The following is a 112,729-nucleotide window of genomic DNA, read 5'->3' as shown; positions in this document are numbered from 1 at the left end:
CAGGATACAACCCCCAGGAGCGCAGTTGGCCGGTCATGATGCTACCCAGAAAACGATACCAAATGCCGCGCCCGTCAGCAGGCTGAGCTTGTCTTTAGCTGCGAACATGACCGGGTCATCGTGCATCTGGCCCCGGTGGGTGAGCATCCACACGCGGGTGATCCAGAACAGCAATACGGGGCAAGCCAACCATATCACTTGCGGATGACTATAAAGCCTGGCGGTCGCCGGGTCATGGATGTACATGGCCAGTACCATGACTGCCAAGTAGCCCGAGGCAGCGCCCATGGCGGAAATCATTTCCAGGTCTGCCGGGTAATAGCCTCGCCCGCGGGTTTTACCTTCGCTCCCCTTCTTGCGCGCATCATGCAGTTCCGCGTAACGCTTGACCAAGGCAAGGCTTAGGAATATGAACATGGAGAAGGCCAGCAACCAGAACGTCAATTCCAGCGAAAAAGCCATCGCGCCCGCTATGATCCGGAGCGTATACAGCAGGGCTAGCGCGATTACGTCCAAGGCCATCTGGCGCTTGAGCCAGAACGAGTAGGCAACCGTCAGTAGGTAGTAACAGGCCAGCGTTATTGTAAATGCCCAAGGCAGTAGCAGCGAAGCGCCTACGAAGGCGGCTACCAGCAATACCGGGCAAGCCAGCATTCCGTGCAATATCGGAATGCGTCCCGCTGCGAACGGACGCAAGCGCTTGGATCGATGGTGGCGGTCATCAGCCAGGTCGACTAGATCGTTGAGCAAGTAGACACTCGACGCGCACAGCCCGAACAAGATGAACGCCAAGACCGCCAATGCAAGTGCTCCGCCCTGCCAGAGCTGATGGGCGGTTATCAAGGGCACTACGATAAGAATGTTCTTGAGCCACTGGTGGATTCGCAATGCCTTCAGCCATGCATGCGAACGGCTATCGCAGGTCACCAGTACCTGCTCGACATTGCCCAGGCCAACCGCACGCTTGCGTACTCCCCACTCGGGATCGACTACATAAGCCCGATGGGCAGAGCTCCACACTTCTAGGTCATCCTTGGAATTACCCACATAGTCGAAGCCTTTTTCGCCATAGGTTCGCACCAGCAACTCACGCTTGCGATGTGACGACAGATTTACGCCATCCTGGGTAGCGAATACTTGGTCGAATACATTCAGATGCTCGGCGATACGTTTGGCCACGCAAATGTGACTCGCAGTAGCCAGCACAATCATCCTGCCTTTCTCGCGCTCGGTATGTATCAGTTGCAGAACGGCAGGATTATAGGGCAGTACGGCGACGTCTATGTCGCTTGCCTGCGCTAGCCCCTCCTTCAGGCGTGCCTTCCCCGAGGTCAACCAGGCGAAGGGTCGCAAGCAACCCGTCAGCGATTGCCGAACATAGGCTAGGCCTGTTTCCAGCAACATGTCCGATTTGAGCAGGGTGCCGTCGAGGTCCACGACCAGCGGCCGCGATAGGGTGCCCTCAGGACTTTCTCTATTGCCATTTTTGCCTGGACCAGCTTCCTGCACAACATTGCCTCCGACCGAAGCGAAGTAAGCCTCTGGCCATGAATCGGTGAAAATTGGACTTATTTCAGCACAAAAGTCTTGTTTCAAGCCAAAGATTTACGGGGTTCCAGCGTCGGCGCTCGTGAGCATATGTCTTGCTTGCTGGAACGCCAGATACTTTCAGCGCCCCATGATTTCCAGCCACATTTCTCATTTGTCCAGTCTTCCTTTCGACAACCCCGCGCCAGACCTCCATGCCAGCCACAGGATGGGCGAGAGTGCAATGGGGACACCAACAGCTATAGGTAAACCACCATCGGCTATTACCCACCCCATGGGTAGCAGCCACCCCAGATTGAGCACCGCAACTGTCGCTGTCACCCTTCCATGTCCCCACCTCTGCGCCGCATGCTGATACCCATGGCTACGGTGGGCCTGGTAGAGCTTTTCGCCGCGGCGTAACCTGACCACCAACGTCCAGGTCGCATCGACCACGAATACTCCCATCAGCACCAGCCCAGGCCAGAACACCTGCGGTGCATGCGAAGCGATTTTTAGCCACAGCAAGCCGATCACCAACCCGAGAAAGCCACTGCCGGCATCGCCCATGAATATCTTCGCCGGTGGCAGATTCCAGCACAGAAAACCCGCGGCGGCGGCAACCAGCATCAATGCCAGGGCTACGTCCGCGGGCGTGGCATACAGGTAGCCGAGCCATGCCAGCGACAGGCATACAGTCACCGCCTGCACGCCTGCGATCCCGTCGATACCATCCATGAAGTTATACAGGTTGAGCAGCCATACCAATCCGAATACCAAAGGAATGGACACCCACAGGCCAGCCAGGCAAACATGCTGATAAAGCGGCACGACCGGCCATTTGTCGAGGAGGGCCAGGCCTGCCGCTGCAGCAATGAAATGCCCCAGCAAACGCCAGCGAGCGGCGATATGGCCATGGTCGTCCGCAAACCCGAGCACCGCGACTCCCAGTCCTGGGAGCGCCAGCAGGCTGGCATCTGCCGCGGTAAGCAGCCCCAAGTAGACCGCTGCCGGCAGGCCGAGCACTAGCGCACCGACGATCCCGACCCCGCCTCCACGCGGAGTCGGCACAGTATGGGAGCTACGACTATTGGGAACGTCCATCAGTTGCTTGCGCAGTGCGTAACCCCGCATGCCCCATGTGAGCGATACAGCCAGCGTGAAAACGGCAAGGCCGATGACAATGATCACTTCGGCTCCTTCTGGTACGCCCGCGCGGCCAGGCGCAGACCCTCGCTCTGGGCCATCGGAGGCGTCCAGCCCAAACGCGCCATGGTCGATCGCAAGTCGACCTCCAAGGGGTCGCATAGCCGACTGACCACCGCCCCCTTGCCCAAGGCCCCGCCGACAAGGCGCAGCCAGTAGCTCGGCACGGGTAATAATCGCGGGGATCGGCCCAGGGCGCGAGCGAGCGCGACCATTATCTCGGTAGTGGTGGGCTGTTCAGTGTCCCGTGCCAAGAACAGGCCCTGGGCGGAAGTCGCCTTCGCGCAATGAACGGCCAGGTCTGCCAGGTTCTGTACGGCGATCATGCTTCTACGGTTGTGAAGCGCGCCCAAGGGTAATGGAAGCCCTTGGTCCAAGGCTTTCATCATGGATCGAAAATTCGCCTTCACACCAGGCCCATACACCAGTGGTGGCCGTATGATCGCGACTTCCAAAGCCTTTTCCTTCGCCAATTTGCCAAGGGCCAGCTCCGCTTCGAGCTTGGATCGGCCATAGGCGTCCTGTGGCGAGGGCTCGTCTTCGGAAGTAAAAGGGCCACGCCCCTGAGTGTTCTCGCCGTTCACCTTGATAGTGCTCAAGAACACGAAGCGGCGAACCCCGCTAGCCGCCGCATGGGCAGCCAGCCTGGCGGTCGCGTCGGCATTGGCTCTACGGTAAGCCTGGAATGAGTGCTCAGGATCTTCGCTCATCACATGCACGCGGGCGGCACAATGAATGATCGCGTCAACGCCGCCTAGCTCCGGCAGGCGTTCCGCCAGGAGATCATAGTCCACTGCCCTTCCCGGTCCTTTCCACCGTGCTGAATCCCTTACCGCAGCGATTGGCGATACATCGGACGCTTGTGCCAAGCGGGCCATCACGGCAGCGCCGACGAATCCAGTAGCGCCTGTCACCAAAACAGACCGGATCATGGGCGTCCGCCTCGGCTGATCGCCTGAAGCACGCACAAGACTGCAAAATAGACTTGGTCTCGGGTCCGGCGGCGGCAGTGCCGAGCATGCACTGCAAGCCATATCAGGCCCACGCGCCCATTAAAGAGCTGGTCCCGAAGCGGCGACGGGCAACCAACCAGCCGAGCAATCAACCGTATCTGCGCGAACCACCAGCCCTCATGGATACGCCGAAGCCGGGCAAGCGACTGCCGAATACCTACGTTGGCACCTACCAGGTTGTTGACATGCTGGCGATAGCGCATGCCGGGTTCAGGATCGATGAACCATGCTCGACCGCTAGCGCGTACCAACGCGTACAGGTACCAGTCTTGTAATGCAACGGCGGCCAAGACTTCAGCCTGCTCCGTGACTTTGGCTTTTATCAGGTTGGCCAGCGCCTGGGTGAAGACGTAAGTACAGCCCGGCCCCGCCGCTTCGAAGAAATGGTCATAAGCGACTTGTGGTTGTGCCTTGTGCAAAAGACGAGTGCGACCATCTGACCAAAAAGCGATCACATTCGAGGAATACGCCTCGCTGCCTTGGGCTTGGAGTTGATGTGCTGCACGCTGAAGCTTGTCAGGCAGCCATAAATCATCCTGATCGCTTAGAGCTACCAGATCGAATTCTTCAAAGGGGACCGTTGCCAGCAGATGAAAAAAATTCGCAGACGCACTACCGAACTTGCGGGACTGAGGCAGCACGTGAACGCGTTGGTCTGAACTGGCACGTTGATAACATCGTGCCAAGGTGTCATCAGTGCTCTGGTCCACGCTGATGAACAGTTCGACGGTAACGCCTCGTTGCGCCAAGATTGTATCGATTTGTTCGTCAATCCATTGGCTGCCATTAAAGGCTGCCAAAAGCACGGCAATACGCTTACTGCCCACACACTGCTCCGATAGCGAGCATTATCGCGCGCCTTCGTCAGCAATCTTCAACAAGTATTGACCGTAACCCGTTTTAGCCAGTCGCCGCCCCTGCTCCAATAGCGCACCACAGGATATCCAACCTTGGTGGAAAGCAATCTCCTCGAGGCAAGCCACCTTCAACCCCTGCCGATGCTCGATGGTATGCACGAAATGGCTGGCTTCAAGCAGGGACTCATGGGTCCCGGTATCTAGCCACGCAAAACCACGCCCAAGCAGCTGAACATTAAGCGTACCCTGTTCCAGGTACACTCGGTTAAGGTCGGTAATTTCCAGCTCACCGCGCGCCGAGGGCTTGATGGACTTGGCGATTTCCACCGCATGATTGTCGTAGAAATACAACCCAGTCACCGCGTAGTTGGATTTTGGCGCGGCGGGTTTTTCCTCGATGCTCAGGGCTCGGCCCTCTGCGTCGAACTCCACTACGCCAAAACGCTCAGGGTCAGCGACGTGGTAACCGAACACCGTAGCGCCACTTTCTTGGGCACTGGCAGCGGTGAGGTTATCCAGGAAATGCTGGCCGTAGAAAATGTTGTCTCCAAGAATCAGGCAGCTCGGGGCGCCTGCCAGGAATTCCTCACCAATGATGAATGCCTGTGCCAAGCCGTCCGGGCTGGGTTGAGCCGCGTACTCCAGCTCAATGCCTAGTTGACTGCCATCGCCCAGCAGCTTGCGAAACGCTGGCAAGTCATCGGGCGTGGAAATGATCAGAATCTGCCTGATGCCCGCCAGCATCAATACCGAAAGCGGGTAGTAAATCATCGGTTTGTCGTAGACGGGGAGCAACTGCTTGGACGTACCCAACGTCAAGGGATGCAAGCGAGTACCGGAGCCGCCCGCCAGGATGATGCCCTTACGAGGAGTCGCCATGTTACAGATTCCTTTTGCTGTGCACTGCCGGCTTCGGCAGGCGTTCCATGTATGCCTGACAAGCCAGGCTTGCAGGCGTGAACGGGATACGAATGCTCACGGCGAGTGAGCAGCGGAGCGTGGAAACGATACCAAAAACAATCAGATAATGGGTGAAACAATGCCTGCTACCAATGCGGCCGCATGTTACCAAGCCGTCAGGTCTCTATGGATTTTCTCACCTCAAGCGAATTGCAACGGCCCGTTACTGACCCTGAGCACGTCCGTATCTGCACGTTTCAGCACAGGTGCGGCTTTCAATTGGTCCAGTAACAACGCCGGATTCTCAATGGCCAGCTCGCCCAAAGCATCCAGCTCATACTCCCACCACCGACTCTGCAGCAGCGCCTCCCGCGTCGCCTCATCAAAACGGTACCGCACCACCCTCGCCGGCGAGCCCGCGACAATGGCGTAAGGCGGTACATCCTTGTTCACCAAGGATTGCGCGCCCACCACGGCACCGGTTCCGATCTTGACGCCCTTCATGATGATCACATCCCGTCCTACCCATACGTCATGCCCGATGGTAGTGGGAAAATCCAGGCCCTGATCTTCCGCACCCTGGGCGTCGGGCTGCTGGTCGAGGCGCGCCTTGAGCACGGCATGGCTGGTGGACAGCCAGTCCAGCGGATGGGAACGGCGATCCTGGCCAATGACCACCCGCGCGGCGATGGAGCAATAACGACCTATCTCGCTCACGTGGTGAAGCTCGCAGCCGCTGACGATATCGGTATAGGCGCCTATACGCAGCTGGCCTGTAAAAATCTTGATGTCATGCAGCTTTACCCCTCGTTCAAGAGTCAGCTCCACCGGGCCACGGAAGCCGCGGATACCGCTGTCCAGTCGGCAAAGGTGACGGGCAAGCCCGCGCTTGAGTTTGGCGTCTAGCCACATGCGCGTGAACACGTTCATTACGGGGAGAACTTTCCTACCTGGCGAGGCGTAGAGCCTGATGGGCTGCCGGAGATGGCGGCGGTCTTCGAAGGTGCCGATTATAAGGAATTCACCGACACAATCCCGCTTATTTCATGCCCTGCTGCCCTACCCCCCTATGCCAAGGCGCCCGAACCCCAGATCGGGTAGTTGCCCTCCGTGCTAGCGACTGTTCTATTCAGACCTCGATCCGGGTAGTCGGACAGGCCAGACGTAGAGCGCTGGCCAGCACTGCCTTCGCGCTGCGCTCGCCATGCACCAACCGGATGGTCCGTGGCGGCTGGGCCATGCCGGTAACGAAGGCTACCAACCCCGTCTGATCCGCATGGGCGGAATACCCTTGCAAGGTCGCCACGCCGGCGCGAATGTCATAGCGCTCGCCGTCCAGATCCATGGCGACGAAGCCCTCGGCGCCTTCGGCAGCCTGAAGTACCGCACCGGGCGTGCCCGGCGCCTGGTAGCCGGAGAACAGCACGTTATGCCGCGGATGGCGCAGCATGGCCTTGAGGTAGTTGACGATGCGGCCGCCCGAGCACATGCCATTGCCGGCGATCACGATAGCGGGGCGCAGGGTACTGGCCAGGTAGTTGACGACCCGGTGATGCTGATCATGATCATCGATAGTGATCAGTTGAGGAAAGGCCAACGGTGATTGACGCGCTTCCGCCCGGGCCTGGGCTTCGGCATTCCAATAGGGCTGAAGCTCTCGGTAGGCCTGGGTGATGCGGCTGGCCAAGGGCGAATCGAGAATGATCGGAAGCCGCGGCCAGTCCACCGGTCCATTAGGGGCCGGATTTGGCCCAGTGGGCAACAGGGCCTTCTTGCGCAGGATCACTTCAATATCGGATAGCAGCTCCTGCGCACGCCCTAGGCTGAACGAAGGAATCAGAATGGTCCCCTGGTCTGCCAAGGCCTTTTCGATAAGGGTCTCCAACCGCTCTACCCTTTCATCGGCGTCCGGGTGGAAGCGATCCCCGTAGGTGCTTTCCAGTATCAGCACATCCGCGCGTTCCGGCGGGGTTGGCGCTCGCAATAGCGATGACCGCCCGCTGCCCAGATCTCCCGAGAACAGGATGCGCTGGCTGGGCTCGCCGTTGCAGGACGCAATGTCGAATTCGACGTAGGCCGAACCCAATACGTGGCCGGCGCGTGCCATGCGCAGACGCGCTTTCGGCCTATGACCGCGCGGCAACTCTACCCACTTGTCGTAAGGTACGGAGACGATCCGGCTCGCCACCTTGGCTAGGTAGCGTTCGACACTGGCCTGATCGCGGCTGAGCATCAGCTTGAAGGCATCCTCCAGCATGATTGGCAGCAGTCGAGCGGTAGGCTCGCTGCAGAGGATTGGCCCGTTGAAGCCCGCCGCCAGTAGCCATGGGATGCGCCCGATATGGTCCAGGTGAGCGTGGGTGATGACAAGCCCGGCGATTCCCTCCACAGGGAAATCGATTTCAGGGCTGCCCTTGGCTTCCCGGCCCTGGAATAGCCCACAATCGACCAATAGGCTGTACTCGTCACTCAGGCATAGCTGATGACAGGAACCGGTTACACCGGCATGGGCTCCGTGGTGGATGATTGTCGGATAGGTCACGGCTCACAGGCTCCTGATAGGCAGTTGCGAGGATTTAGCCCTTCACCGCTTCAGGCGCCTATAAGTCGGGTTCTGAAACCACCCCCTGTAATCGTCATCAAACTTTTCTACGCTTTCGCTTATCTTTAAGGTACGTTTGGACCAGGGGCCACCCATTGGCTCCCATGGCTCCATACGTACATAGCCGAATAGCCTCCAGGCAACGTACCTGGAGCATCACCAGAAGGAAGGGCATGAGACGTTTTGTTGTAGCAGTAGCGATGCTCGCGTTGTGGGGTTGCGCGGCCGACTCTCAGTCGCTGGTGCGCCAGGGTAAGAAAGGCCTGAATATCAGTTGCTCAGGACTCACCTCTTCCTGGAACAAGTGCTACAAGCGCGCCGAGAAAGCCTGTGGCGGTGACTACCGTGTATTGGCGCGTTCCGGCCAGGACGGGGAAGACGCCAGCGAATATCCCTTCGGGATCAACCCGGCCGGCTATACCAGCCGCAGCATGATCATCATGTGCAAGTGATTGCCGGCATGGTAGCAATCGCTCAAGCGCCGGCCTTGGTCATCATCGATATGCAACGGGGGATGCAGGCATCCCACCTCGGGCCTCGTAACAATCCGAGCGCGGAGCGCAACATCGCCGCCCTGCTCGCTCACTGGCGAACGCAGGGATACCCGGTGGTACATATCCGCCATATTTCCCGGTCGCCAGATTCGGTGTTCCGGCCTGGCCAGCCGGGCTGTGAATTTCAGCCAGCGCTGGCACCCTTGGCCGAGGAAGCGGTGTTCGAGAAGAATGTTCCGGACGCATTCATTGCGACCCAGCTGGAACGCTGGCTGCGACTACGCAGCATCGACGCCTTGGTGATGGTAGGCGTGGCGACCAATAATTCGGTGGAAGCTACCGCCCGCACCGGCGGCAACCTGGGCTTCAAGGTAAGGGTGGTGAGCGACGCTACCTTCACCTTCGACCAGCAAGACCTGGGCGGCCGACTGTGGCCTGCTGAGGATATTCAAGCACTGTCGCTGAGCAACCTGGCCATGGACTATGCGACCGTGGTCACTACCGCTGACTGCCTGACTAGCGCCTAGCCCTGGGCAGTACCGGCTTTCTGGCGCAAGGCGGCGCGGTGCAGCCGACGGCGACCGCGGATGGCGATGAACCAACCGATCACCGGGCCAACGGCGAGCCCGGCCAGCAAGGCGAGCAATACCACGACGGATACCGGCCACTCCGGCCCGGCGAAGCCGAGGAAACTCAGGCTGACTTTCTGCGGGTTTTCCAATACGAACAACAGGCAGACTGCCGCAACTATCAATAGCAGTACTACTTGCATCAGGCGCGTCACACTCCGCACGGACATTCCTCCAGCATCAGGCGCTATCGCGCGCTTCTTCTTCGTTTACTCGATCTCGCAGTTCCTTGCCCGGTTTGAAATGAGGCACGAACTTTCCGTCAAGGGTAACCGACTGCCCGGTTTTCGGGTTGCGCCCCACGCGAGGCGCGCGATAGTGCAGCGAAAAGCTTCCGAAGCCGCGGATTTCGATCCGGTCTCCCGTCGCCAGTGATTGGGACATTTGCTCAAGCATGGTCTTGATGGCCAGCTCCACATCCTTGGAAGACAGCAGGCCCTGATGGGTGACAATACGTTCGATCAGTTCGGACTTCGTCATGTTTTTCCCTTCTTTATCAAGAAGCTAGGAAACCGCAAGAAGGTTGTAGCATGACCGGAAGCATTTGAACAGCCTGAGTATTGACTTTTACGAAAATTTGCGAGCGACGTGGTTTTGACTGCAAAAAGCCGTCGCGCTGAGACTTTGCCTTGAACGATAAAGCCTGTACTTGACCCGGACCTTGGTCAGGGTTCCCGCAACATTCCGTAAAGCAAAAGCCGTTCAAATCGGATCAACGATTGCCTTAGGCTCGCCGCTGGGTTGGTAGTTGGCTTACCGACTTCCACGCCCTTAGAACCTTTCAAACAAGGATGAAAGGTTTCGCTACGGATATTGCTGACACGAAATAACGGCAACCGCAGATGACAATCAGGCTAGAGCTATTCACCGAAGACCCGGAAGAGGTCGCCTTCATACGTCGCTACTGGGCAATGGACGATTCAGGTGCATTCTTGGAAAAGGTCAGTGACCTGCTGCCCTTCAAGGACATTCCTCAGAGCGGGGCCATCGCCGCCTACGTGCGCGAGCGCTGCAAGGCCTACGACGAAAACCAGCCCTGTGTGGAATGTGGCGATCCGATTGAGATTGGCAGTCGATCAGAGGCCAGGAAACAGCCACTACACAGCTCTCGCCGCTGTGAATGCTGCCAGCAGCTGGCCAATAACCTGAAGCGCCAGCGCGATGCGGAAATGGCCGCTGCCCTGGACGCTCGGTTGGCCGAGCACGCAAGGGAGCAGGACGCCCACCGCTATGACTACGCTGCCATCAAGGACGACGAGGCGTTGATTCTTCTTGCACTGGAGGCTGCCGTTACGCCCCGCCTGGTCTCCGGGTCCTTCACCCTGGCCGATTGCGAGGCCTTGGTACCCAGCAGCCCAATCCCTTTCATCAGACGCCTCTGGACAACCGGAATCCTGATAGACCTTCCCTTGGAGGCCTCGCCTGGGACCTATTTTCTCAAGGACGACGAGCTTTGGTTCAAGCGGGACAGCGTGGTGTATGCGCTTGCCCATGACGAGCATGGCCAGGAGGCTGCCCAATGGCTGGAAACGCTCTGCACTCGCAGTTTCTCCGATGGCGCCGCTCTCACTGAGTTATGGCTGGACTACGCCGTCCAGGACGTGATGAATTATTTTCGTAGTGAATGCCTCACCTATAATCATCTGCTTGAAGAAGAAGAGCTCGAACAGGTGGAGAGCAGCTTCAGGCATGCCCTTCGGACCTACAGTGTGGCTCAGCTCTGGTCAGTGGCCTGGCGGGCGGTTCGTGATGCAGCGAGCCTGGCCAACCGTACCTACTACAACCGCTACAAGGCGGCCGCTACCCTACCGGGCAAGGTCCGCCGCCTGCTGGAAAAGGCTGAGCGCGAGGGTATGACCTTGCGCGCCTGGACCCGCCGGGAAGAACAGCCTGCCGGGACCCTTGGCATGGTTTTCTGGGCCCTGTTCGAGATAGACGAAGACACTCCAGGAGCAGAGGCATTGCGCCGCTTCGCCCGGCTCAAGGCCGACCCTGAACCCACCGAGACCAGCTTGCGAGAGCCCGCCAGTCAGCTCCTCACGACTGCCCTGGCGCAGGACAAGGCAGCCGAGGTCTTGATGGCGCTTGCAGCTTCCCTTCAAGCCGGTGAGCGCCTGGCGCCGACAGTTGCCACACTCCTGCTGCATCTGGAAAACGAGACAGTGGCATTGAACCAGCCAGGTGATCCCCTGCGGCTCACGGACGCCTACGGGAGCTAGCGCCATCCGCCGAAAAGCGGTTCCCCAGCTGGCGCTGGGTCCCACAGAGAGCCTGCGGAGGACTTGACGGTAGGAGGCAGCGCCAGCTGCCGAATGGGCGCGATCGCATTCAAACCGGTTCCCCAGCTGGCGCTGGGTCCCATAGAGAGCCGCGGAGGACTTGATGGTAGGAGGCAGCGGCAGCTGCCGAATGGGTGCAGTCGCATACAAAGCGGTTCCCTAGCTGGCGCTGGGCCCCACAGTGTCCCGAGACGGGGCTGAAAAGACGCAAAAAAAAGGGGTGACCGAAGTCACCCCTTTTTTTCATGGAAGTCAGAACTCAGTTCTGCTTTTCCATTTGAGCGCGGAGCAGATCACCCAGGGTGGTCGGGCCGGCGCTTTCAGAAGCTGGCTTGTCGCGCAGGCTCTGAATGGCTTCTTTCTCGTCTTCAACGTCCTTCGACTTGATGGACAGGCTGATGACGCGGGACTTGCGGTCGACGCTGATGATCTTGGCTTCGACTTCGTCGCCTTCCTTCAGCACGTTGCGCGCGTCTTCAACGCGGTCACGGCTGATTTCGGAGGCTTTCAGGGTACCTTCGATGTCGTCGGCCAGGGTGATGACAGCGCCCTTGGCGTCGACTTCTTTCACGGTACCGCGGACGATGGCGCCCTTGTCGTTCAGTGCAACAAAGTTGGAGAACGGATCATCTTCCAGCTGCTTGATGCCCAGCGAGATGCGCTCACGCTCAGGATCAACGGACAGGATGACGGTTTCCAGCTCGTCGCCCTTCTTGAAGCGGCGAACGGCTTCTTCGCCGGCTTCGTTCCAGGAGATGTCGGACAGGTGAACCAGGCCGTCGATGCCGCCGTCCAGGCCGATGAAGATACCGAAGTCGGTGATCGACTTGATGGTACCGCTGATGCGATCACCCTTGTTGAACTGGCCGGAGAAGTCTTCCCATGGGTTGGACTTGCACTGCTTGATGCCCAGGGAGATACGACGACGCTCTTCGTCGATGTCCAGAACCATGACTTCCACTTCGTCGCCAACCTGAACGACTTTCGACGGGTGGATGTTCTTGTTGGTCCAGTCCATTTCGGAAACGTGCACCAGACCTTCCACGCCTTCTTCCAGCTCTGCGAAGCAGCCGTAGTCGGTCAGGTTGGTGACGCGCGCGTTCACGCGGGTGCCTTCCGGGTAACGAGCCTTGATGGCAACCCATGGATCTTCGCCCAGCTGCTTCAGGCCCAGGGAGACACGGTTACGCTCGCGATCGTACTTCAGAACCTTGACGTCGATCTCGTCGCCAACGTTGACGATCTCGGACGGGTGCTTGATACGCTTCCAGGCCATGTCGGTGATGTGCAGCAGGCCGTCCACGCCGCCCAGGTCCACGAACGCGCCGTAGTCGGTGAGGTTCTTGACGATACCCTTGACCTGCTGGCCTTCCTGCAGGGATTCCAGCAGGGCTTCGCGCTCGGCGCTGTTCTCGGCTTCCAGGACGCTACGACGGGAAACGACAACGTTGTTGCGCTTCTGGTCCAGCTTGATGACCTTGAACTCGAGCTCTTTGCCTTCGAGGTGGGTGGTGTCGCGCACTGGGCGCACGTCGACCAGCGAACCCGGCAGGAACGCGCGGATGCCGTTGACGTCGACGGTGAAACCGCCCTTGACCTTGCCGTTGATGACGCCCTTGACGACTTCTTCGGCAGCGAAGGCAGCTTCCAGAACGATCCAGCACTCGGCGCGCTTGGCTTTTTCACGGGACAGCTTGGTTTCGCCAAAGCCGTCTTCCACCGCGTCCAGCGCGACGTGAACTTCGTCACCGACCTTGATGGTCAGCTCGCCAGCTTCATTGAAGAACTGCTCGAGCGGGATGACGCCCTCGGACTTCAGACCGGCGTGAACGGTCACCCAGTCGCCGTCGATGTCGACAACAGTACCGGTGATGATCGCGCCTGGCTGAAGGTTGAGGGTTTTCAGGCTTTCTTCAAAAAGTTCTGCAAAGCTTTCGCTCATTTTAATTCCTGTAAATTGAGCCGGCGATCGGCTCATCAACCACGCTCCAGTTGACGTGGGCTGCGTTCAAGTAAAAGAAAGCCTGCGGGGGCAGCGGCCATCGCCGCTTACGCTGGAACCCCGAAGGCTTTCCTGGTCAGGCGAGTCCGCGTAGCGCGACCTCGCTCATGATTCGATCAAGCACCTGTTCGATGGACAGCTCGGTGGAATCGAGCTGGATAGCGTCGGGGGCCGGCTTGAGCGGGGCCACCGCGCGCTGGGTGTCGCGCTCATCGCGCAGACGTATCTCATCCAACAGACTCGCCAGACTAACATCATCGCCCTTGGCCTTCAACTGCAAGTACCGGCGACGTGCGCGTTCCTCGGCACTGGCGGTGAGGAAGATCTTCAAGGGCGCGTCCGGGAACACCACGGTGCCCATGTCACGGCCATCGGCGATCAGGCCCGGGCCTTCGCGGAAGGCCTTCTGCCGCTCCAGCAAGGCTTGCCTGACGGCAGGGATGGCGGCTACCTGGGAAGCAGCGGCGCCCACCTGCTCGTTGCGGATGGCCTGGGAGACATCATCCCCCTCCAGGACGATGCGGTCCAGCCGGTGGTCCGTCGCCGCGACGAACTGCACGTCCAGGTGCTTGGCCAGCAGCACCAGCGAAGCCTCATTGCTCAGGGCCACGCCATGGTTGCCCGCGGCGAACGCCAGCAGGCGGTACAGCGCACCGGAGTCGAGCAGGTTCCAGCCCAGCTTCTCGGCCAGCTTGCTGGCGACCGTGCCCTTGCCCGAGCCGCTGGGCCCGTCGATGGTGATGACCGGAGCTTGAAAATTCACAGCAGACCCTCTTCCGACACGTGCATCCCTGGCGCGCGGCGCGCCCGGGACCTTGAAATGAATGGCAAGCGCCCCGCGGCAACCCTATCGGCAACCGCAACCGCGGCGCATGATACTCCGATGGGGCGAGAAGCGGCAGTGACTGGCCTATTGCCTTCCTTCTTCAGACGCCTTCGGCTGCCGCGCCCGGGCCCGGGTCGCCAGGATCTCGCCAAAATGCTCCCGGGCCATGCGCGCCCGGGTGAACACCTGCAGCAGCTCCTCGCTGTCCCGCCCATCCACCGCCTCGCGCAGGGCATCTAGGTCGGCGCGGAAGCTGTCCAACTGGCGCAGCACCGCGTCGCGGTTGGCCAGGAAGATGTCGTGCCACATGATCGGGTCGCTGCCGGCGATCCGGGTAAAGTCACGGAAGCCCCCGGCCGCGTAGCGGAAGATCTCCAGGCTCTCGTCGCGCCGCGCCAGCGAATCCACCAGGTTGAAGGCCAACAGGTGCGGCAGGTGGCTGGTGGCCGCGAGCACTTCGTCGTGGCGCTCCACCTCCATGTGTTCCACATCTGCCCCGAGGGCACGCCATAGGGCTTCCACCTTGGCCACGGCGCTCGGCTCGGTTTCCGGCAAGGGCGTAAGAATGACCTTGTGGCAGTGGAAGAGCGCGCCATTGGCCGCCTCTACCCCGCTCTGCTCGGAGCCGGCGATGGGGTGCCCTGGCACCAGACGGCTCAATTGCTCCGGCAAGGCCTGACGGGCGGCCCGCACGATATTGCCCTTGGCGCTTCCCACGTCGGTGATCACCGCATCGCCCAGGTCCAGCTCGGCCAGCAATCCCAGCACGCGCTCCATGGCCAGGATAGGTACTGCCAGCTGGATCACATCCGCGCCCTGACAGGCCTGGGCCAGGGACGACTCGCAGCGATCGGTCACCCCAAGCTCGACCGCGCGCAGGCGGCACCGGGCGTCCAGGTCCACGCCCACCACCTCCCGGCAAAGCCCGCTCTCGCGCATGCCCTTGGCGAAGGAGCCACCGATCAGGCCAAGGCCTACGACAACCAGGCGTCCAATCAGCGGCGCGGGGCGGGAAGTGTTTTCATTCGACATGGGAACATCCGGGAAGCCTTGACCGCGGCGGGGCTGCCGCCGCGATCCAGTTATACAGAGGCGCGCCTGTAGCGGGCCGGGGAGCGAAGGTCAGAGCACGGCCTTGGGATAGGACCCCAGCACCTTCAGCGCGACCGACTCGCCGCTGATGCGCTCGAGCACCGCCTTGATGAGCGGATCCCGGTGATGGCCGATGAAATCGATGAAGAAGACGTAGGTCCACTTGCCGCTGCGAGACGGTCGGGTCTCGATACGGGTGAGGTCGATATGGTTCTCGTGGAACGGCATCAACAGCTCGTGCAATGCGCCAGGCTTGTTCTGCATGGACACGATGACGGACGTCTTGTCGTCGCCGGTGGGCGGCACTTCCTGGTTGCCGATGATCAGGAAGCGCGTCGAGTTGTCCGGGCGGTCCTCGATCTTCTCGGCCAGGCGATCCAGCTCATAGAGGCTGGCGGCCATGTCGCCGGCGATGGCGGCGGAGTTCCACTCCCCCTTGACCCGCTTGGCGGCCTCGGCGTTGCTGGACACCGCCACCCGCTCCACGTTGGGGTAATGGGCGTCCAGCCACTTGCGGCACTGCGCCAGGGATTGGGCATGGGAGTAGATGCGCGAAATGCTGTCGGTCTTGGTATTGGAACCGATCAGCAGATGGTGGTGAATGCGCAGCTCCACCTCCCCGCAGATGACCAGGTCATGCTCGAGGAAGCTGTCCAGGGTGTGGTTCACCGCGCCTTCGGTGGAGTTCTCCACCGGCACCACGCCGAAGTTCACCGCGCCGGCCACCACCTCGCGGAACACTTCGTCGATGGCCGCCATGGGCTGGCTGATCACGGCGTGGCCGAAGTGCTTCATGGCCGCGGCCTGGGTGAAGGTGCCTTCCGGGCCCAGGTAAGCCACTTTCAAGGGCTGCTCGAGGGCCAGGCAGGTGGACATGATCTCCCGGAACAGGCGCGCCATTTCCTCGTCACCCAGGGGGCCCTGGTTGCGGTCCATGACCCGCTTGAGCACCTGGGCTTCGCGCTCGGGGCGGTAGAACACGGGCTGCTCGCCGGCGGCGAGGGAACCCATCTTGACCCGGGCGACCTCCTGGGCGCAGCGGGCGCGGTCACTGATCAGTTCGAGGATCTTTTCGTCGAGGCTGTCGATGCGCAGCCGCAGTGCCTTGAGCGCCTGGTCAGAGTTTGCATCCGTCATCAGGCATGTTCCTTCTCGAACTCGGCCATGTAGGCCACCAGGGCATCGATGGCGTTCATGCCCAGGGCGTTGTAGATGGAAGCGCGCATGCCGCCTACCGAACGATGGCCCTTGAGGTTGAGCAGGCCGCGGGCATCGGCCCCGGCCAGGAAGGCGCTGTCCAGGCGCTCGTCGGCCAGGCGGAACGGCACGTTCATCCAGGAGCGAGCCGCGGGCGCGATCGGGTTGCTGTAGAAGTCGCTGCCGTCGATGAAGGCATAGAGCTTGTCTTTCTTGGCCCGGTTGCGCTGTTCCATGGCGGTGACGCCGCCCTGCTCCTTGAGCCACTCGAACACCAGCCCGGAGAGGTACCAGGAATAGGTGGCCGGGGTGTTGTACATGGAGCCGTTGTCCGCCGCCACCTTGTAGTTGAGCATGGTGGGGCAGCTGGCGCGGGCGTTGCCGAGCAGGTCTTCGCGAATGATCACCACCACCAGCCCGCTGGGGCCGATGTTCTTCTGGGCGCCGGCGTAGATCATGCCGTAGTCGGCGACGTTGATCGGCCGTGACAGAATGTTGGACGACATGTCCACCACCAGGGGCGCGTCCACCTGGGGTACCCACTGGAATTCCAGGCCACCGATGGTTTCATTGCTGGCGTAATGGACGTAGGCGGCCTGGTCGCTCAGCTTCCACTCGGCCTGGACGGGAAGGTCCAGGTAGTCCAGGGGCTTGGCGGACGCGGCCACGTTGATGGTCCCGTAGCGACGCGCCTCGTCGATGGCCTTGCGCGACCAGATGCCGGTATCGATGTAGTCCGCCACGCCGCCTTCTGGCAGCAGGTTCAACGGGATCTCGGCGAACTGCTGGCTGGCGCCGCCCTGCAGGAACAGCACCTTGTAGTTGGACGGAATGGACAGCAGATCGCGCAGGTCCTGCTCGGCCTTCTGCGCCAGGGCTGTGTAATCGTCGCTGCGGTGGCTCATTTCCATGACGGAAAGGCCCTTGCCATGCCAGTCGAGCATCTCCGCCTGGGCGCGCTGCAGGACGGCTTCAGGGAGCGCAGCGGGGCCTGCGCAGAAGTTAAAGGCTCGGTTGCTCACATCCACTCTCGCTCTACAAGGGCTGATAGTACTTGCATCGACGGGCGCCCAGGCGCCCGCCTTCACCACAATGCCGGTTCATTCGGGGATCGGTTCGCCACCGGTGTCACCCAGTTCCTCGGCAGGCGTCTCGACGCCATCGGCGGGCGCCTCGATCAATTCTTCCACCATGCTCGCGGCCAGGGCGTCTTCGCTCTCGAAGATCTCCACCTCTTCCTCGGACGGCTCCTGAACCCGCTCCAGGCCTACCAGCTTCTCGTCGGCAGCCAGCTTGATCAGGGTCACGCCCTGGGTGTTGCGGCCCAGGCTCGACACTTCGCCCACGCGGGTACGCACCAGGGTGCCCTGGTCGGAGATCAGCATGATCTCCTCGCCTTCGAGCACCTGCACGGCCCCGACCAGGCGCCCGTTACGCTCGTTGCTGACCATGGCGATCACGCCCTGGCCGCCACGGTTGTACTGCGGGAACTCGGCGATGGCGGTGCGCTTGCCGTAACCGCGCTCGGAGGCGGTGAGGATCTGGCTGCCCTCCTCCGGGATGATCATGGAGATCAGGCGCTGGCTCTCGCCCAGACGCATGCCGCGCACCCCACGGGCGGTACGGCCCATGGGACGGACGTCGGCCTCGTTGAAGCGGGTTACCTTGCCGGCGTCGGAGAACAGCATTACCTCGCGCTGGCCATCGGTGATGGAAGCCGAGATGAGCACGTCGCCTTCGTCCAGCTCCACGGCGATCAGGCCCACGCTGCGCTGGCGGCTGAACTGCTCCAGCGGCACCTTCTTCACGGTACCGTTGGCAGTGGCCATGAAGATGAAGTGCCCTTCGGTGTATTCCTCCACCGGCAGCATGGTGGTGATGTACTCGCCCTCGCTGAGCGGCAGCAGGTTCACCAGCGGCCGGCCACGGGCGGCGCGGGAGGCTTCCGGAATCTCATAGGTCTTGAGCCAGTACACCTTGCCCTTGCTGGAGAACAGCATCAGAGTGGTGTGGCTGTTGGCGACCAGCAGGTGGGAAATGTAGTCCTCATCCTTCACCCCGGTGGCGGACTTGCCCTTGCCGCCACGGCGCTGGGCCTGGTAGGCCGCCAGGGGCTGGGTCTTGGCATAGCCACCGTGGGAAATGGTCACCACGCGGTGCTCTTCGGGAATCATGTCGCCGAGGGTCAGGTCCAGGCGCGCGTCGAGGATCTCGGTGCGGCGCGCGTCGCCATACTCGGCGCGGATCAGCTCCAGCTCTTCGCGGATGACTTCCATCAGACGCTCGGGGCTGTTGAGAATGCGGATGAGCTCGCCGATCTGGTTGAGGATCTCCTGGTACTCGGCCAGCAGCTTTTCATGCTCCAGGCCGGTGAGGCGGTGCAGACGCAGATCGAGGATGGCCTGGGCCTGCTCGGGCGACAGGTAATACTTGCCGTCGCGCACGCCGTATTGCGGGTCCAGGTTCTCGGGGCGGCAGCTGTCGGCGCCGGCGCGCTCGACCATGGTCATCACCGCCGAGGACTCCCAGCCGGTGGACACCAGGGCTTCCTTGGCTTCGGACGGCGTGGGCGAGGCCTTGATCAGGGCGATCACCGGATCGATGTTCGACAGGGCCACCGCCTGGCCTTCAAGGATGTGGCCGCGCTCACGCGCCTTGCGCAGCTCGAATACGGTGCGGCGGGTCACCACTTCGCGACGATGGCGCACGAAGGCCTCGAGCAGGTCCTTCAGGTTCAGCAGCCGTGGGCGGCCGTCCACCAGGGCGACGATGTTGATGCCGAACACCGCCTGCAGCTGGGTTTGCGCGTACAGGTTGTTGAGGATCACCTCCGGCACTTCACCTCGGCGCAGCTCGATGACGATGCGCATGCCGTCCTTGTCGGACTCGTCGCGCAGCTCGGTGATGCCTTCGAGTTTCTTTTCCTTGACCAGCTCGGCGATCTTCTCGATCAGCCGCGCCTTGTTGAGCTGGTACGGCAGCTCGGTGACCACGATCTGCTGGCGGCCGCCTACCTTGTCGATGTCTTCGACGGTGGAGCGCGCGCGCATGTAGATGCGCCCGCGGCCGGTGCGGTAGGCCTCGATGATGCCCTGGCGCCCGTTGATCACCGCGGCGGTGGGGAAGTCCGGGCCGGGGATGTGCTGCATCAGCTCGTCCACGGTCACGTCCGGGTTGTCGATGATCGCCAGGCAACCGTCGAGTACTTCACCCAGGTTATGGGGCGGGATGTTGGTGGCCATGCCCACGGCGATACCGCTGGAGCCGTTGACCAGCAGGTTGGGCACGCGGGTAGGCATCACCGCGGGAATCAGCTCGGTGCCGTCGTAGTTGGGCACCCAGTCGACGGTTTCCTTGTGCAGGTCGGAAAGCAGCTCATGGGCCAGCTTGGTCATGCGCACTTCGGTGTATCGCATGGCCGCGGCGTTGTCGCCGTCCACCGAGCCGAAGTTGCCCTGGCCGTCCACCAGCAGGTAGCGCAGGGAGAAGGGCTGTGCCATGCGCACGATGGTGTCGTAGACCGCGGTATCACCGTGAGGGTGGTATTTACCGATCACGTCACCGACCACACGGGCCGATTTCTTGTAGGGCTTGTTCCAGTCGTTGCCCAGCTCGCTCATGGCATAGAGAACCCGCCGGTGCACCGGCTTCAAGCCGTCGCGCGCGTCAGGCAAGGCCCGCCCGACGATTACGCTCATGGCGTAGTCGAGGTACGACTGCCGGAGTTCGTCTTCGATATTGACCGGTAGGATTTCTTTGGCCAGTTCGCCCATGAGAAGCCTGATTCCTTATGTAATGAAACTCAGCCGAGCCAGCATTGGCCAGCGACACACCTGACGACTTGCGTCTCACAAACAGGGGACGCGCCTCGATAACGGCCCGTCTCCAAACCGCCGGATGTTACCACAGAGCGCGTCTGAGGCCTATCCCAAAGAGGGCCTTGGAGGAGGAAGCCGGAAGGAGAAAATCGCCTGGAGCGCGATTGAGGGGCTGTGCGCCCTGCCCCGGCCCGGGAACAGAGCGCGATAGAGGCTTGGCAAGGCGCAACCGGACCCTGCCGGGCGCTGGGCTATGGTCTTGGCCGCGCGGCCGTCAGTGCAAGCGCTTGCGGCACATCAATTGAGCCATCTTGGCAGTGTCGGGCCGCTCGATCACACCCTTCTCGGTAACGATGGCATCGATCAGGTCAGCCGGGGTGACGTCGAACACTGGATTGAAGGCTTCCACGTTGGCCCCGATGCGGGTGCCGCCCACTTCCAGCAGCTCGCTGCCCAGTCGCTCCTCGATGGGGATGAGGTCCCCGCTTTCCAGGGTCATGTCGATGGTGGAGCTAGGCGCCACCACCATGAAGCGCACGCCGTGGTGCATGGCATTGACCGCCAGCTGGTAGGTGCCGATCTTGTTGGCCACGTCGCCGTTGGCGGTGATGCGGTCCGCCCCCACGATGACCCAGGTCACGCCCTTGGTCTTCATGATGTGGGCGGCGGCCGAATCGGCATTCAGGGAAACCGGAATGCCTTCGTTGGCCAGCTCCCAGGCCGTCAGCCGCGAGCCCTGCAACCAAGGCCGGGTTTCGTCGGCGTATACCCGCTCCACCATGCCTTCGAGCCAGGCGCCGCGGATCACGCCCAGGGCCGTGCCGAAACCGCCGGTGGCCAGCGCCCCGGTATTGCAGTGGGTGAGCAGGGTCTGCATGTTGCCCTGGTGTCGGCGGATCAGCTCCACGCCAAGCTGGGCCATGGTGAGGTTGGCCTCGCGGTCGCTCTGGTGGATGTCCACCGCCTCGGCCTCGAGAGCGGCCACGGCCGACTCACCGTCGCGCAGGCGAGCCAGGCGGTCGCGCATGCGGTTGAGCGCCCAGAACAGGTTGACCGCAGTGGGCCGGGAATCGGCCAGCAAGGCAATATCCGCGGCCACGGCCGCCTGCCAGTCGCCGCCACCACGCAGGCGCGCGGCCGCCGACAGCACCACGCCGTAGGCCGCCGCGATGCCAATGGCCGGCGCGCCGCGCACGATCATCGCCCGAATGGCCCCGGCCACTTCCGCCGCGTCTTCATAGCGAACCCAGGTTTCGACGCCCGGCAGCAGGCGCTGGTCCAGCAGGAAGAGCGCGCCGTCACGCCAGTCGATCGCTTTTACCTTCTCCGCCGCCAAAAGCCGATCGCGCATGCCCCACCCCACTCAAGCCGCCAAAAACCGCCGATTATACCGCTCCCCCGGGAAAGACGCTCGGGTATACTTCGAGCACATCGCCCTCTCATCGGAACCCTCCCATGCCTCAAGCCGCCGCCCTTGACCTTCTGTTGCTGCCGACCTGGCTGGTCCCGGTGGAACCGGCGGGCGTGGTGTTCACCGACTATGCCTTGGGCATCCGCGACGGCCTCATTGCCTTCATGGGCCCGCGGGCCGAAGGCCTGGCCCAGCCCCACCGGGAAAAACGCGAACTGCCCGGCTGCCTGCTCGCCCCGGGCCTGGTGAACGCCCACGGCCATGGCGCCATGAGCCTGTTCCGCGGCCTGGCCGACGACCTGCCGCTGATGAGCTGGCTGCAGGACCATATCTGGCCCGCCGAAGCGAAATGGGTGGATGAAGCCTTCATCCGCGACGGCATGGACCTGGCCATCGCCGAACAGATCAAGGGCGGCATCAGTTGCTTCGCCGACATGTATTTCTATCCGGCGGTGGCGGCCGAGCGCATCCATGAAAGCGGCGCCCGGGCACAGATATCCGTGCCAGTGCTGGATTTTCCCGTACCTGGCGCCCGCGACAGCGACGACGCCCTGCGCCAGGGCATCGCCCTGTTCGATGAGTTGCGTGCCCACCCGCGCATCAGCCTGGCCTTTGGCCCTCACGCGCCCTACACCGTGGGCGATGCCAACCTGGAACAGGTGCGAGTGCTGGCCAACCAGCTGGATGCGCCCATTCAGATGCACGTGCATGAAACCGCCTTCGAGGTGCAGCAGGCCGTGGACGCCACGGGCGAGCGCCCGCTGGCCCGCCTGGCCCGGCTGGGCCTGCTCGGCCCGCGCTTCCAGGCCGTGCACATGACCCAGGTGAACGACGAAGACCTGGCCATGCTGGTGGAATACAACTGCAGCGTGGTGCATTGCCCGGAATCCAACCTCAAGCTGGCCAGCGGCTTCTGCCCTATCGAGCGTCTTTGGCAGGCGGGCGTGAACGTGGCCATCGGCACCGACGGCGCGGCCAGCAACAACGACCTGGACCTGCTCGCCGAAACCCGCACCGCCGCGCTCCTGGCCAAGGCCGTCGCCGGCTCGGCCACCGCCGTCGATGCCCACCGGGCCCTGCGCATGGCCACCCTGAACGGCGCCCGTGCCCTGGGCCTGGACGGCTGCATCGGCTCGCTGGAAGTGGGCAAGGCCGCGGACGTGGTCGCGTTCGACCTTTCGGGGCTGGCCCTCCAACCTATCTATAACCCGGTTTCGCAACTGATCTACGCCGCCGGCCGCGACTGTGTCAGCCACCTCTGGGTGGCCGGCCAGGCGCTGCTCGACGGGGGCCGACTGACCGGCTTCGACGAGGCCGAACTCATCGCCCGCGCCAGCGCCTGGGGCGAACGCATCGCCGAGGGCGCCCCGCGCTGACCGGCCCGGGGCCTGTTCGCCGCTTTCTTCTTCTTTTCGCTTCAAGGACCGTTCATGAGCAACGTCGATAACGCCGAAATCGCCAAATTCGAAGCCCTCGCCCACCGCTGGTGGGACCGTGAAAGCGAATTCAAGCCCCTGCACGAGATCAATCCGCTGCGGGTGAACTGGATCGACGAGCGCGCCCACCTGGCCGGCAAGACGGTGCTGGACGTGGGCTGTGGCGGCGGCATCCTCAGCGAGGCCATGGCCTTGCGCGGCGCCAAGGTCACCGGTATCGACATGGGCGAAGCGCCCCTGGCCGTGGCCCGCCTGCATCAGCTTGAATCCGGCGTCGAGGTCGACTATCGCCAGGTGACCGCCGAGGCGCTGGCCGACGAACAGCCGGGCACCTATGACGTGGTGACCTGCCTGGAAATGCTCGAGCACGTGCCGGACCCGTCCTCGGTGATCCGCGCCTGCGCCCGCCTGGTCAAGCCGGGCGGCCAGGTGTTCTTCTCCACCATCAACCGCAACCCCAAGGCCTATCTGTTCGCCATTGTCGGCGCCGAATACATCATGAAGCTGCTGCCCCGCGGCACTCACGACTTCAAGAAATTCATCCGTCCTTCCGAGCTGGGCAACTGGAGCCGTGCCGCGGACCTGCGGGTCAAGGACATGATCGGGCTTACCTACAACCCGCTGACCAAGCATTACAAGCTGGCGTCGGACGTGGACGTCAACTATATGGTCCAAACCCTGCGGGAGGCTTGAGATGCGCCTGGACGCCGTACTCTTCGACATGGACGGGACCCTGCTCGACACGGCCCCGGACTTCATCGCCGTCTGCCAGGCCATGCTGGCCGAGCGCGGCCGGCCTGCGGTCGCCGACCAACTGATCCGTGATGTGGTCTCCGGCGGCGCCCGCGCCATGGTCAGCGCCACCTTCGGCCTGACGCCGCAAGACGAGGGTTTCGAAGCTCTGCGCCTGGAGTTCCTGGAGCGTTACCAGGCCCACTGCGCGGTGCATACCCATTTGTACGACGGCATGGAAGCGCTGCTGCAAGACCTCGAGAAGGCTGGGCTGATCTGGGGCGTGGTCACCAACAAGCCTGTGCGCTTCGCCGAGCCGATCATGCGCCAGCTGGGCCTGGCTGAACGCTCGCGGGTGCTGATCTGCCCCGACCATGTGACCCGCAGCAAGCCGGACCCGGAGCCGCTGACCCTGGCCTGCAATACCCTCGGCCTGGACCCGTCCCGGGTGCTGTTCGTGGGCGATGACCTGCGTGACATCGAATCCGGCCGGGATGCCGGAACCAAGACCGTCGCGGTGCGTTACGGCTATATTCATCCTGACGACAACCCCGATCACTGGGGCGCGGACGCTGTCGTCAGCCATCCCGCGGAGCTGCGCGACCTTCTGGATCGCGCCCTCTGCGGCTGCTGACCGCGCCAAAGGCAGGAGACCCCGCGATGTTCGAGTACAAGGCAGCCCCCGACCTACTGGCCAACCGGGTGATCCTGGTCACTGGCGCCGGCCGCGGCATTGGCGCCACGGCGGCGCAAACCTACGCCGCCCATGGCGCCCAGGTCATCCTGCTGGGCAGAACCCGCAGTCATCTGGAAGCCGTGGCCCAGCGCATCCGCCAGGCAGGCCACCTGACGCCGATGGTCTACCCGCTGGATCTGGAAACCGCGAAAACCGCGGACTACGAGCGACTGGAAGTGGCGATCGAGCAGCGCTTCGATTGCCTGGATGGCTTGCTGCACAACGCGTCCATCCTCGGGCCGCGGGCGACCCTGGATGAAACCCCGGACCAGGAGTTCGTCCAGGTCATGCAGGTGAACGTCAATGCCACCTTCATGCTCACCCGGGCCATGCTGCCGCTGCTGCATCGTTCCAAGGAGGCCTCGGTGATCTTTACGTCCAGCAGCGTGGGCCGCAAGGGCCGCGCCCAGTGGGGGGCCTACGCGGTGTCCAAGTTCGCCACCGAAGGGCTGATGCAAACGCTCGCCGACGAATGCGCCGGCAGCTCGCTGATCCGCGCCAACAGCCTCAACCCCGGCGGCACCCGCACCGACATGCGCGCCCAGGCCTACCCGGACGAGGACCCGCAACGCAACCCCACCCCTGAGGACATCATGCCGATCTACCTTTACCTGATGGGGCCCGACAGCGCCGGCATCAACGGCCGCGCCTTCGATGCCCGCTGACAGGCTTTTGTAGTCAAGCCCTGCCGCCCTGGGAATTCGGCAGCTTCGCTGCCTCCCACCGGGTGAACCAGCCCTTTAGGTCAACAGATGAGCAAAATCATTGCCGCTGAGGATCTGGGTGGGAGCCAGCGAAGCTGGCGAGTTGGCTCCCGTCCACGGTAGGATCAGGCCACCGCTTCGCGCTCGCGCTGGACGCTCTTGTTCTCCAGCTCCATGCAGCGCTCCAGGAACAGGAACATATAGTCGTAGCTCTTGCAGATGGCTTTGCGCAGCTCGTCCTGCAGGGCCTGGGACGGGTCGTTCCCAGCCAGGGTGCAGATGATTTCCAAGGCTTCCCATGGATGCGCGTCGTCATACTGGGCATGCATCTTCAGCCACTTCATGGCGCGCTTGCGGGTTTCCTCAGGGAAGGCATTGGCATACACATCGCTGGAGCACACCACGGCCGACCATTCGCCGGTCGCGCCTTCGATGGCGTAGTTGGTCGCGGCCATGGCGATTACCAGCGAGTCGGCGGTACAGGTCTGCCAGCACCAATGGCTGAGCGATTGCAGCTCCGGCGGCACTTTCTGGGCCTGCAGGTCTTCCAGGGTCACACCGTGAGCCGCGCACCAGTTGACCCAGTAATCGGCATGGTTCAGTTCGACTCGGATGTTGCGCATCAACCAGCGGCGCGCCATGTCTTCGCCTGGATGGCGACCGAAACGGGTCTTGGTCAGGTTATGAGCCATGTACAGCGAGAACTGCTCCACCACGGGCCAGCCGCCAATCAGGTACTGGCGCATGGTGCCGGCGCTGAGCTTGTTGTCTCGCATCCGCTGGTACAGTTCATGTTGCACCACGCGCCGCTTGGCAATGCTGCAATCACGCAACAGTTGCTGGGCCCATGCCGGATAGCTGGATGCTTCCATCAGAGGGCCGGTGCGAGTGAAACCTGAATCCGCTACATCATTCATCGACAACTTCCTTTCTGTTGGTGAAAAACTACCGCAAGGTTCGCTGCCCTTGCCTCCCCGAGGGAGGCGTCAGGGGGTGGCACGCACTTCGTCGGCGCAGCGTAGGCTTTCGCAGGTGAACAAGCGTGGCCGCTCGATCACGTAGCCTTGTGCATAATCCACGCCAATCTCCATGAGCGCCTGCTCGATCAGCGGCGTTTCAACGAATTCGGCGATGGTACGCTTGCCCATCACGTGGCCGATATGGTTGATGACCTCAACCATGGCCCGGTTGATGGGATCATCGAGCATGTCCTTTACAAAACTGCCATCGATCTTCAGGAAATCCACCGGCAGGTGCTTCAAGTAGGCGAACGAGGACATGCCCGCGCAGAAATCATCGAGTGAGAACAGGCAACCCAGGGCCTTGAGCTCGTTGATGAAGCGAATGGCGCTGCCAAGGTTCGAGATGGCACTGGTCTCGGTGATTTCGAAGCAGATCAAGTGCGGCGCAATGGCGAACCGGCGGAACTGCTCACGAAGATAATCCAGGAAATCGTCATCCCCGATACTGATCCCGGACAAATTGATAGCACATACGGCCAGCGGCTCTTCCCCGCTTTCGTCCATGGCCTGGCGGATCACCTTGAATACATTCTTGACTACCCAGCGATCCAGGGCGGTCATCAGGCCATAGCGCTCGGCGGCCGGGATGAAACTGTCCGGGAGAATCATCCGCCCGTGCTCATCATGCAGCCGTAGCAGGATCTCCACATGGCGAGCATGGCCGCCGCCGTTGCGGTCGTTGGCCAAGAGGGCGATTTCCTGCGCATAAAGGGTAAAGCGGTCTTCCTCCAGGGCCATGCGCAGCCGTTGAATCCAGGCCATCTCGCCGAAGCGGGTAGACACTTCGGAGTCTTCGGCGTGATAGACCTGCACCCGGTTGCGCCCCTTTTCCTTGGCCATGTAGCAGGCCATGTCCGCGGCCCGCAACGACAGCTCCAACGTGGCTGGCAACAGGTTCAGGTGCACCAGGCCAATGCTCACGGAGGTCATGAACGGCCGCCCCTTCCAGACGAAGTGCAGGCTGTGCACGCTCTCGCGCAGGTGTTCGGCGATGCGCTCGGCCTGGTCCGGCGGACAATCTTCCAGCAGCACGCCGAACTCGTCGCCGCCCAGGCGGGCCAGGGTATCGGTTTCCCGCAGGCACGATTGCAATACGGCGCAGATATGTCGCAACAGTTCGTCGCCTGCCGCATGGCCGCAGGTATCGTTCACCAGCTTGAACTGGTCAAGGTCAAGGAACATCAGCGACTGCCGCCCGCGCCCATTGGCGGTACGGGTCAGGGCCTGTTCCAGGCGCTGCTCGAACTCCCGGCGGTTGGCCAGGCCTGTCAATGCATCATGGCTGGCTTGCCAGGACAGGTTGGCGATGTACTGCCGCTCCTGGGTCATGTCGTGCAGCACCAGTACCGCCCCGCTGATGCGGCCGTCGGTCTGGATGGGCGCGCCTACCAGATTCACCGAGACCGTGCTGCCGTCCAGACGCTGAATGAGCTTGGCATGCTCGCTGCCACCGGTGAGCTGCCCTCCGAGGATGCGCTCGATCAGGGTGAAATCGTCTTTCTCGGCATGCTCGTCCAGCAGGTTGAACAGGGCTGCCAGGGGCAAGCCCGCCGCCTGCTCGGCCTTCCAATGGGTAAGCTGCTCGGCGGCCGGGTTCATGTAGGCGATGGCGCCGGTCACGTCGGTAGCGATCACCCCATCGCCGATGGACGCCAGGGTAACCTGGGCACGCTCCTTTTCCAGTTGCAGCGCCTCGGCCATGCTATGACGCTGCACCAGCAGCTTGCGGGTGATCCACAGGGCCAGCGCGATCAACAGGAACGCCGTCACCAGGTTGGTACTGACCAGCCAGCGCTGCAGCACCCGGCTGCCCTCGCCCAGGGCATCACTGAAGGCCTTGGCGGCCGGCGTCACTGCTTCATTCAGGGCAGCGATCTGCTGCTTCCAGCGCAAGGTATCGGCCGCCGTGGCGCTGCCTCCGCCGATGGCGTCATGCATCTGCCCGGCAATGGCGTCGAGCTGATCCAGGTAGTTGTCGCCAATGGTCCAGAGGTCCATGGCGCGGGCGAAATAGGAAATATGGCGGAAATTCAGGAACAGCCAGATGATGCCGTCGAAATCTTCCGGGTGATTGCCGCCCTGCAGAAGCCCCTTGCGGGCCATGGTCATGTCAGGCTCGGGCTTTTCCAGGGCCACCCTCAGCTCTCGGTTGCCCTCGGGCACCGCCATCGCTTGCTGGTATTTGGCATAGGTGCCTTCGTCGCGGTTATCCGCGTACAGGCTCAGGTAGAAGATCGCATCCTTCTGCGCCTTGGACCATAGGCTTTCGCCAGCCACATAGCCCCGCACGGCGGACAGTGCGTAGAAGCTGACGCATCCCAGCAGGGCCAGCAGCAGTACAACAGCGATGAACGGCCACGCGATGCTGATCAGCCTTGGCGTTTCCAGGGTGCGTTTCTGCTTCATGTGATCCTTTGAGGCGCAGACGCCAAGCCACGCGGCCCGGCACACATTCAGCACAGCGCAGCCAAGGTTTCCAGCCTCGGCCAGCGCAGCACTCCCACTGTGCCAACGCTGCCGTCAGGGACGGCGCAGCACCGCGCGACTATAGCGCGGCGATGCGATCAAGCCAACGTGCCAGCAGTGGCCCCAGGGCATCAGCCGACTGGTAGCCATTGGTAAGCAACGCGTATTGGCGGTCATGCTCGGCCAGCACCGTGGGGAACCCAGAAATACCCAAGGACTGTGACCAAGTGAAGTCGGCCTGGGTGGCCTCGGCGGTCTGCGCCAGGTCGAAGGTGTCGGCGAAGCGCAGGCGGGAAAGCCCCACCGCCTCGGCGATATCCACCAGGGCGGCGGTACGGGTCACGTCCAGGCCGTCGCGGTAGAAGGCCTGCCCGATGGCGCGAGCCATGGGCCAGGCCATGGCCGGGTCGATCAGGCGGGCGGCAACGATCGCCCGGCAGGCCGGCTCGGTGTCATAGACGAAGCCGGGAGGCAGTGCCTCCTCGAACCGGAAAGGTTGCCCGGTGGTCTGCGCAACGCTGTGCCAGTGCTCCAGAATACGCTTGCGAGTGCCGTTATCCAGCGCGGTCTGGCCCGTGCGCAGGCCTCCCACCACCAGATGAGCGGTAACGCCGCCCGTCGCCGCCTGGCTTATCAGCGCCTCGGCGACCGGAGCAAAGCCCCAGCACCAGGAGCACATCGGGTCCATCACGTACACCAGGCGGTTGGCCATGGCTCAAGCCTCGGTCGTTTTGCGGTAGTTATAGCCGATGGGGTGAGGCTGGTTGCGCGCCTTGGCCAGCTCGATCTGCTTCTGCCGATCGATGGCGCTACGACGGGTCTTCTCGCTCAGGCTGTCCCAGCAATGCGGGCAACTGATGCCCGGGGTGTAATGGGGGGACTGGCGGTCTTCGACGCTGACCGGCATGCGGCAGGCATGGCACTGGTCGTAGTCGCCCTCGCTGAGGTCGTGGCGCACGGTGACCCGGTTGTCGAACACGAAGCAGTCGCCCTGCCATTTGCTTTCCTGCTCGGGCACTTCCTCAAGGTATTTGAGGATACCGCCCTTGAGGTGGTACACCTGCTCGAAGCCCTCGCCGAGCATGAAGCTGGATGCCTTCTCGCAACGGATGCCACCGGTGCAGAACATGGCTACCTTCTTGTGACGGCTAGGATCGAAGTGTGTCTTGACGTACTCCGGGAACTCGCGGAAGGTCGTGGTCTTCGGGTCGATGGCGCCTTCGAAGGTCCCGATGGCCACTTCGTAGTCGTTGCGCGTGTCGATGAGCAGCACCTCGGGGTCGCTGATCAGCGCGTTCCAGTCCTTGGGCTCCACATAGGTGCCGACCTTCCTGTTCGGGTCCACGCCCGGCACGCCCAGGGTAACGATCTCTTTCTTGAGCTTGACCTTGGTGCGGTAGAAGGGCTGCTCGTCGCAGAGGGACTCCTTGTGGTCCAGGTCGACCAGGCGGGGGTCGTTGCGCAGCCAGGCGAGCAAGGCATCGATGGCCTCGCGGGTGCCGGACACGGTGCCGTTGATGCCTTCGTTGGCCAGGAGCAAGGTGCCCTTGACCTCGTTGGCCAGCATGACCTGGAGCAAGGGCTCGCGGAGGTCGACGTAATCTTCGAGGGTGACGAACTTGTACAGCGCGGCCACGACTATGGACATCTTTGCGTCTCCTGGCGGGGCCCTCGCAAAGGGCGGCCCGGGTTGTTTCGAATAGGCGCCACGCGGGGGCTACCCGCGGGCGGCGCGCATTCTAGCAAAGGGAGCCGTGGCTGTGTTGCGCTGGATCAATGCCCGCCGGCGCATACCGGCGAGGCCGGAGCCGCGCCCGTGGCGGCCCATTCCTCGGGGGTATAGGTGTGCAGGGCCAGGGCATGGAACTCGCCCATCAGTTCGCCCAGGGTGCCATACACCAGCTGGTGACGCTTGACCCGGCTCAGCCCCTCGAAGCGTTCGCTGACCACTACGGCCTTGTAGTGGGTCTCGCTGCCACGGCTGTGCATGTGGCTTTCATCGATCACGTCCAGGTGCCGCGGTTGCAGCAGGGTCAGGGTGTGCTGGATGCGGGCTTGCATGGTCATGGCGGTCACTTCTTCTTGGCAGGCTCGGCGGCCTTCGGCGGCGTTACCTCGGCGGTCATGTCGGCCAGCAGCTTGTTCACCACGGGCGCGGCTTCCTGCAGGTGCTGCTGGGTCAGCTCAGCCGATTGCTCGGTGACCTGAGGCATGGTCTTGACGATCTTCTGGCCCAGGGGCGACTGGTAGAACTTGACCAGGTCTTTCAATTCCTGCTCGGTGAAGTTGTCCGTGTAGAGCTTCACCATTTCCGGCTTGAGCTTGTTCCAGCCGATGGCCTGGTCCAGCGCGGCGTTGGCCTTGGCTTGGTAGCTTTCCAGGGTCGCTTTCTTGGACTCCGGGGCGTTGGCCTGGGCGAAACGCTGGGCGAACATCTGCTGCACCTGCATGTATACAGGCGTGCCGAGCTTGTCAGCGTGAGCCATCATCAGGAAGGCTTCTGCGCTGGCCTCGTGGCTGGCGGTGGCGGCCAGGGCAGGCCCGGCGCAGGCCAACAGGGCCGCGGTGCAGAGGGCACGAACTCGATTCATCGGTTTTCCTTACTGTGGCGATCTGGCAAATGGAACAGTTAACCGGAGGGCGCCTGCCAGGCAGGCTCCTTGGCGGGCCATTCTGCGCTCAACCCCAGCAGCGGCTCAAGCCTAAGTGACGAGCCGCCCCAAGGGCGGGCCTGTGAAGTGGCTTGGGCACAGTCACTCCAGCGAAGCCCAAAGAGGGAACCCCCACCGCCAGAATGCGCCTAAACTGGCTGTCTAACCTGCACAAGCGAGAATGCAATGACCCGCATCGAAACTGACAGCATTGGCCAGATCGAAGTCCCGGAGGCTTCCTACTGGGGCGCCCAGACCCAACGCTCGCTGATCAACTTCGCCATCGGCGAGCAGCGCATGCCCCTGGCGGTGGTCCATGCACTGGCCTTGATCAAGAAGGCGGCGGCGCGGGTCAACAGCCGTAGCGGTGACCTGCCGCCTGATGTAGCCCGGCTGATCGAGCAGGCCGCCGATGAGGTGCTCGCTGGCGAGCACGACGACCAGTTCCCCCTGGTGGTCTGGCAAACCGGTAGCGGCACCCAGAGCAACATGAACGTCAACGAGGTGATCGCCGGCAGGGGTAACGAGCTGGCCGGCAACGGCCGCGGCGGCAAATCGCCGGTTCACCCCAACGATCATGTGAACCGCTCGCAAAGCTCGAACGATTGCTTCCCTACCGCCATGCACATCGCGGCGGCCAAGGCCACTCATGACGACCTGCTGCCGGCCCTGGGCGAGCTTTCCGCAGGGCTCGCCGAGTTGTCGGCGCGCCACCTCAACCTGGTGAAAACCGGCCGCACCCACATGATGGATGCCACGCCCATCACCTTCGGCCAGGAAATCTCAGCCTTCGTTGCTCAGCTGGACTACGCCCAGCGCGCCATCCGTGGTTCCCTGCCCGCAGTCTACGAGCTGGCCCAGGGCGGCACCGCCGTAGGCACCGGGCTCAACGCGCCCAAGGGCTTCGCTGAAGCCGTGGCGGCTGAAATCGCCGCGCTGTCCGGGCTGCCCTTCGTTACCGCTCCGAACAAGTTCGCCGCCCTGGCCGGCCATGAGCCCCTGGTCACGCTGGCGGGCGCCTTGAAAACCCTGGCCGTGGCCCTGATGAAACTGGCCAATGACTTGCGCCTGCTGGGTTCCGGCCCCCGTGGCGGCCTGGCCGAAGTACGCTTGCCGGCCAACGAGCCAGGCAGCTCGATCATGCCGGGCAAGGTCAACCCTACCCAGTGCGAGGCCTTGTCCATGCTGGCTTGCCAGGTACTGGGCAATGATGTGGTCATCGGCATGGCCGCCAGCCAGGGTCACCTGCAGCTCAACGTTTACAAGCCAGTGCTCATCCATAACCTGCTGCAGTCCATTCGCCTGCTGGCCGATGGCTGCCGCAACTTCCAGGCCCACTGCATCGCTGGCCTTGAAGCGGATGCCGAGAAGATGGCCGAGCACCTGGAGCGCGGCCTGATGCTGGTCACCGCGCTGAACCCGCACATCGGCTACGACAAGGCCGCGCAGATCGCCAAGAAGGCCTACGGGGAGAACCTCACCCTGCGCCAGGCGGCGCTGGACCTGGGCTACCTCACCGACGAGCAGTTCGACCAGTGGGTTCGCCCCGAGAACATGCTGTCTGCCGGCGGCAATGGATAAGCCAGCGCACGCCTTCGCTCGCCGTCCCCGGCGAGCGATTTCCTTCCGAGTTCAAACCCTTGTTCACGCTGTTCGGAGATCACCATGTTCGGTAAACGCGCCCAGGAAGCCTCCCCTGCCATCCATTTCCGCAGTGACCGGGTCACCCTGATCAATGGTCACTACTTCTTCACCACGCGGGAAAACACTCTGGAGGGCCCCTTCCCGAGTCGGGCCGAGGCCATGCGCGAGAGCCTGGCTTATGTGGAACGAGTGGCGAACCACGCCGACCACTAGCCTATGCGCGAAAACCGCCTATGGTCGGGTCGCCGGGTTCGCACACAGCCTGGGCTGTCGACACGGGTGACTATTTTTCGTCCCGGTCGAAGGCCCGCTCCAGCGCATCGCCCAGGGTGCGCAGCACCTTCACCCGCGCCCAGCGCTTGTCGTTGGCTTCCACCAGCGTCCAGGGGGCAATCTCGGTGCTGGTGCGGTCCACCATATCGCCCACCGCACCCCGATAGGCCGGCCACTTATCCCGGTTGCGCCAGTCTTCCTCGGTGATCTTGTAGCGTTTGAAAGGCGTTTCCTCGCGCTCCTGGAAGCGCTCCAGCTGGGTCTGCGGGTCGATGGCCAGCCAGAACTTCACCACCACGACGCCCGCCTCGATCAGTTGCTCCTCGAAGTCATTGATCTCGCTATAGGCCCGCAGCCAGTCAGCCGGCTCGCAGAAGCCTTCGACCCGCTCCACCAGCACTCGCCCATACCAGGACCTGTCGAAGATGGTGAACTGCCCGCGCGCCGGTATATGCCGCCAGAATCGCCATAGATAGGGCTGGGCGCGCTCTTCCTCGGTGGGCGCGGCGATGGGCACGATATGGTATTGACGCGGGTCCAGGGCGGCGGCCACGCGGCGGATCGCACCACCCTTGCCGGCGGCATCATTGCCTTCGAACACCGCCACCAGGGCATGCCGGCGCATGCGCTTGTCTCGCAGCAGGGTCGCCAGGCGAGCCTGTTCCTCGATGAGCTGGCGCTGGTAGTCGTCCTTTTCCAGGGCCACACTCAGGTCCATGGCGTCGAGCAGAGTACGTTCGTCCAGGCTATTGCCCAGGGGCGGTACCGCCTGATTCACCGGCTGTTCGGGTGCCTTGAGCCGCGCCTGCAGCCCTTCGAGAAGGATGTTGCCCACCGCCAGGCTGCGGTAATTGCTGTCATGACCTTCGATCACATGCCAGGGCGCGTACTCGCGGCTGGTACGCCGCAGGATGCGCTCGCCGTAGTGCACGAAACGGTCATAGGTCTTGGACTGCTGCCAGTCCAGCGGGCTGATGCGCCAGCTGTGCAGGGGGTCGTCCTTCAGGGACTTGAGCCGGTGCTTCATCTGCTTCTTGGACAGGTGAAACCAGAACTTGAAGATGAGCGCCCCTTCGTCGCACAGCATCTGCTCCAGGCGCTCGGCCTGGTTGATGGCCTGGTCGAGCACGGCGTCCTTGAAGTGGCCATGCACCCGACCCTGGAGCATCTGGCTGTACCAGTTGCCGAAGAAGATGCCCATGCGCCCTTTGGCCGGCAGCTGCCGCCAATAGCGCCAGGCTGGCGGCCGCGCCAGTTCCTCGTCGGTCTGCTGGTCGAAGGTACGAACCTCGATCAGGCGCGGGTCCATCCACTCGTTGAGCAGCTTGACGGTTTCGCCCTTGCCGGCCCCCTCGATGCCGTTGATGAGCACGATGACCGGAAAGCGGCCCTGCTCCTTGAGCTCATATTGCGCTTCCAGCAATGCCTCGCGCAGGGCTGGCACCGCGGCCTTGTAGGTTTGATCGTCGACCGCGTGGCCGATCTCGGCGGATTCGAACATCGCTTGCTCCTCTTGGCTGCTTATCTGGACAGCGCCTTCTGGCAGAATACTGCGCCTCTTTCCATCTGGTCCCGCTTCATGCCCAGCGCCGTCACACCCGCCCAGCTCGATTGGGACGAAAATGGCCAACCGCGCTCGCGCGTGTTTGGCGATGTGTATTTTTCAAGCCAGGCTGCCCTGGAAGAAACCCGTTATGTGTTTCTGGAGCAGAACGCGCTGGCCGAACGTTTCGCCGAACTGGCGCCCGGGCAAGCCCTGGTGATCGGGGAAACCGGATTCGGCACTGGGTTGAATTTCCTTTGCGCCTGGCGCCTGTTCGAGGCTAGCGCAGGGCCGCAGGCGCGCCTGCATTTCATCAGTACGGAAAAATACCCGCTGGGCCGCAGCGACCTGACCCGGGCCCTGGCCCTGTGGCCCGAACTGGCGCCCTGGGCCCAGGCGCTGCTGGGAAGCTATCAGGCTATTCACGAAGGCCTGCAGCGGCTGGTCTTCGCCGATGGGCGCGTAACCCTTACCCTGCTGATCGGCGATGCCCAGGCTCAGTTGCGCCAGCTCAAGGGCCGAGTCGACGCCTGGTTCCTGGACGGTTTCGCCCCGGCGAAAAACCCGGACATGTGGACCCCCGAGCTGTTCGCCGAGGTCGCTCGGCTGTCGGGGGAAGGCACTACCCTGGGCACCTTCAGCGCGGCGGGCACAGTGCGGCGGGGGCTGGTCGCGGCAGGCTTCAAGATGAAACGCCTGCCCGGGCAGGGCAAGAAATGGGAGATCATGCGCGGGCACTTCATCGGGCCCGTGCCTGTTGCGCAGGAGCAGCCCTGGTTCGCCTACCCGCCCAAGGTAGCGGGCGAACGGCATGCCTTGGTGGTTGGCGCCGGCCTGGCCGGTTGCGCCACGGCAGCCAGTCTGGCGGCGCGGGGCTGGCGAGTGACCCTGCTCGAGCGTCACGGGCATATTGCCGCCGAAGCGTCCGGTAATCCCCAGGGAGTGCTGTACCTCAAGCTTTCAGCCCATGGCACGGCCTTGTCGCGTTTGATCCTTAGCGGCTTCGGCTACACCCGCCGCTGGCTGGAACGGCTGCAGCGGGGCCAGGCGTGGAGCGATTGTGGCGTATTGCAACTGGCCAGCAGCGCCGCGGAGGCCAGCCGCCAGCAAACCCTGGCCGAAGCGTTTTCCCCGGATCTGCTGCGAGCAGTGAGCGCCGACGAGGCCAGCGCCCTGGCGGGTGTGGCCGTGCAGCAGCCGGGGCTGTATTTTCCCGAAGGCGGCTGGGTACACCCGCCGGCCGTATGCGCGGCGCTTATCGACCATCCCTTGATCGAAGTGCGTACCCACCAGGCTGTGCTCGAACTGCGCCGGGTCGATGACCAATGGCAAGCCTGGGCGGACGATCGCCCGTTGGCCAGCGCCCCGGTGGCCGTACTGGCCTGCGCCGCGCAGGTACGTGACTTCGCGCCTACGGCGCAGCTCCCGCTCAAGGCGATCCGGGGCCAGATCACTCGCCTGCCAGCCACCCCCGCCAGCGAGGCCCTGGCCACCGTGGTCTGTGGCGAGGGTTATGTGGCGCCGGCACGCCTGGGCGAGCATACCTTGGGCGCCAGCTTCGATTTCCAGCGCCTGGACACCCAGCCCAGCGTGGCCGAACACGAGCACAACCTCGGCTTGCTCACTCAGATTTCCCCTACGCTGGCCGATAGCCTGGCACCGGGGCCGACCAATGCCCCGGAAGGCCGTGTGGGCCTGCGCTGTACCAGCCCGGATTATCTGCCCTTGGTCGGACCAGTGGTGGACCGCGACCTGTTCGACGAGCGTTACCAGACCCTGAGGCGAAACGCGCGGGCAAAGTGTGATGCGCCCTGCCCCTGGCTTCCCGGGTTGTGGGTGAACAGCGGCCATGGTTCCAGGGGCCTGATCACTACATTGTTGGCCGGGGAGTTGCTGGCCGCCTGGCTGGAGCATGAGCCCTTGCCGGTGAGCCAGGAGGTAGCGCACGCCTGCTTGCCGGTACGTTTTGCGGTGCGAGATCTGTGCAAAGGTGGGGCGAAGACATGAATCGTTACAGCTACACGACCAACGGCCCCTGAAGTTCGGGCTGAAGCGGCCGATAACCTGTAGCATGTATAGGCATTTTGATATCACGGACTGGATATTGTATCGCCGTCCGCTACGGAAACCTCAACTATGATCCAGCCAATCCCGACGCCGATCAACGAAGCAGCCCGGCTGCGTCGGGTAGCCGGTCTGTGCCTGGATGAGGGTATGCCCGATCCGGTTTTCGAAGACATCATGGAGCTGCTGCAAACCTATTTCGATGCGCCTATCGCCCTGATCTCCATCCTCGAGGAGCAGCGGCAATGGTTCAAGGCCAGCCGTGGATTGTGCGCGACCGAAACCCCTCGCAACGTTTCATTCTGCACCTATGCCATCCTGACTGACGAACCCTTCGTGGTAACGGATGCCCTGGCCGACGAACGCTTCCGCGACAATCCGCTGGTCACCGGTTACCCCGGCATTCGTTTCTACGCCGGCATGCCGCTGATCACCGAGGATGGCCTTGGGCTGGGCAGCCTGTGCGTGATCGATACCAAGCCGCGCGGGCCGCTGAACCCTGAGCAGCAAGCCGTGCTCAAGCGCTTTGGCTCGCTGGTCATGCACCGTATCGACAGCCTGCGGCAGTTCGCATTCCTGGATCAGCAAACCGGCCTGCTCAACCGGGTACGGCTGGAAGAAGACATCAACAACAGGCGCAACCAAGAGCTTCATTCTCTCGTGGCGATCGACATGGTTTCGCCGCAGATGCTCAACGACATCGTCAAGGCTCTGGGCTATCAATTCTCCCAGGACCTGATGCTGGTGATGCATGAGGAGCTGGCCACCCTGGTTCCCCCCGGGACGCCGATCTATCGAGTCAGCCAGACACGCTTCGGTTTTTTCATCGCCGGGGGGCGCTGCGCCGCCAGCGATGCCTTGTTCACCACCATTGCCCAGCGCTTCAAGCGCCCCTTGATGTGCGGCGGCATTCCCATCCAGTCGCAGATCGGCATCGGCGCCATCGAGCTGGACCACCGCCAGGTCAGCCTTCCGGACTGGCTGCGCATGGTGGTCAGCGCCTCGGACGACGCCCGCACCAAGGGCAAGGGCTGGGGCTGGTACGAGCCAGGCCTGGGGCGGGCTCAGCAGCGCGCCTTCATGCTGTTGAGCGCGCTGGCCGAGGCCCTGCAGAGCAGCTATCAGTTACGCCTGGCCTATCAGCCGCGCTTCGACGCCAACACTGGTGAACTATTGTCCGTGGAAGCGCTGTTGCGCTGGGAACATCCGTTTCTGGGCGCGGTGAGCCCGGCCGAGTTCGTGCCCCTGGCCGAACGCACCTCGATGATTCGCCCCCTCAGCCTTTGGGTGATCCGCCAGGTGGTGGCACAGGTCAGCGCCTGGTACCAGGCCGGACACCCTTTGAAGGTGTCGGTCAACGTTTCAGCCGAAGACCTGGACGGCTCACAGTTTACCGATACGCTGCTGGGCCTGCTGGAAGACTGGGCCCTGCCACCGGAGCTGCTCGAGCTCGAATTCACCGAAAGCGCGCTTTGCCAGAGCCCTGAACTGGTGCGCGAGCAATTGCAGCGGCTGCGTGAAATCGGCATCGACGTGGCCATCGATGACTTCGGCACCGGCTACAGCAACTGGACCTACCTGCGCCAGTTGCCCGCCACCGCGGTGAAACTGGACCGCTCCCTGCTATGCAACATCGGTACCGATGAACGCGATCGTCGGCTGGTGGAAACCCTGATCGGGCTGGGCCTGCGCCTGGGCTACCGGATCGTCGCCGAAGGCATCGAGGACGCCGCTACCCTGGAGATCCTGCGCCGCGCCGGCTGTCATGAAGTGCAAGGCTTCCACCTGGCCCGGCCCATGGAGCTTGGGGTCCTTGAAGCCTGGCGGGAGACCTACCAGAGCCCGAGTTCCCAAGCCTTGTAGACGCTCAGCGGAGCCGACGATGCCGCACGCGAAGCTATGGCCGCTTCGCTAGCGGGCGCTGGCTCCCAGCGCCCCCGTACCCACTGATACGCTCAATCTCCTTTCCTGAAGGAACGATCCGTTCCCCGTAGCCCTCCAACATGCCAAGCCCCTGGCGTTGCATGCCGTCGCCAGGGCCCTGCGCTACTGGCTGACCATGCCGTACGCCCCCTTGGCTTGCACGGTATTGTCTTCGCTCGTGCATGGCTCGCACGTCCCCAGTAGCGCTAAACGCTGACAGCAAAGGTTTAAGCTACATGTGTGGAATCGCAGGAGAGTTACGTTTCGACCAACAGCCCGCGAACCTGGGCGCGGTGGAGCGGATCACCCATCACCTGGCACCGCGAGGCCCGGACGCGTGGGGTTTCCATAGCCAGGGGCCGATGGCCTTCGGTCACCGGCGGCTGAAAATCATGGACCTGTCCGACTGCTCGGCGCAGCCGATGGTGGACGGCCAGCTAGGCCTGGCTCTGGCTTTCAATGGGGCCATCTACAACTATCCCGAATTGCGCAAGGAGCTGGAGGCCCTGGGCTACAGCTTCTATTCCGACGGCGACACCGAAGTGCTGCTCAAGGGCTACCATGCCTGGGGCGAGGCCATGCTGCCCAAGCTCAACGGCATGTTCGCCTTCGCCATCTGGGAGCGGGATCGCCAGCAACTGTTCCTGGCCAGGGATCGTCTCGGCGTCAAGCCGCTCTACCTGTCACGCAATGGCAGCCGGCTGCGCTTTGCCTCTACCCTGCCCGCCTTGCTCAAAGGTGGTGACATCGACCCCATGCTCGACCCGGTGGGGCTGAACCACTACCTGAACTTCCACGCCGTGGTGCCAGCCCCACGCACCTTGCTGGCCAATGTGCAAAAACTTCCGGCCGCGACCTGGATGCGCATCGACGCCGAGGGCAACAGCGAGGAAAAGGTCTGGTGGAGCCTGCCCTACGGCCCGGCCGCCGGAGAAGCCGAACTGGGCCTGGAAGAGTGGGTCGATCGCACCCTGCAAGCGACCCGCGAAGCGGTCGCCATTCGCCAGCGCGCCGCGGTGGACGTGGGCGTGCTGCTCTCCGGCGGCGTTGATTCCAGCCTGCTCGTGGGTCTGCTGCGCGAAGCGGGCGTGGACAACCTGCTCACCTTCTCCATCGGTTTCGATGACGCCGGCGGCGAGCGCGGCAATGAGTTCGAGTATTCGGACCTGATCGCCCGTCACTACGGCACCCAGCATCATCAGTTGCGCATCGCCGAGCATGAGATTCTCGACCAGCTGCCTGCCGCCTTCCGCGCCATGAGCGAGCCCATGGTCAGCCATGACTGCATCGCCTTTTACCTGCTATCGCGGGAGGTGTCCCGTCACTGCAAGGTGGTTCAGAGCGGCCAGGGCGCGGACGAGCTCTTCGCCGGGTACCACTGGTATCCGAAGGTCGACGGGGCGCCGGATGCCTATGCCGCCTATCGCGAGGCCTTCTTCGACCGCAGCTATCAAGACTATGCCGATACCGTGCAGCCACGCTGGCGCCTGGACCAGGACGCGGCCGGTGACTTCGTGCGGCAACACTTCGCCATGCCCGGCGCCGAGGCCGCGGTGGACAAGGCCCTGCGCCTGGACAGCACCGTGATGCTGGTAGAAGACCCGGTCAAACGGGTAGACAGCATGACCATGGCCTGGGGCCTCGAGGCGCGCACGCCCTTCCTGGACTACCGCCTCGTAGAACTCTCCGCCCGAATTCCCGCGCGTTTCAAGCTGCCCAGCGGCGGCAAGCATGTGCTCAAGGAAGCCGCGCGCCGGGTTATCCCCAGCGAAGTGATCGACCGCAAGAAGGGTTACTTCCCCGTGCCAGGCCTCAAGCACCTGGAAGGCGCGACCCTGGGCTGGGTCCGCGACCTGCTGGTCGATGGCAGTCAGGACCGCGGCCTGTTCAACCCCGCCCGCATCGACGCCTTGCTGACGGACCCCCATGGCCAGCTGACGCCGCTGCACGGCTCCAAGCTGTGGCAATTGGCAGCGCTGAACCTGTGGCTCAGCGAACAAGGACTCTGATGATGAAAGCCCACGCCCACTCCATGAGCCAGCGCCTGCAACGGGGCCAGCCGCCCTCCTACGAACGTTTGCAGGCCATGTGCGCCGAGGACGGCCTGCCTTCTTCAGGCAGCCCCCGCCCCTTGCATTGTGGCTGGGGCCGTCTGCTCATGGGCCACACCTGGTCCTCGCCGCAAGCCCTGGCCAGCGAGCTGCTGCAGGAAAAGCCCGGACAGCGCGATATCGCCCTGTACGTGGCCGCCCCGCAGCAAGTGCTGGCCCAGGCCCCGCAACAGCTGTTCCTCGACCCCTCCGATACCCTGCGCCTGTGGTTCAGCGACTATCGACCGGCGCAACGGATATTTCGCGGTTTCCGCATCCGCCGGGCCTGTACCGCCCATGACTGGGAGGCCATCAACCAGCTCTACCGCAAGCGCCGCATGCTTCCGGTGGATGCTGAACAGCTGACCCCGCGCCACCAGGGCGGCCCGGTCTACTGGCTGGCCGAGGATGAGACTGATGGTAGCGTGATCGGCAGCGTCATGGGATTGAACCATCGCACTGCCTTCCAGGACCCGGAAGGGGGCAGCAGCCTGTGGTGCCTGGCGGTAGACCCACGCTGCACTCGCCCTGGCGTGGGCGAAGTGCTGGTGCGCCACCTGGTGGAGCACTTCATGAGCCGGGGCCTGAGCTTCCTCGACCTGTCGGTGATGCACGACAATCGCCTGGCCAAGAACCTCTACGCCAAGCTGGGTTTTCGCACGCTGCCCACCTTCGCCATCAAGTGCAAGAACAGCATCAATCAGAAGCTCTTCCTTGGCCCGGGGCCGGCGGCGAACCTCAACCCCTACGCGCGCATCATCGTGGACGAGGCCTACCGGCGCGGCATCGATGTGCATGTGGATGACGCCGAGCACGGCCTGTTCACCCTCAGCCATGGCGGCCGGCGGATTCGCTGCCGCGAGTCCCTGTCGGACCTGACCAGCTCGATCAGCGTCATGCTGTGTCAGGACAAGAGCCTGACCCACAAGGTACTGGCCGCCGCCGGCCTGTCTCTGCCGGCCCAGCAATTGGCGGGTAGCGCCGATGACAACCAGGATTTTCTCGAAGAGCACGGCCGTATCGTGGTCAAGCCGCTGGACGGCGAACAAGGCATGGGCGTGGCCGTGGACCTGCGCACCCTCGAAGACGTGCAGACGGCCATCGAAGTGGCGCGCCAGTTCGACAGTCACGTATTGCTGGAGAGCTTCCACGAAGGGGCGGACCTGCGCATCGTGGTCATTGGCTTTGAGGTAGTGGCCGCGGCCATTCGCCGACCGGCCCAGGTGGTCGGCGATGGTCGGCACAGCGTACGCGAGCTGATCGAGGCGCAGAGCCGGCGGCGCCAGGCTGCCACCGGGGGAGAAAGCCGCATTCCACTGGACAGAGAAACCGAGCGCACGGTGCAAGCGGCAGGCCATGAATACAGCAGTATCCTGCCCGACGGGCTGACCCTGGCGGTACGCAAGACCGCCAACCTGCATACCGGCGGTCACCTGGAAGATGTCACCGACAGCCTGCATCCGGTGCTACGGGATGCGGCCATTCGCGCAGCTCGTGCCCTGGACATCCCGGTGGTGGGCCTGGACCTGCTAGTACCCGCAGCCGACCAGCCTGAGTACGTGTTCATCGAAGCCAACGAGCGGGTTGGCCTGGCCAACCATGAGCCACGGCCCACTGCGGAACGCTTCGTGGATTTGCTGTTCCCACATATACAACCGGCGCGCTAGGCGCTCTGCGCCCGCTCACGCCAGCGGGGCTGCCCGGCGGCCCGCTGACTTCGCTTGACGTATCCTGAGGAGAAGCGAGATGTCCAAGATCCCCGAACCGGATCTGAATTATCTGCGCAAGGTGCTGCTGGAGATGCTGGCCATCCCCAGCCCTACCGGATTCACCGACACCATCGTCCGTTATGTGGCCGAATGCCTGGACAGCCTTGGCATTCCTTATGAATTGACCCGTCGTGGCACCCTGCGCGCCACCTTGAAAGGCAAGCGCAACTCGCCGGACCGCGCCCTGTCCTCGCACCTGGATACGATCGGGGCCATCGTGCGCGTCATCCAGGACAACGGCCGCCTGGGGCTGGCGCCGGTGGGCTGCTGGTCCAGCCGGTTCGCCGAAGGCAGCCGCGTCAGCGTGTTCACCGATAACGGCATCGTGCGTGGCAGTGTATTGCCGCTGATGGCCTCCGGGCACGCCTTCAATACCGCCATCGACCAGATGCCCGTCACCTGGGATCACGTGGAACTGCGCCTGGATGCCTATTCGGCCACCCGTGCCGATGCTGAAGCCCTGGGTGTGAACATCGGCGACTTCGTGGCCTTCGACCCGCTGCCCGAGTTCACCGACAGCGGCCATATCAGTGCTCGTCACCTGGACGACAAGGCGGGCGTGGCCGCGGTGCTCACCGCCCTCAAGGCCATCGTGGAAAGCGGTATCGAACCGCTGATCGACTGCCACCCTCTGTTCACCATCACCGAGGAAACCGGCTCCGGCGCCGCTGGCGCGTTACCTTGGGACGTGAGCGAATTCGTGGGGGTGGATATCGCACCCGTCGCCGCCGGACAGCATTCCAGCGAACACGCTGTCAGCGTGGCCATGCAGGATTCCAGCGGCCCCTATGACTATCACCTGTCCCGCCACTTGCTGCGCCTGGCTCAAGAGCATGCCTTGCCGGTACGCCGGGACCTGTTCCGTTACTACTACAGCGACGCCCACTCGGCGGTGACCGCAGGGCACGATACCCGTACGGCATTGCTGGCCTTCGGTTGTGATGCCACCCATGGCTACGAACGCACCCACATCGATAGCCTTGCGGCCTTGAGTCGCCTGCTCGCCGCCTACATGCTCAGCCCGTCCGTGTTCGCCAGCGATGCCGACCCCGCCCATGCGTCCTTGAGCAACTTCAGCAAGCAGATCGAGCACGATGCCCATATGGAAAGCGACACCCGAGTGCCCACGGTGGAGGACATCGTTGGTAAATAGCGCCTGGCGGCTTGCCCGTTGGGGTAACCTAGGCATCGGCTTTTCAAGGTGAACCCGCTGTGCTGATTCCCTACGACCAACTCGCGCCCGATACGCTCAACCGCCTGATCGAGGATTTCGTCACCCGCGACGGCACCGACAACGGTGACGAAACCCCCTTGCAGACCCGTGTGCTACGGGTGCGCCAAGCGCTGGCCAAGCGCCAGGCGTTCATCCTGTTCGACCCCGACAGCCAGCAATGCCAACTGCTGGCCAAGCATGACGTGCCGCCCGAGCTGCTGGAGCCCTGACTCAACTGGCCAGGGTTTCCCGCCGGTCACGCTCGGCCAGCAACCGCTTGTAGATCTCGGCGCGGTGCACTTCTACTCGCCTCGGCGCTGCGATACCGAGGCGCACCTGGTTGCCGGTCACGGACAGTATCTTGATGCGGATGTCATCGCCAATGATGATTTCTTCGCCAATGGCCCGGGTCAGTACAAGCATGAGGGAGTCCTTTCAGGGGGTTAAGCCTTGAGCCTGCCCCCTGGCGTCATCAGTTTCAACGCAAAGGGCCCCGAAACCGCTCCTTGACACGCAAATTGGACACTTTCCTACAAGTTTTCGTACAAAACCGTAGATTTCCAGATCTGAACCCGCCCCCTGTGGGACCCAGCGCCAGCTGGGGAATGCCTCTTTTCCAAGCAGGGGCATTCAGCAGCTTCGCTACCTCCTACAAGCCGCCTCCTAATGAAAACAGGCGCAGGCTCAGCCACTCCAGCGCGGCCCGAACAGCACCAGGCTCGCTCCTAGCAGGCACAGCCCCACCCCCAGCCAGTCGGTGAGCAGCGGCCGCCCACGCTCGACCACCGCCAGCCAGGCAAGGGAGCTCGCGATATAGACCCCGCCATAGGCGGCGTAGGCACGGCCGGCATAGCTGGCTTCCACTCGGGTGAGCAGCAAGGCGAAACAGACCAGGCTGGCCAGGCCCGCCAAGGCCCACATGGGGCTCTTGTCCAGCCGTAGCCAAAGGTAAAAGCCGTAGCAGCCGGCAATTTCGAATACCGCTGCCAGGACGAACCACAGGTAGTTGAGCATCAGCGCCTCCGTGTCGAGCGAAGGCGCCAGCATACGTCAACCTGCGGCCTTGGCCCGCATCCTGTCGGCCATGTAAGCCATTTCGGCATACAGCGGCTCGGGGTTGCGACGCTTGCCTTCCCAGGCCTGACGGCCGGCTTCATGGGGCAGGATCATGAAAGCCTCTACCAGCACCTGCTGGTATAGGTAATCTGCGATGTCGGCGGCGCTGATCGGCGAGCTCTCCAGCAACTTGCCCACCGCAGCTTTCATTTCCGGAGTGGGGCCACGGAAAGAGTCCAGCAGGTTGGTCTGGAAGAATGATGGACAGAGCACATGCACCCGCACGCCCAGGCCGCGCAACTCCACCAGCAGGCTTTCTGAAAGCGCGACCACACCGGCCTTAGCCACGTTGTAGTTGCTCATGCCTGGCCCTTGCATCAGCGCCGCCATGGAGGCCACGTTGATGACGCGCCCCTGGCTCTGCTGGATCAGCGGCAGGAAGGCCTTGCAGCCCTTGACTACCCCCATCAGGTTGATGGACAACTGCCAGTCCCAGTCTTCCAGCGACAGCTCGGAGAAAAACCCGCCTGACGCCACTCCGGCATTGTTGACCAGCACATCCAGGCCATCGAACTGGGACTGACAGGCCTCGGCCAGGGCCGTCAGCTGGCTGTAATCGCGCACATCACAACGGCGAATGAACCCCTCGCCTCCCGCGGCCTGAACCAGGCGCAAGGTCTCTTGCAGGCGTGCCTCGTCGAGGTCGCACAGGGCCAGCCGCCACCCTTCCCTCGCCCAGCGCACGGCGATCTCACGCCCCAGGCCGGAACCGGCCCCTGTCACCATCATACGATTGCTCATGGCTGCCTCTCTTGGACTGGCGATGAGTGCCAGCCTAGCCGCGTTGCGAACTCGCTATAACGATCATCAGCGTGCTGAATGCCGGCACCGATTTGCCGGTATTTCAAACTTTTTGCGCGCTACAGGAGTCTCAAGATATGAGTGGGCAGGCTACAGGCCCACGCCAGAACGCGGTGCAGACCGCACAGGATCTTCATTCAAGGAATCCGCCATGGGCACCATACTTATCATCATCCTGATCTTGCTGCTGATCGGTGGTCTACCCGTTTTCCCGCACTCGCGCAGCTGGGGTTATGGGCCGTCCGGCATCATCGGTACCGTCCTGATCATCCTGCTGATCCTGGTGTTGCTCGGGAAGATATAGCCCTCCGGTCGTAAAAAAACGCCCCGCTCAGCGGGGCGTTTTCATTGCGCGCAAGGCTCAGTGAGAGACAGCACCGCTGGCACCGAGGCCGGTTTGCGAGCGCACGAACTGCGGATAGAACCGCGCGCGCTCTTCATCGGCCGCCTGGGATTTGTCGGTGACGGAGAAGAACCAGATGCCCACGAAGGCTACCGCGATGGAGAACAGGGCCGGATACTCGTAGGGGTAGATGGGCTTGGCGTTACCTAGGATCTGCACCCAGATGGTAGGGCCAAGGATCATCAGCCCCACCGCTGTCAGCAGGCCGAGCCAGCCGCCGATCATGGCGCCGCGGGTGGTGAGCTTCTTCCAGTACATCGAGAGCAGCAGCACCGGGAAGTTGCAACTGGCGGCGATGGAGAACGCCAGGCCGACCATGAAGGCAATGTTCTGCTTCTCGAACAGAATGCCCAGGCCGATGGCCAGCACCCCCAAGGCCACGGTGGTCATCTTCGAAACGCGGATCTCGTCCTTCTCGTTGGCGTTGCCTTTCTTGATCACCGAAGCGTAGAGGTCGTGAGAGACCGCCGAGGCACCGGCCAGGGTCAGCCCTGCCACCACCGCCAGGATGGTGGCGAAGGCTACTGCGGAGATGAAGCCCAGGAACACACTACCGCCCACGGCATTGGCCAGGTGCACCGCCGCCATGTTGTTGCCGCCCAGAAGGCCGCCGGTGGCGTCCTTGAACTCAGGGTTGGTGCTTACCAGCAAGATGGCGCCAAAGCCGATGATGAAGGTAAGGATGTAGAAGTAGCCGATGAAGCCGGTGGCATAGAGCACGCTCTTGCGCGCTTCCTTGGCATCACTCACGGTGAAGAAGCGCATCAGGATGTGTGGCAAGCCCGCCGTGCCGAACATCAGTGCCAGGCCGAGGGAAAACGCGGAGATCGGGTCTTTCACCAGCCCGCCGGGGCTCATGATCGCTTCGCCCTTGGGGTGTACCTTGATCGCTTCGGAGAACAGGGTATTGAAGTCGAAGCCGACGTGCTTCATCACCATCAGCGCCATGAAGCTGGCGCCGGACAGCAACAGCACGGCCTTGATGATCTGTACCCAGGTGGTGGCGAGCATGCCGCCGAAGAGCACGTACAGGCACATCAGGATGCCTACCAGGACCACCGCTACGTTGTAGTCCAGGCCGAACAGCAGCTGGATCAGCTTGCCGGCACCGACCATCTGGGCGATCAGGTAGAACGCAACCACCACCAGCGACCCGCAGGCCGAGAGGGTGCGGATTTCCTTCTGCTTGAGACGATAGGACGCCACGTCCGCGAAGGTGTACTTGCCCAGGTTGCGCAAGCGTTCGGCAATCAGGAAGAGAATGATCGGCCAGCCCACCAGGAAGCCGATGGAGTAGATCAGCCCGTCGTAGCCGGAGCTGAACACCAGGGCCGAGATGCCGAGGAAGGAAGCGGCGGACATGTAGTCGCCGGCGATGGCCAGCCCGTTCTGGAAGCCCGTGATACGGCCACCCGCGGCGTAGTAGTCCGAGGCGGATTTGCTACGCTTGGAAGCCCAGTACGTGATGCCGAGGGTGGCGGCAACGAATGCCACGAACATGACGATCGCCGCCACGTTCAAGGGTTGCTTCTGTACGGCCCCGGTGAGGGCGTCGGCTGCCATCGCCGCGGGCGTCAGTGCCAGCCCGGCGAACAGGCCCAGCAGGCGGCGGCTCATGGCTGCACCTCCTTGAGCAGGGCGCGGTTCATGTCATCGAATTCGCCATTGGCGCGGCGCACATAGATGCCTGTGAGTACGAAAGCGGAAAGGATCAGGCCGATCCCCAGCGGAATACCCCAGGTGATGGACGACCCTTCGCTCAAGCGAGCCCCCAGCAGATGCGGCCCATAGGCGATGAGCAGGATGAACGCGGCGTAGAGGCCGAGCATGATGGCTGAAAGTATCCAGGCGAAGCGCTCTCGCCTGGCTACCAGCTCCTTGAATCGCGGGTTGTTCTGTATTGCCAGATAGATGCTGTCGTTCATTGTTTTTGTCTCCGCAGCACGGTTTGAGTGGAACCTTAGCCACTTTAGGCCTCGTGTCGCGGAACCATAGACGACCTTAGTCGTAAAGGGGGCTTCCGAATGGTGGCTTTCAAAGGCCAACCATTCCCCAGCTGCCGCTGGGTCCCACGGGGTAGGAGGCAGCGCAGCTGCCGAATGGTGGCTTTCAAAGGCCAATCATTCCCCAGCTGCCGCTGGGTCCTACGGGGTAGGAGGCAGCGCAGCTGCCGAATGGTGGCTTTCAAAGGCCAACCATTCCCCAGCTGCCGCTGGGTCCCACAGGGTAGAAGGCAGCGCAGTTGCCGAATAGTAGGTTTCAAAGGCCAACCCTTCTCCAGCTGCCGCTGGGTCCCACAGGGTAGGAGGCAGCGCAGCTGCCGAATGGTGGCTTCCAAAGGCCAACCATTCCCCAGCTGCCGCTGGGTCCCACAGCACAGGCTATCTAGCCGTCCACTCCTTCACCCGCTCGGGATGGGCCGCGACCCAGGCCTTGGCTGCCTCCTCCGGCTTCTTGCCGTTCTGGATTTCCAGCATCACCCCGCCGATTTCATCGGCATCCTTCCAGGTGAAGCGCTTGAGAAAGGCCGCCACCTCCGGCGCCTTGGTCTCCAACTGCTTGCTGCCCACGCTGTCCACGTGCTCGGCCGCGCCATAGACCCCTTTCGGGTCTTCCAGGAAGCGCAACTTCCACTTGGCGAACATCCAGTGGGGCACCCAACCCGTGACGGCCACGGATTGCTGCTTGTCATAGGCGCGGCCCAGCTCGGAGGTCATGGCGGCGCCGGAACTGGCTTGCAACTTGTAGCCCTCCAGCCCGTAATCCTTGATCGCCTGGTCGGTCTTGAGCATTACTCCGGAGCCCGCGTCTATGCCAACGATCTTTTTGCCGAAGCTGGCATCGGTGTTCAGGTCCGCAATGCTCTTTGCCTTGACGTACTCCGGTACGATCAGGCCGATCTTGGCATCATTGAAGTTGGGGCCGTAGTCCACCACCTTGTCCTTGTTCTTCTCCCAATAGTCGCCATGGGTGACGGGCAGCCAGGCGGAAAGCATCAGGTCCAGCTTGCCGGTGGCAACCCCCTGCCACATGATGCCGGTAGCCACGGGCATGAGCTTCACGTCATAACCCAACTGCTGCTTGATCACCTCGGCCGCGACGAAGGTCGTGGCCACGCTGTCGGACCAGCCATCCACGTAGCCGATGCTCAGCTCTGTCTTGGCATTGGCCAGGCCCGAGCCCATCGCCAGCAGCAAAGCCGCCCCTGCTCCCCACAGTGTTCGCGCTTTCATGGTCGCTCCTAATCAGGTTGCCCGGCCCATCCGCCGGGCCTGTTGTATTGGCATGGCGCAGGTTACCCGGCACTGCGCTCCAATGGTGCGAACGCGGTGCCTGCCCACGGCCGGCAGTGCCGGCAAGGCTGATCATCGGCTTGCGCGGCCTCGCTGCCGGTTCTGAGTGCGACCTGCAGACGGCCGTGCGCGACAACGCTTAGGCCACTCACCCGCCGTTGCGCTTGCGCCAGCCCGTTCCTTGCATGGCCAAGCGTGTTCAGGCCCGCTGGCACAGCGTAAGATCGGCGCATTCACTGCCGCTTGGCCTGCCCATGCTCTCCGCTTATTCCCGCCTCTGGTCCCTGTATGGTCTTTCCCTCGCCCTGGCCTGTAGTGCCATGCTCGCTTTCTGGTATGTCCAGGGCCGGTCGGTGGCACTGCCCGACGCGGTGCCCATGGGCCAGCGCTTGCAATGCGCGTCCTATTCCCCTTTCGGCAAAGACCAATCGCCCTTCGAGCAGCCGCTAAGCATTCGCCCCGCGCAGCTTGAACAGGATCTTGCGCTGCTCAGCCAACAGTTCAGCTGCCTGCGCACCTATTCAATGACCGGACTCGAGGGCCTGCCGGCACTGGCGCGACAGCATGGCCTGACGCTCATGCTGGGCGCCTGGGTGAACAACAACCCGGCCGACACCCAGAAAGAACTGGACGCTTTGGTTGCCGCGGCCAATGCCAACCCGGATGTCGTCAGCGCGGTAATCGTCGGCAATGAGGTACTGCTGCGCAAGGAAGCCACGGGCGAGCGCATGGTCGAACTAGTGCGCCAGGTCAAGGCACGGGTGAAGCAGCCCGTCACCTACGCGGACGTGTGGGAATACTGGACGCTGTACCCTCAGGTGGCGCCCGAAGTGGACTTCATCACCCTGCACCTGCTGCCGTACTGGGAGGACCTGCCCCACCCCGTGGCTACCGCCTTAGACCATGTCCGGGCCATTCACGATGATTTCGTCGAGCGCTACGGGCCCAAGCCGGTGTTCATTGGCGAAACCGGCTGGCCGAGTCAGGGCAGACGGCGGGAAACGGCCGAGCCCAGTCCGCTCGACCAGGCGCGCTTCGTGCGCGGCTTCGTGCAAATGGCTGAACGCTTGGGCTGGCGCTACAACCTCATCGAAGCCATCGACCAGCCCTGGAAGCGCAACAACGAGGGCGCCGTGGGTGGCTACTGGGGCATGCTCGATGCCGACCGCCAGGACAAGGGCGTGTTGTTCGGCCCGGTGAGCAATGAGCCTCATTGGCGGGGCTGGCTGGCGCTGGCCGCGGTGATACTGGCGCTCACCCTGGCCATGGCTGGCCGACCACGCTCGCCCAGGGCCGCGGTGAGCCTGCCCTGGCTGGGCGCTTTGGCGGGTGCCTGCCTGGCGTTATGGATACGTCAGGCCTGGATAGAGGCACGTTTCCCCGGCGAATGGGCCTGGGCAGCAGGCCTGGCCGGGCTTACCCTGGCCTTGCTGATAGACGCGAGCCTGACCCTGGGCACCCCGCGGGGCTGGCGCCGGCCAATCGCCAAGGGGTTCGAAGCCTGGCATGGGCGGCTGGCCTTGGCCGCCGGGTTCGCCATCGCCGTGGAAACGCTATGGATGGTATTCGACCCGCGCTATCGCAGTTTCGCTACCGCGGGCCTGCTGCTGCCCGCGCTGCTCTTGGCGTGGCGGCCGGCCAGCTTGCCGCTGCCGACCGCGCGGTTGCTAACAGCCATCTGCGTGGTCGGCATTCCTCTTCAACTGACGCGCGAAAGCTGGCAGAACCCCTATGCCTGGGGCTGGGCCATGGTGGTAGCGGTCATGGCCTGGACGCTGGGCCGTGGGCTTCGCGCCCATCAGGCCTGACGATTCGCAACCCGGCCAGTACCACGGCCACGGCCGCCAGCGAGGCCGTGTACAGCACCAGGCCGGGAATGGCGCTGGCCAGGCCCAGGCCCGCCGACCATCGGCCACGCCGACCACCAAGGGCCCAGCCAACACCTGCCAGGAGCAAGCCTGCCCAAGGCAGCACGCCCCAGTGGATCACCAGCCCCAGGCCTGCCCGAGCCTGGCAGGCCCAGACGCCAGGGTCCGCGGCACATCGCCCTATCCAGGCAGTGTGCTCCATCAGGCCATAGCGCACGGCATAGGCGGCCCCAACCCACAGGCAGAGCAGGAGCAACGCGAACGCGGCTTTCGAAGAGAATTTCAAGAGCAGGTTTCCTTCTACCCGCGCCCTATGGGCAATATGAGCGACAACTAGCACAAAACGACAGAAAGTCTCTACATACCGAAGCCTTAATCGGTGTATCGTCTCGCATCCGCGCCCCTGTGCCGTTGCGTTCGAAAAACTTTTCCGAGGCTTGGCAACTCGCCATCATGGCGATTGTCTAGTCAGCATCTCGCCGTCAGGAAACATCACATGCTTCGATCATTGCGCCTCGCTGCCTTGTTGGGCGGCCTCTTCATGAGTGCGTACTCGGTGGCCAAGGACATTGACCCGGCCACGTACGGGTTTCCATTGACCAACCCGTTCGAGGCGACCATCGCCTCCACCCCGCCTGACCTGCGGCCCAAGCTGCCCCTGGACGACGACATCGACCAGGCCGACTACACGCTGAACATCCGCCCCGAGCGTGAGTTCATCCTGCCGGACAACTTCTGGCCGGTGAAGAAGCTGCGCTACCGCCTGGCCGAGCAGGACCACGCCGCTCCGCTGATTTTCCTGATCGCTGGCACGGGCGCGGCCTACAACAGCACGCTGAACGAATACCTGAAAAAGCTGTTCTACCAGGCCGGCTACCATGTGGTGCAGCTGTCCTCGCCCACCAGCTACGACTTCATGAGCGCTGCCTCGCGCTTCGCCACACCCGGCATCAGCAGCGAGGACGCCGAGGATCTGTATCGGGTGATGCAGAGCGTGCGGGCCCAGCACCCCAAGCTGCCGGTGACCGACTACTACCTCACCGGCTACAGCCTGGGCGGGCTGGATGCAGCCTTCGTCAGCAAGCTGGACGAAACGCGACGCAGCTTCAACTTCAAGAAAGTGCTGCTGCTCAACCCGCCGGTCAACCTGTACACGTCCATCAACAACCTGGACAAGCTCACCCAGACCGAAGTGAAGGGCATCAATAACAGCACCACGTTCTATGAGCTGGTGCTCAAAAAGCTGACCCGCTACTTCCAGCAGAAAGGCTACATCGACCTCAACGAAGCCTTGCTGTATGACTTCCAGCAGTCCAAGCAGCACCTCACCAACGAACAGATGGCCATGCTGATCGGCGTGTCCTTCCGCTTCTCCGCCGCCGACATTGCCTTCACTTCGGACCTGATCAACCGTCGCGGGCTGATCATCCCGCCCAAGTACCCGATCCGCGAAGGCACCAGCCTCACGGACTTCATGCGCGTGGCGATGCAGTGTGACTTCGACTGCTACATGACCGAACAGGTGATCCCCATGTGGCGGGCGCGCACCGATGGCGGCAGCGTGTTGCAGCTGATCGACCAGGTAAGCCTCTATGGTTTGAAGGATTATCTGCAGAACAGCAGCAAGATCGCCGTCATGCATAACGCCGACGACGTGATCCTGGGCCCTGGCGACATCGGCTTCCTGCGCAAGACCTTTGGCGAGCGGCTGACCCTGTACCCTTACGGCGGTCATTGCGGCAACCTCAACTACCGAGTCAACAGCGACGCAATTCTGGAGTTCTTCCGTGGTTAAACAAGCCCTGCTCATTGCCGCCCTGCTGTGCGCAGGGGCAGCCCAGGCCGATGATGGCCGGAACCCGACTGACCCGGATGGCTTCAAGGAGCCGCTCAAGCAGCTCAAGTTCAACCCTGGCCTGGACCAGCGCGAGTTCGAGCGCTCCACGCTCACCGCGTTGAATGTCTATGACCCGCTGGAATCGTGGAACCGTCGCGTCTACCACTTCAACTACCGCTTCGACGAGTGGGTATTCCTCCCCGTGGTGCGTGGGTATCGCTATATCACCCCAAGCTTCGTGCGCACGGGTGTCAGCAATTTCTTCAACAACCTGGGCGATGTGAGCAACCTGCTCAACGCCGCACTCCAGCTCAAGGGCAAGCGCTCCCTGGACATTACCGGACGCCTGTTGGTCAACACCACCCTGGGCGTTGCCGGCCTGTGGGATCCGGCCACTCATTTCGGGTTGCCGCGCCAGACCGAAGACTTCGGCCAGACCCTGGGCTACTACGGCGTACCGGAAGGCCCCTACGTAGTGTTGCCGATCTTCGGCCCGTCCAACCTGCGGGACACCACCGGCCTGATCACGGACTTCGCTGCCGAGTCTCAGATCAACTTCCTCAACGTGTCCGAGGAAAGCGGGCGCCACCCGGAAATCCTCCTGCTGCGCGCCGTGGATCGCCGCTACACCACCAGCTTCCGCTATGGGCAGCTGAACTCGCCGTTCGAGTATGAAAAGGTGCGTTACGTCTATACCGAAGCCCGCAAATTGCAGATCAACGAGTAGCCTGGCCTGTGGGAGGCCGCTCACCGGGGCCTCGCTGGCTGGCGCTAGCTCCCACAGGAACGGATTCATCGAATTCCCTGATCATCACCTGCCGAAAAACTCACCCATTTTCCCGCGCGAGGGGCCTACCATGGCCCCATCGCTGCTGGAGCTTCCCTAATGCCCGAATTTCGCAAGATCCTTGACATCCACCGTGGTCAGGCCACTTCCGACGGCGCCGGCGTACGGCTGCTGCGTATCCTTGGCGGGCCGGGCATCGAGCGTTTCGATCCCTTCCTGATGCTCGACGAGTTCGGTTCCAACGATCCTGACGACTATATCGCCGGCTTCCCGCCGCATCCGCATCGTGGCTTCGAAACCGTGACCTACATGCTCGAGGGGCGTATGCGTCACGAAGACCATATGGGGAACGTCGGGCTGCTGGGCAGCGGTGGCGTGCAATGGATGACCGCCGCCCGTGGGGTGATCCACAGCGAAATGCCGGAACAGGAAGAAGGGGTGATGCGCGGTTTCCAGCTATGGCTGAACCTGCCGGCCAAGACCAAGCTGAGCGACGCCGCCTATGAGGACATTCCCCCGGCACGCATCCCTCGTGTACAAACCCGCGAGGGCGTTACCGCGGTCGTGATCGCTGGCACCTTCGACGACGGTACCCTGCGTCAGCCGGGCGCGGTCCAGCGGCCGGACACCGAGCCGCTCTACCTGGACATTCACCTCCCCCCGGGTGCGTCCGTCTCACCTCGTGTGGCGCAGGGGCATCGGGCCTTGCTGTACATTTATGAAGGCGCCCTGGGCCTCGAAGGCCATGCTGCCCCGATCGAAGCCGGGCACCTAGCCAGGCTCTCCGACACAGGCGAGGTGCGCCTGACCAGCGAAACGGGGGCGCGGGTGCTGCTCATCGCGGGCAAGCCGCTGAACGAACCCATCGTGCAGTACGGCCCGTTCGTGATGAATACCCGGGAAGAAATCGAACAGGCGATGCGGGACTTCCACGCCAACAGGCTCACCGCCTGAGTCGGCTCAGCGCTTCGGATAGAGCCGCGGCGTGCCTTCGGGCGGTGACTTGAAGCGCCGGTGGGTCCAGAGGTATTGCTCGGGGCATTCACGAATGGCCTGTTCCACCCACTGATTGATCCGCAGGCAGTCTTCCTCCACTGTCTCGGCCGGGAAATCGGCCAAGGGCGGATGCACCACCAGGCGATAGCCACTGCCATCCGCCAGGCGTACCTGGGTAAAGGGAATCACGCGCGCCTTGCCAAGCCGCGCGAAGGTACTGGTTGCGGTCACGGTGGCCGCGGGAATGCCGAACAGCGGCACGAACACGCTCTGCTTGGCGCCGTAGTCCTGGTCGGGCGCATACCAGATCGCCCGCCCCTTGCGCAGCAGCTTCATCATGCCGCGCACGTCCTCGCGCTCGACCGCCAGGGCATCCTGGTTATGCCGCTCGCGCCCGCGACGCTGGACGTAGTCGAACACCGGGTTACCATGCTCGCGGTACATGCCGTCGATGGTGTGATGCTGGCCGAGCAAGGCAGCGCCAATTTCCAGGGTCGTGAAATGCGCAGCCATCAGGATGGCTCCCTCCGCGGCTGCCTGAGCCTGGCGCAGGTGTTCCAAGCCTTCGATCTTCGCCAGGCGCGCCAAGCGAGCCTTGGGCCACCACCAGCTCATGGCCATTTCGAAGAAGGCGATGCCGGTGGAGCGGAAGTTTTCCCGCAGCAAGCGCGCGCGCTCCTGGCGGGAGAGCTCGGGAAAACACAATTCAAGGTTTCGTGCGGCAATCATGCGTCTATCGGTGGCGAACACTCCCATTGCCCGCCCCAGCAGGCCGCCTATGCGCAGGAGTACCGGGTAAGGCAGTTGTACCGTCAGCCAGAGCAACCCCAACCCCAGCCACAATGGCCAATGACGGGGGTGAAGAAAGGCGCGGCGAAACGACGGTCGTGGCATGGGCATATCCGGCAGTGACAAAGGGCGGCATTCTACATGGGTTGCGCCCGGCTTGCGGCTGGCAAGCGTTCTCGCTATAAGTCACGGCACTTTTTCGCGACAGGGCGACATTTGCCGACCATGAGCCAAACCGAACCTCAGCAGCAGGAAGCCGTGTTTCAACTGAAGGGCAGCATGCTCGCCATCACCGTGCTGGAGCTGGCCCGCAACGACCTCGAGGGCCTGGACCGCCAGCTCGCGGCCAAGGTAGCCCAGGCGCCGAACTTCTTCAGCAACACGCCCCTCGTGCTGGCCCTGGACAAGCTCCCGGCCAGTGAAGGCGCCATCGACCTGCCTGGGCTGATGCGGGTGTGCCGCCACCATGGCCTGCGGACCCTGGCCATTCGCGCCGCGCGGATCGAAGACATTGCCGCGGCCATCGCCATCGACCTGCCGGTGCTGCCGCCTTCCACCGCACGGGAGCGGCCGGTCGAGCCGGCCGAGGATCCCAAGCCGGCACCCGCCCCGCCCGTGGTGGAAACCCCACCCCCGGCGCCGGTGCGCCAGCCTACCCGGGTGATCACCACGCCGGTGCGCGGCGGACAACAGATCTACGCCCAGGGCGGCGACCTGATCGTGGTGTCCTCGGTCAGTTCCGGCGCGGAACTTCTGGCCGATGGCAACATCCATGTGTACGGCCCGATGCGCGGCCGTGCCCTGGCGGGCATCAAGGGTGATACCCGAGCGCGCATCTTCTGTCAGCAACTGGGCGCGGAACTGCTGTCCATCGCCGGGCAATACAAGGTCGCCGAGGACCTGCGGCGAGACCCGCTCTGGGGCGCCCCGGTGCAGGTCAGCTTGAGCGCCGATGTGTTGAACATCACTCGTCTTTAACGGATACTGCCGCCATTTTATGCGTAACGAGCCGGCAACCCACGTCGGCCGTGCCTGGCGCCATTCAATAAGCAAACCATCGTCATCTTCACGTTTTCGAGGACGAACAACGTCCTTTTCATTAGGGGTATTGCACCTTGGCCAAGATTCTCGTGGTTACTTCCGGCAAGGGTGGTGTAGGCAAGACCACCACCAGCGCAGCCATTGGCACCGGCCTGGCCTTGCGCGGCCACAAAACCGTCATCGTCGACTTCGACGTGGGCCTGCGTAACCTCGACTTGATCATGGGCTGCGAGCGTCGCGTGGTGTACGACTTCGTCAATGTGGTGAACAACGAGGCCACCCTCAAGCAGGCGCTGATCAAGGACAAGCGCCTGGAAAACCTCTACGTGCTCGCCGCCAGCCAGACCCGCGACAAGGACGCCCTCACCCAGGAAGGCGTCGAAAAGGTACTGACCGAACTCAAGGAAGAATTCGAGTACGTGATCTGCGACTCGCCGGCGGGCATCGAGAAAGGCGCCAGCCTGGCCATGTACTTTGCCGACGAGGCGATCGTGGTCACCAACCCGGAAGTGTCCTCGGTACGCGACTCCGACCGCATGCTTGGCCTGCTGGCCAGCAAGTCGCGGCGCGCCGAGAATGGCGAAGATCCGATCAAGGAACACCTGCTGCTGACCCGCTACAACCCCGAGCGCGTGAGCAAGGGCGAGATGCTGGGTGTCGAAGACGTGGAGGAGATCCTCGCGATCCGCCTGCTGGGCGTGATCCCGGAGTCCCAGGCGGTGCTCAAGGCCTCGAACCAGGGCGTGCCGGTGATCCTCGACGAACAGAGCGATGCCGGCCAGGCCTACAGCGACGCGGTGGATCGCCTGCTGGGCAAGACGGTCGAGCACCGTTTCCTCGACGTGAAGAAGAAAGGCTGGTTCGAGCGCATTTTCGGAGGTCGTGAATGAATATTTTCGACTTCTTTCGTGACCGCAAGAAGGCCAGCACCGCCTCGGTCGCGAAAGAGCGTCTGCAGATCATTGTGGCCCACGAGCGCGGTCAACGCACCACGCCAGACTACCTCCCTGCGCTGCAGAAAGAGCTGGTGGAAGTTATCCGCAAATACGTCAGCATCGACAACGACGACGTTCAGGTTGCCCTTGAAAACCAGGGCAGCTGTTCGATCCTCGAACTGAACATCACCCTTCCCGACCGTTGACCGGGCAGGTGTGAAACGGCGCCACCGAAGCCTGGCCTCGGTGGCGCCGTTCATGTTTTGAAGAGACCTTCCGGCAATGCCCCTTTCCAATGTCCGCATCCTCCATCAGGACCCGGCTTTCCTGGTGATCGACAAACCCACCCTGCTCCTCTCGGTGCCTGGCCGCGCCGAGGACAACAAGGACTGCCTGATCACCCGCCTGCAGGAAAACGGCTATCCCGAAGCCCTGATCGTGCACCGGCTGGACTGGGAAACCTCGGGGATCATCCTGCTGGCGCGTAACCCCGACAGTCATCGGGAATTGTCCCGACAGTTCCATGATCGGGAAACGGAGAAGGCCTACACCGCGCTGTGCTGGGGGCAACCGGCCCTGGACAGTGGCAGCATCGACCTGCCCCTGCGCTACGACCCGCCCACCAAGCCGCGCCATGTGGTCGACCATGAACAGGGCAAGCATGCGCTCACCTTCTGGCGTGTACTGGAACGCCATCCGCACTGGTCGCGGGTAGAGTTGACGCCAGTGACTGGCCGCTCCCATCAGCTTCGCGTACATATGCTGAGCATCGGCCACCCCTTGCTGGGGGATCGGCTCTACGCCCATGAAGCCGCGCTGGCTGCCGCGCCGCGCCTGTGCCTGCACGCCAGCATGCTTGCCTTCAGCCACCCGGTCAGCGGTGAGCGCCTGCGCTTCGAATGCCCCGCGCCTTTCTGATCCGGTCTCAGCCTCACCCTGCAGGACCCTGTGGGACCCAGCGCCAGCTGGGGAACAGGCGTATTCGGCAGCTTCGCTACCTCCTACCGGGGCGGAGCGCCTTTCTGAACCGCTCATGAGCCGGACCCCGTGGGACCCAGCGCCAGCTGGGGAACAGGCGTGTTCGGCAGCTTCGCTACCTCCTACCGGGGCAGAGCGTCTTTCTGAACCGCTCTTGAGCCGGGCCTTGTGGGACCCAGCGCCAGCTGGGAAGGCTCGTTCGGCAGCTTCGCTACCTCCCACCGGGGCAGAGCGCCTTTCTGAACCGCTCATGAGTTGGACCCCGTGGGACCCAGCGCCAGCTGGGGAAGGCTCGTTCGGCAGCTTCGCTACCTCCCACCGGGGCAGAGCGTCTTTCTGAACCGCTCTTGAGCCGGGCCCTGTGGGACTCAGCGCCAGCTGGGGAAGGCTCGTTCGGCAGCTTCGCTACCTCCCACCGGGGCAGAGCGCCTTTCTGAATCGCTCTTGAGCCGGGCCTTGTGGGACCCAGCGCCAGCTGGGGAACAGGCGTATTCGGCAGCTTCGCTACCTCCTACCGGAACAGGCTGGTTCGGCAGCTGGCGCTGGGTCTCACCGCGTTCGCCAGCTTCGCTGGCTCCTACCTGAGGACGATGTGGGTTAGACTCGGGGCATTGCTGCCTGGAGTACCCCAATGCGCGACACGCTCAACCAAGGCCTGATCGATTTCCTCAAGGCCTCGCCTACCCCCTTCCATGCCACCGCCAGCCTGGTTCAACGCCTGGAAGCAGCGGGCTATCGGCGCCTCGATGAACGCGAGCTATGGGCAACAACGCCTGGCGGCCGCTACTACGTCACTCGCAACGACTCCTCTCTGATCGCCATCCGCCTGGGCAAAGCCTCGCCTGTGGCGAACGGCCTGCGCCTGGTCGGCGCCCATACCGACAGCCCCTGCCTGCGGGTCAAGCCACAACCGGAACTGCAACGCCAGGGCTTCCTGCAGCTGGGTGTAGAGGTCTACGGCGGTGCCCTGCTGGCGCCCTGGTTCGACCGCGACCTGTCCCTGGCCGGTCGGGTCACCTTCCGCCAGGATGGCCGGGTCGCCAGCCAGTTGGTGGACTTCCGCATACCGATCGCCGTCATTCCCAACCTGGCGATCCACCTCAACCGAGGCGCCAACGAGGGCTGGCCGATCAATGCCCAGAACGAGCTTCCGCCCATCCTGGCCCAGGTCGACGGCGACGAACGTTTCGACTTCCGTGCCCTGCTCACCGATCAGTTGGCCAAGGAACACGGCGTGACCGCCGACGTGGTGCTGGATTACGAGCTCAGTTTCTATGACACCCAGCCCGCGGCCGTCATCGGCCTGAACCAGGATTTCATCGCCGGGGCGCGCCTGGACAACCTGCTGTCCTGCTTCGCTGGCCTGCAGGCCCTGCTGCGTGCTGAAACCGACGAAACCTGTGTGCTGGTGTGCACCGACCATGAAGAGGTAGGCTCCAGCTCCACCTGCGGCGCCGACGGCCCGCTGCTGGAGCAGACCCTGCAGCGCCTGTTGCCCGAAGGCGACGACTTCGTGCGCGCCATCCAGCGTTCGCTGCTGGTCTCGGCGGACAATGCCCATGGCGTGCACCCCAACTATGCCGACAAGCATGACGGCAACCACGGCCCCAAGCTCAATGCCGGCCCCGTGATCAAGGTCAACAGCAACCAGCGTTACGCCACCAACAGCGAAACAGGCGGTTTCTTCCGCCACCTGTGCATGGCCGAAGAGGTGCCCGTGCAAAGCTTCGTGGTGCGCAGCGACATGGGCTGCGGTTCGACCATCGGGCCGATCACCGCCAGCCGCCTGGGCGTGCCCACCGTGGATATCGGCGTGCCGACCTTCGCCATGCATTCCATTCGCGAGCTGGCCGGCAGTCACGACCTGGCCCATCTGGTCAAGGTACTGGGCGCGTTCTACGCGGCCCAAGCGCTGCTGTGATCGAGGCGGTTTCCAGGCGGGTCCTGACCTGGGCCCGGACCCTGGGTTGGCTAATGGCCTGGTCGCTCGGTTTCTGGCTCTGGCTGGCGCTGCCGGCCCAGGCGGCCCCCTTGCCTGGGCTGCTTGGTGGCAAGAGCGAAGCCCCCGCTCCCACCCTGGACCAATCCCTGGACCAGGTCATCACGGCACTGGAAAACGACCAGCAGCGCGCGCGCCTGCTCAGCGACCTCAAGCAACTTCGGGACGCCAGCCGCAAGACCCAGCCGAGCCAGGAAGAAGGCGTGGTCGGGTTGCTGGGTACCACGGTGCGTACGCTGGAGCAGCAGTTCACTGGCGAGGCCAGTCCTCTCAATCAGTGGCTGGACGAACTGAGCCTGGCCAAGGAAGAACTGAGCGAACGTTTCAGCCGCTTCACCGACCAGGGCGTGGTGCTGCTGGTATTCGCCGCCACCATGCTGGCCTGGGCGCTTATGGCCTATGCGCTGATCTGGCTCAGCCAACGCATGCGCGAACGCTTTGGCCTGCCCGAAGAGCTGCCGCAGCATCCGCGAACGTGGGACCTGCTGCGTTTCGCCCTACGCAAGATCGGCCCCTGGATGGTGGCCCTGGTGCTTACCCTGGGCATCGGCTACGTCATCCCCTCGTCCCTTGGCAAGGATCTGGCGCTGGTGGTGGCCTATGCCCTGGTCGTCGGCACCTGCTTTGCCGCCATCTGTGTCATCGCCTTCTCCCTGCTCGATGGCCCGCATCGTCATCAGGCGCTACATATCCTCCGGCGCCGGGCTTTCCGCCCCATGTGGCTGATCGGCAGCTTCGCCGCCTTTGGCGAAGCCATCAGCGACCCGCGCCTGGTGGCCGGGTTGGGCGTGCATCTGGCCCACAGCGCCGCTGCCCTGGCCAATGTACTGGCCGCGCTCTTCAGCGGCTTGTTCATCCTGCGGTTTCGCCGCCCCATCGCCCATCTGATCTGCAATCAGCCCCTGGAGCGCCGCCTGCATCGGCGCGCCATGACCGATACCCTGGAGGTGCTGGGTACTTACTGGTACCTGCCCGCGCTGGTGCTGGTGGGCGTATCCCTGGTGGCCACCTTCATCTCCGCGGGAGACGCCAGCACCGCGCTGCGCCAGTCCCTGCTGTGCACGGTGCTGCTGGTGGTGTGCATGGTAATCAACGGGCTCATCAGTCGACAGGCGCAGAAACCCAGCCGACGCCCGCGGCGCCAGGAAGCCTACCGCGAGCGGCTCAAGAGCTTCGCTTTCACCCTGGCGCATATCGCGGTGTGGGTCCTGTTCCTGGAGTTGGGCCTGCGGGTCTGGGGGCTGTCGTTCATTCGCTTTACCGAAGGCAGCGGCCATGAGTTCAGTATGCGCCTGCTCGGCCTCACCGGGACGCTGATGTCCGCCTGGCTGGTGTGGATACTGGCCGACACGGCCATCCACCATGGGCTTTCCCGCTCGCGCAAGGGCTTGGCCAATGCCCGCGCGCAAACCATGATGCCGTTGATTCGCAACGTGCTGTTCGTGACCATCTTCGTGATCGCCGGCATCGTCGCCCTGGCCAACATGGGGGTGAACGTCACGCCGCTGCTCGCCGGTGCCGGTGTGATCGGCCTGGCCATCGGTTTCGGCGCCCAGTCACTGGTGGCCGACCTGATCACCGGCCTGTTCATCATCGTCGAGGATTCCCTGGCCATCGACGACTACGTGGACGTGGGCGGTCACCTCGGCACCGTGGAAGGCTTGACCATCCGTACGGTTCGCCTGCGCGACATCGACGGCATCGTGCACACCATCCCCTTCAGCCAGATCAAGAGCATCAAGAACTATTCCCGGGAGTTCGGCTATGCGATTTTCCGGGTGGCCATACCTCACACCATGGATATCGATGACGCGATCAGGCTGATTCGCGACGTGGGACAGAAGATGCACAACGATCCCCTGCTGCGCCGGGACATCTGGTCGCCGCTGGAATTCCAGGGCGTCGAAAGCTTCGAGTCCGGTGCCGCGGTGCTGCGGGCGCGCTTCAAGACGGCGCCACTCAAGCAATGGGAAATCTCCCGAGCCTTCAACCTGTTGCTCAAGCGCACCCTGGACAATGCCGGGCTGGACCTGGCCACGCCACGGCTGAGCGTACAAGTGGTCCACGCCGGCCCGCCAGCCGCGCCTGTTCAAAGCTCCTCGGCGTCGTCCTCGATATCCGGAACATCCTGAGACTCGGCGGCTTGCTCCAGCAGTGCTTCTTCGTATTCACCCATGGCAGTGCTCCAGCTTATCCATTGGCCAGAGCCTGCCAGCAAGGCTTTACGCTCATGTGACAACGCTTGGTCATTGACTGACCGTGGTCACCACGCGGATCGCATCATGCCGCCAGTATTCGAGGTCGCAATCGATTCGCCGGCCCTGACGGTCATGGTTGATCCGAGTAATGCGCAGCCCTGGGCTCCCCCGAGACACCCTCAAGGCACCCGCCGCCTCTGGCGGTAGCGCTGTCGGCAGCAGCTCGAAACGTACCTGCCCATACTCGATGCCGTAGGCCCGGGCATAGAGCTCGGTCAGCGGCTGGCTGAGATCATGGGCCAACAACCCCGGAAAGTACGCCGGGTTAAGGTAATGCTCCACGTACAGCACCAAGCGCCCGTCAATACGTCGAGCCCGACTGATGCGATACACCCGCGCCAGGGGCGCCAGCCCCAGTCGGTCGCAGATGGTCGCTGGCGCGGCCAGCGCCCGGGCACTGATAAGTTCGGTCGCGGGCAGCCTGCCCTGCTGAAGCACCATGGCGTGGAAATGGCTGCGCTCGTTCAGGTCATAGGTCAACCGCGGCGGAGATATGAACCAGCCACGGCGATCCTCACGGTACACCAGGCCCTGGGCTTCCAACTGCAACAGCGCCTCCCGCAAGGTAATGCGCGTGGTCTGGAACAACTCGCTCAGGTTGCGCTCGGCTGGCAACTTTGCGCCGGGCACCAACAGCCCGTGCTCGATCTGTTCCTGCAATGCCGCGCCAATTGCGATGACCGCCCGCGGTGCACTTTCACCCATGCCGATTCCCTGTTGGTCTAGACCAGTGCGTTGAGAGCGCCTGAACGCGACCCTTGTCGATTTCCAAGCCTAGGCTATGCAAATGAACGATAGATGACGATCAATGCCCGGCAAGGCGCATGGGCTGGGCTACGCTTAGGCAACGCAGCGGCGATGGCCGCCTGGACGTACATCAAACTGTCACGCCACGCCACTAGATTGGCTCGGGTATTGCTGAACTAGACCAATCCGCATCCTGAACTCGCCGGAGCAACAGATGAAAAAACAGCCCACGCTCAAAACACTGTTCCTCGCCTCTCTCTTAGGCTCGGCCCTTGCCTTGGGCAATCAGGCCATGGCTGCTGATGACCTGGGAGCCCTGGAGGCCGCCGCTCGCAAGGAAGGTCAGGTCAATAGCGTGGGCATGCCCGATGCCTGGGCCAACTGGAAAGGCACCTGGGCGGACCTGGCCAGCAAATACGGCCTCAAGCACACCGATACGGACATGAGCTCGGCCCAGGAAATCGCCAAGTTCGCCGCGGAAAAAGACAACGCCAGCGCGGACATTGGTGACGTCGGCGCCGCGTTCGGCCCTATCGCCGTCAGCCAGGGCGTGACTCAAGCCTACAAGCCCAGCACCTGGTCGCAGATCCCCGATTGGGCCAAAGACAAGGACGGCCACTGGATGCTGGCCTATACCGGCAGCATTGCGTTCATCATCAACAAGCAGCTGGTCAAGGACGGAGACGCCCCCAAGAGCTGGCATGACCTGGAAAAGGGCAAATACAAGGTCGCCATCGGTGACGTGAGCACCGCAGCCCAGGCCGCCAATGGCGTGCTGGCCGCCGCCATCGCCTACAAGGGTGACGAATCCAACCTGGCGCCCGGCCTGGCACTGTTCACCCAGTTGGCCAAGGACGGCCGCCTGTCCCTGGCCAACCCCACCATCCAGACCCTGGAGAAAGGCGAGGTCGAAGTCGGGGTGGTGTGGGACTTCAACGGCCTGAGCTACCGTGACCAGATCGATCCCAAGCGCTTCGACGTGGTAATTCCTTCGGACGGCTCGGTGATCTCCGGCTATACGACCCTGATCAACAAGTACGCCAAGCACCCGAACGCGGCCAAGCTGGCGCGTGAATACATCCTCAGCGATGCCGGGCAGATCAACCTGGCCAACGGCTACGCCCGGCCCATCCGCGCTGACCAGGTCAAGCTGCCCGCCGAAGTCGCCGCCAAGCTGCTGCCGGCCGAGCAGTACAAGAGCGTGAAGCCCATCGTAAATGCCGCCGCCTGGGAGAAGAGTTCCAAGGCACTGCCGCAGCAGTGGAACGAGCAAGTGATCGTCGAGATGCAATAACCTGTCGGCCGCTGCCCGCAGGGCGGCGGCCATCGGCATACGAGGCCGCGCATGGAACACAAGGTAATTCTGGTCATTCTCGATGGCCTGGCCTACGACGTGGCCGAACACGCGCTGGGCCACCTCCAGGCCTATGTGCAGGCCGGCCGCGCGGCGCTTTACCCGGTTACCTGCGAGCTACCGGCCCTGTCCCGGCCGCTGTACGAATGCATCCTCAGCGGGGTGCCACCCATCGATAGCGGTATCGTGCATAACGGCATCGCTCGGTTGTCCACGCAACAAAGCATGTTCCACCTGGCCAGGGCCGCCGGCCGCTCGACCGCGGCCGCGGCCTACCACTGGGTCAGCGAACTCTATAACCGCAGCCCCTTCGTACCGGCCCGGGATCGCCATACCGATGCTCCTGGCCTGCCCATCCAGCATGGGCATTTCTACTACGCCGATCATTATCCTGATTCCCATTTGTTCGCCGACGCGGAAAGCCTGCGGCTGCGCCACCGTCCGCACCTGCTGCTGGCTCACTCCATGAACATCGACGATGCCGGTCACCGTCATGGCCTGGACAGCAGCCAGTACCGCAATGCCACCCGCGCGGTGGATGGCGTGCTGGCCGACTACCTGGAGGGCTGGCTGGCGGCCGGTTATCAGGTGCTGATCACCGCCGACCATGGCATGAACAATGACCGTTCCCACAACGGCCTGCTGGCTGAAGAACGGCGGGTCCCGCTTTTCACCCTGGGCAATGCCTTCAGCCTGGCTCCGGACGCCGCGCCGCGTCAGACGGAGCTGTGCGGACTGGTGTGCGACCTGCTCGGCGTGCCTCATGACAAGCCTTCCTGCCGGGAGCTGCTGCGATGAGCGACGCGCCCCGGGGCAAATGGCTGGCCGCCCTCTGGGCCCTGCCCTTCGCACTGTTTTTCATTGTGTTCCAGCTGGCGCCCTTGGCCTGGGTCGCAGTGAGCAGCTTGCAAGGGGCCGACGGCTGGGGCCTGGCGAATTTCGCCAAGGCCTTCAATTCGCGCTTCTATCGCCAGGCCATGCAGTTCAGCCTGGAAATCAGCCTGTGGTCCAGCCTGCTTGGCTTGCTCATTGCGGTACTCGGCAGCTATTCGTTGCGCCAGGTTGACTCACGGCTGCGCAATTTCGTCACCGCCTTCGCCAACATGACCAGCAATTTCGCCGGTGTACCGCTGGCCTTCGCGTTCATCATCCTGCTCGGGTTCAACGGCGCCATTACCTTGCTGCTCAAGCAGAGCGGCCTGCTGGAGGACTTCAACCTGTACTCCAAGACAGGGCTGATCGTGGTGTACACCTATTTTCAAGTGCCTCTTGGCGTACTGCTGCTCTACCCGGCATTCGACGCCCTGCGCGACGACTGGCGCGACGCTGCCGCCCTGCTGGGCGCCAGCACCTGGCAATACTGGCGACGCGTCGCCTTGCCCGTGCTGATGCCGGCGCTGCTCGGTACCTTCGTGATTCTTCTGGCCAACGCACTGGGGGCCTATGCCACGGTGTACGCGCTGACCACGGGCAATTTCAATGTGCTGCCGATCCGGATCGCCGCCATGGTCGCCGGCGATATCTCCCTGGACCCGAACCTGGCCAGCGCCCTGGCCATGATCCTGGTAGCGATGATGGCGCTGGTGACCCTGATCCACCAATGGATACTGCGCAGGAGCTATCATGGCCGCCGCTGACCGTGCCCCCGCCCGCCTGTATCACCGGGTGGTGGTCTGGCTACTGTTTCTCATCCTGCTGTTGCCGCTGGCCGGCACCCTGCTCTACTCCGTGGCCACCAGCTGGTCCGCAACGCTGCTGCCCAGCGGCCTGACCTTCAAGTGGTACCTGGCCCTATGGACGGATCCGCGCTTTCTTGCCGCCTTTGGCCATTCCCTGATCATCTGCGTGGGCGCCCTGGCGCTGGCCGTGGTGCTGATCCTGCCGCTGCTGTTCGTGGTGCATTACCATTTCCCGCGTCTGGACGGGCTCATGAACATCCTGATCCTGCTGCCCTTCGCGGTGCCGCCGGTGGTGTCGTCCGTGGGCTTGCTTCAGCTGTACGGCTCCGGCCCCCTGGCCATGACCGGCACGCCCTGGATATTGATCGGCTGCTACTTCACCGTGGCGCTGCCCTTCATGTACCGGGCCATCACCAACAACCTGCAGGCCATCAACCTGCGCGACCTGATGGATGCCGCCCAACTGCTCGGCGCCAGCCCCTGGCAAGCGGCATGGCGGGTGGTGCTGCCCAATCTGCGCAAGGGCCTGATGGTGGCCATGTTGCTATCATTTTCCTTTCTCTTCGGGGAGTTCGTGTTCGCCAACCTGCTGGTGGGTACCCAGTACGAAACCCTTCAGGTGTACCTGAACAACATGCGCAACAGCAGCGGCCACTTCAACAGCGCCCTGGTGATTTCCTATTTCCTCTTCGTGCTGGTGATGACCTGGATCGCCACGCGACTGAACAAGGACACGCCCTAGATGAGCTACGTCACCGTTCGTGGGCTACGCAAGACCTACGGCGCCACCACGATTTTCAGCGATATCGACTTCGATATTGCCCAAGGGGAATTCGTGACCCTGCTGGGGCCTTCCGGCTGCGGCAAATCCACTTTGCTGCGCTGTATCGCCGGCCTGACTGGCGTGGACGGCGGGCAGATCCTCCTTGCCGGGGAAAACCTGGTGCCCTTGGCGCCCCAGAAGCGAGACATCGGCATGGTGTTCCAGAGCTATGCGCTCTTCCCCAACATGACCGTGGAGCAGAACGTGGCCTTCGGCCTGAGCATGCGCAAAGTCTCCCCAGCCGATAGCCGCGAGCGGGTGCGTGAGGCGCTGCACATGGTCGAGCTGGACACCTTCGCCAGCCGCTACCCTCACCAGCTGTCCGGCGGCCAGTGCCAGCGCGTAGCCCTGGCCCGTTCCCTGGTAACGCGCCCGCGCCTGTTGCTGCTGGACGAACCCCTGTCCGCCCTGGACGCACGCATCCGCAAGCATCTGCGCGAGCAGATACGCACGATCCAGCAGGCCTTGGGCCTGACTACGGTATTCGTGACTCACGACCAGGAAGAAGCCCTGACACTCTCGGATCGGATCTTTCTGATGAACAAAGGTCAGATCGTGCAGAGCGGCGATGCACAGAACCTTTACACCGCGCCGATCAACGCCTTCGCCGCCGGATTCATCGGTAACTACAACGTGCTCGATGCCGCCAGCGCGAGCCGTCTGTTGCAGCGGGAACTGACCCAGGCCCAGGCGATTCGTCCGGAGGCCATCGAACTGGCTGCCGAACCCGACGGCGAGGGTGAGATCCTCAGCCACAGCCTGCTGGGCAATGTCATCCGCTACCGCGTCCGCGCGCAGGGCGTGGAGGTGGTGGTGGACGTGCTCAACCGCTGCGCCGAGGACCTGCACCCCAACGGCACCCGCGTCCGCCTGCGCATCGCGCCATCGGCAGTGCGCGAGGTGGCTTGAGTATCCACGCAAGAAGGATTCATTCATGGCATTGGCCATTTTCGACCTGGACGACACCCTTATCGACGGCGATTGCGCCTCGCTCTGGAGCGAGCAAATGGCTCGCCTGGGCTGGGTCGACCCGGAAAGCTTCATCCGCCGCGATCATGACCTCATGGCCGCCTACAGCCGCGGCGAGCTGGCCATGGAAACGTACATGGCCTTTACCCTGGAGCCCCTGATTGGCCGCACCCAAGAGGAGGTCGATCACCTGGTGGAACCCTGGGTGGAAGACGTCATCGAGCCCCTGATCTTCAGCGATGCCACCCGCTGCATCGCTCGGCACCGCGCCGCCGGCGACCGCTTGTTGGTCATCTCCGCCTCCGGGGTGCACCTGGTCAAGCCCATCGCGGAACGTATTGGTATCGACGAGGTACTGGCCATCGACCTGGAACTGGCCCATGGCATCTACAGTGGGCGTACCGAAGGCACCCTGACCTACCGCGAAGGCAAGGTCAGCCGGCTGCGCCAATGGCTACAGGCCGAGGGTGAAAGCCTGGAAGGCGCGGCCTTCTATTCGGACTCGCGCAATGATCTGCCGCTGCTGGAACAGGTAAGCCGGCCCCATGCGGTCAACCCCGACCCGGTTCTGCGCGCACATGCCGAGCGCCTGGGCTGGCCTGTGTTGCAGTGGCGATAAGCCTGTCCCTGTGGAGGTAGCGCCAGCTGCCGAATGGCCGTTCTTTGAAAGGGCCGTTCCCCAGCTGCGCTGGGTCCCACAGGATGTTGCAATAGGGTTCAGCAGGCGGTTTGAGCCTGAGAACCCACCCGGTGGGAGGTAGCGTCAGCTGCCGAATAGGCGGACTCTTCAAGGGCCGTTCCCCAGCTGCGCTGGGTCCCACAGGATGTTGCAATAGTGTTCAGCATGCGGTTTGAGCCTGAAAACCCACCCCGGTGGGAGGTAGCGCCAGCTGCCGAATAGGCGGACTCTTCAAGGCCCATTCCCCAGCTGCGCTGGGTCCCACAGGATGTTGCAATAGTGTTCAGCATGCGGTTTGAGCCTGAAAACCCACCCCGGTGGGAGGTAGCGCCAGCTGCCGAATAGGCGGACTCTTCAAGGGCCGTTCCCCAACTGGCGCTGGGTCCCACAGGATGTTGCAATAGTGTTCAGCATGCGGTTTGAGCCTGAAAACCCACCCCGGTGGGAGGTAGCGCCAGCTGCCGAATGGCCGTTCTTTGAAAGGGCCGTTTCCCAGCTGCGCTGGGTCCCACAGGAGCCTGCAGGCAGGCCTACTTTCCCTGGTGGTTGCGTTGGTAGGTCGCCTCGCCCATGGCGGCGATCTGGCCGTCTATCAGCGCGTCGAACGGCTTTAGTAGTTCTTGGTAGCTGCTTTCGGGTTCAAGGGTTTCCAGGGCCTGGACAATGGCTTCCACGGTGGACAGCGCATCGGGCCCTGGCGCCTTGCGCAGGCGGTAACGGGACGGCCCAACCGGAGCCAGGGAGACTCGTGGCAGAGCCGCCAGGGCGGGATTCAGGTGCAGCAGCTTGCGGGCCTTGCGCCAGGTGCCGTCGAGCACGATCAACTGCATGGGCTGCTCCGCGCCGGCTGGTAGAAGCTGCGAGCCTTCACCAGGAAAGAGCACGCAAGCCTGGCCGGGGTAGGCTTCCCAGAGTGCCGGTGCCACCTGTTCGGTAACCGCCAGTTGACTGTTGGGCAGCCCCAGGTGGGCCAGGCGCGCGGTATTGAGCGCGTGATCAGCTTCGCTCGGGTGCTGCAGGATAAGCACACGGGTGCGGCTGGGCAGGCGAGGGATCAGCGCGCAAAGGCAATGGCCTTCGGGGCGCAGGCAACGAGAGCAACGGGGGCGGGACATGGAAGAATCCGTAAAGGCACGCCGCCCCCCTAGGGTCAGCGGCTGAAACGTTCTGCCAGGCCGTGAAGATAATCGGCCATGCGCTGCAACTCATGACTGATTTCGGCACCCTCCCGGGCCTGGCCGGCGCTATGGTCGCACAATTGAGCGATGCGAGTGATCTGTCGGTTGATGTCTTCGACCACGTGAGTCTGTTGTTCGGAAGCGGTCGCCATCTGCTGGCTCATCTGGGTAATGCTTGCCACCGCCTGGGAGATGCCGTCCAGCGCGCCCTGTACCGCTTCGACCCGGCTTCGGCTGCTCTGGGAAATCTGCGTCCCGCGGCCGGCCGTCTGTACCGCGCGTTCGGCCCCGGCCTGCAACGAAGCGATGATCTGGTGGATCTGCTCGGTGGACGTGCGCGTACGCATGGCCAGTGAGCGCACTTCATCGGCGACCACGGCGAAGCCCCGGCCCTGCTCCCCGGCGCGGGCTGCCTCGATGGCGGCGTTGAGGGCCAGCAGGTTGGTTTGCTCGGCGATGGCGGTGATCACGTCGGCCACGCTACCGATCGATTGCGTCTGTTCAGCCAAGGCATTTACCGCCTGGCCGATGTCCGCCACCGCGCCGCTCATTTCCTCCATGGCCACCAGGCTCTGGCGCGCCAGCTCACCGCCTTCGCTGGCCAAGCGATTAGCATCTTCGGCGGCACCCGCGGTGAGTTGTACGTTCTGGGTCACTTCCTGAATGGTCGCGGCCATCTGCGCCACCGCCGTGGCCGATTGATCGGTCTCGCTGCGCTGGCGCTCCAGGCTCGAGGCCTGGTCCTCGGACAAGGCCGAGGCTTCACCTGCCCGGTTCCTCACTTGTGAACCGGTATCCACCAAGCGCGTCAGGGCCGTTTGCAAGCGGGCCTCCTCGCTGACCATGGCCAGGTCGAGCTGAGCCTGCAGCCCGGCGTTATCGCTGTAGGTCAAGGCTACCAAGGGGCTAGTGAAGGCCTTGGGGTGTTGCGCCAGGGTTTTGCGAATGGCCTGGCGCTGCGCCGCTTCGCTCGCGACGTAGGCTACCGCGGTCGCTATCAGGACGGCTACCAGCGCAGCCGTGGGTGTCAGCCAGGCCCACCCTGCCAGGGCCACCGCCGCTACCAGAGCGAACGGCCAGGCGCGCGCGGCCAGGTGCCGCATTCGGGTCGCCGGGGCGACGGCCCCCTTGTCGGCGGACAGCCTGGCATAAAGGGTCGAGGCCCGACGCACCTGTTCCGGGGTGGGCAGGAACCGTACCGACTCGAAGCCCGCCATGCGGCCATTCTCGTAGATGGGCGTTACATAGGCACTGACCCAATAGAAATCGCCATTCTTGGCGCGGTTCTTCACGATCCCCATCCAGGGCTTGCCTTGCTTGAGGGTGTCCCACATGTGACCGAAGACAGACGCTGGCATGTCCGGGTGCCGCACCAGGTTGTGAGGCTGGCCTATCAGCTCTTCACGGGTAAAACCGCTGATGGCTACGAAGGCGTCGTTACAGTAGGTGATCCGGCTATCCAGGTCAGTGGTGGAAATCAACCGTTCTTCGGCGGCAAAGGTTCGTTCACGGTCAGTCACTGGCAGGTTCGAGCGCATGGAGGCGTCCTTGGCAGGTCGAGCAATGTTCTTCTGATGCTTTAAAGCTAGCAGAGGTTTTCTTGAGCGGATCACGGATCCACATTGCTCGTTCTGTCGGCGTGACGGCCAGGATCTTGAGCCTGGCTCAGGTTCAGGTCACCGGGCCAGCAACTGGCTCTTCAAGAGGTCGCGGAAGGTCTGGATCAATGGCTCACGGGTACGCCCCCGGCGCAGGATCAGCGAAAACGGCGCCTGGTAGCCGAAGGTAGCCGGTGACAGCACCCGCAAGTCGCCCTTGTCTGCCCAAGGCTGGGCAAAGTGTTCCGGCAGGTACCCAATATAGGCACCTGACAACACCAGAATCAGCTGAGCCTCCATGCTATCCACCGTGGCGGCGCTGTGCTTGAAACCGTGACGGGCAAGCTCTGCCTGGCTCCAGTAGCCGCGGCCGACCATGCGTTGCTGGGTAATCACCTGCTCGGGAATCCGGCGCTCGGCAAACAGGGGATGACGATTGCTGCAATACAGCCAGTGCTGCTCACGGTACAGCGGTTGGTACACCAGCCCGCTCATGCGGGTGGAGAAGGCGCCGATGGCCAGGTCCAGGCGATTGTCCTGCACGCCCAGTTGCAGCTCGTAGGGGCTTTGCACGGCCAGGTGAATATGCACCGCCGGATGTTCCCGACTATAGGCGCCGATAGCCTCGGCGAAAGGCAACTGGCGGTCGCCCACGGTGGAGTCGATGACGCCGAGGTTAAGAGTTCCTCGCAACTCGCCCTTGAGCGCGGCGGCATAGCGTTCGAACCCCTCCATTTCCGCAAGCAGCCGCTGCGCCTCCTGGTAGAACAGCTCACCCTTGCTGGTCAGGTGGAAGCCGCCCCGGCCGCGATGACACAAGACAATGCCCAACGCTGTCTCCAGTTGGCTCATGTAGGTACTGATGGCCGAGGTCGAGAGATTCAGGGCTTGCTGGGCGTTGGCGAATCCTTGGTGTTGAACCACGCAGGTGAAGATACGCAGCAGCTTGAGATCGGGAAAGGCGTTGGCCATGGCGTGTTCGATATCCACGAGATGCGATAAATATCAGCATGCCATTACTTCAGAAATATCTGAACTGAGTTTTTTCTTGTCGAGATTCTTCCGCCCTGCCGGCTTGCGCAGACTCCAGCCATCCCTGCGTTATGGAATGAGGCTCATCGTGGACAAGATTCTCCACCAACCCTTGGGCGGCAATGAAATGCCGCGTTTCGGCGGCATCGCCACCATGCTGCGCCTGCCTCACCTGGCCTCGCCGGCCGGGTTGGACGCCGCCTTCGTAGGCGTGCCCCTGGACATCGGCACCTCGCTGCGCTCGGGTACGCGGTTTGGCCCGCGGGAAATCCGCGCCGAGTCTGTGATGATCCGCCCCTACAACATGGCTACAGGGGCGGCGCCCTTCGATTCGCTGTCGGTGGCGGACATTGGCGACGTGGCGATCAACACGTTCAACCTGCACGAGGCCGTACGGATCATCGAGCAGGCCTACGATGGAATCCTTGAGCACAATGTAAAGCCCTTGACCCTGGGCGGTGACCACACCATCACCTTGCCCATCCTGCGCGCCATCCACAAAAAGCACGGCAAGGTGGGCCTGGTGCATGTGGATGCCCACGCGGACGTCAACGACCATATGTTCGGCGAGAAGATCGCCCACGGCACCACCTTCCGCCGGGCCGTGGAAGAAGGCCTGCTCGACTGCGACCGGGTGGTGCAGATTGGCTTGCGTGCCCAGGGGTACACCGCCGACGACTTCAATTGGAGCCGCCGTCAGGGCTTTCGCGTGGTACAGGCCGAAGAGTGCTGGCACCGCTCGCTGACGCCCTTGATGGAAGAGGTACGCGCGAAGGTCGGCGGTGGTCCGGTGTACCTGAGCTTCGACATCGATGGCATCGACCCGGCCTGGGCACCGGGTACCGGTACGCCCGAAGTCGGCGGCCTGACCACCATCCAGGCGCTGGAGATCATCCGTGGCTGCCAAGGGTTGGACCTGGTGGGTGCAGACCTGGTGGAAGTGTCCCCGCCTTATGACACCACGGGCAACACCTCGCTGCTGGGCGCGAACCTGCTGTACGAGATGCTGTGCGTGCTGCCGGGCGTGGCGCGCCGCTGAAACCGCGGCTTCAAGCTCCAAGCTTCATGGACATACGTTAGGGCCAACACATAAAACTACAATGGCGCACGAAGAGCTCGCAGCTCGCCGTGCCGGGAGCCGACCATGGATAACAACAAAAGCAATTCCAGCCTGGGCCTGATCGAGACACACGGGGTCGAACAGATCCCTGACCAGGATCGCACCGCTACTCCCCTGGACCTGTTCCGGATGATCTTCGGCGGTGCCAATACTTTTTCCACCGCCGTCCTGGGGAGTTTCCCGGTATTGTTCGGCTTGTCCTTCCAGGCCGGGGCTCTGGCGATCATCGCCGGTGTGCTGGTAGGCGCGTCGATTCTTGCGCCCATGGGGCTTTTCGGGCCTATCAACGGCACCAACAACGCGGTGTCGTCCGGTGCCCACTTTGGCGTACATGGCCGCATCGTCGGCTCCTTTCTGTCATTGCTCACCGCTATCGCCTTCTTTTCCATCTCGGTCTGGAGCTCCGGCGACGCCTTGGTAGGCGGTGCTCACCGGCTGTTTGGCCTGCCTGAAAGCGACCTCACCCTGGGCCTGGCCTATGGGCTGTTCGCGGTGCTCGTGCTCACCGTCTGCATCTATGGCTTCCGCTTCCTCCTTTGGGTGAGCAAGATCGCCGTATGGAGCGCCAGCGTGCTCTTCGTGCTGGGCCTGTTCGCCTTCGCGGGGCCCTTCGACGCTCACTATGCCGGTACCGTCGCACAGGGGCAGGAAGGGTTCTGGGCCGCATTCATCGGCGCTGCCCTGGTGGCGATGAGCAACCCGATTTCCTTCGGCGCGTTCCTGGGCGACTGGTCACGCTATATTCCACGCACGGCCCAGCGCTCGCATATCCTGGGCGCGGTAGTGCTGGCCCAGTGCGCCACCTTGCTGCCGTTCTTCTTCGGGCTGGTTACCGCGACCATAGTCGCGGTGCAGGCGCCACAGTACATCGCCGCCAACAACTATGTAGGCGGGCTGCTGGCCATCGCTCCCGCATGGTACTTCCTGCCGGTATGCCTGCTGGCGGTGATCGGCGGCATGTCCACCGGCACCACTTCGCTCTATGGCACAGGGCTGGACATGTCCAGCGTGTTCCCCCGCCTGCTCAGTCGGGTCAAGGCAACCCTTCTGATTGGCCTGGCGTCCATCGCCTTCATCTTCATCGGCCGCTTCGCCGCCAACCTGGTGCAAAGCGTGTCCACCTTCGCCGTGCTCATCATCACCTGTACCACGCCCTGGATGGTGATCATGCTCATCGGTCTGGTCACACGACGCGGCTGGTACTGCCCGGATGACCTTCAGGTATTCACCCGTGGCCAGCGGGGCGGCCGCTACTGGTTCCACCATGGCTGGAACTGGCGTGGCATGGGCGCATGGATTCCCAGCGCGCTGGTCGGGCTGTGCTTTGTCAATCTGCCGGGACAGTTCGTGGGGATACTGGGTGAACTGGCAGGGGGTATCGATATCAGCCTGCCGGTGACCCTGGGGTTGGCGGCCGTGCTGTACCTGGCCCTGCTCAGGGCATTCCCGGAACCTGAAGCCGTCTATGGGCCGGGCACCGAAGGCCCGGTTGGCCTGGGTAAACTTGCAGGTGCCGGCGCGCTCTAGGAGGCAGCGAAGCTGGTGAATTCTCTACCGAGCCTTTCGTTAACGGTCGTTAGCGCTCACACCTGTGCCGGCCCGAGATCTGTCAGCGCCGCTTGCGCTTATCGTCCACGGGAATGGGTACCGGTTGCATGGGCGGAACGAGGCCCAGCGCGACTGCCAGGTCGTGCAGCCAGTTGAAGAGTTTGCCTTGCATCACACGCCCCCTTGGGCCTAGCCCGATACGGCGACTACTCGTGCCGTTACTGTGCAGATGATAAGCCCGGGAAGCGTATCGCGCATTGTCCTCGCTGCGACCTAAGGTCGCAGCCTGCGCCTGTTCCGTCCGGAGCCTCGCGGTAAACGCCCGGGCCTGGAATGGCCCGCTACCTTTACCTTATCGGCCGCGCTGGGCGGGACTGAAGGGCAACGACTCTATAACGCCCTGGCTGTACATGGATGACTGATACCGCCCTGCAGAGGTTCCGGCCGCGTCCTTCAGGGCGCGACCTGCGGTTTGGCGGCCAGCTCCACGAAGGTGAGCGGGTCAAGGGCATCTTCCTGGGCATCGAGCACGTCCCTGGGGTGCTCGCTGTCTGGAATGCTGCTGTCGAGCAAGGCCAGCAGGCGCGCGCCATTGGCGGTCAACTGGTAACCCGAGGCAGGTTCACCCTGGATGAAGCCACGCTCACGCAGCAGGCCTTCGTAACGGGCGGCGTCGGCCTTGAGGGTCTCGACCGGCACCGGCGTGGCGCCTTCGGCGGCCTGGGTGACCGCCAGCTCCTCGGCGTGCCCGGCGCTGTCGAAGGCTTGTCCAGCCGTGGTCTGTACCTTGTGCAACAAACGTTCGATCAAATCCCAGTTATAGGTCGGCATGGCGCACTCCAGGAATGAGAGAGGATGGCATTCCTGGGTTGTGACCGAAGGCGAATGTGACCGTTCGGTCAGCCGATGGGCCTTATTCGGCTTTGCGCTTCCTCAGCGGCGCCAGCCCGTCCTGGCTTGCCAGGCCGCTGCTCTCGGCGGGCTTGGCGGCTGGCTTGCGGCCTGCCGGGGCGCGCTTGGGCGCCGCGGATTTGCCGGTGGTTTTCTTGTCCTTGTCGGTTTTCTTTTTCTTCACGCCCACGGCCTTGCCCGAAGCCTTTACCTTCTTCGGCCCCTGGTAGGTGCCCTTCACTTCCTTGATCACCCGGCGCTCGAACTGCTGTTTCAAATAGCGTTCGATGCTGGACATCAGGTTCCAGTCGCCGTGACAGATCAGCGAAATGGCCAGGCCTTCGCTACCGGCGCGGCCGGTGCGGCCTACCCGATGGACGTATTCGTCGCCGCTGCGGGGCATGTCGAAGTTGACTACCAGGTCCAGCCCTTCCACATCAAGGCCGCGGGCCGCCACATCGGTGGCGACGAGGATCTTCGCCGAACCCTGCTTGAGCCGCTCGATGGCCAGTTTGCGGTCTTTCTGGTCTTTCTCGCCGTGGAGCACGAACACCTTGAAATCCTTGGCCACCAGATGGCCGTAGACCCGATCCGCCATGCTGCGGGTGTTGGTGAAGACAATCGCCTTGCGATAGGTCTCGTTGGCCAGCAGCCACTGTAGGATGCTTTCCTTGTGGGCGTTATGGTCGGCAGTGATGATTTGCTGACGGGTGGCTTCGCTCAGGTCGCTGACGTTGTTGACCATCAGGTGACGCGGCGCCTTGAGCACCTTGGCGATCATCTCGCGCAACCCGGCCCCGCCGGTGGTGGCGGAAAACAGCAGGGTTTGCCGTTGGCCAGGGCACAGGTCGCACAGACGGTTGACGTCTTCGGCAAAGCCCATGTCCAGCATGCGGTCGGCTTCATCGAGCACCACCACTTCCACCTGGGCCAGGTCCAGGTTGCCCGCGTTGAGGTGTTCGAGCAGGCGGCCGGGGGTGCCGATGAGAATATCCGGCACCTTGCGCAGCATCGCCGCCTGCACCTTGAAATCCTCGCCGCCGGTGATCAGGCCGGCCTTGATGAAGGTATAGCGGGAGAAACGCTCCACTTCTTTCAGGGTTTGCTGTGCCAGTTCGCGGGTGGGCAGCAGGATGATCGCGCGGATGTCCACCCGAGGCTTGGCAGGGCCGATGAGACGGTTGAGCAGCGGCAGCACGAAGGCCGCGGTCTTGCCGCTGCCGGTCTGGGCCGTTACCCGCAGATCATGCCCTTCCAGCGCCGGGGGGATGGCGGCGACCTGCACTGGCGTCGGCTCGACGAAATTGAGCTCGGCCACGGCTTTGAGCAGGCGTTCATGAAGGGCGAATTGGGAAAACACGGGTACTACCTCGAAGGGAACCTGGAACGACTGCATAGGGTAGCGGAGCCGGGCCTGACAAGCGAGCGATGGCCGCCTCGGCGGTCAGCCACGGGCTCGTCCGCGTCGGCTGATCCACACCGAGGCCAGGATGATGCCGCCGCCCAGGGCCAGCCGGCCCAAGGGCTCCTGGTGGTTCCAGATCATCAGGTTGAGCGACAGGCCAACCGGCACGTGCAGGTTGTTCATTACCGCCAGGGTGGCGGCCGGCACCAGGCTGGCGCCCTTGTTCCAGGCGTACATGCCGAAGGCTGTCGCGACCAGCCCGAGGAACAGCAACACACCCCACTGCAATGGCTGCGCCGGGAATCGGGCCAGGTTGCCGAAGGCCAGGTAGGCTGGCAGGGCCACCAGCAAGGCACCCAGGAAAAAATAGCCAAACCCATGATATTGCGGTCCTGCAAGCGGATGCCGCGCCATGAGCCGTTTATAGAGCACTTGCCCGGCGGCGTAGGTGAGGTTTGCGACCTGCAGCAGCACAAAGCCCAGCAGGAAATGACCGCTGATGCCATCGAAGCGAATCACCGCGGCACCCGCCACGGCCACCAGCGCGGCAAGCAGGGCCCAGCCATTGAAGCGGCGTTCCAAGGCGTCCTGGAGCAAGGTGACGTGCACGGGGGTAAGGATGGTGAACAGCAACACTTCAGGCACGGTCAGCACGCGGAAACTCAGGTACAGGCAGACGTAGGTCACGCCGAACTGTAGCGCGCCTATCAGCAGCATCCGCCGCACGAAGCGAGCGGATAGCCCACGCCACCGGGTCAGGGGCAGGAACACCAGGCCGGCGATCAGTACTCGAGCGAGCACGGCGAAATAGCTGTCCACCTGACCGGCAAGGTATTCACCGATCAGGCTGAAGGAGAACGCTTGGACAAGGGTGACGATCAGTAGATAGGGCATGGGCGCGAAGAGCAGGCGAAAGGGCGCGCCACCCTAGCACATCAGGCCACCTCGGCCAGCGCGGCGCGTGCCTGGGCCAGGCCCTTCTCCAGGAAATCGCCGCCCATGTTCAGGCCTTCGGCATGGATGAAGGTAACGTCGGTTATCCCGATGAAGGCCAGCACCTGACGCAGGTAGGGCTCCTGGTGGTCGCTGGCGGCACCGGCATGGATGCCGCCGCGGGCGGTAAGTACGTAGGCCCGCTTGCCGGTGAGCAGGCCTTCAGGGCCGGTGGCGGTGTACTTGAAAGTCACCCCAGCGCGCAGCACGTGGTCCAGCCAGGCCTTGAGGGTGCTGGGGATGGCGAAGTTGTACATGGGCGCGGCCAGGACGAGCACGTCGGCGGCCAGCACTTCCTCGGTCAGCTCGTTGGAGCGTGCCATTGCCGCGGCTTCCTCGGCGCTGCGCTCGGCTTCAGGTTTCATCCAGCCACCGAGCAGGGTGGCATCCAGATGAGGTACAGGCGCGCTCGCCAGGTCGCGGACCTGCACGATGTCTTGGGGATGCGCAGCCTTCCATTGGGCGATGAAGGCTTGGGTCAGTTCGCGGGATACCGAACCTTCCTGGCGGGCGCTGCTTTCGATCACTTGGACGCGGGACATGTTGAACTCCTAGAGATGTGTTGGAATGGCGCTAGATTAACCAGCACATAATCGATATAAAAGCGCAATAAACCGCTATTAATAATCGAATTTAATGATCAACATGGCTTATCTAACCTTAGAGCCGAAACCATGAAAGCGCCCCGCGTCACCCTAGACCAATGGCGAACCTTGCAGGCCGTCGTCGATCACGGCGGCTTTGCCCAGGCCGCCCAGGCACTCCACCGCTCCCAGTCCTCGGTCAGCTACACCGTAGGGCGAATGCAGGAGCAGCTCGGGGTTCCCTTGCTGCGTATCGATGGTCGCAAGGCCGTGCTCACCGATGCCGGCGCCGTACTGCTGCGACGGTCGCGCCAACTGGTGAAGCAGGCCAGCCAGCTTGAAGACCTGGCCCAGCACATGGAACAAGGCTGGGAAGCGGAGGTGCGACTGGTGGTGGATGCAGCCTACCCCAACGCCAGGCTGGTCCGGGCACTTAGTGAATTCATGCCGCAAAGCCGGGGTTGCCGTGTGCGCTTGCGTGAGGAAGTGCTCTCTGGCGTGGAAGAGGTGCTGCTCGAAGGCCTGGCGGACCTGGCCATCAGCGGCTTCAGCATTCCAGGCTACCTAGGCACAGAAATGAGCAGGGTGGAATTCGTGGCCGTGGCCCACCCCGATCATGCTCTCCATGGCATGAATCGGCCGCTGACCTTCCAGGACCTGGAGAACCAGTTGCAAGTGGTGATCCGTGACTCCGGCCGCCAGCAGCCAAGGGACGTGGGCTGGCTGGGGTCGGAACAGCGCTGGACCGTGGGCAGCCTGGCGACCGCCGCCAGTTTCGTCAGCAGTGGCCTGGGCTTCGCCTGGTTGCCGCGGCACATGATTGGGCGGGAGCTGCGCGAAGGGTCACTCAAGCCCTTGCCACTGGAACAGGGCGGCAGCCGCCAGCCGGCGTTCTACCTGTACTCGAGCAAGGAAAAGCCGCTTGGCCCGGCCACCCAGATCCTGGTGGAGCTTCTGCGCCGCTTCGACATCGCCTGCCTGGAGACGCATGCCCCCGCCGAGGGCAAAGCCTGAGGGCGTCCTCTTCTCAGCGCGGAGCCCGCGGCCAATCCGGCGGAACACCGGGCGCCACCTGTATGTCCATACCAATGCGCAGGGCCGCCGCAGCCACCTTTGCTGGCGACCGGCGGCGTTTCCGGTACCCTGTTATGCGCCTGTCGTGTCCTGCGATGGGCCATGCCAACGTCACCGAAGGATTCCAAGCACCATGCTCGAACGTATCCTGCTCACCCTGAGCACTGTCTTGCTCGCCACTGCTCTGCAGGCGGCTCCCGCCACTAAACCTCATGTGTTGCTCGACACCGACATGGGCCAGATCGAGGTGGAACTGGACGCCGAAAAGGCGCCCATCAGCACCAGGAACTTCCTGATGTACGTGGACAAGGGCTTATACAACGGCACTCAGTTTCATCGGGTGATCCCGGGCTTCATGGTTCAGGGCGGCGGCTACGACCGCAACCTCAACGAGAAGCCCACCGAGGCACCGATCAAAAACGAAGCGGACAACGGCTTGAAGAACCTCACCGGTACCCTCGCCATGGCCCGGACCTCCGCGGTGGATTCGGCCACCAGCCAGTTCTTCATCAACGTGAATGACAACGCCTTCCTCGACCACGGCGCCCGCGACTTCGGCTACGCCGTGTTCGGCAAGGTGGTCAAGGGCATGGATGTGGTTACCAATATCGTGAGCAGCCCGACCACCACGCGCAACGGCATGCAGAACGTGCCGTCCAATCCAGTGATGATCAAGTCCGCCAAGCGCATCGACTGACCCGAGTTACACCGCCCGGCCCCCGGGCGGCTTACCAGACAGGAGGGCAAGCCCATGCTGTTTCGCCGTTTCGAGCAGTGGATCGATGTATTCCGCGAAGCGCCCACCGACGCGCCCCCGAGCAAGGTCACCGCGTTCTACCTCTACTACCTGCGCCAGGTCTGGCCAAGCTTCGCTGCGCTGCTGGTGGTGGGCCTGATCGCCGCGCTGATCGAAGTCGCGCTGTTCAGTTACCTGAGCGACATCATCGACATGGTCAACAGCACACCGGCCGATCGATTCTTCGCCGAGCATTGGGGCGTGCTGACCTGGATGCTCGTGGTGGCCATGATCATCCGTCCGGTTTTCGTGTGCCTGCACGACTTGCTGGTGCACCAGACCATCTCCCCGGGCATGACCAGCATGATCCGCTGGCAGAATCATAGCCATGTGCTCAAGCAGAGCATGAACTTCTTCCAGAACGACTTCGCCGGCCGCATCGCCACCCGCATCATGCAAACGGGCAATTCCCTGCGCGATTCCGCGGTACAAGCCGTGGATGCTCTCTGGCATGTCACCATCTACGCGGTGAGCTCGCTGGTGCTCTTCGCCGAGAGCGACTGGCGGCTGATGGTGCCGCTGATCCTGTGGATCCTGGCCTATGTCATTTCGCTCTGGTACTTCGTGCCACGGGTCAAGGAACGCTCCGTGGTGTCATCGGACGCACGCTCGAACCTGATGGGGCGGATCGTTGACGGCTATACCAATATCACTACCCTCAAGCTGTTCGCCCACACCAACCTCGAGCATCAGTACGCCCGCGAGGCGATCAGCGACCAGACGGAAAAGACCCAGCTGGCCAGCCGGGTGATCACCAGCATGGACGTGGTCATCACTGCCCTCAATGGGCTGCTGATCGTAGGTACCACCGGCCTGGCCCTGTGGCTGTGGACCCAGGGCCTGCTCACCGTCGGCGCCATTGCCCTGGCCACCGGCCTGGTGATCCGCATCGTGAACATGTCAGGCTGGATCATGTGGGTGGTCAATGGCATTTTCGAAAACGTCGGCATGGTGCAGGACGGCCTGCAGACCATCGCCCAGCCCTTGAGCGTCACCGACCTGCCCAACGCACCGGAACTGAAAGTCGAGCGTGGCGGTGTCCGGTTCGAGGCGGCGGAGTTCCACTACGGCAAGGTAGGCCGGGTCATCAGCGGCCTGGATCTGGAGATCGCCCCTGGGGAAAACATTGGCCTGATCGGGCCGTCCGGCGCGGGCAAGTCCACGGTGGTCAACCTGCTGCTACGGCTGTACGACCTGGAAAGCGGGCGTATCCTCATCGATGGCCAGGACATCGCCCAGGTCCGCCAGGAAAGCCTGCGCGAGCAGATCGGCCTGATTACCCAGGATACCGCCCTGCTCCACCGGTCCATCCGCGACAACCTGCTATACGGCCGTCCCGGCGCCACTGAGGAAGAGCTTTGGGAAGCGGTGCACAAGGCCAAGGCGGACGAGTTCCTGCCCTACCTCACCGACGCTCAGGGCCGCACTGGCCTGGATGCCCACGTAGGTGAGCGCGGCGTGAAGCTGTCCGGCGGCCAGCGCCAGCGCATTGCCATTGCCCGGGTACTGTTGAAGAACGCGCCCATCCTGATCATGGACGAAGCCACCTCGGCGCTCGATTCGGAGGTGGAGGCCGCCATCCAGGAAAGCCTGGAAACCCTGATGGAAGGCAAGACCGTGATCGCCATCGCCCACCGCCTGTCGACCATCGCCAAGATGGACCGCCTGGTGGTGATGGACAAAGGCCGCGTGGTAGAAGTCGGCACCCACAGCGAGCTGCTTGCCCACAAAGGCCTGTACTCGCGCCTGTGGCGTCACCAGACCGGTGGCTTCGTCGGAGTAGACTGAGCCGTGTTCACCCTGGACCTGTTCGCCGACCAGCCACGCTCGACGGGTGAGCGGCGCCAACTGGGTCCGGGGGCCTGGCTTCTTGAAGGCTTCGCCTTCGAGCAGGCCGCCGAGCTGCTGGCGGCCATCGAGGCCGTACAGGCCGAGAGCCCCTTTCGCCACCTGGTGACCCCTGGCGGGTTCACCATGTCGGTGGCAATGACCAATTGCGGCCGCCTCGGCTGGGCCAGCGATCTGAGTGGCTACCGTTACAGCCCTTTGGACCCGCTCACCCGAGCCCCTTGGCCGCCTCTGCCGGAGGTGTTCGCGACCCTGGCAGCAAGTGCGGCCATTACCGCTGGCTATCCCCCCTTCGAACCGGATGCTTGCCTGATCAATGCCTATGCCCCGGGTGCCCGGCTGTCACTGCATCAGGACAAGGATGAGCAGGACCTCGCCGCGCCCATCGTTTCGGTGTCCCTGGGCCTACCGGCGGTTTTCCTGTTCGGCGGCCACAAACGCAATGACCCGGTGACCCGGTATCACCTGCAGCACGGGGATGTGGTGGTATGGGGAGGCGAAGACCGCCTGCGGTTTCATGGGGTTTCACCTGTCAAGGCCGGAGAGCACCCCCTGGTGGGGAACAGGCGCCTGAACCTGACGTTTCGTAAAGTTACCGCTTAGTCATCTTCACGGGCATCGGCTTGAATCGGAGCATTCGGTAGCTTCGCTACCTCCCACCTGTGGGACCCGGCGCCAGCTGGGGAATCGCCCCCTCAGGCCCCCAACTCCGGAAACAACACGCTGGTATAGCCAAAACGACTGAAATCGGTAATTCGCGAGGGGTACAGCCGGCCAATCAGGTGATCGCATTCGTGCTGCACCACCCGCGCGTGGAAATCATGGGCTACCCGCTGAATGGCCTTGCCCCGGGCATCGATGCCTTCATAGCGGATGTGCTTGTAGCGAGCCACCATGCCGCGCAGCCCGGGAACCGACAGGCACCCTTCCCAACCGTCCTCGAGCTCCGGGCTCAGGGGCGTGATCAAGGGGTTGAGCAACACGGTACGCTCCACCGCGGCGGCACTGGGATAGCGCTGGCTGTGGTCGAAACCGAACACCACCACCTGCAGGTCCACACCTATCTGCGGGGCCGCCAGGCCCACGCCGCCCGCGGCCTGCATGGTGGAAAACATGTCGGCGATGAGTTCGTCCAGCTCATGACTGCCCAGCAGCCCCTCCGGCACCGGAGGGGCCACCCGCAGCAGGCGCTCGTCGCCCATCTTGAGAATGTCCCGGAGCATATGGACCTCACTGGCTCGCTTCGGCTTTGCCTCCCCCCAGCCCGGCGCGGTCTTCTGCGCTGCCTTCGGAGGGTTCACCCGGGGCTTTCTCACCCTTGTCCTTGCCTTCGGCGGACATGTGTTCGATCACTGCGTTCATCTCGGCACCGAGCAACAACACCGCCGAGGAGATGTAGAAGTACAGCAGCAGGATGATGATCGCGCCGATGCTGCCGTACATGGCATTGTAGTCGGCAAAGTTGGTCACATAGAAAGCAAAGCCCACGGACGCCAGGATCCACACCACTACCGCCAGCACCGCGCCGGGTGTCAGGAAGCGGAAACGCTGGTCGACGTCGGGCATCAGGTAGTACATCAGCGCCACTACCAGCATCAGCAGTATCACCACCAGAGGCCAGCGGGCGATGGTCCAGATGGTGACCGTGATGCTTTCCAGGCCGATCTGTCCGGCGATCCAGTTCATCACCTGTGGGCCGAGCACCATCAGCGCCGCCGCACAGAGCAGCAGGCCGGCCAGGCCGACGGTGTAGAGCACCGAAAGCGGAAGGCGCTTCCAGGCCGGGCGACCCTCCGCCACGTCATAAGCGGCGTTCATGGCGCTCATCAGCGAGCGAACCGCCGCCGAGGCCGTCCATAGCGCCGCGATGATACCGAAGGAGAGTAACCCCCCCTTCGATTGCTGCAACTGGTCGATCACGGGATTGACCGAATCCAGGGCCTGGGGCGGCAGCACCAGGGTCGCCTGCTCGCGCAGCCAGGAGAAGAAGTCCGGCAGGTGCAGGAAACCGATCAACGCGATCAAGAACAGCAGGAAGGGGAACAATGAAAACAGCATCTGGTACGCCAGCGCCGAGGCGTAGGTCGACATTTCATCGTTGGAGAATTCTTGTACCGTGCGCACCAGCACCTTGCTGAGCGGAAGTTTCTTCATGTCCGGAAAGATCATCTGGCGCTCCTGTCGTCTGCCCCTTGGCCTTGCCAGGCCGTTCCTTCATTCATCGCCATGCAGATAGCACAGCGGCCATCCTGAGATGACCGCTGTAGTGTCGCTAAAGTTTATTCAAACGCTACAAGACCTGTACGCGTTTACATTCTGTCGGTACGGGTCGCGTCGTCCACGGCATTCTTCACGTCGCCCTTGGTCTGCTGCGCCTTGCCCTTGATTTCCTGGGCGGCACCACGGGCCTGGGTTTCGGTATTACCAGTCGCCTTGCCTATTTCCTGGCGGGCCTTACCGGCGATTTCGTTGGCAGTGCCTTTGATTTTGTCACCAGTGCCACTCATGAGCTGTACTCCTTAGTGATGATTGAAATGACTTCAATCGGCATAAGAGTTGACTCACCGCTGCGTTGGAGAGTTGCAGTTTTTTTTCGCAAGGCGCGCTGCTGCCGACAGATGGCAACTCAGGCCAGGCGGATGCCTTCTTCCTCGATAAGAATTTTACCGGCCTTGTACAGCGCGCCGATGGCCTTCTTGAAATTGCCCTTGCTGACCCCGAAACGCTGGGCGATGACCTCGGGCGCAGTACGGTCGCTCAGCGGCAGTTGGCCACCGGCCTCGCGCAAGGCTGCAAGGATCTGCCCCTGCAGCCCTTCCACGGCCTGCTGGCCCGCTGGCTGCAGGCTCAGCGCGATCTTGCCGTCGGCCCTCACTTCCTTGATGTAGGCGGTTTCACGCATGCCGCTGCGCAGGAACTTGAACACTTCGTTCTTGTGGATCAGGCCCCAGTGGGTGTTTTCGATGACCGCGTTGAAGCCCAGGTCCGTCTGCCCTGCCACCAGTACTTTCACTGCCTGACCTTCCCGATAGTTGGCCGGGGTCTTGTCCAGGTAGCGGTCGATCTTCGCGCTGGCGGTGATGCGCCGGGTGCGACGGTCCAGGAACACATGGACGATGCAGTACTCGCCAGCGCGCAACTGGCGCTTTTCTTCCGAGAACGGCAGTAGCAGGTCCTTGGGCAGCCCCCAATCGAGGAAGATGCCGATGGAATTGATTTCGACCACCTTCAGGCTGGCGAACTCGCCTACCTGAACCTTGGGCTTCTCGGTGGTCGCCAGGAGCTTGTCTTCACTGTCCAGGTAAACGAATACGTTCAGCCAGTCCTCGACCTCGTGAGGCACGCCCTTGGGTATGTAGCGGTTGGGCAAGAGGATCTCGCCATCAGCCCCGCCATCGAGGTAAAGCCCGAAATCCGTATGCTTGACGACTTGCAAGCTGTTGTAGCGACCCACCAAAGCCATGTTCGATACCTTCGTTGACAAGCCGATAGTGTAACCCAGCACAGTGCCGTCGATGGCTGATCCCCGCGCCTCACTCACCCCCGGCCAGGCTGAACGCTTCAGCTCATTTCGGCCAAATCGACGAGCGGCATGCGCCAAGCCGTGTTGAGCGTTATCCTCTGCCCCGTCTAAACCGGGCCTGGCGGCCTCGACCGGTGCCGTTGCGAACCAGACGTAGCACCCGCGCCTCGCACAGGAGTGACCCATGCTCAAACCCAGCCTGATGCTGGCTGCCGGCCTATTGGCCGCGCCTCACCTGAACGCTCAGACCCTGCAGCGGGAATGGGGAGACTTCGACCTCAAGCTCGGCACCACGCCCAACCGCAGCATGGCCCAGGGGCTGGTCGCGCCTGGCTCGGTCGGCTCGGTACATGGCGGCATCGATATCAGTCACGACAGCGGCTGGTATTTCGGGCAATGGTCGCCCAGCGTTGGCCTGAGCCCGGACAGCAGCTTCGAACTGGACAGCTACCTGGGGTACAAGCAGCGGATCGACAATGCCCTCGGCTACGAGCTTGGCATGATCGGTTACACCCGCCCTGAAGTGGCGGACGGCAACAGCCATCAGCTGTATGCCGGCCTGCGTTTGTTCGAAAGCCGCTTTGGCGCGGCCTACAGCGAAGCGATAGGAAGCCGCTCGGGTACATTGTTCGCCGACCTCGGCCAATTGCCCCTGGTAGGCATGGATCTGTCCGTCAAGGTCAGCCACTACAGCTTGAGCTCGCCCTATGAATTGGGGGACGGCCAGTTGATCGACGGCTACAGCGACTGGTCGATGCAGGTGTCGCGCCCGCTCATGGGGGTCGACCTGAACCTGGTCTACAGCAGCTCGGACCTGAGCGGCGGGCAATGCCTGGCCTACTCCGGCCATAACCCGGCCTGTGACAGCATGGTGATGATCAAGGCGCAGCGTACCCTCTTCTAGCGCTCAGGTATGAACAGCAGCCGGGACGAGGTGTCCTAGCTGGACTGGGCAACCGATGCGAAGGGTCAGGCATTGAGACGATGGCACGCCTTGCTGTGGCTATTGGGCCTGCTGGCCCTGGCGGGCTGCACCCGCATGGACCTGGCCTACCGCAACCTGGACACCCTCATTCCCTGGACCCTCGACGATTACCTGGACATGAACCGGGAGCAAAAACACTGGTTCGAGGATCGCCTGGCCGAACACCTGCGCTGGCATTGCCAGACCCAATTGCCTGGCTACCTGCCCTGGCTGGACCGCTTCGAACAAGGCGTGGCTGAGCGAAGCCTCGATGACCGGGCCCTGCGTACACTGACCGACGAGGCCGAGCAGGCAGCCGCCGCGGTGGCAGTGCAAATCACGCCCTCGGCGGTAGAGCTTTTGCAGCAACTGAACGATCAGCAGGTCAGCGACTTGAAGGTTGCGTTTGCCAAGGACATTGCCAAGCGACACGCGGAAAAGGTAGCGCCGCCGCTGGAAGAACAGATCCAGAAGCGAGCCGGCAACATGATCAAGCGGTTGGAGCCCTGGCTGGGCGACCTTCATCCGCAACAGCTCGCTGCCGTGCAGAGCTGGGCCCGGCAACTGGGCGAGCATGATCGTATCGCTCTGGAAGCACGGGCTCGTTGGCAGCGGGCCCTGCTGGAGGCGCTCGCTCATCGGCGGGAGCCCGGTTTCGATACCCGGGTGGCGCAGCTGCTGCAGCGGCGGGACAGCCTCTGGCCAGCAGCCTACAAGGAGGAACGGGCACGCAGCGAGGCAGCGGCCAGGCAGCTGACCCTGGAATTGTTACGCCTGAGCGACGCGGATCAGAGAGGGCAGCTTATCGAGCGGCTTCAGCACTTGCGTGAGCGCTTCGCCTCCCTGCGCTGCTTGAACTAGGTAATGGCGCTGCGTTGATGACGACCCTGCGGGCGCGATCAGCGCCTGGCAGCGCTCGCCCAGGCCGCGCCGGATTCGCCAGCCAGGCCTGCTCCGCGCCAGCCAGGGCTCTCGGCGCTGCCGGCCAGGGTCAGGCACCAGTATTCCATGTCGCCGCGCAGGTCCAGCGCCTGGCCCATTCCGATGTGCACGAATCCAAGTGCCTCATGGGCTGCGATGGCCTGGCTATCGGTGACGGCCAAGCCGGCATAGACAGCCAGGTGGCCTTGGGCTTGCAAGTGTTCGAGTAAGGAACGATACAGCGAGCGCATCATGCCGGCCTGGCGACCTTCCCTTGTCATGTAGACGGTGATGTCTACGGACCAACGCAGCGCCAATGGCGCCTTGTGGGCCTGGGCATAGGCATAGCCCACCAGGCTGTCGTTGCACTCGGCGACGAGAAAAGGATAGCGACCCAGAGTGGAGGCCAGCAGGCCGCACAGGTCGGGATCGTTGCCCGCCGGTACGGAGAAAGCGTTGTCAGCGTTGGCGTGAATGGCGCGAAGCGCCTTGCAGTCATTGAGCCGTGCAGTTCTGACCAGGCAAAACGTCATAAAGCAGACATCCTGAAAAAATTCCCGAAATGCGAGGAATCCGTCGCAAGCAGTGCTCCCTTGAAGCCTGCGCAGAATGGATCCAGCCAAACGGGCGCGCAAGCCTAGCCCGATGTGAGGCATCTCGGCACGACGAAAGTGCCGTTGCGATTCAAAGGTTTTCAGGCATTGAAAGGATTTGTGACGTAGATCCCAGGTCGGGCTCGCTGCCTGGCGTGGTAACCCTTTGCAGGCGCCAGCCAAACTGGCGAACCGGTACCCATCTGTGGGCCGGTTCACCCGCTGGCACGGGCTCCCACCAGCTTTAGCCGAACAGCCAATACCCCAGCGCGGTCAGCACGGCTATCGCCAGCACGGGACGCAGAACCCGGTAAGCCTTGGGGTGGCGGCGCTTGAACTGCTTGACCTGACCGCTGGTGGCATTGCTGAAGCGCTTGCTCCAGGCGTAGGCCCGGTTGATGCCGCCCACGCGCTCGTCGTCCAGGTTCTGGGGCGCGGTGGCACGTCCGAGGAAAGCGCTGACGCCGCGGTTGATCCGGGTCATCAGGGCATTGGACAGTGGGCGCTCGATATCGCAGAACAGGATCACGCGGGTTTCGTCGGTCTCGTTCTTCACCCAATGCACATAAGTTTCATCGAACATCACGTCCTGGCCGTCGCGCCAGGCATACGGCTGGCCGTCTACGTAGATGCGGCAGGCATCGGAATTCGGCGTAGCCAGCCCCAGGTGGTAGCGCAGGGAGCCGGCGAAGGGGTCGCGATGCGGGTTCAGGTGGCTGCCGCCAGGTAGCAGCGCGAACATGGCGCCCTTCACATTGGGAATGCCGCTGACCAGCTCGACGGTGCGTGGGCAGAGGGCCGCGGCCGACGGCAACGGCTTGTCGTACCACTTCAGGTAGAAGCGCTTCCAGCCTTTCTTGAAGAACGAGCCGAAGCCGGCGTCGTTGTCTTTCTCCGCGGCACGGATATAGCCCTCGTCGAACAGGCGCATGGCTTCCTCGCGAATCACGCCCCAGTTGTCCCGCAGCACGTCCAGCTCGGGAAAGCGGCTACGGTCCAGGTAGGGCCTGGAGGGTACGCTGGAGAACAGGTACATCAAGGCATTGTAGGGCGCGAATAGCGCTGAATGGTTGACGAACTGACGCAGCACTGGCAGCCGCGCCTTGCCGCGCAAATGCACATAGAGCGTGCTGCCGATGAACATCAGCAGCACAAGGGCCTTGGCGGTGAAGGAAAGGGTCATGCAGCGCTCCTGGGGTTTCGCGGGTGCGCCATGATAAACCCGAAGCCGCCGCGCGCACAGGTCAAGGGCGACCGCCTTTGACCAGGGTGATGCTCAGGGCTGGTTTTCCTGCTCGGTGAACAGGTCGCTGAACAGCATGCTCGACAGGTAGCGCTCCCCGGAGTCGGGCAGGATGACCACGATCGTCTTGCCCTGCATTTCCGGCTTTTCAGCCAGGCGCACGGCGGCGGCCATGGCGGCGCCGCAGGAAATCCCGCAAAGGATGCCCTCCTCGCGCATCAGCCGCAGGGCCATGGCCTTGGACTCTTCATCGGTTACCTGCTCGACCCGGTCTACCAGGCTCAGGTCCAGGTTCCCGGGAACGAAGCCTGCGCCTATGCCCTGGATCTTGTGGGGCGCCGGCTTGATCTCCTCTCCGGCCATGGCCTGAGTGATCACTGGTGAACCCACTGGCTCCACCGCGACGGAGAGGATCTGCTTGCCCTGGGTGCGCTTGATAAAACGGGAAATGCCGGTCAGGGTGCCACCTGTGCCGACGCCCGCGACCAGTACGTCCACGGCGCCATCGGTATCCCTCCAGATTTCCGGGCCGGTGGTTTTCTCATGGATCGCGGGGTTGGCCGGGTTCTCGAACTGCTGCGGCATGAAATAACGTTCAGGGTCGCTTTCGGCCAGTTCCCTGGCCTTGTCGATGGCTCCCTTCATGCCCTTGGCGGGCTCAGTGAGCACCAGCTCCGCGCCCAGGGCCTTAAGCACCTTGCGTCGTTCCAGGCTCATGGAGGCCGGCATGGTCAGCATGAGCCTGTAGCCCCGGGCAGCCGCGACGAAGGCCAGGCCGATGCCGGTATTGCCGGAAGTAGGCTCGACGATGGTCATGCCTGGCTTGAGACGGCCGTTGGCCTCGGCGTCCCAGATCATGTTGGCGCCAATGCGGCACTTGACCGAATAGCCCGGATTGCGCCCTTCGATCTTGGCCAGCACGGTCACGCCGCGAGGCGCCAGGCGGTTGATCTGCACCAGGGGCGTATTGCCGATGGAGTGGGCGTTGTCAGCGAAGATGCGGCTCATGGCGAGCTCCTTGCGAGGAGGCGAATCAGTGGCCGAAGGGTAAGCCCACGCAGGGACAGCGTCCAGTGATGGACGAACCGGCGAACGTCTGGCGCGCAAGAAAGTCCATTGAGCACAGTTATGGAGCTCACGCTGATGAAAGGTCGCTACCGTTGGCCCCTGGTGGTCATTGCCGCCCTGGTGGTCCTGTTGGTCATCCTGCATATCGCGCTGCCCTTCCTGGTGCGCGATTACCTGAACGACAAGCTGCGCGACATGGGCGCCTACAGCGGCCACGTGGCTGACGTGGATTTGGCCCTGTGGCGGGGCGCCTACGTAATCAACGGCCTGGAGATCACCAAGGTGGACGGCAAGGTACCCGTGCCGCTGCTGGACGTTCCGCGTACCGACATCGCTGTCAGCTGGCATTCGCTCTGGCATGACCACGCCGTGGTCGCCCGCATCGCCTTCCAGCGGCCGACCCTCAACTTCGTCGACGGCGGCGCCAACAAACAGGCTTCGCAAACCGGTGAAGGCACCGACTGGCGCGCCCAACTGGAAAAGCTGTTGCCCATAACCCTCAACGAAGTGCGCGTGGACGACGGCAAGATCACCTTCAACAATTTCACTTCCAAGCCGCCCGTCAAGCTTGAAGCCACTCGCATCGATGCCAGCCTCTATAACCTGACCAATGTGGAAGACGCCCAAGGCAAGCGCGATGCCCGCTTCGAAGGCAAGGCCCTGCTGTTCGGTCACGCCCCCTTGGATACCCAGGCTACCTTCGACCCCTTCAGCGATTTCGATGACTTCGAATTCCGCCTGCGCGTGACCGACATCGAGCTCAAGCGAGTCAATGACTTCGCCTCGGCCTACGGCAAGTTCGACTTCAATGCCGGCCATGGAGATGTGGTGATCGAGGCCCAGGCCAACAAAGGCAGGCTCAGCGGCTACATCAAGCCACTGCTGCGAGACGTGGACGTCTTCAACTGGCAACAGGACGTCGAGAACAAGGACAAGGGCTTCTTCCGTTCCATCTGGGAAGCCCTGGTGGGGGGCACCGAGACGGTGTTGAAGAACCAGCGCAAGAACCAGTTCGCTACCCGGGTCGAGCTCAGCGGCAACGTGCACCAGCAGGACATCAGCCCTCTGCAGGCTTTCTGGCAGATCCTGCGCAACGGCTTCGTCCAGGCATTCAGCGCTCGCTACGAGCAGGCGCCGCCCAGCGAGGACTGACCCAGGCCCGATGAATTCAGGCGCCGCGCGCGCTATGATCCTCGCCATCAAGAACAAGAGGATTCGGCGCATGAAATTCGAAGGGACCGCGGCATACGTGGCGACGCCCGATTTGAAGCTGGCGGTCAACGCGGCCATCACCCTTGAGCGGCCGCTGCTGGTCAAGGGCGAGCCAGGCACCGGCAAGACCCTACTCGCCGAGCAACTGGCCGAGGCCTTTGGTGCTCGCCTGATCACCTGGCATATCAAGTCCACCACCAAGGCACACCAGGGCCTCTACGAATACGATGCGGTCAGTCGGCTGCGTGACTCACAATTGGGCGTGGACCGGGTACACGATGTACGCAACTACCTGAAGAAGGGCAAGCTGTGGGAAGCCTTCGAAGCCGAGGAGCGGGTGATCCTGCTGATCGACGAGATCGACAAGGCGGATATCGAATTTCCCAACGACCTGCTGCAAGAGCTCGACCGGATGGAGTTCTACGTCTACGAGACGGACGAGACCATCCGGGCGCGTCACCGGCCGATCATCATCATTACGTCGAACAACGAAAAAGAGCTACCCGACGCTTTCCTGCGCCGCTGCTTCTTCCACTACATCGCCTTCCCGGACCGGGACACGCTGCAGAAGATCGTCGACGTTCATTTTCCAGGCATCAAGCAGAGCCTGGTCAGTGAGGCGCTGGATGTATTCTTCGACGTACGCAAGGTGCCGGGCCTGAAGAAAAAGCCGTCTACCTCCGAACTGGTGGACTGGCTCAAACTGTTGATGGCTGACAACATCGGCGAGGCAGTGCTGCGCGAGCGCGACCCGACCAAGGCGATCCCCCCGCTGGCGGGCGCCCTGGTGAAGAACGAACAGGACGTGCAGTTGCTTGAACGCCTGGCCTTCATGAGCCGTCGCGGTAATCGCTGATCCGCGGAGGCGCCTGCCATGCTGCTCAATCTTTTCAACGAACTGCGCGCGGCCAGGGTGCCGGTGTCACTGCGCGAATGGCTGGACCTGCTCGAGGCGCTGGAGCGGCACGTAGTGTTCGCTGACATGGACGCCTTCTATTACCTGGCCCGCGCCATCCTGGTGAAGGACGAGCGCCATTTCGACAAGTTCGACCGGGCCTTCGCTGCCTATTTCAATGGCCTGGAAAACCTGGGCGAGCATTTGCAGGCGCTGATTCCCGAGGACTGGCTGCGCAAGGCGTTCGAGCGCTCGCTCACCCCCGAGGAGCGCGCCCAGATCCAGACCCTGGGCGGGCTGGACAAGCTCATCGAGGCCTTCAAGCAGCGCCTGGCCGAGCAGAAGGAGCGCCACGCCGGCGGCAACAAATGGATAGGCACCGGCGGGACCAGCCCCTTCGGCTCCGGCGGGTACCACCCCGAAGGCATCCGGGTAGGGGACGCCGGCCAGCGCCAGGGGAAGGCGGCGAAAGTCTGGGACCAGCGAGACTACAAGAACCTGGACGACCAGGTAGAGCTGGGCACCCGTACCATGAAGATGGCGCTGCGACGGTTGCGCAAGTTCGCTCGCCAGGGCGCGGCCGAGGAACTGGATATCGATGGCACCATCGACCACACGGCCCGTGATGCCGGGTTGCTGAACATCCAGCTACGCCCCGAACGGCGCAATACGGTCAAGCTGCTTTTGCTGTTCGACATCGGCGGTTCCATGGATGCCCATGTCAAAACCTGCGAAGAACTCTTTTCCGCCTGCAAGACCGAGTTCAAGCATCTGGAGTATTACTACTTCCACAACTGCGTCTACGAGTCGGTGTGGAAAAACAACCTGCGCCGTACGTCCGAGCGCACCGCCACCTATGACCTGCTGCATAAATACGGCGCCGACTACAAGGTGGTATTCGTAGGGGACGCCGCCATGTCGCCCTATGAGATCACCCATCCGGGCGGAAGCGTCGAGCATTGGAACGAAGAGGCTGGGGCGGTGTGGATGCAGCGCTTCAAGGAGAAGTTTCGCAAGGTCATCTGGATCAACCCCTACCCCAAGGAGACCTGGCACTACACCGCCTCGACCGGCCTGATGAGACAGCTGGTGGATGACAGGATGTACCCGTTGACACTGGCCGGCCTGGAGGAAGGCATGCGTTACCTGGCCAAGTAAGGCCTCGGCCCACTACGGACGGAGCTTGTGGTGGGAGCCAGCGCAGTTGGCGATTCTCCCCATGGAACATTCGGCAGCTAGCGCTGCCTCCCACCATGGTGAACCGAGCCCCTGGTGTTGAACAGCGAAGTCATCAGCCGGTGGGAGCCAGCGCAGTTGGCGATTCTCCCCATGGAACATTCGGCAGCTAGCGCTGCCTCCCACCACTGTGAACCGAGCCCCTGGTGTTGAACAGCGAAGCGATCAGCCGGTGGGAGCCAGCGCAGCTGGCGATTCTCCCCGTGGAAGCATTCGGCAGCCAGTGCCTCCCCATGGACTGAGCTTGGGTCAGCGCCAGCTTTCGGGAATCGGCTTGCGTGGCCGGATGCCAAAGGTATAGCCGATACCGATCAGCAACCATTCGATGGCCGCCGCGAGCAGCAGCGCCATGCTGACACCCCAGGCAATGGCCTCGGGTGACAGCGGCACACGATAGTCGTACCCGTTCAGGGTTTCCTGACGAATCTGCGGGTCGGCGGCGCTGACTACGTGCCAGGCCCTTTCATACCAGCGCCCCTGCAGGGCCTGCCATTCCCGCGACAACGCCTGTTCGCGACTCACCAGCCCCGCCACGCTCTGGGCGTCGCTGCGAAACACGGGGTCGTCGCTGGCCTGATAATGCTTTACCAGGGCCTGCAGATCACCATTGAAGAACTTGTTCGCGGTGTCGGTGAAGCCTTGCAGTGCTCTTTGGGCTTCCAGCAGGTGAGCTTGTACTCGCTGGGCGTAGTCATCGATCACCCCGGGCACCTGAACCCCCACAAGCAGGCCAATGGCAAAGACGATCAACCGCAGGTAGCTACGTAGCATCTCACTTCCTTATTCGACATGACCTTCGGCAACGATTTCCCCGCCTCGCCAGAGCACCCAGCGCCCCGGCTCATGGCGGTGCCAGGTTTCGTTCTCGGTCAACGGCTCGGTGGCGATGACCGTGACCACATCATCAGGCGTAGTTTCAGCCTGAAAATCCACGATCACGTCCACGTCCTTGAGCCGTGCCGGTCCGAATGGCGCCCGCCGGGTGATATGGGCCAGCTTGGTGGAGCAGAAGGTGAACAGCCAGTCGCCGTCGCTGAGCAGGCCGTTGAACACGCCCAGCCGACGGTAACCGGCGCAGGCCTGGACCAGGATCGGTACCAGGTACTCTTCCTGTACCGGTTCCGGATAGGCGGCGCGGATGCGATTGAGCAGGTCGCAGAAGGCCGCCTCGCTGTCCGTGTCCCCCACCGGGCGGTAGAACCCCGGGACGGGGATGAAGTTCGCCAGTTGCCCGTTATGGGCGAAACACCAGTTGCGGCCCCACAGCTCTCGCACGAAGGGGTGGGTATTGGCCAGGCACACCTTGCCCACGTTGGCCTGGCGTACGTGGCCGATCACCACTTCACTCTTGATGGGATAGTGCTGGACGAGTTCGGCCACGCGCGACTCGCAACTGGGCGCCGGATCCTGGAACAGCCGCAGGCCGCGACCTTCGTAGAAGGCGATACCCCATCCGTCCCGGTGCGGACCAGTGCGCCCGCCGCGCTGGATCAGACCGGTGAAACTGAACACGATATCCGTAGGCACGTTGGCACTCATGCCGAGCAGTTCGCACATGGCCGCCTCCCGATGGCTTACAAGCGTGGTTCGATACGCATGGAACCGCCTTCCGAGGGCCGCCTCGGCGCCGTGATGGACGAACGCGGCCCGACTGAATGACCGCCCCTATCCACGGGCGCGGCCTCGGCGTAGGGTTCGGCGGCCTTCTGCCTGGACTGTTCGGCGTGGCGTTGCGCCTCGGCGTCCGCTTCGGCCCGCCGCGCGCGGCCTGCCCGTTCGATGGGCCAGCGCACCAGGACGAACAACAGATACAGCGCCAGGGCGATAGCGGCGTACATGGCCAGGTCCGATACCGCGCGCCAGGCATTACCCGCCACCTTGAAAAGTAGATCGAGCGCGGTAATGGCGATGGCCGGCGCGAACTTGTCCTGGGCCGGGTCCACAATGGTAGGGCTGAACAGCGCCACCGCGCCCACTACCCGCAAGGGCTCGCGCAACCAGCGCCACAGCCAGCGCGTCAGGCGGAACCACACAAGCAGGCAGCCCAGGGCAGCGAAGGCATACAGCCCCCAGGCGATGTAATAGTCGTTCTCGGTCATGGTGTTCGTGGCAAGGCGGCAAAGTGACGCTTATGATAACGGCTTTTGGCCCCAGGCGCAGTGCCGCCGGCCAGCGCGCTGCGCGCCACCGAACCGAGGACCCGCCATGACCCAGCCCCAGCCCCCGATTGCCCGCAAGGCGCCTGGCAGCGACCCCTACGCCTGGCTGCAGGCGCGTGACAGCGAAAAGGTGCTGGCCCACCTGCGGGCCGAAAATGCCTACATGGAAGCCTGCCTGGCCAACGAAGCGCCTTTGCGCGAGGCCTTGTTCGAAGAGATCCGCGGTCGCATCCAGGAAACCGACCTCAGCCTTCCTTCTCCGTGGGGCCCCTGGCTGTATTACTCCCGAACCACCGCTGGCGACGAATACGCGCGGCATTACCGGGCGCCGCGGCCTGCGGACGGCTCCCTGGACGTAGCGCCGGAAAGCGAAATCCTTCTGCTCGACCCTAACGCCCTGGCCAACGGGGGCTATCTCTCCCTGGGCGCTTTCAGCGTCAGCCCGGATCACCAGCGCCTGGCCTACAGCCTGGACACTCAGGGCGATGAAACCTACCAGCTGTTCGTCAAGGACCTGTCCAGCGGTGACATACAGGCACTGCCGTTCGAGGCCTGTTCGGGCAGCATGACCTGGGCCAACGACAGCGCGACGCTGTTCTTCGTCGTTCATGACGATACCCATCGCCCCTATCGTCTGTATCGGCATCGGCTCGGCGAGACGGGCGCCACTCTGGTGTTCGAAGAGCCCGATGGTCGTTTCTTCCTGCATTGCTACCGGGCCAGCTCCGAGCGCCAACTGGTGCTGCACATCAACAGCAAGACCACGGCGCAGGCCTGGGTACTGCCGGCGGACAAGCCTGAGGGCAGCTTCGCCTGCGTGGCCGAACGTCGCGAGGGCCACGACTACGACCTGGACCACGGGCAGTTGGAAGGCACCTGGACCTGGTTCATCCGCAGTAACCGTGACGGGCTCAATTTCGCCCTCTACCACTGCCCGGATACGGGCGAGCCGCCCCGCGAGGCGGGTTGGCAGACACTGGTGCCTCATGATCCGGAAGTGATGCTCGAGGGCTTCACGCTGAACCATAGGGCCTACGTGCTCAGCCTGCGCCAGGCCGGGCTGCCGATCGTGCAGGTGTTCCCCGTCGGCGCCGATGCCTACCGGGTGCAACTGCCCGACGCCGCCTACAGCCTCTACGTGCAGGACAGCCTGGAATACCAGGGCGAGTACATTCGCCTGCGCTACGAAGCCCTCAACCGTCCTGGCCAGGTGCGCCAGCTCAGCCTGGCCGATGGTGCGCAGGTAGTGCTCAAGCAAACCCCGGTGCTGGGCGCCTTCGACGCGGATGACTACCTCAGCGAGCGCCTGTGGGCGACCGCCACCGATGGCACCCGGGTGCCGGTGACGCTGGTGCGCCGCAAGGATCGCATCGGCGGGCCGATGCCGCTGTACCTGTACGGCTATGGCGCCTATGGCGAGAGCCTGGACCCCTGGTTTTCCCACGGGCGGCTCAGCCTGCTGGACCGTGGCGTGGCCTTCGCCATCGCCCACGTGCGCGGTGGCGGCGAGCTGGGCGAGCAGTGGTACCAGGCCGGCAAGCAGGCCAACAAGCCCAACAGCTTCACGGACTTCATCGCCTGCGCCGAACACCTGATCGGGCAAGGCATCACCGCGCCTGATCGCCTGGTGATCAGTGGCGGCAGCGCCGGCGGCCTGTTGATGGGCGCGGTGCTGAACCTGCGGCCCGACCTGTTCACTGCCGCCATCGCCGAGGTGCCCTTCGTCGATACCCTCAACACCATGCTTGACCCGGACCTGCCGCTGACCGTGACCGAATACGACGAGTGGGGCAACCCGGCGGACCCGGACGTGTATGCGCGCATCAAAGCCTATGCGCCCTATGAAAACGTGAGGGCCCAGGCGTATCCGCATATGCTGGTGATAGCCGGCTACAACGACAGCCGAGTCGCCTACTGGGAAGCGGCCAAATGGGTGGCGCGGCTGCGCGAACTCAAGACCGACGACCATCTGCTGCTGCTCAAGACCGAAATGGGCGCCGGCCATGGTGGCATGAGTGGCCGTTACCAGGGGCTGCGTGACCTGGCCCTGGAATATGGCTTTGTGTTCAAGGTGCTGAACCTGGTGTAAACAACCTTCAATAGAAAGCGAAGATATCGACCATGACCAATGCCGCCTCGTTGAACAATGAAATCCGCATCATGTTGATGGACTGCGGCCTGTTCAACCAGCTTCAGCCCGAGGACTGCGGCATTGCCGCCGGGTATTTCAGCATCGTCTCGATGGAAAAGGGCACGCTCATCTTCAACGAAGGCGACGCGGGCACTTTCATGTGCATCATCCACTACGGCAACGTTTCGGTCAGCAAGACCGATGCCGAGGGCAACCAGGTTGACATTGCCTTGCTGCGCAAGGGGCGTTCGTTCGGCGAAATGGCCGTGCTCGATGGCGAACGCCGTTCCGCCACCTGCGTAGCCGCCACGGACTGCCAACTGCTGAGCCTGGGCAAGGACTCGCTGGAGAAGATGATGGTCGAGGCGCCCAAGGTGGCTGCCAAGCTGATCCGCGCCCTGGCGGTGTCGCTGTCCAAGCGGCTTCGCATGGCGGACGGGCAGCGACTCTCCTGACCGTCAGGTTCCGCTTCGGTTCCGCTTCGGTCCCGCCTCGCTCGGCTTACCCCTCCTGCCCCGCCGCGCTGCCTTTCTGGGCGGCCGGGCTGACGTTGGGCGGTTGTGGCGACTCTACTTCCGGCAACGCAATGCCGTTGGGCGCGGGGGTGGCCACCGCGCTAGCGCCGCCCTGTACTGAAGGCGTGGCCGGCGCCACCACCGGCACAGGCGGTGCCGGCTCAACGGGCGCTGGAGGTTCAGTGGCGGCCTGGGCGAAGGCGCTGAGCGCGGTCAGGGTCAACAGCAATGCTTGGATCATCACTGGCAGGCTAGCGCCTCGTCTATCGGTCGAGCCCACAAGCTAGCCCTGCCAAGGCCTTACCGCAAGCCCCTTGCCGCCTTCGTGTCGCCCCCGGATAATCCGGCGTTTTGCGCAGGGGCCGAGCGTGGCGAACAAACGATACAGTTGCATCGGGCTGCAGAACCCCAAGTCCCCGGAAAACGTGGGTTCGGTGATGCGGGCCGCGGGCTGTTATGGCGTCAACTCGGTGTTCTATACCGGCCGGCGCTATGAGCGCGCCCGGGATTTCATCACCGACACCAAGCGGGTGCACTACGACATCCCGCTCATTGGGGTCGAGGATCTGCGCATGATCCTCCCGCTCGATTGCGTGCCGGTGGCCGTGGAGCTGGTACCCGATGCCCGTCCCTTGCCCGCCTACACCCATCCGGATCGAGCCCTTTATATCTTCGGCCCTGAAGATGGCAGCCTGGACGAGGACCTGCGCCAGTGGTGCGAGGAAACCATCTACATTCCCACCGAGGGCTGCATGAACCTGGCGGCCACGGTGAACGTGGTGCTCTACGATCGCATGGCCAAGGGCAATAACACTCGCTCCGGGCCGCGCTTCAAATAGGCGGAACAGCCGTCGCGTTTAAGGGTCAGCTTATCAAGCCCTTTCATTGCATGGAGACGCCCAATGAACAAAGACATCTTCTCGGAAGCCATTGAAGCCTTGCCCGAGCGCGGCGCGGATACCAACGTACATGGCTGGGAGCGCGCCGGCTCCATCGCTGGCGGCGCATTGCTGGTTGGCAAGGGTGTACGTCGCGGTGGCCTGCTGGGCTTGTTCCAGATCGCCCTGGGTGGCGTGGCCCTGGCACGCGGCTTCACCGGCCGCAGCAAGACCAAGGCGCTGCTGGCCCGCGGCCGTGGCGAACTGGAAAGCCTGCGAGGCAACATCGAGCGCGCGGGTGACCAGCTCAAGTCGCTCAAGGACAACGCCGTGGCCGCCACCGAATCGGCCACCGTCACCGGGAATGATTCACTGGACAACCCGAAAGTCTGAGCTGGCGGCTGGAAGGATGTGAGGCTTGATTCACCGGCAAGGCAGACCAGCATCGGCGGGAGCCCGCAGCTGGCGAATTCGTACCCCTCGAGGGCCATTCGGCAGCTTCGCTGCCTCCCACCGGCCGGAGCGAGCTTCAGCCGGCCCTGAAGATCAGATGTTCTTCCCAGTCATCCGGGGCGACGCTGTCTTCACTCAGCATGCGTCCGGCCTGTGATACGCGCTGTGTATGCACCTGCTCCGGGTCACCGCATACCAGGTGGTGCCACAGGGGCAGGTCCTGGCGCTCACTGACCAGGCGATAGGCGCAGGTAGGCGGTAGCCATTTGAACTGGTCGGCCTGGGCAGGCGTGAGCTGAATACAGTCCGGCACCTGGGCCCGGCGGTTGGGGTAGTCACTGCAGCGGCAGGTGGCGCGGTCCAGCAGGCGGCAGGCGATCCGGGTGTAGTAGACGCTGTTGTCGTCTTCGTCCTCGAGCTTCTGCAGGCAGCACAGCCCGCACCCGTCGCAAAGCGACTCCCACTCCCCCTGGTCCAACTGGTCGAGGGTCTTGCGGATCCAGAAAGGTTCTACTTTTGCGGCCATGGGAGTTCCTGAAACATGATATTGCCAATGCATCGGCATAAAGCGGCGCAAGTCTAGTGCGCCGAGGGGCTTGGGCCAAGCCCTGACGACTGTCGGTCATGCCCCTTGCCAGCGGCGGTGGGCTTGAGTAGCTTCCTGTCTTCTTACCCAGGAAGCGCAGCCATGACGGATAACCCACGCATCGCCGATTACGCCATTGCCGAACACTTCATCAATCGTTGGTCGCCACGGGCGTTTTCGCCGGAGCCCATTGCGGAAGAGACGCTGCTCAGCTTCTTCGAGGCCGCGCGCTGGGCGCCTTCGGCCTACAACTCCCAACCCTGGCGCTTCCTGTATGCGCGTCGCGATACGGCGGACTGGGAGCGCTTCCTGGATCTGCTTAACCCGTTCAACCGCAGTTGGGCCCAACAGGCATCGGCCTTGGTGATCATCCTTTCCAAGACCACCTTTACCGCCCCGGGCGCCAGCGAAGAAAGCCCCGCGCTCTGGCATACCTTCGACACCGGCTCGGCCTGGGCCCACTTCGCCCTGCAGGCCAGCATGAGCGGCTGGCACACCCACGGCATGGCTGGGTTCGACAAGGACAAGACTCGCCAGGAGCTCAAGGTGCCGGACAGCTATGAGCTGCACGCCGCGGTCGCCGTCGGCAAGCTGGGCGACAAGGCCAGCTTGCCGGAATCGCTGCAAGGCCGTGAAACCCCGAGCCCTCGTCGCCCCGTGAAAGAGCTGGCCAAGGGCGGCGACTTCGACTTCACGTAAAGCGTCTGCCGTCGCCCTTCAATAGCCGCGGTGAAAGTCCACCTGCCCCCGCAAGGGCTGTCCTGCCTCGAACGCCGACAGGTTCGCCAGGAACAGGTCAGCCATCAGGGCCGGTGAGGTGGGCGCAGCGGTGTGGCCAGTGAGCAACAGCCCCCAGGCTGTCCAGAACGGATGCTGGCGCGGCAGGGGTTCCTGGCGGCAGACGTCGATGACCGCGCCGGCCAGGTGCCCTTCTCGCAAGGCTTGCACCAGATCGGCATCCACCACCGCCGTGCCCCGGCCGGCATTGATGAACAGGGCCTCGGGATTGAAGGTGGCGAACAGCTTGGCGTCGAAGAGGTCGCGGGTGGCCAGGGTATCCGGCAACAGATTGATCACGTAGTCCATGGTTGGCAACAGGCCGGGCAACGCGTCCAGGCCGGCTACCTGCTTGAACAGCGGCTCGGGCCGAGCACTGCTGGCAATGCCATACAGCTCGATGCCGAACGGAGCCAGGTAGCGCGCCAGGTCGCGCCCGATCTCCCCTACTCCCACGATCAGCGCCTTGCGACCCGCCACGCTTACCACCGGGCGGTCATCCCACTGCCGTTCCACTTGGCTGACCACACGGCTCATGACCTTGCGTTCATGGCCGAGCAGGTAGGTAAGCACGTACTCAGCCATCACCTGGCCGAAGATACCGACGGCACGTGTCAGTAGGTAATCCCGCGGCAGACCCAGGGCCAGCAAGGGAGTGATCCCGGCCCAGGTGGACTGTGCCCAATGCGGGCGATGCCCTTGTCGCAACAGGGTCGCCAGCAGGTCAGGCTGGCCCAGCCAGACCTGGCATTGCGCGGCCAGGCGAGCGAGTTCGGCCGAATCGTCACTGGTGACAACCTGCAAGGCCGGGGCCTTGCTTTGAAGCAGGGCGGCATAGGCGGCGAACGCCCGCTCCGCGATAAGCACGCGCATGGTCGAACCTTGAAAGCAACAGCGAGGCGAAACCCCGGTGCGAAGTGAAAAAAGTTGGCCCCTAGCGTCTGTGAGAAAAGTCTTGAGACGAAGGTCAGATAAGGCGAAAACAGCCGAGGAAGCGGAGTTTACGGGGTTGTAAATGAGCATTCCGAGGCTGTTTTCAACGCAGCATCACCGAGTATCAAGCCTTTTGACACAGATCCTAGAAGGCGTCGTTCCGGCGCAGCAGTTCTTCGGGCAGATGCTCGATGGTTTCCGTTTCCGGGGGCGGCATCTGCAGGTGGTAGCCCTGATTGTCCAGGTTGTGCAGCACCTTGTGGATGTCTTCGCGGGCAAGCTGGCGCTCGGGGGTCAGTACCAGGTCGAAGGCATGCCTGGGCGCGCCGAATACCGTCAGCAGGGCTTCAGGCACGCGTGCCAGCGCATCGCTCTTGAGCACGTAAAGGTACATCTCGTTTTTCTTCGGGCTGCGGTAGATGGAACAGATGCGTTTCATGGTTGCTCGTCTCCGGCTGTGGCCAGGCTGTCGAGCAAGGCCTGCCCCAGCCGCTCGCGGCGCCAGCCGCGCAAGGATTCGGGAAGTGTATAAGGCCCCTCGGGATAACCGCTGCGCAGCAGGGCCTCCAGGATTTTCTTGCGCAACACCAGCTCTGGGGCAATGCCCAGCCGCTCTGCCTCGGCCTGGCCCACGGCGCGCAAACGCTTGAGCAGCGCGCCCGCTTCGATGGGCAAGGGGTCCGGCAAGGGGGTGGGCACTTGGTCGGCAGGCGTTTGCGCGGCGGAGCGAATCAGCGCCAGCAGGGTTTCACCGTCCTGGCGCAAGGTACGCGGCTGCATTTCCTCTATCTTGCCCAGGGCCGAAAGATTGCTGGGCTGGTAGCGCGCCAGGGGCCAGAGGGACTGTTCCTTGATGACCCGATTACGCGGCACGTCGCGCAGGCGGGCCTGTTCCTCGCGCCAAGCGTAGAGCTCGCGCAGCACGGCGAGCTGGAGGGGGGTGAGTTTCCAGCCCAGGCGCGCCTCGCGGTATAGTTCCCGTGGATCGCTGGCACGCCCGGCCTGGGTCACCAGTTCCTCGCCATCTTCCAGTACCCAGCCGAAGCGCTCATCGCTCAGTCGGGGCCGCAGCGCCTGGAACAACTCGGCCAGGTGCAGCGCGTCTTCAGCGGCATAAGCGACCTGCAGTTCGGACAGAGGCCGCTGCAGCCAGTCCGAGCGGGTTTCACCCTTGGGCAGCTCCAGGCCGAGCACCTCCTGCACCAGGCGCGAATAGCCCATGGAGAAGCCAAGGCCGAGGTAGGCCGCGGCTAGCTGAGTGTCGAACAGGGGTAGCGGCAGTTGCCCGACCAGGCGGCTGAGCACTTCCAGGTCTTCACTGCAGGCATGCAGCACCTTGACCACCGAGGGCGCGGCCAACAGTTCCGCCAAGGGCGCCCAGGCCCCGATGGTCAGAGGGTCGATCAAGAAGGCGGTGTGCCCGTCGCTGACCTGGAGCAGGCCGACCTTCGGATAGAAGGTATCCACCCGCACGAACTCAGTATCCAGGGCAATGAACGGCAGGGCTTGCCATTCTGCGCAATGGGCGGCCAGGGCCTGGTCGTCACGAATCCACTCAATCGCTATGGCCACAGGCCTCTCCTCGAACAATGGGCGCAGTATATATCGCCCGGCACAGGGATCGTTAACCCTGGCTCGACGTCAGGCCTCGGCAGCCGGCGAAGAGGTCAAGGGAAGCGCTATAGACGCTCGTTTCGATCTGCAGCAGGCCCAGCATCGAATGGAACAGATTGTCCTGGCTGTAGGCATTGCCCTGGCGCCTGGCCAGGCAGGCCTGGTCCAGCTGGAAGCTGCGTTGGTACCCGTCGGAGAACCACGCCAGCAGCGGCACATGCTTCTGCTGGTCAGGCGCGAGCATGTAGGGGGTGCCGTGCAGAAACAGGTTGTACTCGCCAAGGGATTCGCCGTGGTCCGAGAGATAGAGCATGGCACTGTCCACCTCGCCTTGGCGGCTACGCAGCGTGTCGATCAGGCTGGCCAGTATGTGGTCGGTGTAACGGATGCTGTTGTCGTAGGCATTGATGATGCTCTCCCGCGAGCAGGCGGCCAGGTCGTTGCTCTGGCACACCGGGCTGAAATGCTCGTAGCCGGCCGGGTAACGCTTGAAGTAGTCCGGCCCATGGCTGCCCATCTGGTGAACCACCAGAACGGTGTCTTCCTTGAGGCTGTCGAGCAAGGCCGGCAGCCCGCTGAGCAACACCTCGTCATGGCATTCGTGGTCGCAATAGCGGGCATCCTGGCGCCCACTGAGGTTTTCGTAGCCCACCCGCGCGCAGGTGCCCTTGCAGCCGGACTGATTGTCCAGCCAGAGCACTTTCAGGCCGGCATGGGCGAGTACATCCAACAAGCCTTCCCGCGCTTGGGCCTGGGCCGCGCTATAGTTGCGTCGGCCAAGGTTGGAAAACATGCAGGGCACCGACACCGCCGTTTCAGTGCCACAGGAGCGAACATCGGAAAAAGCCAGCAGGCCGCTTTCCCGCGTCAGTTCCGGATTGGTTTCACGCTTGTAGCCCAGCAGGGAGAAATTATCGGCGCGCGCGCTTTCACCGACCACCAGTACCGTCAACGAAGGCCGGTGATGCGCGGCCCAAATTGACGCCTTGTGAGCGTCAATGCCGAGTGTGGTGAAGGGATGCCGGGCCGAAGCGAGCTGCTCGCCCAAGTAACCGATGGTGGCGCCAACCACATTGCTTGGCACTACCAACAACCGCAACTCATGATGGTTGCGAAAGAGCGAGGCCAACCCTTGGTAGTTGCTCAAGGCGATAACGGCCATCAGCACTGCGCTGACAACCGCCACCAATAAACGGGACACTACGCCGGAAACTCCGACGCGATAATTCACCGGCAACTTATAAATCACGAGCGCGGGAAAGATTCCGCACAGCAGCATATAGGAGCCAAACTTCCAGGACAGCAAGTCAACCACCTCGGCGAGGTCGGTTTCCGCGACATTGCGAAACATGCCGGCGTCTATCATCACCCCGTAGCGGTTCATGAACCAGGCCGCCGCGGCGCTGAGCGGAAACAGGAACATCAGCGAGGGTTTCAGGGTCCAGCGCCCGCTCAGCAAGGCCAGCACTAGGTTGAACGCAGCCGCCACCAAGAGGCCGAAGGCAGCGATCAAGGGCGTGCGGATACCCAGGGCAATGCTGCCCAAGTGTTGCCACAGTGGAAGGTTGAACGCGGCCAACAGGCAGGCACTGGCCGTCAGCGTCAGCACTTCAGGTCGCACAGGTTTGATCTTCAACATATCTTTCACTTCGCCAGACAGTGCTCGCCAACCGAGCTGGGCGAACTCTAGAGCCGCAACTATCAAGCTTTCGTGAAAAATATGCCTGTGCGAAGTTTGGTGCCTTAATCGATGAAACCTTGATTACTTATCAATGAAAGTTTCATGTTTCGGGCCTGTCAGCCAGCGACATCGGCGCGTCCGCGCCACTTGACGTAGGCATCCCGGTCCATGTCCACGATGTCTACCCCCAGTTGCACATCCACGCCAGGTGGCAAGGCGATGCCTTCGCGCAGAGCGGCGAGCAGGTCTGCCGAGAGCTTCTGTTTGATCTCGCTGGAACGTCCCGCCAGGATCGCCAGGCGTACATAGACGAAACCGCGCTCGCCCAGGCCTATGCCTACGCGGAAATGATCGAGCTGGATGGCTCGCGCCTTGATGTCTACTTCATTGGCGAATTGCCCACTGGCCATCAGTGCATGATTGAGTTTGAGCAGCAACTTTTCAGGGTCGAGGCCGGCGAGGTTGCGGGTGTATTCCAGATGCAAATGGGGCATGGGTGTCCTTGGATTCAGGTTTGGTAATCCAGCATAGCCTAACGGCGGGAACGAAAGACCGCCCTGGGAGGGTCCAACAGTCATCAGCCACGACTATGCTCCGTTCAATCCACAAGCACGAGGTGAAGCGATGCCTGTTACTCACAACCTTTATGCCGACCTGGGCAAATCCAAGGAAGAGGTGGCCAAGCTGCTGCAGACCGACAGCCGCCTGCAAAGCCTGATCAACCAGTATGAAGATATCGACCGTCAGGTGGTGGACGCGGAGAACGCTTCGGCCGATGACGACACGGTCAGCCGCCTGAAGGAAAAACGCCTCAGCCTCAAGGACAAGATCGTCCAGCAGATCGACTACCCTGGCACTCAGGGTGCGGCGAAGAACTTCTGATAACGGTCATGCCTGCCAGCCGCGCCTCGTCCGGGACAGATAGCGAGGCGCGGTGCACTGCTCGCGCGACTACCTGGCCCAATGCGGCCTCGACCTCAGGGCAAACTTTCTACGATCCTCCTCTGAACGCAGCCTGACGGAACGGCTGCCGATCGGCTTTCTCCAAAGCTTGAAAGGCTCTGGCCCGGCACTTGCGCCGAGCCCCTTCAATGACAAGGAGCAAACCGATGACGTTGAGCGTGGTTTCGTGGACCCTGAGCCTAACCGATCCCGCTGCCCTGATGCGCCGGGTGCGCGCCCTGGGGCTGGAAGGTGTGCAATATGCAGGGGATCATCGGAACACTTCAGCCCAGGCCTTGCGCGAGCAAGCGATGGAAGCGGGAATACGCGTCATCGCCATCGACCCCTTCAACGCCGCGCCCAAGGATCCTGATGGCGCGAGCACCGAGGGTGCCATTGCCTACTACCGCCAGGTCGTCGACTTCGCCGCCCAGGTAGGCCATGTGCCAGTCACGCTGCAAGGTCTTTCTCAATGGACCCGCAACTGTCCCGACCGCGCAAGCGCCTGGCGCCGCCTGTTCGATGCCTGCCAGGCCGTGGATGACTATGCCTGCAAGCGAGGTGTGCCTACCCTGTATGAGGTGTGCAACCACTACGAGGTGCCGCTGATCCATACCTCGGCCCAGGCGCTGGAACTGATCGAGCGGATCGGCAGTGGCAACCTACGCCTTATCCTGGACAGCTTCCATATGAATATCGATGAACCGGACCCGATCGCCGCCCTCTCCCGCCTGGCGCCAAACCTGGGCGGTTACCATATTTCGGACAGTGGGCGAGCTGGTATCGGCACTGGGCATATTGACTTCAAGGCTCAGCACGAGGCCTTGCGCGCCAACGGGTTCAAGGGGGATGTGGCGATCGAGCTGGTGCTGCCGCACCTCACTCCCAGCCGCGCGCCGGGTACCGAAGCGGACCGGGCTACGCTGGACGAACAGATTCGAACCAGCGCGCAACGCTGGCGTGGGTACGCTGCCGGCTAGAAGGCGTTCACCTCGAAAGGCGACATCTGCGCCCGGAAGCTCTGCCCATGGAAGGTCTTGGTCACAGTCCCCTGCTGGGCCTGTTGCCACAGCTCCAAGGCCGCCTGCCTGGCCAGCTCGGGACGCTCGAGCGCCGGCTGCAGGCTACGCATGGCGGCATAGGTGGCGCAAAGCATGACTGTCAGGTGCGCAGGGTCCTTGGTATCGGCCTGCAGACGCAGATTGGCGACCTGCCCCGCTTTGGACACGTCGATGGCGGTGTCGATATCGGCCCCGTCGCGCTCCAGCTTCTGCCGGATCATCGCGCCGTTTTTCTGGGTCCTGACCTTTTCGAAGTTTACTGAGCGGCAATCGGCTTCCTCCTGAATGAACCGCTTCATGCCGGTTTGCAGCTGCACAGGCGTAAGCGGCAAACCCTGCTCCGCCGCCGCAGGCGTCGCCTTGGCGGCAGGCTTGGCGGCAAAGGCGGAACATGCAGGCAGTGCCAGCAGGCAGAGCGCTAGCCAGGGGGCTTTCATGCGCGAGAATCTCCCAAGGAATCGATCGGCGCAGACTACCAAATGCAGTGGCATGGGGCACCTGGAGTGTGGGCAGGGACGGCCGAGCTCAATTTTCCGGAAAATTTCGTGAAAAAAATGTCAGCCGCAGCTGTGTAACATCTAGTTAAATACTGAATGTTATTGCAAAATTCTCGCATTCTCATTCGCCCTTAGGAATCGCGATCTTGAAAGCCCGCCTCCCTGCTACCTTGCTGCTGGCCGGAGCCTGCAGTGCGTTGCCCCTTGCCCACGCCGACGAGGTCGTGAACCTGCCGACTACCCAGGTTTCCGGAAGCGTTACCAGCGATGAGGACGACGGCATCACCAAGGAGTACCAGGGCAAACCGGCCACCAGCACTACCAAGCTGGGCCTGAAGAAAAAAGAATTGCCCCAGGCCATCACCACCATCACCCGCAAGCAGATGGACGATTTCAAGATCAACGGCATCAAGGACGCCCTGCGCTCGGCGCCTTCGGTGACCGTAGAGCAAAGCGAAACCGACCGCACCGAGTTCACCTCGCGAGGCTTCGACATCAGCTCTTTCGAGTACGACGGCATGACCATGCCGTTCTCGCAGTTCACCCTGATCGGTGACATCGACATGGCCGAGTACGAGCAGATCGACGTACTCCACGGTGCCAACGGTTTGATGAGCGGTACCGGCAACCCCTCGGCGTCGGTCAACTTCATCCGCAAACGCCCCACCGAGACCTTCCAGGCGCGGATAGACAGCAGCGTCGGCTCCTGGGACAGCCGGCGCATCGATGTGGATGTCTCTGGCCCGCTGACTGAAAGCGGCAACGTGCGGGGCCGCTTCATCTACGCCCATGACAAGGGCAATTCCTGGATGGACCGCTACAGCCACGAAAAGAACGTGGCCGCCGGCCTGCTGGCCTTCGACCTGAGCGACCGCGACACCCTGACCGTCGGTTTCTCCCAGCACAACAGCGATTCCAACGGCAGCACCTGGGGCAACCTGCCCCTGGTAGACGACAGCGGCAACCTGCTGCACTACAGCAGCCGCAGCGCCAACGTCGGCCAGGATTGGACCTACTGGAACATGCATACCCAGCGTGCCTTCGCTGAACTGCAGCACGCCTTCGACAACGGCTGGAGCGCCACCCTGACCGTCACGGGTATTCATGAATACCAGGACACCAACATGTTCTACGTGGCCGGCCTCAATGGTGACGAGGCCCTGGTCTTTGCCGCCGATACCTCGGCCAAGGCCAATCAGGCCATCGGCGAGGCCAAGCTTTCCGGCCCGTTCGCTCTGTTCGGCCGTGAGCATGAGCTGACCTTGGGCGCTACCTATGGGCGTACTCACCAGACGGCTCGCGAGTGGGATGAGGCAGCAGATGGTTACTACTATACTTCCTTCGCCGGCATTCTGGCCGGTACCACGCCGACTCCGACCTTCGGTTATACCAAGGACGGTAATACCCAAGACTTCGAAGACACCCAGAAGAGTGTCTACGCCGGCGCCCGCTTCAGCCTGGCCGATGACCTGCACTGGATCGCTGGCGCGCGCATGCTCAGCGCCGATGGCTCGGGCACCAGCTACGGCTCGGATCACTCCATGCACGAGCATGGCAAGGTCACGCCCTATACCGGCCTGGTGTATGACCTGACCAAGCAATGGGCGCTTTACGCCAGCTGGACAAAGATCTTCAACCCACAGTACGCCGTTTATGGAGACGATGATCGCCTGCTCGATCCCTTGGAGGGGAAAAGCCTGGAAGTGGGCATGAAAGGCAGCCTGATGGACAACAAGCTGGACCTGACCGCCGCGGTGTTCAAGACGGAACAAAGCAACGTTGCGTCCAATGGGCACTATGTAGGCAGCCAGTACCGGTATGACAGCGCCGACTACAAGAGCCGTGGCATCGAGCTGGAAGCCTCCGGCGAAGCCTACCCGGGCCTGGACGTGCTGGCCGGCTACACCTACGTGCATATCGAGGATGCCGAGGGCGGCCAAGGCCGCAAGTATGTGCCCGTGCACAGCTTCCACGGCCTGATGAGCTATCGCCTGCCCATGCTGCCCAAGGCTCGGGTAGGGACGCGCCTGAGCTGGCAGAGCAAGATCGAGAACGACAGCAACAGCGCGATCCACCAGAACGCCTATGCCCTGGTCGACCTGTTCACCAGCTATGAGATCGACCAGCACTGGAGCACCGCGCTGAACTTCAACAACGTGACCGACCGCAAGTACCTGCGCTCGCTCTATAGCCAGACCCAGAGCAGCTACGGCGCGCCACGCAACCTGACGGCCTCGGTGACCTGGAAGTACTGATACCGCCTAACGCGCTTGCAGCACCTAGCCCCCTGCTCAGCCCCACCCTGGCTGGACAGGGGGCTTTTTCATGGGTTGCCGTCCACGCACCCCCTCACCGAGCCCCGCGGGCTAAAGCCGCCTGGCTGGCGGGGACAGCTCCACGCTACGGCAGTAGTCCATGAACAAGCGTGTGGTCTTGGTAGGCTCATTGTTGCGCAGGTAGGCCATGACCAGGGTAGAAGCGGGCATCTGGTCGATGATATCCAGTTGCGCCAGCTGTTCACCGTCATAGGTCATGCCGGTGCAGGGTCGGGTCACCAGTACGGAAAAGCCCAGCCCTTGGCCCACCATGCAACGCACCATCTCAATGGACGGTGAACTGAAGGCTACCTTGGGGTGGTAACCCTTGGCCTTGAAGATGTCGATGAAGTAGTTGCGGCTGGGCACCACATCCAGCAGCACCATGGGTTCATGGCTGAGCGCTTCCAGGGTCACCGCTGGCTGACGCGCCAGCGGATGGGCTGCGGGCAACAGGGCATAGGGCTGATGAGGGGCGTTGAGGCGTTCCTTGTGAATGGAGTCTCCCAACTCCAGGTCATACAAGAAGGCCAGGTCAAAGCGGCCACGGTGCAACCCGTGCATAAGCTCGTGCTGTTCACCATCATAGAGTTCGATGGTGATCTCCGGGTACAGCCTTTTGAAGCCCGCCACCAACTTCGGCATATATAAGGGCGCGGCCGACTCGAAACAGCCAATGGCAACAGTGCCCGATACTATCTCGTTTTCCGCCCGGGCATTCTGCTCGAGAGCATTGGATAACCTGAGAAGTTCACGCGCCTGTTCATAGACGCGCCGCCCACTGGAAGTAAGAGAGACACCCTGGGCATGATGGCGTATGAACAGCTGTTGCTTGAACGCATCTTCCAGATTTTTGATCGCCACAGAAATGGAGGGTTGGGAAATATGCAGCTTTCGTGAAGCTTCAACGATGCTGTCTTCCTCCACCACTGCGATGAAGTATCGCAGCTGCTTCAAGGTAAAGTGCGTCACTACAGTCAGCAGCCTCTGGCTT

The 112,729-nt window shown here is 63.0% G+C and carries 111 protein-coding genes and 2 pseudogenes (1 of these 113 running past the window's edge); 51 read left to right on the top strand and 62 right to left on the bottom strand.

Going from position 1 to position 112,729, the window contains the following annotated elements:
* The 8 genes from BN1188_RS14520 to BN1188_RS14485 all read right to left on the bottom strand — a co-directional run.
* A protein-coding gene (locus tag BN1188_RS14520; RefSeq protein ID WP_040262156.1) for an FAD-binding oxidoreductase crosses the window boundary here: on the bottom strand, nt 1-37 show its 5' portion. 1,274 nt of this gene lie to the left of the window's left edge; 37 of the gene's 1,311 nt are visible here — the first part of the coding sequence; its start codon is at nt 35-37; the stop codon falls past the left edge of the window.
* Entirely contained in the window at nt 34-1,437 is a 1,404-nt protein-coding gene (locus tag BN1188_RS14515; protein WP_325062744.1) for a UbiA family prenyltransferase, read from the bottom strand. The genes BN1188_RS14520 and BN1188_RS14515 overlap by 4 nt, the downstream gene beginning before the upstream one ends.
* Nucleotides 1,438-1,698: 261 nt before the next feature.
* Entirely contained in the window at nt 1,699-2,718 is a 1,020-nt protein-coding gene (locus BN1188_RS14510; RefSeq protein WP_040262155.1) for an MraY family glycosyltransferase, read from the bottom strand.
* Entirely contained in the window at nt 2,715-3,665 is a 951-nt protein-coding gene (locus tag BN1188_RS14505) for an NAD-dependent epimerase/dehydratase family protein (protein WP_040262154.1), read from the bottom strand. The genes BN1188_RS14510 and BN1188_RS14505 overlap by 4 nt, the downstream gene beginning before the upstream one ends.
* A complete protein-coding gene (locus BN1188_RS14500) occupies nt 3,662-4,573 on the bottom strand; it encodes a glycosyltransferase (RefSeq protein ID WP_040262152.1) in 912 nt (303 codons plus the stop codon). The genes BN1188_RS14505 and BN1188_RS14500 overlap by 4 nt, the downstream gene beginning before the upstream one ends.
* 21 nt (nt 4,574-4,594) lie before the next feature.
* Complete coding sequence (gene rfbA / locus BN1188_RS14495) at nt 4,595-5,482, bottom strand: glucose-1-phosphate thymidylyltransferase RfbA (protein WP_040262151.1); 888 nt, start codon at nt 5,480-5,482, stop codon at nt 4,595-4,597.
* Nucleotides 5,483-5,704: 222 nt separating this feature from the next.
* On the bottom strand, nt 5,705-6,433 hold the full coding sequence (locus BN1188_RS22100; protein ID WP_040262150.1) for a CatB-related O-acetyltransferase: 729 nt from the start codon (nt 6,431-6,433) through the stop codon (nt 5,705-5,707).
* A gap of 199 nt (nt 6,434-6,632) precedes the next feature.
* Nucleotides 6,633-8,045: an MBL fold metallo-hydrolase RNA specificity domain-containing protein gene (locus tag BN1188_RS14485; protein WP_040262149.1), complete on the bottom strand. Its 1,413-nt coding sequence runs from the start codon at nt 8,043-8,045 to the stop codon at nt 6,633-6,635.
* 233 nt (nt 8,046-8,278) lie between these two features.
* On the opposite strand from BN1188_RS14485, the gene BN1188_RS14480 reads away from it, so the two are divergent.
* A complete protein-coding gene (locus BN1188_RS14480; protein ID WP_040262148.1) occupies nt 8,279-8,557 on the top strand; it encodes a hypothetical protein in 279 nt (92 codons plus the stop codon).
* A gap of 8 nt (nt 8,558-8,565) precedes the next feature.
* A complete protein-coding gene (locus BN1188_RS14475; protein WP_040263988.1) occupies nt 8,566-9,126 on the top strand; it encodes a cysteine hydrolase family protein in 561 nt (186 codons plus the stop codon).
* Here the strand turns inward: BN1188_RS14475 and BN1188_RS14470 are convergent.
* Both BN1188_RS14470 and ihfB read right to left on the bottom strand, forming a co-directional pair.
* Nucleotides 9,123-9,392 carry a lipopolysaccharide assembly protein LapA domain-containing protein gene (locus BN1188_RS14470; protein ID WP_040263986.1) on the bottom strand — a complete coding sequence of 90 codons (270 nt, stop codon included), beginning with the start codon at nt 9,390-9,392 and terminating at the stop codon, nt 9,123-9,125. The two genes, BN1188_RS14475 and BN1188_RS14470, sit on opposite strands and share 4 nt — an antisense overlap.
* Nucleotides 9,393-9,408: 16 nt before the next feature.
* The gene (ihfB, locus tag BN1188_RS14465; protein WP_040262147.1) at nt 9,409-9,708 is read right to left on the bottom strand and encodes an integration host factor subunit beta; all 300 of its coding nucleotides are present in this window, start codon (nt 9,706-9,708) and stop codon (nt 9,409-9,411) included.
* Between the two features lie 362 nt (nt 9,709-10,070).
* Here ihfB and BN1188_RS14460 point away from each other — a divergent pair, with 362 nt between their 5' ends.
* Entirely contained in the window at nt 10,071-11,447 is a 1,377-nt protein-coding gene (locus tag BN1188_RS14460) for a TraR/DksA C4-type zinc finger protein (protein ID WP_052469284.1), read from the top strand.
* Between the two features lie 319 nt (nt 11,448-11,766).
* Here BN1188_RS14460 and rpsA read toward each other — a convergent pair whose 3' ends face one another.
* The 7 genes and pseudogenes from rpsA to mtnA form a co-directional block, all read right to left on the bottom strand.
* A complete protein-coding gene (rpsA, locus tag BN1188_RS14455; RefSeq protein ID WP_040262146.1) occupies nt 11,767-13,449 on the bottom strand; it encodes a 30S ribosomal protein S1 in 1,683 nt (560 codons plus the stop codon).
* A gap of 136 nt (nt 13,450-13,585) precedes the next feature.
* Nucleotides 13,586-14,272 (bottom strand): (d)CMP kinase, encoded by a 687-nt coding sequence (gene cmk / locus BN1188_RS14450; RefSeq protein ID WP_040262145.1) that lies wholly within the window; start codon nt 14,270-14,272, stop codon nt 13,586-13,588.
* A gap of 186 nt (nt 14,273-14,458) precedes the next feature.
* Nucleotides 14,459-15,367, bottom strand: a pseudogene (locus tag BN1188_RS14445) (prephenate dehydrogenase/arogenate dehydrogenase family protein); the annotation flags it as partial.
* Between the two features lie 90 nt (nt 15,368-15,457).
* Complete coding sequence (gene pheA, locus BN1188_RS14440; protein ID WP_040262142.1) at nt 15,458-16,564, bottom strand: prephenate dehydratase; 1,107 nt, start codon at nt 16,562-16,564, stop codon at nt 15,458-15,460.
* The gene (gene serC / locus BN1188_RS14435) at nt 16,564-17,646 is read right to left on the bottom strand and encodes a 3-phosphoserine/phosphohydroxythreonine transaminase (RefSeq protein ID WP_040263982.1); all 1,083 of its coding nucleotides are present in this window, start codon (nt 17,644-17,646) and stop codon (nt 16,564-16,566) included. Before serC ends, pheA begins: the two co-directional genes overlap by 1 nt.
* A gap of 78 nt (nt 17,647-17,724) precedes the next feature.
* Nucleotides 17,725-20,397 carry a DNA gyrase subunit A gene (gyrA, locus tag BN1188_RS14430; protein WP_040262141.1) on the bottom strand — a complete coding sequence of 891 codons (2,673 nt, stop codon included), beginning with the start codon at nt 20,395-20,397 and terminating at the stop codon, nt 17,725-17,727.
* Nucleotides 20,398-20,716: 319 nt separating this feature from the next.
* Nucleotides 20,717-21,793, bottom strand: coding sequence for an S-methyl-5-thioribose-1-phosphate isomerase (gene mtnA, locus BN1188_RS14425; RefSeq protein WP_040262140.1), 1,077 nt, complete (start codon nt 21,791-21,793; stop codon nt 20,717-20,719).
* A 104-nt stretch (nt 21,794-21,897) separates the two neighbouring features.
* On the opposite strand from mtnA, the gene BN1188_RS14420 reads away from it, so the two are divergent.
* From BN1188_RS14420 to BN1188_RS14405, 4 genes are read left to right on the top strand one after another with little or no spacing between them, the layout of a single operon-like run.
* Nucleotides 21,898-23,229, top strand: coding sequence for a TRZ/ATZ family hydrolase (locus BN1188_RS14420; protein ID WP_040262139.1), 1,332 nt, complete (start codon nt 21,898-21,900; stop codon nt 23,227-23,229).
* 54 nt (nt 23,230-23,283) lie between these two features.
* On the top strand, nt 23,284-23,982 hold the full coding sequence (gene ubiG, locus BN1188_RS14415; RefSeq protein ID WP_040262138.1) for a bifunctional 2-polyprenyl-6-hydroxyphenol methylase/3-demethylubiquinol 3-O-methyltransferase UbiG: 699 nt from the start codon (nt 23,284-23,286) through the stop codon (nt 23,980-23,982).
* 1 nt (nt 23,983) lies between these two features.
* The gene (gene mupP / locus BN1188_RS14410) at nt 23,984-24,655 is read left to right on the top strand and encodes an N-acetylmuramic acid 6-phosphate phosphatase MupP (RefSeq protein ID WP_040262137.1); all 672 of its coding nucleotides are present in this window, start codon (nt 23,984-23,986) and stop codon (nt 24,653-24,655) included.
* Between the two features lie 26 nt (nt 24,656-24,681).
* Nucleotides 24,682-25,422: a YciK family oxidoreductase gene (locus BN1188_RS14405; RefSeq protein ID WP_040262136.1), complete on the top strand. Its 741-nt coding sequence runs from the start codon at nt 24,682-24,684 to the stop codon at nt 25,420-25,422.
* A 164-nt stretch (nt 25,423-25,586) separates the two neighbouring features.
* On the opposite strand, the gene BN1188_RS14400 is transcribed toward BN1188_RS14405, so the two are convergent.
* From BN1188_RS14400 to BN1188_RS14375, 6 genes are all read right to left on the bottom strand, one after another.
* A complete protein-coding gene (locus tag BN1188_RS14400) occupies nt 25,587-26,378 on the bottom strand; it encodes an iron-containing redox enzyme family protein (RefSeq protein ID WP_040262135.1) in 792 nt (263 codons plus the stop codon).
* Nucleotides 26,379-26,447: 69 nt separating this feature from the next.
* On the bottom strand, nt 26,448-28,889 hold the full coding sequence (locus tag BN1188_RS14395) for an EAL domain-containing protein (protein ID WP_040262134.1): 2,442 nt from the start codon (nt 28,887-28,889) through the stop codon (nt 26,448-26,450).
* 139 nt (nt 28,890-29,028) lie between these two features.
* Nucleotides 29,029-29,661, bottom strand: a complete 633-nt coding sequence (locus BN1188_RS14390; RefSeq protein WP_040262133.1) for a DsbA family protein — start codon at nt 29,659-29,661, stop codon at nt 29,029-29,031.
* Nucleotides 29,662-29,664: 3 nt separating this feature from the next.
* Entirely contained in the window at nt 29,665-30,597 is a 933-nt protein-coding gene (gene trhO, locus BN1188_RS14385) for an oxygen-dependent tRNA uridine(34) hydroxylase TrhO (protein ID WP_040262132.1), read from the bottom strand.
* Nucleotides 30,598-30,722: 125 nt separating this feature from the next.
* Nucleotides 30,723-31,016, bottom strand: coding sequence for a BolA family protein (locus BN1188_RS14380; RefSeq protein ID WP_040262131.1), 294 nt, complete (start codon nt 31,014-31,016; stop codon nt 30,723-30,725).
* 5 nt (nt 31,017-31,021) lie between these two features.
* Nucleotides 31,022-31,540: a DUF2059 domain-containing protein gene (locus BN1188_RS14375; protein WP_040262130.1), complete on the bottom strand. Its 519-nt coding sequence runs from the start codon at nt 31,538-31,540 to the stop codon at nt 31,022-31,024.
* Nucleotides 31,541-31,786: 246 nt separating this feature from the next.
* On the opposite strand from BN1188_RS14375, the gene BN1188_RS14370 reads away from it, so the two are divergent.
* Nucleotides 31,787-33,181: a class II fumarate hydratase gene (locus tag BN1188_RS14370; RefSeq protein ID WP_040262129.1), complete on the top strand. Its 1,395-nt coding sequence runs from the start codon at nt 31,787-31,789 to the stop codon at nt 33,179-33,181.
* 84 nt (nt 33,182-33,265) lie between these two features.
* Nucleotides 33,266-33,457 carry a DUF6316 family protein gene (locus BN1188_RS14365; protein WP_040262128.1) on the top strand — a complete coding sequence of 64 codons (192 nt, stop codon included), beginning with the start codon at nt 33,266-33,268 and terminating at the stop codon, nt 33,455-33,457.
* Nucleotides 33,458-33,527: 70 nt separating this feature from the next.
* Here BN1188_RS14365 and pap read toward each other — a convergent pair whose 3' ends face one another.
* A complete protein-coding gene (pap, locus tag BN1188_RS14360; protein WP_040262127.1) occupies nt 33,528-35,018 on the bottom strand; it encodes a polyphosphate:AMP phosphotransferase in 1,491 nt (496 codons plus the stop codon).
* Between the two features lie 78 nt (nt 35,019-35,096).
* Here pap and mnmC point away from each other — a divergent pair, with 78 nt between their 5' ends.
* The 6 genes from mnmC (at nt 35,097) to BN1188_RS14330 (ending at nt 44,349) form a co-directional block, all read left to right on the top strand.
* Nucleotides 35,097-37,067, top strand: coding sequence for a bifunctional tRNA (5-methylaminomethyl-2-thiouridine)(34)-methyltransferase MnmC2/FAD-dependent 5-carboxymethylaminomethyl-2-thiouridine(34) oxidoreductase MnmC1 (mnmC, locus tag BN1188_RS14355; protein WP_040263980.1), 1,971 nt, complete (start codon nt 35,097-35,099; stop codon nt 37,065-37,067).
* A 129-nt stretch (nt 37,068-37,196) separates the two neighbouring features.
* Nucleotides 37,197-38,987 carry a sensor domain-containing phosphodiesterase gene (locus BN1188_RS14350; protein WP_052469283.1) on the top strand — a complete coding sequence of 597 codons (1,791 nt, stop codon included), beginning with the start codon at nt 37,197-37,199 and terminating at the stop codon, nt 38,985-38,987.
* Nucleotides 38,988-39,283: 296 nt separating this feature from the next.
* The gene (locus BN1188_RS14345; RefSeq protein ID WP_040262126.1) at nt 39,284-41,056 is read left to right on the top strand and encodes an N-acetylglutaminylglutamine amidotransferase; all 1,773 of its coding nucleotides are present in this window, start codon (nt 39,284-39,286) and stop codon (nt 41,054-41,056) included.
* Between the two features lie 2 nt (nt 41,057-41,058).
* Entirely contained in the window at nt 41,059-42,804 is a 1,746-nt protein-coding gene (gene ngg / locus BN1188_RS14340; protein ID WP_040262125.1) for an N-acetylglutaminylglutamine synthetase, read from the top strand.
* Between the two features lie 79 nt (nt 42,805-42,883).
* Nucleotides 42,884-44,059 carry an osmoprotectant NAGGN system M42 family peptidase gene (locus tag BN1188_RS14335; RefSeq protein WP_040262124.1) on the top strand — a complete coding sequence of 392 codons (1,176 nt, stop codon included), beginning with the start codon at nt 42,884-42,886 and terminating at the stop codon, nt 44,057-44,059.
* A 59-nt stretch (nt 44,060-44,118) separates the two neighbouring features.
* Nucleotides 44,119-44,349, top strand: coding sequence for a YheU family protein (locus BN1188_RS14330; RefSeq protein ID WP_040262123.1), 231 nt, complete (start codon nt 44,119-44,121; stop codon nt 44,347-44,349).
* Nucleotide 44,350: 1 nt separating this feature from the next.
* Here BN1188_RS14330 and csrA read toward each other — a convergent pair whose 3' ends face one another.
* The 3 genes from csrA to BN1188_RS14315 form a co-directional block, all read right to left on the bottom strand.
* Nucleotides 44,351-44,542 (bottom strand): carbon storage regulator CsrA, encoded by a 192-nt coding sequence (csrA, locus tag BN1188_RS14325; protein WP_040262122.1) that lies wholly within the window; start codon nt 44,540-44,542, stop codon nt 44,351-44,353.
* Between the two features lie 261 nt (nt 44,543-44,803).
* The gene (locus tag BN1188_RS14320) at nt 44,804-45,133 is read right to left on the bottom strand and encodes a YnfA family protein (protein ID WP_040263976.1); all 330 of its coding nucleotides are present in this window, start codon (nt 45,131-45,133) and stop codon (nt 44,804-44,806) included.
* 36 nt (nt 45,134-45,169) lie between these two features.
* Entirely contained in the window at nt 45,170-45,976 is an 807-nt protein-coding gene (locus BN1188_RS14315; RefSeq protein ID WP_040262121.1) for an SDR family oxidoreductase, read from the bottom strand.
* A 211-nt stretch (nt 45,977-46,187) separates the two neighbouring features.
* On the opposite strand from BN1188_RS14315, the gene BN1188_RS14310 reads away from it, so the two are divergent.
* Nucleotides 46,188-46,340 carry a DUF3309 family protein gene (locus tag BN1188_RS14310; protein ID WP_040262120.1) on the top strand — a complete coding sequence of 51 codons (153 nt, stop codon included), beginning with the start codon at nt 46,188-46,190 and terminating at the stop codon, nt 46,338-46,340.
* Between the two features lie 57 nt (nt 46,341-46,397).
* On the opposite strand, the gene BN1188_RS14305 is transcribed toward BN1188_RS14310, so the two are convergent.
* From BN1188_RS14305 to BN1188_RS14295, 3 genes are all read right to left on the bottom strand, one after another.
* Nucleotides 46,398-48,056 (bottom strand): cation acetate symporter, encoded by a 1,659-nt coding sequence (locus tag BN1188_RS14305; protein ID WP_040262119.1) that lies wholly within the window; start codon nt 48,054-48,056, stop codon nt 46,398-46,400.
* Entirely contained in the window at nt 48,053-48,364 is a 312-nt protein-coding gene (locus BN1188_RS14300; protein ID WP_040262118.1) for a DUF485 domain-containing protein, read from the bottom strand. Before BN1188_RS14300 ends, BN1188_RS14305 begins: the two co-directional genes overlap by 4 nt.
* A 456-nt stretch (nt 48,365-48,820) precedes the next feature.
* Nucleotides 48,821-49,672 (bottom strand): glycine betaine ABC transporter substrate-binding protein, encoded by an 852-nt coding sequence (locus BN1188_RS14295; RefSeq protein WP_040262117.1) that lies wholly within the window; start codon nt 49,670-49,672, stop codon nt 48,821-48,823.
* Between the two features lie 314 nt (nt 49,673-49,986).
* Between BN1188_RS14295 and BN1188_RS14290 the strand changes: the two genes are divergently transcribed.
* Complete coding sequence (locus tag BN1188_RS14290) at nt 49,987-51,540, top strand: glycoside hydrolase family 17 protein (RefSeq protein ID WP_408633625.1); 1,554 nt, start codon at nt 49,987-49,989, stop codon at nt 51,538-51,540.
* On the opposite strand, the gene BN1188_RS14285 is transcribed toward BN1188_RS14290, so the two are convergent.
* Nucleotides 51,494-51,886 (bottom strand): hypothetical protein, encoded by a 393-nt coding sequence (locus tag BN1188_RS14285; RefSeq protein WP_040262116.1) that lies wholly within the window; start codon nt 51,884-51,886, stop codon nt 51,494-51,496. The two genes, BN1188_RS14290 and BN1188_RS14285, sit on opposite strands and share 47 nt — an antisense overlap.
* 210 nt (nt 51,887-52,096) lie before the next feature.
* On the opposite strand from BN1188_RS14285, the gene BN1188_RS14280 reads away from it, so the two are divergent.
* From BN1188_RS14280 to BN1188_RS14270, 3 genes are all read left to right on the top strand, one after another.
* Complete coding sequence (locus tag BN1188_RS14280) at nt 52,097-53,395, top strand: alpha/beta fold hydrolase family protein (RefSeq protein WP_040262115.1); 1,299 nt, start codon at nt 52,097-52,099, stop codon at nt 53,393-53,395.
* A complete protein-coding gene (locus tag BN1188_RS14275; RefSeq protein ID WP_040262114.1) occupies nt 53,388-54,164 on the top strand; it encodes an MlaA family lipoprotein in 777 nt (258 codons plus the stop codon). The genes BN1188_RS14280 and BN1188_RS14275 overlap by 8 nt, the downstream gene beginning before the upstream one ends.
* A gap of 159 nt (nt 54,165-54,323) precedes the next feature.
* Nucleotides 54,324-55,178, top strand: a complete 855-nt coding sequence (locus BN1188_RS14270) for a pirin family protein (RefSeq protein ID WP_040262113.1) — start codon at nt 54,324-54,326, stop codon at nt 55,176-55,178.
* Between the two features lie 6 nt (nt 55,179-55,184).
* On the opposite strand, the gene BN1188_RS14265 is transcribed toward BN1188_RS14270, so the two are convergent.
* Entirely contained in the window at nt 55,185-56,114 is a 930-nt protein-coding gene (locus BN1188_RS14265) for a lipid A biosynthesis lauroyl acyltransferase (RefSeq protein WP_040262112.1), read from the bottom strand.
* Nucleotides 56,115-56,234: 120 nt separating this feature from the next.
* Between BN1188_RS14265 and minC the strand changes: the two genes are divergently transcribed.
* The 6 genes from minC to BN1188_RS14235 all read left to right on the top strand — a co-directional run bounded on the left by minC (nt 56,235) and on the right by BN1188_RS14235 (nt 63,094).
* Nucleotides 56,235-56,987 carry a septum site-determining protein MinC gene (minC, locus tag BN1188_RS14260; RefSeq protein WP_040262111.1) on the top strand — a complete coding sequence of 251 codons (753 nt, stop codon included), beginning with the start codon at nt 56,235-56,237 and terminating at the stop codon, nt 56,985-56,987.
* A gap of 137 nt (nt 56,988-57,124) precedes the next feature.
* A complete protein-coding gene (minD, locus tag BN1188_RS14255) occupies nt 57,125-57,940 on the top strand; it encodes a septum site-determining protein MinD (RefSeq protein WP_040262110.1) in 816 nt (271 codons plus the stop codon).
* Complete coding sequence (gene minE, locus BN1188_RS14250; protein ID WP_040262109.1) at nt 57,937-58,191, top strand: cell division topological specificity factor MinE; 255 nt, start codon at nt 57,937-57,939, stop codon at nt 58,189-58,191. Before minD ends, minE begins: the two co-directional genes overlap by 4 nt.
* 76 nt (nt 58,192-58,267) lie before the next feature.
* Nucleotides 58,268-58,903, top strand: coding sequence for an RluA family pseudouridine synthase (locus tag BN1188_RS14245; RefSeq protein WP_040262108.1), 636 nt, complete (start codon nt 58,268-58,270; stop codon nt 58,901-58,903).
* A 691-nt stretch (nt 58,904-59,594) separates the two neighbouring features.
* On the top strand, nt 59,595-60,884 hold the full coding sequence (locus tag BN1188_RS14240; protein ID WP_040262107.1) for a M18 family aminopeptidase: 1,290 nt from the start codon (nt 59,595-59,597) through the stop codon (nt 60,882-60,884).
* A 53-nt stretch (nt 60,885-60,937) separates the two neighbouring features.
* Nucleotides 60,938-63,094 carry a mechanosensitive ion channel family protein gene (locus BN1188_RS14235; RefSeq protein WP_040263972.1) on the top strand — a complete coding sequence of 719 codons (2,157 nt, stop codon included), beginning with the start codon at nt 60,938-60,940 and terminating at the stop codon, nt 63,092-63,094.
* On the opposite strand, the gene BN1188_RS21615 is transcribed toward BN1188_RS14235, so the two are convergent.
* On the bottom strand, nt 63,052-63,201 hold the full coding sequence (locus BN1188_RS21615; RefSeq protein ID WP_157395815.1) for a hypothetical protein: 150 nt from the start codon (nt 63,199-63,201) through the stop codon (nt 63,052-63,054). The two genes, BN1188_RS14235 and BN1188_RS21615, sit on opposite strands and share 43 nt — an antisense overlap.
* Before the next feature lie 7 nt (nt 63,202-63,208).
* A complete protein-coding gene (locus tag BN1188_RS14230; protein WP_040262106.1) occupies nt 63,209-63,925 on the bottom strand; it encodes a UTRA domain-containing protein in 717 nt (238 codons plus the stop codon).
* Between the two features lie 256 nt (nt 63,926-64,181).
* Here BN1188_RS14230 and BN1188_RS14225 point away from each other — a divergent pair, with 256 nt between their 5' ends.
* The 6 genes from BN1188_RS14225 to BN1188_RS14200 are packed head-to-tail and all read left to right on the top strand — an operon-like array spanning nt 64,182 to nt 69,411.
* Nucleotides 64,182-65,261, top strand: coding sequence for an ABC transporter substrate-binding protein (locus BN1188_RS14225; protein WP_040262105.1), 1,080 nt, complete (start codon nt 64,182-64,184; stop codon nt 65,259-65,261).
* A 51-nt stretch (nt 65,262-65,312) separates the two neighbouring features.
* Nucleotides 65,313-66,119: an alkaline phosphatase family protein gene (locus BN1188_RS14220; RefSeq protein WP_040262104.1), complete on the top strand. Its 807-nt coding sequence runs from the start codon at nt 65,313-65,315 to the stop codon at nt 66,117-66,119.
* Nucleotides 66,116-66,958 (top strand): ABC transporter permease, encoded by an 843-nt coding sequence (locus BN1188_RS14215; RefSeq protein WP_040262103.1) that lies wholly within the window; start codon nt 66,116-66,118, stop codon nt 66,956-66,958. Before BN1188_RS14220 ends, BN1188_RS14215 begins: the two co-directional genes overlap by 4 nt.
* Entirely contained in the window at nt 66,945-67,742 is a 798-nt protein-coding gene (locus BN1188_RS14210) for an ABC transporter permease (protein WP_040262102.1), read from the top strand. Before BN1188_RS14215 ends, BN1188_RS14210 begins: the two co-directional genes overlap by 14 nt.
* Nucleotides 67,743-68,732, top strand: coding sequence for an ABC transporter ATP-binding protein (locus BN1188_RS14205; RefSeq protein ID WP_040262101.1), 990 nt, complete (start codon nt 67,743-67,745; stop codon nt 68,730-68,732).
* A gap of 25 nt (nt 68,733-68,757) precedes the next feature.
* Nucleotides 68,758-69,411 carry an HAD family hydrolase gene (locus tag BN1188_RS14200; RefSeq protein WP_040262100.1) on the top strand — a complete coding sequence of 218 codons (654 nt, stop codon included), beginning with the start codon at nt 68,758-68,760 and terminating at the stop codon, nt 69,409-69,411.
* A 590-nt stretch (nt 69,412-70,001) separates the two neighbouring features.
* Here BN1188_RS14200 and BN1188_RS14195 read toward each other — a convergent pair.
* From BN1188_RS14195 to BN1188_RS14185, 4 genes and pseudogenes are all read right to left on the bottom strand, one after another.
* Nucleotides 70,002-70,586 carry a tRNA-uridine aminocarboxypropyltransferase gene (locus BN1188_RS14195; RefSeq protein ID WP_040262099.1) on the bottom strand — a complete coding sequence of 195 codons (585 nt, stop codon included), beginning with the start codon at nt 70,584-70,586 and terminating at the stop codon, nt 70,002-70,004.
* Between the two features lie 35 nt (nt 70,587-70,621).
* Complete coding sequence (locus BN1188_RS14190) at nt 70,622-71,752, bottom strand: methyl-accepting chemotaxis protein (RefSeq protein WP_408633624.1); 1,131 nt, start codon at nt 71,750-71,752, stop codon at nt 70,622-70,624.
* A gap of 156 nt (nt 71,753-71,908) precedes the next feature.
* Nucleotides 71,909-72,187, bottom strand: a pseudogene (locus BN1188_RS22325) (PAS domain-containing protein); the annotation flags it as partial.
* A 138-nt stretch (nt 72,188-72,325) separates the two neighbouring features.
* Nucleotides 72,326-73,219, bottom strand: a complete 894-nt coding sequence (locus tag BN1188_RS14185) for a LysR family transcriptional regulator (protein WP_040262097.1) — start codon at nt 73,217-73,219, stop codon at nt 72,326-72,328.
* 148 nt (nt 73,220-73,367) lie between these two features.
* Between BN1188_RS14185 and speB the strand changes: the two genes are divergently transcribed.
* Both speB and BN1188_RS14175 read left to right on the top strand, forming a co-directional pair.
* Nucleotides 73,368-74,318: an agmatinase gene (gene speB, locus BN1188_RS14180; protein ID WP_040262096.1), complete on the top strand. Its 951-nt coding sequence runs from the start codon at nt 73,368-73,370 to the stop codon at nt 74,316-74,318.
* 105 nt (nt 74,319-74,423) lie between these two features.
* Nucleotides 74,424-75,926: a purine-cytosine permease family protein gene (locus BN1188_RS14175; RefSeq protein ID WP_052469282.1), complete on the top strand. Its 1,503-nt coding sequence runs from the start codon at nt 74,424-74,426 to the stop codon at nt 75,924-75,926.
* Nucleotides 75,927-76,008: 82 nt separating this feature from the next.
* Here BN1188_RS14175 and BN1188_RS22185 read toward each other — a convergent pair whose 3' ends face one another.
* The 5 genes from BN1188_RS22185 to BN1188_RS14155 form a co-directional block, all read right to left on the bottom strand.
* Nucleotides 76,009-76,119: a PA1414 family protein gene (locus BN1188_RS22185; RefSeq protein WP_325062743.1), complete on the bottom strand. Its 111-nt coding sequence runs from the start codon at nt 76,117-76,119 to the stop codon at nt 76,009-76,011.
* Nucleotides 76,120-76,400: 281 nt separating this feature from the next.
* Nucleotides 76,401-76,778, bottom strand: coding sequence for a hypothetical protein (locus tag BN1188_RS14170; RefSeq protein WP_040262095.1), 378 nt, complete (start codon nt 76,776-76,778; stop codon nt 76,401-76,403).
* Nucleotides 76,779-76,860: 82 nt separating this feature from the next.
* A complete protein-coding gene (locus BN1188_RS14165; RefSeq protein ID WP_088776211.1) occupies nt 76,861-78,234 on the bottom strand; it encodes a DEAD/DEAH box helicase in 1,374 nt (457 codons plus the stop codon).
* Nucleotides 78,235-78,282: 48 nt separating this feature from the next.
* Nucleotides 78,283-79,137 (bottom strand): carboxylate/amino acid/amine transporter, encoded by an 855-nt coding sequence (locus tag BN1188_RS14160; RefSeq protein ID WP_040262094.1) that lies wholly within the window; start codon nt 79,135-79,137, stop codon nt 78,283-78,285.
* A 41-nt stretch (nt 79,138-79,178) separates the two neighbouring features.
* Complete coding sequence (locus tag BN1188_RS14155; RefSeq protein ID WP_040262093.1) at nt 79,179-79,778, bottom strand: FMN-dependent NADH-azoreductase; 600 nt, start codon at nt 79,776-79,778, stop codon at nt 79,179-79,181.
* A gap of 132 nt (nt 79,779-79,910) precedes the next feature.
* Here BN1188_RS14155 and BN1188_RS14150 point away from each other — a divergent pair, with 132 nt between their 5' ends.
* From BN1188_RS14150 to alkB, 4 genes are all read left to right on the top strand, one after another.
* Nucleotides 79,911-80,834, top strand: a complete 924-nt coding sequence (locus BN1188_RS14150) for a PA3225 family LysR-type transcriptional regulator (protein ID WP_040262092.1) — start codon at nt 79,911-79,913, stop codon at nt 80,832-80,834.
* A 193-nt stretch (nt 80,835-81,027) separates the two neighbouring features.
* Complete coding sequence (locus BN1188_RS14145; RefSeq protein ID WP_040262091.1) at nt 81,028-81,591, top strand: peptidylprolyl isomerase; 564 nt, start codon at nt 81,028-81,030, stop codon at nt 81,589-81,591.
* 54 nt (nt 81,592-81,645) lie between these two features.
* Nucleotides 81,646-83,478 (top strand): ABC transporter ATP-binding protein, encoded by a 1,833-nt coding sequence (locus BN1188_RS14140; protein WP_040262090.1) that lies wholly within the window; start codon nt 81,646-81,648, stop codon nt 83,476-83,478.
* Nucleotides 83,479-83,481: 3 nt separating this feature from the next.
* A complete protein-coding gene (alkB, locus tag BN1188_RS14135) occupies nt 83,482-84,141 on the top strand; it encodes a DNA oxidative demethylase AlkB (RefSeq protein WP_040262089.1) in 660 nt (219 codons plus the stop codon).
* A 92-nt stretch (nt 84,142-84,233) separates the two neighbouring features.
* Here alkB and def read toward each other — a convergent pair whose 3' ends face one another.
* The 4 genes from def to BN1188_RS14115 form a co-directional block, all read right to left on the bottom strand.
* Complete coding sequence (gene def / locus BN1188_RS14130; protein WP_040262088.1) at nt 84,234-84,761, bottom strand: peptide deformylase; 528 nt, start codon at nt 84,759-84,761, stop codon at nt 84,234-84,236.
* Nucleotides 84,762-84,768: 7 nt separating this feature from the next.
* Nucleotides 84,769-85,707 (bottom strand): YihY/virulence factor BrkB family protein, encoded by a 939-nt coding sequence (locus BN1188_RS14125; RefSeq protein WP_040262087.1) that lies wholly within the window; start codon nt 85,705-85,707, stop codon nt 84,769-84,771.
* A 140-nt stretch (nt 85,708-85,847) separates the two neighbouring features.
* Nucleotides 85,848-86,045: a CsbD family protein gene (locus tag BN1188_RS14120; protein ID WP_040262086.1), complete on the bottom strand. Its 198-nt coding sequence runs from the start codon at nt 86,043-86,045 to the stop codon at nt 85,848-85,850.
* 119 nt (nt 86,046-86,164) lie between these two features.
* Nucleotides 86,165-87,001, bottom strand: coding sequence for a CvfB family protein (locus BN1188_RS14115; RefSeq protein ID WP_040262085.1), 837 nt, complete (start codon nt 86,999-87,001; stop codon nt 86,165-86,167).
* Nucleotides 87,002-87,245: 244 nt separating this feature from the next.
* Here BN1188_RS14115 and BN1188_RS14110 point away from each other — a divergent pair, with 244 nt between their 5' ends.
* Both BN1188_RS14110 and BN1188_RS14105 read left to right on the top strand, forming a co-directional pair.
* Complete coding sequence (locus BN1188_RS14110) at nt 87,246-87,965, top strand: TorF family putative porin (protein WP_040262084.1); 720 nt, start codon at nt 87,246-87,248, stop codon at nt 87,963-87,965.
* Nucleotides 87,966-88,037: 72 nt separating this feature from the next.
* Nucleotides 88,038-88,886: a DUF6279 family lipoprotein gene (locus tag BN1188_RS14105; protein ID WP_040262083.1), complete on the top strand. Its 849-nt coding sequence runs from the start codon at nt 88,038-88,040 to the stop codon at nt 88,884-88,886.
* Nucleotides 88,887-88,924: 38 nt separating this feature from the next.
* On the opposite strand, the gene BN1188_RS14100 is transcribed toward BN1188_RS14105, so the two are convergent.
* From BN1188_RS14100 to cysK, 3 genes are all read right to left on the bottom strand, one after another.
* Nucleotides 88,925-89,479 carry a GNAT family N-acetyltransferase gene (locus tag BN1188_RS14100; RefSeq protein ID WP_052469281.1) on the bottom strand — a complete coding sequence of 185 codons (555 nt, stop codon included), beginning with the start codon at nt 89,477-89,479 and terminating at the stop codon, nt 88,925-88,927.
* Nucleotides 89,480-89,783: 304 nt separating this feature from the next.
* Nucleotides 89,784-90,722 carry an aspartyl/asparaginyl beta-hydroxylase domain-containing protein gene (locus tag BN1188_RS14095; RefSeq protein ID WP_040262082.1) on the bottom strand — a complete coding sequence of 313 codons (939 nt, stop codon included), beginning with the start codon at nt 90,720-90,722 and terminating at the stop codon, nt 89,784-89,786.
* 93 nt (nt 90,723-90,815) lie between these two features.
* Nucleotides 90,816-91,790, bottom strand: a complete 975-nt coding sequence (gene cysK / locus BN1188_RS14090; RefSeq protein ID WP_040262081.1) for a cysteine synthase A — start codon at nt 91,788-91,790, stop codon at nt 90,816-90,818.
* Between the two features lie 135 nt (nt 91,791-91,925).
* On the opposite strand from cysK, the gene BN1188_RS14085 reads away from it, so the two are divergent.
* From BN1188_RS14085 to BN1188_RS14075, 3 genes are all read left to right on the top strand, one after another.
* Entirely contained in the window at nt 91,926-93,002 is a 1,077-nt protein-coding gene (locus tag BN1188_RS14085) for a DUF748 domain-containing protein (protein ID WP_040263965.1), read from the top strand.
* Nucleotides 93,003-93,072: 70 nt separating this feature from the next.
* A complete protein-coding gene (locus BN1188_RS14080) occupies nt 93,073-93,918 on the top strand; it encodes an AAA family ATPase (protein ID WP_040263963.1) in 846 nt (281 codons plus the stop codon).
* 18 nt (nt 93,919-93,936) lie between these two features.
* Nucleotides 93,937-95,115: a vWA domain-containing protein gene (locus BN1188_RS14075; RefSeq protein ID WP_040262080.1), complete on the top strand. Its 1,179-nt coding sequence runs from the start codon at nt 93,937-93,939 to the stop codon at nt 95,113-95,115.
* Between the two features lie 327 nt (nt 95,116-95,442).
* On the opposite strand, the gene BN1188_RS14070 is transcribed toward BN1188_RS14075, so the two are convergent.
* Genes BN1188_RS14070 through BN1188_RS14060 form a run of 3 tightly spaced genes read right to left on the bottom strand, consistent with a single transcriptional unit; the run spans nt 95,443 to nt 97,292 of the window.
* Complete coding sequence (locus BN1188_RS14070) at nt 95,443-95,964, bottom strand: DUF2937 family protein (RefSeq protein ID WP_040262078.1); 522 nt, start codon at nt 95,962-95,964, stop codon at nt 95,443-95,445.
* Nucleotides 95,965-95,973: 9 nt separating this feature from the next.
* Nucleotides 95,974-96,750, bottom strand: a complete 777-nt coding sequence (locus BN1188_RS14065; protein WP_040262077.1) for a class II glutamine amidotransferase — start codon at nt 96,748-96,750, stop codon at nt 95,974-95,976.
* A 17-nt stretch (nt 96,751-96,767) separates the two neighbouring features.
* Nucleotides 96,768-97,292: a hypothetical protein gene (locus BN1188_RS14060; RefSeq protein WP_040262076.1), complete on the bottom strand. Its 525-nt coding sequence runs from the start codon at nt 97,290-97,292 to the stop codon at nt 96,768-96,770.
* A gap of 106 nt (nt 97,293-97,398) precedes the next feature.
* On the opposite strand from BN1188_RS14060, the gene BN1188_RS14055 reads away from it, so the two are divergent.
* Both BN1188_RS14055 and BN1188_RS14050 read left to right on the top strand, forming a co-directional pair.
* The gene (locus tag BN1188_RS14055; RefSeq protein ID WP_040262075.1) at nt 97,399-99,441 is read left to right on the top strand and encodes a S9 family peptidase; all 2,043 of its coding nucleotides are present in this window, start codon (nt 97,399-97,401) and stop codon (nt 99,439-99,441) included.
* A 32-nt stretch (nt 99,442-99,473) separates the two neighbouring features.
* Nucleotides 99,474-99,938, top strand: a complete 465-nt coding sequence (locus BN1188_RS14050; protein ID WP_040262074.1) for a Crp/Fnr family transcriptional regulator — start codon at nt 99,474-99,476, stop codon at nt 99,936-99,938.
* A gap of 46 nt (nt 99,939-99,984) precedes the next feature.
* Here the strand turns inward: BN1188_RS14050 and BN1188_RS14045 are convergent, their stop codons facing one another.
* Complete coding sequence (locus tag BN1188_RS14045) at nt 99,985-100,239, bottom strand: hypothetical protein (protein ID WP_040262073.1); 255 nt, start codon at nt 100,237-100,239, stop codon at nt 99,985-99,987.
* A 127-nt stretch (nt 100,240-100,366) separates the two neighbouring features.
* On the opposite strand from BN1188_RS14045, the gene BN1188_RS14040 reads away from it, so the two are divergent.
* Nucleotides 100,367-100,837: an RNA methyltransferase gene (locus BN1188_RS14040; RefSeq protein ID WP_040262072.1), complete on the top strand. Its 471-nt coding sequence runs from the start codon at nt 100,367-100,369 to the stop codon at nt 100,835-100,837.
* Between the two features lie 63 nt (nt 100,838-100,900).
* Nucleotides 100,901-101,269, top strand: a complete 369-nt coding sequence (locus tag BN1188_RS14035) for a DUF2892 domain-containing protein (RefSeq protein WP_040262071.1) — start codon at nt 100,901-100,903, stop codon at nt 101,267-101,269.
* A 136-nt stretch (nt 101,270-101,405) separates the two neighbouring features.
* On the opposite strand, the gene BN1188_RS14030 is transcribed toward BN1188_RS14035, so the two are convergent.
* On the bottom strand, nt 101,406-101,855 hold the full coding sequence (locus tag BN1188_RS14030; RefSeq protein ID WP_040262070.1) for a YcgN family cysteine cluster protein: 450 nt from the start codon (nt 101,853-101,855) through the stop codon (nt 101,406-101,408).
* Nucleotides 101,856-102,017: 162 nt separating this feature from the next.
* On the opposite strand from BN1188_RS14030, the gene BN1188_RS14025 reads away from it, so the two are divergent.
* On the top strand, nt 102,018-102,614 hold the full coding sequence (locus BN1188_RS14025) for a nitroreductase family protein (protein WP_040262069.1): 597 nt from the start codon (nt 102,018-102,020) through the stop codon (nt 102,612-102,614).
* Nucleotides 102,615-102,632: 18 nt separating this feature from the next.
* Here the strand turns inward: BN1188_RS14025 and BN1188_RS14020 are convergent, their stop codons facing one another.
* The 5 genes from BN1188_RS14020 to BN1188_RS14000 form a co-directional block, all read right to left on the bottom strand.
* Nucleotides 102,633-103,565, bottom strand: a complete 933-nt coding sequence (locus BN1188_RS14020; RefSeq protein WP_040262068.1) for a D-2-hydroxyacid dehydrogenase — start codon at nt 103,563-103,565, stop codon at nt 102,633-102,635.
* 205 nt (nt 103,566-103,770) lie between these two features.
* Complete coding sequence (locus tag BN1188_RS14015) at nt 103,771-104,064, bottom strand: YcgL domain-containing protein (RefSeq protein WP_040262067.1); 294 nt, start codon at nt 104,062-104,064, stop codon at nt 103,771-103,773.
* Nucleotides 104,061-105,197 (bottom strand): ribonuclease D, encoded by a 1,137-nt coding sequence (gene rnd, locus BN1188_RS14010; protein ID WP_040262066.1) that lies wholly within the window; start codon nt 105,195-105,197, stop codon nt 104,061-104,063. Before rnd ends, BN1188_RS14015 begins: the two co-directional genes overlap by 4 nt.
* A 52-nt stretch (nt 105,198-105,249) precedes the next feature.
* A complete protein-coding gene (locus BN1188_RS14005; RefSeq protein ID WP_040262065.1) occupies nt 105,250-106,878 on the bottom strand; it encodes a phosphoethanolamine transferase in 1,629 nt (542 codons plus the stop codon).
* 158 nt (nt 106,879-107,036) lie between these two features.
* Entirely contained in the window at nt 107,037-107,414 is a 378-nt protein-coding gene (locus BN1188_RS14000) for a 5-carboxymethyl-2-hydroxymuconate Delta-isomerase (protein WP_040262064.1), read from the bottom strand.
* Nucleotides 107,415-107,544: 130 nt separating this feature from the next.
* Between BN1188_RS14000 and BN1188_RS13995 the strand changes: the two genes are divergently transcribed.
* Nucleotides 107,545-107,802, top strand: a complete 258-nt coding sequence (locus BN1188_RS13995) for an HP1242/YdcH family protein (protein ID WP_040262063.1) — start codon at nt 107,545-107,547, stop codon at nt 107,800-107,802.
* A gap of 227 nt (nt 107,803-108,029) precedes the next feature.
* Entirely contained in the window at nt 108,030-108,842 is an 813-nt protein-coding gene (locus BN1188_RS13990; RefSeq protein ID WP_052469280.1) for a sugar phosphate isomerase/epimerase family protein, read from the top strand.
* On the opposite strand, the gene BN1188_RS13985 is transcribed toward BN1188_RS13990, so the two are convergent.
* Complete coding sequence (locus BN1188_RS13985) at nt 108,839-109,360, bottom strand: hypothetical protein (RefSeq protein WP_040262062.1); 522 nt, start codon at nt 109,358-109,360, stop codon at nt 108,839-108,841. The two genes, BN1188_RS13990 and BN1188_RS13985, sit on opposite strands and share 4 nt — an antisense overlap.
* Nucleotides 109,361-109,566: 206 nt before the next feature.
* Here BN1188_RS13985 and BN1188_RS13980 point away from each other — a divergent pair, with 206 nt between their 5' ends.
* Nucleotides 109,567-111,675 (top strand): TonB-dependent siderophore receptor, encoded by a 2,109-nt coding sequence (locus BN1188_RS13980; protein WP_232430928.1) that lies wholly within the window; start codon nt 109,567-109,569, stop codon nt 111,673-111,675.
* Nucleotides 111,676-111,786: 111 nt separating this feature from the next.
* On the opposite strand, the gene BN1188_RS13975 is transcribed toward BN1188_RS13980, so the two are convergent.
* Nucleotides 111,787-112,707: a LysR family transcriptional regulator gene (locus tag BN1188_RS13975; protein ID WP_040262061.1), complete on the bottom strand. Its 921-nt coding sequence runs from the start codon at nt 112,705-112,707 to the stop codon at nt 111,787-111,789.
* Nucleotides 112,708-112,729: the final 22 nt, after the last annotated feature.

The organism is Pseudomonas massiliensis (assembly GCF_000826105.1).
Lineage (GTDB): Bacteria > Pseudomonadota > Gammaproteobacteria > Pseudomonadales > Pseudomonadaceae > Aquipseudomonas > Aquipseudomonas massiliensis.
Note: the sequence above shows the minus strand (reverse complement) of the source record. Positions and strands in the feature narration are given on the sequence as shown.

Bases quoted from the DNA above. Each gene is read 5' to 3' on its own strand.
- BN1188_RS14095 (WP_040262082.1), bottom strand. From the start codon at position 90,722: ATGACCCTTTCCTTCACCGCCAAGGCCCTTGTGCTGCTGATGTTCATC.
- BN1188_RS14365 (WP_040262128.1), top strand. From the start codon at position 33,266: ATGTTCGGTAAACGCGCCCAGGAAGCCTCCCCTGCCATCCATTTCCGC.
- BN1188_RS14210 (WP_040262102.1), top strand. From the start codon at position 66,945: ATGGCCGCCGCTGACCGTGCCCCCGCCCGCCTGTATCACCGGGTGGTG.
- BN1188_RS14395 (WP_040262134.1), bottom strand. From the start codon at position 28,889: ATGAAGCAGAAACGCACCCTGGAAACGCCAAGGCTGATCAGCATCGCG.
- ihfB (WP_040262147.1), bottom strand. From the start codon at position 9,708: ATGACGAAGTCCGAACTGATCGAACGTATTGTCACCCATCAGGGCCTG.
- BN1188_RS14310 (WP_040262120.1), top strand. From the start codon at position 46,188: ATGGGCACCATACTTATCATCATCCTGATCTTGCTGCTGATCGGTGGT.
- BN1188_RS14145 (WP_040262091.1), top strand. From the start codon at position 81,028: ATGCTCGAACGTATCCTGCTCACCCTGAGCACTGTCTTGCTCGCCACT.
- BN1188_RS14140 (WP_040262090.1), top strand. From the start codon at position 81,646: ATGCTGTTTCGCCGTTTCGAGCAGTGGATCGATGTATTCCGCGAAGCG.
- ubiG (WP_040262138.1), top strand. From the start codon at position 23,284: ATGAGCAACGTCGATAACGCCGAAATCGCCAAATTCGAAGCCCTCGCC.
- BN1188_RS14315 (WP_040262121.1), bottom strand. From the start codon at position 45,976: ATGAGCAATCGTATGATGGTGACAGGGGCCGGTTCCGGCCTGGGGCGT.
- BN1188_RS14185 (WP_040262097.1), bottom strand. From the start codon at position 73,219: ATGGCCAACGCCTTTCCCGATCTCAAGCTGCTGCGTATCTTCACCTGC.
- BN1188_RS14080 (WP_040263963.1), top strand. From the start codon at position 93,073: ATGAAATTCGAAGGGACCGCGGCATACGTGGCGACGCCCGATTTGAAG.
- BN1188_RS14120 (WP_040262086.1), bottom strand. From the start codon at position 86,045: ATGAGTGGCACTGGTGACAAAATCAAAGGCACTGCCAACGAAATCGCC.
- BN1188_RS14085 (WP_040263965.1), top strand. From the start codon at position 91,926: ATGAAAGGTCGCTACCGTTGGCCCCTGGTGGTCATTGCCGCCCTGGTG.
- BN1188_RS14335 (WP_040262124.1), top strand. From the start codon at position 42,884: ATGTCCAAGATCCCCGAACCGGATCTGAATTATCTGCGCAAGGTGCTG.
- BN1188_RS14390 (WP_040262133.1), bottom strand. From the start codon at position 29,661: ATGGCCAACCGCCTGGTGTACGTGATGGACCCGATGTGCTCCTGGTGC.
- BN1188_RS14075 (WP_040262080.1), top strand. From the start codon at position 93,937: ATGCTGCTCAATCTTTTCAACGAACTGCGCGCGGCCAGGGTGCCGGTG.
- BN1188_RS14055 (WP_040262075.1), top strand. From the start codon at position 97,399: ATGACCCAGCCCCAGCCCCCGATTGCCCGCAAGGCGCCTGGCAGCGAC.
- BN1188_RS14195 (WP_040262099.1), bottom strand. From the start codon at position 70,586: ATGTCCCGCCCCCGTTGCTCTCGTTGCCTGCGCCCCGAAGGCCATTGC.
- BN1188_RS14155 (WP_040262093.1), bottom strand. From the start codon at position 79,778: ATGTCCCGCGTCCAAGTGATCGAAAGCAGCGCCCGCCAGGAAGGTTCG.
- BN1188_RS14200 (WP_040262100.1), top strand. From the start codon at position 68,758: ATGGCATTGGCCATTTTCGACCTGGACGACACCCTTATCGACGGCGAT.
- BN1188_RS14000 (WP_040262064.1), bottom strand. From the start codon at position 107,414: ATGCCCCATTTGCATCTGGAATACACCCGCAACCTCGCCGGCCTCGAC.
- minE (WP_040262109.1), top strand. From the start codon at position 57,937: ATGAATATTTTCGACTTCTTTCGTGACCGCAAGAAGGCCAGCACCGCC.
- BN1188_RS14460 (WP_052469284.1), top strand. From the start codon at position 10,071: ATGACAATCAGGCTAGAGCTATTCACCGAAGACCCGGAAGAGGTCGCC.
- BN1188_RS14025 (WP_040262069.1), top strand. From the start codon at position 102,018: ATGACGGATAACCCACGCATCGCCGATTACGCCATTGCCGAACACTTC.
- BN1188_RS14305 (WP_040262119.1), bottom strand. From the start codon at position 48,056: ATGAGCCGCCGCCTGCTGGGCCTGTTCGCCGGGCTGGCACTGACGCCC.
- BN1188_RS14035 (WP_040262071.1), top strand. From the start codon at position 100,901: ATGAACAAAGACATCTTCTCGGAAGCCATTGAAGCCTTGCCCGAGCGC.
- BN1188_RS14370 (WP_040262129.1), top strand. From the start codon at position 31,787: ATGACCCGCATCGAAACTGACAGCATTGGCCAGATCGAAGTCCCGGAG.
- minC (WP_040262111.1), top strand. From the start codon at position 56,235: ATGAGCCAAACCGAACCTCAGCAGCAGGAAGCCGTGTTTCAACTGAAG.
- BN1188_RS14235 (WP_040263972.1), top strand. From the start codon at position 60,938: ATGGCCTGGTCGCTCGGTTTCTGGCTCTGGCTGGCGCTGCCGGCCCAG.
- BN1188_RS14295 (WP_040262117.1), bottom strand. From the start codon at position 49,672: ATGAAAGCGCGAACACTGTGGGGAGCAGGGGCGGCTTTGCTGCTGGCG.
- BN1188_RS14050 (WP_040262074.1), top strand. From the start codon at position 99,474: ATGACCAATGCCGCCTCGTTGAACAATGAAATCCGCATCATGTTGATG.
- BN1188_RS22100 (WP_040262150.1), bottom strand. From the start codon at position 6,433: ATGAACGTGTTCACGCGCATGTGGCTAGACGCCAAACTCAAGCGCGGG.
- ngg (WP_040262125.1), top strand. From the start codon at position 41,059: ATGAAAGCCCACGCCCACTCCATGAGCCAGCGCCTGCAACGGGGCCAG.
- BN1188_RS14165 (WP_088776211.1), bottom strand. From the start codon at position 78,234: ATGCAGTCGTTCCAGGTTCCCTTCGAGGTAGTACCCGTGTTTTCCCAA.
- BN1188_RS14115 (WP_040262085.1), bottom strand. From the start codon at position 87,001: ATGGCTTTGGTGGGTCGCTACAACAGCTTGCAAGTCGTCAAGCATACG.
- BN1188_RS14005 (WP_040262065.1), bottom strand. From the start codon at position 106,878: ATGTTGAAGATCAAACCTGTGCGACCTGAAGTGCTGACGCTGACGGCC.
- gyrA (WP_040262141.1), bottom strand. From the start codon at position 20,397: ATGGGCGAACTGGCCAAAGAAATCCTACCGGTCAATATCGAAGACGAA.
- pheA (WP_040262142.1), bottom strand. From the start codon at position 16,564: ATGACGGATGCAAACTCTGACCAGGCGCTCAAGGCACTGCGGCTGCGC.
- BN1188_RS13990 (WP_052469280.1), top strand. From the start codon at position 108,030: ATGACGTTGAGCGTGGTTTCGTGGACCCTGAGCCTAACCGATCCCGCT.
- BN1188_RS14150 (WP_040262092.1), top strand. From the start codon at position 79,911: ATGAAAGCGCCCCGCGTCACCCTAGACCAATGGCGAACCTTGCAGGCC.
- rfbA (WP_040262151.1), bottom strand. From the start codon at position 5,482: ATGGCGACTCCTCGTAAGGGCATCATCCTGGCGGGCGGCTCCGGTACT.
- BN1188_RS14420 (WP_040262139.1), top strand. From the start codon at position 21,898: ATGCCTCAAGCCGCCGCCCTTGACCTTCTGTTGCTGCCGACCTGGCTG.
- BN1188_RS14400 (WP_040262135.1), bottom strand. From the start codon at position 26,378: ATGAATGATGTAGCGGATTCAGGTTTCACTCGCACCGGCCCTCTGATG.
- BN1188_RS14505 (WP_040262154.1), bottom strand. From the start codon at position 3,665: ATGATCCGGTCTGTTTTGGTGACAGGCGCTACTGGATTCGTCGGCGCT.
- BN1188_RS14240 (WP_040262107.1), top strand. From the start codon at position 59,595: ATGCGCGACACGCTCAACCAAGGCCTGATCGATTTCCTCAAGGCCTCG.
- BN1188_RS14175 (WP_052469282.1), top strand. From the start codon at position 74,424: ATGGATAACAACAAAAGCAATTCCAGCCTGGGCCTGATCGAGACACAC.
- BN1188_RS14220 (WP_040262104.1), top strand. From the start codon at position 65,313: ATGGAACACAAGGTAATTCTGGTCATTCTCGATGGCCTGGCCTACGAC.
- BN1188_RS14030 (WP_040262070.1), bottom strand. From the start codon at position 101,855: ATGGCCGCAAAAGTAGAACCTTTCTGGATCCGCAAGACCCTCGACCAG.
- mnmC (WP_040263980.1), top strand. From the start codon at position 35,097: ATGCCCAGCGCCGTCACACCCGCCCAGCTCGATTGGGACGAAAATGGC.
- BN1188_RS14480 (WP_040262148.1), top strand. From the start codon at position 8,279: ATGAGACGTTTTGTTGTAGCAGTAGCGATGCTCGCGTTGTGGGGTTGC.
- BN1188_RS22185 (WP_325062743.1), bottom strand. From the start codon at position 76,119: ATGCAAGGCAAACTCTTCAACTGGCTGCACGACCTGGCAGTCGCGCTG.
- BN1188_RS14190 (WP_408633624.1), bottom strand. From the start codon at position 71,752: ATGCGGCACCTGGCCGCGCGCGCCTGGCCGTTCGCTCTGGTAGCGGCG.
- BN1188_RS14045 (WP_040262073.1), bottom strand. From the start codon at position 100,239: ATGATCCAAGCATTGCTGTTGACCCTGACCGCGCTCAGCGCCTTCGCC.
- BN1188_RS14015 (WP_040262067.1), bottom strand. From the start codon at position 104,064: ATGAAACGCATCTGTTCCATCTACCGCAGCCCGAAGAAAAACGAGATG.
- BN1188_RS14345 (WP_040262126.1), top strand. From the start codon at position 39,284: ATGTGTGGAATCGCAGGAGAGTTACGTTTCGACCAACAGCCCGCGAAC.
- rpsA (WP_040262146.1), bottom strand. From the start codon at position 13,449: ATGAGCGAAAGCTTTGCAGAACTTTTTGAAGAAAGCCTGAAAACCCTC.
- BN1188_RS14020 (WP_040262068.1), bottom strand. From the start codon at position 103,565: ATGCGCGTGCTTATCGCGGAGCGGGCGTTCGCCGCCTATGCCGCCCTG.
- BN1188_RS14280 (WP_040262115.1), top strand. From the start codon at position 52,097: ATGCTTCGATCATTGCGCCTCGCTGCCTTGTTGGGCGGCCTCTTCATG.
- pap (WP_040262127.1), bottom strand. From the start codon at position 35,018: ATGTTCGAATCCGCCGAGATCGGCCACGCGGTCGACGATCAAACCTAC.
- BN1188_RS14225 (WP_040262105.1), top strand. From the start codon at position 64,182: ATGAAAAAACAGCCCACGCTCAAAACACTGTTCCTCGCCTCTCTCTTA.
- mtnA (WP_040262140.1), bottom strand. From the start codon at position 21,793: ATGCGCGATCGGCTTTTGGCGGCGGAGAAGGTAAAAGCGATCGACTGG.
- mupP (WP_040262137.1), top strand. From the start codon at position 23,984: ATGCGCCTGGACGCCGTACTCTTCGACATGGACGGGACCCTGCTCGAC.
- csrA (WP_040262122.1), bottom strand. From the start codon at position 44,542: ATGCTTGTACTGACCCGGGCCATTGGCGAAGAAATCATCATTGGCGAT.
- BN1188_RS14100 (WP_052469281.1), bottom strand. From the start codon at position 89,479: ATGACGTTTTGCCTGGTCAGAACTGCACGGCTCAATGACTGCAAGGCG.
- trhO (WP_040262132.1), bottom strand. From the start codon at position 30,597: ATGTCCATAGTCGTGGCCGCGCTGTACAAGTTCGTCACCCTCGAAGAT.
- BN1188_RS14375 (WP_040262130.1), bottom strand. From the start codon at position 31,540: ATGAATCGAGTTCGTGCCCTCTGCACCGCGGCCCTGTTGGCCTGCGCC.
- BN1188_RS14230 (WP_040262106.1), bottom strand. From the start codon at position 63,925: ATGGGTGAAAGTGCACCGCGGGCGGTCATCGCAATTGGCGCGGCATTG.
- BN1188_RS14245 (WP_040262108.1), top strand. From the start codon at position 58,268: ATGCCCCTTTCCAATGTCCGCATCCTCCATCAGGACCCGGCTTTCCTG.
- BN1188_RS14070 (WP_040262078.1), bottom strand. From the start codon at position 95,964: ATGCTACGTAGCTACCTGCGGTTGATCGTCTTTGCCATTGGCCTGCTT.
- BN1188_RS13995 (WP_040262063.1), top strand. From the start codon at position 107,545: ATGCCTGTTACTCACAACCTTTATGCCGACCTGGGCAAATCCAAGGAA.
- BN1188_RS14405 (WP_040262136.1), top strand. From the start codon at position 24,682: ATGTTCGAGTACAAGGCAGCCCCCGACCTACTGGCCAACCGGGTGATC.
- BN1188_RS14300 (WP_040262118.1), bottom strand. From the start codon at position 48,364: ATGAACGACAGCATCTATCTGGCAATACAGAACAACCCGCGATTCAAG.
- BN1188_RS14205 (WP_040262101.1), top strand. From the start codon at position 67,743: ATGAGCTACGTCACCGTTCGTGGGCTACGCAAGACCTACGGCGCCACC.
- BN1188_RS14060 (WP_040262076.1), bottom strand. From the start codon at position 97,292: ATGACCGAGAACGACTATTACATCGCCTGGGGGCTGTATGCCTTCGCT.
- cysK (WP_040262081.1), bottom strand. From the start codon at position 91,790: ATGAGCCGCATCTTCGCTGACAACGCCCACTCCATCGGCAATACGCCC.
- BN1188_RS14475 (WP_040263988.1), top strand. From the start codon at position 8,566: ATGGTAGCAATCGCTCAAGCGCCGGCCTTGGTCATCATCGATATGCAA.
- BN1188_RS14215 (WP_040262103.1), top strand. From the start codon at position 66,116: ATGAGCGACGCGCCCCGGGGCAAATGGCTGGCCGCCCTCTGGGCCCTG.
- BN1188_RS14265 (WP_040262112.1), bottom strand. From the start codon at position 56,114: ATGCCACGACCGTCGTTTCGCCGCGCCTTTCTTCACCCCCGTCATTGG.
- BN1188_RS13985 (WP_040262062.1), bottom strand. From the start codon at position 109,360: ATGAAAGCCCCCTGGCTAGCGCTCTGCCTGCTGGCACTGCCTGCATGT.
- BN1188_RS14320 (WP_040263976.1), bottom strand. From the start codon at position 45,133: ATGCTCAACTACCTGTGGTTCGTCCTGGCAGCGGTATTCGAAATTGCC.
- BN1188_RS14380 (WP_040262131.1), bottom strand. From the start codon at position 31,016: ATGACCATGCAAGCCCGCATCCAGCACACCCTGACCCTGCTGCAACCG.
- BN1188_RS14160 (WP_040262094.1), bottom strand. From the start codon at position 79,137: ATGCCCTATCTACTGATCGTCACCCTTGTCCAAGCGTTCTCCTTCAGC.
- BN1188_RS14125 (WP_040262087.1), bottom strand. From the start codon at position 85,707: ATGATCTTTCCGGACATGAAGAAACTTCCGCTCAGCAAGGTGCTGGTG.
- def (WP_040262088.1), bottom strand. From the start codon at position 84,761: ATGCTCCGGGACATTCTCAAGATGGGCGACGAGCGCCTGCTGCGGGTG.
- BN1188_RS14350 (WP_052469283.1), top strand. From the start codon at position 37,197: ATGATCCAGCCAATCCCGACGCCGATCAACGAAGCAGCCCGGCTGCGT.
- BN1188_RS14065 (WP_040262077.1), bottom strand. From the start codon at position 96,750: ATGTGCGAACTGCTCGGCATGAGTGCCAACGTGCCTACGGATATCGTG.
- BN1188_RS14110 (WP_040262084.1), top strand. From the start codon at position 87,246: ATGCTCAAACCCAGCCTGATGCTGGCTGCCGGCCTATTGGCCGCGCCT.
- BN1188_RS14290 (WP_408633625.1), top strand. From the start codon at position 49,987: ATGCTCTCCGCTTATTCCCGCCTCTGGTCCCTGTATGGTCTTTCCCTC.
- BN1188_RS14170 (WP_040262095.1), bottom strand. From the start codon at position 76,778: ATGCCGACCTATAACTGGGATTTGATCGAACGTTTGTTGCACAAGGTA.
- BN1188_RS14270 (WP_040262113.1), top strand. From the start codon at position 54,324: ATGCCCGAATTTCGCAAGATCCTTGACATCCACCGTGGTCAGGCCACT.